This window comes from Burkholderia latens, assembly GCF_902499045.1.
GTDB classification, from domain to species: Bacteria; Pseudomonadota; Gammaproteobacteria; order Burkholderiales; family Burkholderiaceae; genus Burkholderia; species Burkholderia latens.
The window spans coordinates 1-109,470 of record NZ_CABVPL010000019.1 but is presented as its reverse complement, the minus strand read 5'-3'; the positions used below and the strand labels follow the sequence as shown (position 1 = coordinate 109,470).

Genomic DNA, 109,470 nt, shown 5'->3' with positions numbered 1-109,470 from the left:
GTGGCGCGGCTGGCAGGATTCGAACCCACGACCCCTTGGTTCGTAGCCAAGTACTCTATCCAACTGAGCTACAGCCGCACGCAAAGCGGTACTGCTTCAACTGTCGGAACCTTCTGCGATGGGAAGGCCCCCCAAAAAAAGTGGCGCGGCTGGCAGGATTCGAACCCACGACCCCTTGGTTCGTAGCCAAGTACTCTATCCAACTGAGCTACAGCCGCACGCAACAACAAACTGCTACTACTTTGAACTGAAAGGGCCTTCGGTTCGGAAGGCCCTCGAAAAAGGTGGCGCGGCTGGCAGGATTCGAACCCACGACCCCTTGGTTCGTAGCCAAGTACTCTATCCAACTGAGCTACAGCCGCACGCAGAAGCGGAAGTATAGCAGAGTTGTATAAAAAGGGAAGCCTTATTCGCGAAATATGTCGCACAATCTTGCGCGGCTACCTTCGTGTACCCTTGAAGCATCAGTCATCCATGTGTTGAATCTGCATCATGAACAAGGCGTTTGTCAAAGAGTCGGACGGAGACGACGACGATCTCGACGCGGGTCAGCCCGCGATTCCTGCGGGTACGAAAAACTACATCACCCCGGCCGGTCACAAGCGGCTCAGGGACGAACTGCTGAACCTGATCGACGTCGAGCGTCCGGAGGTCGTACGGCTCGTGTCGTGGGCCGCGTCGAACGGCGACCGGTCGGAGAATGGCGACTATATCTACGGGAAGCGGCGGCTGCGCGAGATCGACCGGCGCATCCGCTTCCTGACGAAGCGGCTCGATCTCGCGGAAGTCGTCGACGCGAGCCGGCAGGAGAACGTCGACCAGGTGTTCTTCGGCGCGACCGTCGATTACGCGACCGAGGACGGCGAGGATCATACCGTCACGATCGTCGGGATCGACGAGGTCGATCTCGATCGCGGTCACGTCAGCTGGATCTCGCCGATCGCGCGCGCGCTGATCAAGGCGAAAATCGGCGATACGGTCACGCTGATGACGCCGGCCGGGCCGCAGCCGATCGACGTGCTCGACGTCCGCTATCCGGCCCCGGGCGACGCGTGAATCCATCGCGGCGCAAGCGCGTCGCTGGAATGCAAAAGCGCCCCGGATGGGGCGCTTCTCCCTGGCCGCGTCTCGTGAATAAGCGCGCCGGGCGATCGCTCAGAAGCGGTGGCGCATGCCGGCCGTGACCGCGATCTGTTTGTTCGTCGACGACGCGGCGCCGAGCCCATTGATGTTCGCGCCGACCGCGAGGCCATCCGCATTGACCCGCTGATATTCGCCCTGCAGGTAGAGATCGGTGCGCTTCGACAGCGCATAGTCGGCCTGCAGGTTGAACTGGTGCCAGCTCGGCGTCTGGCCGTCGAGCCGGCCGTCCGTATACGTGTACGAGCCGGCCAGCGAGAACGCCGGCGTCAGCGCGTAGCGGCCGTTCACTTCGTAGTTGTTGAAGCGCGTGCCGCCGACGAGCGGGATGCCGCCCGATACGCCCGACTGTCCGGCACTGATGCGGGCCGAATCGGTCAGGCGCGTCTGCGTGAACACGAAGCCGGCCGTCGCGGGGCCGAACGCATAGTTGAGGCCGGCGCCCCACGTGCGCTGTCGGCTGGCCGCGAACGTCCAGTCGCCGGCTACCGCGCCGGGATCGGTGGCCGCGAGCGCGAGCCCGTTGATATTGTTGTTCAGCTGCATGTACGCGGCCGCGACGTTGAAGCCCATGTAGCTGTACGACGCGCCCACGCTGTACGCGCGGTTGTTCGAGAAATCGGTGGAGTTCGAGAAGCCGTACAGTGCGCCGAACTTCAGGCCGCCGTAGTTCGCACTCTGGTATTTGACCGAGTTGTTGATCCGGAACGAGTTGTTGAGGTTGTCGTTGTCGAACGGATGCGCGAACTGCGTGCCGCCGTACTGCGTGCCGGTGAGCGACAGCGGGCCGAGGTAATCGACGACGCTGTCGTACTGGCGGCCGAGTGTCAGCGAGCCGAAGCGGTTGTCCGCCAGCCCGACGAATGCCTGCCGGCCGAACTCGCGGCCGTTCTGCTTCAGCGAGCCGTTGTTGATGCCGAAGCCGTTTTCCAGCGTGAAGATCGCCTTCAGTCCGCCGCCGAGATCCTCGGTGCCGCGCAGGCCCCAGCGGCTGCCGTTGATCGAGCCGGTCGTCTGTTGCCACGCGCTATGACCGCCCTGGTTGTTGGTGTATGTGATGCCGGCGTCGATCAGCCCGTACAGCGTGACGCTGCTTTGCGCATGGGCGGCGGTGGCGGACACGCCGGCCAATGCCGCGACGATCAGGGTTTTTTTCATGATCTGTCTCCAAACTGGATGAGGTCGCTCGAACCTGCTGCGGGCATCGGCAGCGTCGCGGGGTGGCGACGCCGTGCGCGCGGGGCGCGGTACCCTCGTCGGAAATCCATTTGCAGTGTACGGATCGTGCCGCGTGCCGACGAAAACTGCTGACGGCATACTGTATTTTAGAACGCGCAAGAATGTGCGGCTGCGCGGCAAGCCGCGTCCATCAAGACTTCGCGGCGGCGCAGCACGCGCGGCGTGCGAACAGGGCGCCGGAAACGACGTTGCGCGATTGCGACAGGAGGACAACGCGCGGCGCACGTCGATGCAAGCCGATTATTGACACATCGGCAATAGAGGTTTGTGCGCAGCATGGATAATGAAAGGATGTTCTCTCGCTATACTGCGATCTCTGCTTTCCGAAGCAGACTTTTTCGTTGACGGAAAAGATCTCCAAACCTTTGTCGGCGCGACTTCCCAGTCGCGCTTTTTTTGCCTGTCGTTTCCGATCCTTCCCGATCCCTATTGCGGGTACGAGCGTCGCTTGCGTTTGACGGCCGGTTCCGTGTCGTCGGTTTCCGCCTGCGGCGGCGTATACGTCCAGTCTTCCATCACGTAGTGACGGGCGTCCAGCGGTGACGCCAGCAGGTTCTGCCAATGGTCGCCGTGCCACGTCGGATCGAACTCGGTGTCGCACGGCACTTCACGGGACTCGGCCAGCGCGCGGGACTTGCGGCGTACGCGCGCCAACCGGCTCGCGAAGCGCTTGATTCCGTCCAGCCACATGACCTTCTCCTTTCATCCACATGACTTCAGCATCGCAACGCGCTTCGGTTTGCGCAACCCGGAAAAAACCCGATGATTTTACCGACGGGATTCGTCCCCGGTAGCTTTTTCGTGATTTCGATTATCAGCGATCTGCCCCAGGTAACATTGACAGGTTTTTGATGCGGATCAATTAATAAAACGCGACGGTGTACCGATTCCATCGGCATTGGCGTTTCTTTGATAAACAACGCGCCAAAATTTCCTTGACGCGCCCGGATTGTCCAATTTATAAAGTGAGCACTCCGTCCCCGCGGGCGGAGCGCTGGGGGTGGGTATCGGCGCGCTGTTGCGGGATTTCGGGAGGCGGCTATAACGGTAGCTTTTTTGATCTAAACGAGTGGGGAACGAAGGTATGGATACCGGTATCGTAAAATGGTTTAACGATGCTAAAGGCTTTGGCTTTATTACGTCGGACAATGGCGGCGAGGATTTGTTTGCCCACTTTTCCGAAATCCGGATGGACGGCTTCAAAACGCTGAAGGAAAACCAGCGCGTTTCCTTCGACGTGAAAGTCGGGCCGAAAGGCAAGCAGGCAGCGAATATCCAGGCAGTCTGACGCGCCACGCAGTGCCGATCATGTCCGGCCCCCGCATTGCGGGGGCTTTTTGCATTCCGGGGTACGAACACCGCGCCCGGCGAACGGATGGCTGCCCGGACTGGCCGTGAGCGCGCGTGCCGGTGCATACTCACGAAAGCATCGTTTTCCTGTCTTTTCATGTCCGATTCCTGTCAGTCCGATCCCGCCTGCGCACAACCACTCGTCTTCGTCGACCTTGAAACCACCGGTGGCTCGTCCGCCGAGCACCGCATCACCGAAATCGGCGTGGTCGAAATCGGGCCGCTCGGCGTTTCGACGTGGACGACGCTCGTCAATCCGGGGCACGCGATCCCGCCGTTCATCCAGCAACTGACCGGTATTTCGGACGACATGGTGCGGGACGCGCCGTCGTTCGCGTCGCTTGCGCCCGCGCTGTTCGAGCGGCTCGACGGCAAACTGTTCGTCGCCCACAACGCGAGCTTCGACCGCGGCTTTCTGCGGGCCGAATTCGAGCGCGCCGGTATCGCGTTCAATCCGGACGTACTGTGCACGGTGCGGCTGTCGCGCGCACTGTTTCCGCGCGAGTCGCGGCATGGGCTCGATGCGTTGATCGAGCGGCATGGCCTCGTACCGGCGGCCCGCCACCGGGCGCTGGCCGATGCCGATCTGCTGTGGCAGTTCTGGCGGCAGCTTCACGAGATCGTGCCGCTCGAGCGGCTGCGCGACCAGATCGCGCGAACGACGCGCCACTTCCGTTTGGCGGGCGAACTCACCGAAGCGTGGCTCGACACCGCGCCGGCCGGATGCGGCGCGTATGCGCTGTTCGGGGAGGGCGACGAAGCCCTTTACGTCGGGCGCAGCGTGCGTGTGCGGCAGCGCTTGCGCGCGCTCTTGACCGGCGAACGCCGGTCGTCGAAGGAAATGCGGCTTGCGCAGCAGGTGCGGCGCGTCGAATGGCGGGAGACCGGCAACGAGCTCGGCGCGATGCTCGCGGAAGCGCAGTGGATTGCGCAACTGCGTCCGTCGTACAACCGGCGTCCCGCCGCGAGTGCCGCCCGCTCGGGTAGTGCGCCCTGGCCGTTCGACGGCGCGGTCGCGTTCGAAGCCAGCGGCGAGCGCCGGCTCTTTCACGTGATCGACGGCTGGCGCTACCTCGGTGTGGCCGAGTCGCTCGACGCGGCCATGCGGCTCGTGGCCGACGGCACGGAGGGCGCGTTCGAGCCCCATACCCATCGTCTGCTGCAGACCCATCTCGCACGCGGGCTGCAATTGATACCGCTCGCGGCCTTCGCGCCGGCCGGCTGAGCGCCGCGCGCGACCGCCTGCTATCGCCGCGTGCGCGGTCAGCCGATCGCGCTGGCGCCGCCGGCGGCGCAGACGTGCGACAGCGCGGTGCCGAGCGCCTGCGTCCGGGACGAATCGTAGCGGGTGAGCGTCTTCCAGTTCGCGATGCTGCGGGCGAGTCGCGCCTGACAGTCCGGTGCGTGGCGCACCGGTGCGACCTGCGCGAGGCCGGCCAGCATTTTCTGCGTGAGCTGGTCGAGCGCCGGCCGCGTGCTGGTCGCGAGGTCGGGCGGCGTGCCCTCCGGCGGGCGTGTCGCGCGCCACGTTGCAAAGAGCGCGTTCTGCACATCCTTGCTCGCGGCAATCTGATCCTCGAAGAACGTCCGCGCGAATGCCGGATCGACACCTGCCTGTGCCGCACGCTTTTCCACCGACGCGAGCAGCGCCGCTTCGCGCGGCCCGTCCTCGATGGCCTTGTGGTTCGTCCATTTCCATCGCGCGACGGGTTCGGCGAGCGCGAGCCGCTGCGACGCGAGCGCGACGATGTTGGTGAGCGCGGTGTCGTCGCCATCTGCGCGCGCGACTGGCGAGGACGAAAGGACGGCGACGCCGAGCGCGGCGACAGCGATGCTGGCACGAATGGCTTGCTTCATCGGAATGATCGGAACAGCCCGGCGGGCCGGAGAGGGAAAACCAGAAGGATAGACGAAGACAGTCGCGCGGCGGAACGTCGCGACAGAAGAATCAGCGGACGCGCTGACTCGGCACCGTCAGGCCATTGCAGCCCGGGTGCGATGCGATCTGCGCCGAAAACGCAGCGATGAACCGCACGATCTCGATCGACACGCGGCGGTTACAGAACGGAACGCAGGTTCACTTCGGCGAGTACAGCTTGTGCTGCTCGTCGAAGAATGCCCGGACATGCTCGGGCAATTCGGCGAGGAATTCCACGCCGACCGGTTCCGGATCCGGGCTCATTACTTGCTCGGGCGGGGGCATGCGGGTTGGTCTTTCGTCCATGGTCGTTTCTCCAACAGGTTCAATGATTATCAACCTCGTGCTTGGATTTATGCCAGTGGCGAATCGTTAGATTTTGTCTCTGTTGTATTAACGGCACATGCGCTGCCGCGCGCCATCTGATGCCGACAATTGCACGCTGCATGGTCGGCAACAATCGGGTCGCTTGCTATACTTGCGCGCACTTTTTTCGTGGACCGCGATGAAACGAACGACGCGATGGATCGGCCTCGTATGGCTGGCGCTGGTACTGAACGTACTGTCGCCCGTCGTCGGCTATGCGCGTCTTGCGTCGAGCGGCTCCGGCGAGCTCACGCTCGAATTGTGCAGTGCGGCAGGCGCCCGCCAGATCGTGCTCGCGCAGTCCGGCGACGATCGTGGCACGTCGTCGTTCGACCATGCCGGCGTCGCGCACTGCGTGTACTGCCCGGGCTTCGCGGCGAACGTGGCGCTGGGCGCAAGCCTGCCCGCGCTGCCCGGCTTCGTGCGCGCGTTCGCATACCGCGCCGCCGGCCCCGTCGTTCCCGAATTTCCCCGCAAGGGCATCCGTCTCGCGCAACCGCGCGGTCCACCCGAAAACGTCCCGGTCTGATTGATATCGTTCGCGCGCCGCGGTGGCGCGCGTGCCGCCCGCGGCCCGATCCGCGCGCCGCGCCACAGACGCGCGCTGCGTCGGCCCGTGCCCGGCGGCGTCCGGTCACGTTTTCAGGAATGCATCCATGTCGTTCATCTTCGCCGCGCGACCGTCGCGCGGTCGGCTCGCGCTCGCGTGCGCGGCCGCTTTTGCCTGGCCGGCCGCACAGGCGGCCTCCCTCGATCGCGCATCCGCCGGCTCCGCGGCGGCCGGCCCCGGTCACGCAGCCGCAAGCGGTGCCGAGGCGGTTGCGGCGGTCACGCCCGCGCCGGCCGGCGATACGCTGAGCGCGGTCAGCGTCACCGCGCAGCGTCAACCGATCGACCCCGATACGCCGGCGGTCGTCCAGTCGATCACGCGCGAGCAGATCGACGCGCACACCAACGTCACGACCGAAGACGCGCTGAAGTACGCGCCGAACCTGATGGTGCGCAAGCGCTACATCGGCGACCGCAACAGCGTGTTTGCCGGCCGCGACTTCAACGAACTGCAGAGCGCGCGCGGGCTCGTGTATGCCGACGGGCTGCTGCTGTCGAACCTGCTCGGCTCGAGCTACGCGTATCCGCCGCGCTGGTCGCTGATCGCGCCTGACGACATCGCGCGCGTCGACGTGCTGTACGGCCCTTTTTCCGCGCTGTACCCGGGCAACGCGATCGGCTCCACCGTGCTGCTGACGACGCGGCGCCCCGACAAGCTCGAGGCATCGCTGTCGACGCAGTTCTTCACGCAGCGGTATCGCGACGGCTACGGCGTGGCGGACAGCTTCGGCGGCAATCACCAGACCGCGCGGATCGCGAACCGCATCGGCAAGTTCTGGTTTTCGCTGTCGCTCGACCGGCTCGAGAACGACAGTCAGCCGATGCAGTATGCGAGCCCCAATTCCACGTACAACCCGAGGCTCGGCGCCCCGGTGCCGGTAACGGGCGCGGCGACCGACATCGGGCCCAACGGCAAGCCGCGCACGATCGTCGGCGCGCAGAACATCGAGCGGACCGAGCAGTTGAACGAGACGGTCCGGATGGGCTACGCGTTCACGGACCATGTCGACGCGACGCTGACGCTCGGCCACTGGGAAAACCATTACCGGCAGCACGGCGAAACGTTCCTGCGCGACGCGGCCGGCAATCCCGTCTACGGCGGCAACGTGTCGATCGGCGGCCGGAACGTGACGGTCGCGCCGAGCGCGTTCGCGCCGCAGCGCGGCGACCAGGAGAACTGGCTGTACGCGCTCGGGCTCAACGGCCGGCTGGACTCGGGCTGGCGGCTGTCGGGCGTGGTGTCCGCGTACGACGTGTCGCGCGACGTGCTGCGTTCCGCATCGACGGTGCAGGGCGGCGCCGGCACGCTGTTCCAGGGTGACGGCACCGGCTGGCGCACGCTCGATCTGAAGGCCGAGGCGCCGCAGGTGAAGGGCCACACGTTCACGTTCGGCTATCACTACGACAACTATTTCCTGCGCAACGTCACGTACAACACGGCCGACTGGCTGGCCGGCCCGACCACGTCGCTCGCGAGCGTCTATCGGGGCGACACGCGCACGCAGGCGCTGTTCGCGCAGGATGCGTGGCGTTTCGCGCCCGGCTGGCTCGCGACGCTCGGCCTGCGCTACGAGCGCTGGGATGCGTACGGCGGCGCGCTCGGCAATGCGGGCGGCACGCTCGGCTATGCGGATCGCGGCGCGAACGCGCTGTCGCCGAAAGTCGCGGTGCAATGGGATGCGACGGACGTCTGGCGTTTCCGTCTGTCGTTCGCGACCGGCACGCGTTTCCCGACGGTCGGCGAGTTGTTCCAGGGCACGATCTCGAACAATGCGATCGTCAACAACAACCCGAACCTGCGGCCGGAAAAGGCGATCGACTGGGACTTCACGGCCGAGCGCGACGTGGGCGTCGGCGTCGTGCGCGCGAGCGTGTTCCAGAGCGACCTGCGCGATTCGATCTACAGCCAGACGACGGTTGCGGGCGCATCGACCGTCACCAACATCTCGAACGTCGACCGCGTGCGCGTGCGCGGCGTCGAACTCGCATTCAGCGGCCAGAACGTCGGGCTGCGCGGGCTCGACATCGACGCGAACGTGTCGGCGAGCAATGCGCAGATCCTCTCGGACACCGCGAATCCCGCGTACGTCGGCTCGCGATTTCCGCGTATTCCGCGCATGCGCGCGAACCTGCTCGCGTCGTACCGCTTCGACGAGCACTGGCTCGCGAGCGTCGGCCTCCGCTATTCGGGCCGCCAGTTCAACACGCTCGACAACAGCGACGTGAATCCGGACGTGTACGGCGGCACGAGCACGTTCACCATCGTCGACCTGAAGGCGCGCTACCGGTTCGACCGTCACTGGAGCGCGTCGGTCGGCATCGACAATCTGACGGACCGCCGCTACTACGTGTTCCATCCGTATCCGGGCCGCACTTTCTTTGGAGAACTGAAATGGTCGCTGTGAAATCGTTCGCGGCGGGCTGCGCGCTGTGGCTCGCGGCGCTGTCGTCCGCCGGCGCGCATGATGCGCATGACGCGCCGAAAGCCGCCGATCCGCATGCCGCGCACATGAGCATGCAAGCCGCACCGGCGCAACAGAAGCAGCCGCTCGCGACCGGCGCCGCGTTCGGCGCGCGGCACCGGCTGTGGGTTGCGTGGGTCGAGGGCGCGCACGTCGTCGTCGCGCATTCGGACGACGCAGGCCGCACGCTGTCCGCGCCCGTCACCGTGAACGCGATGCCGGAGCCGATCTACACGAGCGCGGAGAATCGGCCGAAGGTCGCGACGAGCCCGGACGGCCGTGCGGTGTACGTATCGTGGTCGATGCCGCTCGATGCGCCGTACACCGGCATGGTGCGTTTCTCGCGTTCGCTCGACGGCGGCGCGACGTGGAGCGTGCCCGTCACCGTGCATCGCGACCGGCAGGCGATCACGCATCGCTTCGACATGATGGCCGTCGATCCGGCCGGCAACATCGCGATCGCATGGATCGACAAGCGCGATCTCGTCGCGGCGAAGGCGGCAGCGCACGCGTACGACGGCGCGGCCGTCTACTACGCGGTGTCGCGCGACGGCGGCGCGTCGTTCGAACCCGAGCGCAAGGTGATCGACCACACGTGCGAATGCTGCCGGATCGCGATGGCGATCGGCCCTGCAGGGCACATCGAAGCCGTATGGCGCAACGTGTTCCCCGGGCAGATCCGCGATCATGCGCTCGCGGTGCTGCCGGTATCGGCATCGGAGCCTGTCGTGCCGGTGCGTGCGACGTTCTCGAACTGGCATGTCGAGGCTTGCCCCGAGCACGGGCCGGCGCTGGCGATCACGCCGGACGGGACGCGCCATATCGCGTGGTTCGGCGTCGTCGACGGTCGCGCCGACGTGTTCTATTCGCGTATCGGCGCCGACGGCGAGCCGCGCGGCACGCCGTGGGCGTTCGGCGCGAATCCCGCGGTGCCGGCCGAGCAGGCGTCGCATGCGGCGCTGGCCGCGCGTGGCGACGTCGTGTGGCTGGCGTGGAAGGCGTTCGACGGCGACACGATGCAGATCAAGCTGCGCCGCTCGGACGATCGCGGCGAGCACTGGTCGGCGCCGAGCGTGATCGCGTCGACGTCGGGCGCGAGCGACAACCCGCAACTGCTGGACGATGCGGGCCGCGTCTATCTGTCGTGGCGCACGCGTAACGACGGCTACCGGCTGATCCCGGTGGAGGGCACGCGATGAAACGATGGATCGTATGGATCGGTGCGGCGCTCGCGAGCCTGCCGGCCTGGGCGGGTGAACTGCAGCCGCTGCGCGCGGCCGAGGTCTCGAAGCTGTATGCGACGACGCATGAGCGGCCGCTCGCGGTCGAAATCTGGTCGCTCGATTGCGGATACTGCCGAGAGAACGCCGCGCATCTCGTCGCGTGGCAGCGCCGGCATCCGGACGTGCAGCTCGCAATGATCGCGATGGACGCGTACGACGACAACGGCACGGCGATCGCACAGGCGCTCGCGCAAATGAACGTGCCGTCGCAGGTCGCGCAGTATGCGAACGCGGAGCCGATGCCCGAACGTATGCGGGCGGCGCTCGATGCGGGATGGCGTGGAGAAATGCCGCGGACCGTGTGGATCCGACGCGACGGCACGCGCGAAGCACGCAGCGGATTGCTGACGACCGACGTGCTCGACGGCTGGCTGCAGCGTGGCACGCGCCGCTGACGTGGAAGGCGGCGCGCGACGAGTGCCGCGCGCCGCTTCGATGCTGAAACGGAAGCGCGCCCGAAGGCGCGCGAGAAGATCGTCAGGCCGCGCGCCGGAATAGCCGGATCACGAACAGCAGGATCACGGCGCCGATGACGGCGACGATCACCGAACCGATGAAGCCGCTGCCGATGCTGATGCCGAGCAGCCCGGCCAGCCAGCCGCCGATCACCGCGCCGACGATGCCGACGATGATGTCGACGATCAGCCCGAACCCGCCGCCCTTGACGAGCAGGCCCGCCAGCCAGCCGGCGATCGCGCCGATGATGAGCCACATAATCAAGCCATGAGTCATGGTGATCTTCTCCTTGTGTTGAGTCGACATAACCGGACGCCGGCTGTTTCGCCGCAAGCTGCATGAAGGCGGCACTGCGACCCGCCGCGCCGCCTTCGCAATGTAACGCGATAGACGGGTCGGAATCGTTAAGTAATGTTATGCACCCTTAACGGGTTTTTCCAGGGGATTCGTCTGACTACGGCGCGCCGCGCACAGACATTCGGCGGCGAAATGAATTCGTAAGAAAGAATGGGATGCCGAATCATGTGCATGGTGCGCGGCGGTGCTGCGGCGCCTGTATCGGGCAGGCTTTCGGCGGCGTCGGCTAACAGCCGCGTGACGGTCGCGGCATCGCCGGTCGCGTCGATCGCCATCGACGCGAAGCGGGCAGGAAAGGGCGACGCGTCGATTTCGTCGATGCGGGTCATCCGCGGCGCAGACCGGTGTAGGCGATGTCGCGTTCGGTAGCGGCCGTCATGCGTTCTCCTGAAGATCCGCTGACGGGTGCGGATGAAGCGCGCGTTCGAGTGCGCCCGGCAGCCAGGTGCGCATGGTGCTTGCGACAGAGCCGGGTGGTCCGGCGATGGTTGTGAGCGGCGGCCCCCGGCGCGGGAGTCGGGCGGGCTGCCTGCAAGCGAAAGCGGCGGTGAGGGCGGAAGAGGGGGCGCACGATCCGCGTATCGGAAACGCGGCCGGAAAAGAGAAAAGGCCTGACAAGCATCACTTGTCAGGCCTTTATATCTTGGTGCCGGAGATAGGAGTCGAACCTACGACCTTCGCATTACGAATGCGCTGCTCTACCAACTGAGCTACACCGGCAGCAGAGAAGTGAAATTATATGGTGATATCCGAGATCTTGGCAATAGGTTTTGCGAAAATTTTTTCAGCTTGCTGCCGCTGCTTCGCGAAACCTTCGATCCGGCGGACTTCCCGCTTTCACTTCACTGCGATGCAGCCTGTCAGGGCCACATCGCGAAGGCGCGATTGTACTGACGTCTCGCGCCTCCGTCCAGTGCTGCAGTGCAAATTTATTTACCTTCGTTGTGATAGGCGGTCACGCGCTCGACTTCGTTCTTCGATCCGAGGAACACCGGCACGCGCTGGTGCAGGCCGGTCGGCTGCACTTCCATGATGCGCTGCGTGCCGGTCGTCGCGGCGCCGCCCGCCTGCTCGACGATGAACGACATCGGGTTCGCTTCGTACATCAGGCGCAGCTTGCCCGGACGATCGGGCGTGCGCTTGTCGGCCGGGTACATGAAGATGCCGCCGCGGTTCAGGATCCGGTGCACGTCGGCGACCATCGATGCGATCCAGCGCATGTTGAAATTGTCGCCGCGCGGGCCGTCCTTGCCGGCATTCAGTTCGTTCACGTAGCGCTGCACCGGCTCGTACCAGTGGCGTGCGTTCGATGCGTTGATCGCGTATTCGCGCGTGTCGGCCGGGATCTGCATGTTGCTTTGCGTGAGCACCCACGAGCCGACTTCACGGTCGAGCGTGAAGCAGTTCACGCCGTTGCCGGTCGTCAGCACGAACACCGTTTGCGGGCCATACACGGCGTACCCGGCCGCAACCTGCTGCGTGCCCGGCTGCAGGAACGATTCCTCGGTGGCCTGCTTGCCGTCCGGGCAGCGCAGCACCGAGAAGATCGTGCCGATCGACACGTTCACGTCGATGTTCGACGAGCCGTCGAGCGGATCGAACACGAGCAGGTATTCGCCGCGCGGATAGTTCGCGGGGATCGGGAAGAACGTTTCCATTTCCTCCGACGCCATCGCGGCGAGGTTGCCGCCCCATTCGTTCGCGTCGAGCAGGATCTCGTTCGACAGGATATCGAGCTTCTTCTGCACTTCGCCCTGGACGTTCTCGCTGCCGGCGGTACCGAGCGCATCGCCGAGCGCGCCCTTCGACACGTTGTAGCTGATCGCCTTGCATGCGCGTGCGACGACTTCGATCAGCAGGCGGAGGTCGGCGGGGAGGTTGTTGGTCTCACGCTGCTGCTCGATCAGAAACTTGGACAGCGTGGTGCGGCGGGCAATGGACATGACAGACTCCGAGAGGCCAAAGAATCCTTGAATTGCCGCAATTTTACCCGCCGCGCCTCCCGGCCCGCCGCCTTTTTTCGTCCGGTTACATGACGCGACGGCCGATTCCGGGCGGGTTCAGGCGTGCGCGGCGCCGCCGAGCCAGCCTGGCGGCGCCGACGCAGCGGCGCGCTCGGGCCAGCGTCCGGCTCCGGCCCCGCGCATTCGGCCGACAAAAAAGCCGGTGCCGCAATGAGGCGGCACCGGCTTCATCGCACACGGCGATCGTCGGCGTCGGCCGGTTACGCGAGCGCCTTCTCGACGATCTCCCGCACGTCGCGCGATTTCGCGCCGGCCGCGACCTGCTCGAGCGCTTCGCGCATGCGATCGCGCAGCGCCGGCGTGAAGCGGCGCCACAGCTCGAGCGCGCGCGCGAGGCGCGCGGCGACCTGCGGGTTGATCGCGTCGAGCGCGAGCACCTGTTCGGCCCAGAACGCGTAGCCCGAGCCGTCGGCCGCGTGGAATTGCGCGGGGTTCGCCGAGCAGAAGCTGAAGATCAGCGAGCGTGCGCGGTTCGGGTTCTTCAGGTTGAACGCCGGGTGGGCCATCAGCTTGCGGACCTTCGCGAGCGTCGGCCGGGCCGGCGTGCCGCGCTGCGCGGCCTGCATCGCGAACCACTTGTCGATCACGAGCGCTTCCTTCTCGAAGCGACGGTAGAAGTCGTCGAGCGCACGCGCGGCCGCGTCGTCGGCGCCGGCCGCCGCCGCGGACAGCAGCGCGCCGAGCGCCGCGGCGCGATCGGTCATGTTGTTCGCCGCGTCGTACTGTGCGGTCGCGATGCGCACCGCGTCGGCCGGATCCTCGAGTTCGGCGAGATACGCGAGCGCGAGGTTCTTCAGCGCGCGGCGGCCGGAGGCTTCCGGCGTCGGCTCGTACGCGCCCGGCGTCTGGTGCTGGTCGTACGCGGCGAGCCAGTCGGCGCGCAGCGCGGTCGCGAGCTGGCGGCGCACGAATTGGCGCGCGCGATGCACGGCGGCAGGATCGGCCTCGACCATCTGGTCGGCGAGATAGGTTTCCGAAGGCAGCGTCAGCGCGAGTTCGCGGAACGCCGGCGACAGGCTTTCATCCGTCAGCACGCGGCGGAACGCGGCGACGAAGTTCTCGCCGAGCGCGAGCGGCTCGTTCGCGGCGGCGCGCGACGCGAGCGTCAGCAGTGCGCGCGTCGCGAGGCGCTGGCCGGCTTCCCAGCGGTTGAACGGGTCGCTGTCGTGCGCGAGCAGGAACGCGAGGTCGTCGTCGCTGTAGTCGTACTCGACGATCACCGGCGCGGAGAAATTGCGCAGCAGCGACGGCAGCGGCTGTTCGGGCACGTCGACGAACGTGAAGGTCTGCTCGGTGTCGGTGAACTCGAGCACGCGCGTCGTGCCCGCTGCAGCGGCTTCGCCGTCGAGACGCAACGGCAGGTCGCGGCCGTCGCGGCCGATCAGGCCGATCGCGAACGGGATCAGCAGCGGGCCTTGCTGCGTCTCGCGCGCGGCCGGCGACGCGTCGCCGTAGCCCTGCAGCAGCGTGACCGTGTAGCGGCGCGTGGCCGCGTCATACGCGGTGCGCACCGACACGCGCGGCGTGCCGGCCTGGCTGTACCAGCGCTCGAACTGCGCGAGATCGCGCCCGTTCGCGTCGGCCATCGCGTGACGGAAGTCGTCGCAGGTGACCGCGTGACCGTCGTGGCGCTTGAAGTACAGGTCCATTCCCTTGCGGAAGCCGTCGCGGCCGAACAGCGTCTGGTACATCCGCACGACCTCCGAGCCTTTCTCGTAGACGGTCATCGTGTAGAAGTTGTTGATCTCGACGTAGCTCTCTGGGCGCACCGGGTGCGCCATCGGGCCCGCGTCCTCGGCAAACTGCAGCTGGCGCAGCACGCGCACGTCCTCGATGCGCTTGACCGCGCGCGCCGCGGACGCGACGTCGTCGCCCGCGGCCATGTCGGCCGAGAATTCCTGGTCGCGGAACACCGTCAGCCCTTCCTTCAGGCTCAGCTGGAACCAGTCGCGGCACGTCACGCGGTTGCCGGTCCAGTTGTGGAAGTACTCGTGGCCCACCACCGATTCGATGTTCGAGAAGTCGGTGTCGGTCGCGGTCTCGGGGTTCGCGAGCACGTACTTCGTGTTGAAGATGTTGAGCCCCTTGTTCTCCATCGCGCCCATGTTGAAGTCGCCGACCGCGACGATCATGAAGCGGTCGAGATCGAGCTCGAGACCGAAGCGCTTCTCGTCCCAGCGGATCGAGTGGATCAGCGAATCCATCGCGTGGCGGGTCTTGTCGAGATCGGCCGGTTCGACCCACACCTGCAGCAGCTTTTCCTTGCCGGAGCCGGTGGTGATCTTTTCCTCGATCGCGACGAGCTTGCCCGCGACCAGCGCGAACAGGTAGCTCGGCTTGCGGAACGGGTCTTCCCATTTCGCGAAGTGGCGGCCGTCGGCCAGCTCGCCCGAGTCGACGAGGTTGCCGTTCGACAGCAGCACCGGATACGCGGCCTTGTCGGCGCGCAGCGTGACGGTGTACGACGCCATCACGTCGGGACGATCGAGGAAGTAGGTGATGCGGCGAAAGCCTTCGGCTTCGCATTGCGTGAAGAAGTTGCCGCTCGACACGTACAGGCCCGACAGCGTCGTGTTCTGGTCCGGCGCGCACGCGCTGTCGAGCGTGAGCTCGAACGCGTCCGGCACGTTTTCGATGGTGAGCCCGTGCTCGTGCGCGCGCACCGCGCCGTACGGCGCGCCGTCGAGTTGCGCGCCGAGGAATTCGAGCGCTTCGCCCATCAGCTCCAGATGCGGGTTGGGTGCGGCGTCCGGATTGCGGCGCACGCGCATCGTATTCCTGACGATCGTGCGGGCCGGTGCGAGATCGAATTCGAGTGCGACGGAATCGATGAGAAAGGCCGGCGGCGTGTAGTCGGCGCGGCGGATCACGGTGGAAGAGGCGTTGTCGGACATGGTCGTCGAGGTCGGTGGAGTGGGGATCGGGCCCGCGACGCGGGCCGGGCGAACCGGGCCATTGTACAAAGGCTTGCGGCCGCGTGCCGCTGCGAACTTTTTACCGGTTCCCGGAGTCCGCGTATTATCGGCATCCCGTGCGCTTCGCGCGGTGCGACGAACGGGTGACGGATCGACGAGGATCGACATGAAACGCGAATGGATACAACGCGGTGCGGGCTGGATGGCGGTGCTGTGCGTGGCGCTGCTGGCGGGCTGCACGAGCTATGTGACGACACAGGTCACGGCCTTCTCCGACTGGAGCGGCAGCGACGCGACACGCACTTACGCCTTCACGCGCACCGACGCGCAGAAGCACAGCATCGAGCAGTCGACGTACGAGCCGATCGTCGCGAACGAATTGTCTGCGTACGCGTTCCGCCAGGTGCCGGCCGTGCAGGCGCGTTACCTCGTCGGGCTGACGTACGGAGTCGGCAGCGATCTGGTGACGGTGCCGCAGCCGGTCTACTACGACCCGTGGTTCATGGGGCCCGGGCCGTACTGGCGGGGCGGGCCGTGGGGCCCGTGGGGGCCGTGGGGCGGGATGCCGGCCGGCTACGTCGCGCAGACCTACCAGGTGTTCGACTACACGCTCGGGATCCGGATCACCGAGCGCGCGACCGGCAAGGAAGTCTATAACGTGACCGCGCGCACCACCGGCGACAACGGCGCACTGCTGTACGCGATGCCGTTCCTCGCGCGCAGCGCGCTCGCCGATTTCCCGCTGTCGAACGGCGCGATCCGCACCGTGCGGCTGCCGGTCGACAAGCGCGGCGGGCCGGCCGCGCCGGCCGCGAACGAGCGCGCGGTGCCGGCAGCCCCGGCATCGGGCGCGGCGCTCGCGAAGTAACGCGATCGCGATACGGGCGCGGCCGTGCGAGCCGCGCCGCTTGCCGGCGCGCATCGAACCTGCGTCAAACCCCGACGCCCAGCAGTGCAAGGGCGCCCAGCACGATGAACAGCACGGCCGCGATGCCGTGCACGAGCTTCGTCGGCAGGCGGTGCGCGAAACGGTCGCCGAGCACGATCGCCGGCACGTTCGCGAGCATCATCCCGAACGTCGTGCCGGCCACCACGCCGATGTAATCCTGGAAGCGCGCGGCCAGCGCGACGGTCGCGATCTGCGTCTTGTCGCCCATTTCCGCGAGGAAGAACGCCACCAGCGTCGCGCCGAACACGCCGAGCCGCGAGCGCGCCGTATTCGCTTCGTCCTCGTCGAGCTTGTCCGGCACGAGGATCCACAACCCCATCGCGATGAACGAGAACGCGAGCGCCCAGCGCATGATCGACGGCGTGACGAGCACGCCCAGCCATTCGCCTAACGCGCCGGCGAACCCGTGATTCACGAGCGTCGCGACGAGCACGCCGAGAATGATCGGCACGGGCTTGCGATAGCGCGCGGCCAGCACGAGGGACAGCAGTTGGGTCTTGTCGCCGATTTCAGCGAGAGCGACGGCGCCGGTGGAGATCAGGAAGGCTTGAGACACGTACGGGTTCCACGGGCCGATGTTGTGCGTGCGAGCGACGATCCGCCGCGCGCCGGGCCCTGATGCGGCGCGCAGTGAACCATCGGTCTCGCCAGGCCTTGGTGGCTGCGTCCGCCATGGCCGAACGGCCAAGTCTGTTGACGGACGCCTCCGTCACGATGCGCGCCGGGAGCGCGGGACATCGAGCGGAGCGGCTACTCCCCAATGAGCGCCGGATTCTAGCACGACGCGTGCTTTGCGCGGCGCGAATCCGGCGGCTCCGGCATGCGCCGGGGCGGGGCGGCGCGAACCCGCGCGCGTTACGCGGCGGCAGCGCGGCGCGTGACGCCTCGCTCGTGCACGAGCCGGCCGGCCGCATACGTGCGGTACACGGCACGGTCGTCGCCGAGCAGCGCGAACGCGAACAGCAGTTCCTCGAGCGAATCCGCACGTCTCGTGCGGCGCGCGAGCAGCGGCGTGGCCTGCGGGTCGAGCACGACGAAGTCGGCTTCGGTCTGCGGCGCAAGCGTGCCGACCGTATCGGCGAGATCGAGCGCGTGCGCGGCGCCGGCCGTCGCGAGCCAGAACATCCGCGTGGCGGTCAGGTGGTGGCCCGACAGCCGCGCGACCTTGTGCGCCTCGTTCATCGTCTGCAGCATCGAGAACGACGTGCCGCCGCCGACGTCGGTCGCGAGCGTGACGGGCACGCCGAATTCGCCGGCCTTGTCGAAGTCGAACAGCCCGCTGCCGAGGAAGAAGTTCGACGTCGGGCAGTGCGCGACGACGGTGCGCGTCTCGGCCATCCGGCGGCGGTCCTCGTCGTCGAGGTGGATGCAGTGGCCGTACACCGCGCGCGGCCGCAGCAGCCCGTAGCGATCGTAGATGTCGAGATAGCTGCGGTGGCCGGGGAACAGCTCGGCGACCCATTTCACTTCGTCGACGTTCTCGGCGACGTGGCTTTGCACGAACACGTCCGGATGGCGGCGCGCGAGTTCGCCGCACGCCTCGAGCTGCGCCTCGGTCGACGTCGGCGCGAAGCGCGGCGTGAGCGCGTACAACTGCCGGCCGTTGCCGTGCCAGCGGCCGATCAGCTCGGCGCTGTCGTCGTAGCCCGATTGTGCGGTGTCGCGCAGGAACGCGGGGCAGTTGCGATCCATCAGCACCTTGCCGGCGATCATCCGCACGTTGCGTGCGTCGCTCGCCGCGAACAGCGCGTCGGCCGACTGCTTGTGCACGGTGCAGTAGACGAGCGCGCTCGTCGTGCCGCACGCGAGCAGTTCGTCGACGAAGAAGTCGGCGACTTCGCGCGCATGGTCGGGATCGCCGAACCGACGCTCGGTCGGGAACGTGTACTTGTCGAGCCACGGCAGCAGGCCGGGCGCCGGCGACGCGATCATGTCCGTTTGAGGATAGTGGATGTGCGTGTCGATGAAGCCGGGCACGATCAGCTTGTCGCGCAGGTCGTGGACGATCGCGTCGTGCGCGAGCGTCGCGGCGAGGCGCGAATACGGGCCGGCTGCGACGACCTTGCCGTCGTCGACGATCAGCAGACCGTCGGTCTCGTGATTCGCGGCCTGGCTCGACTGCGCCGGGTCGCCGTTGAAGGTCAGCAGCTGGGAACGGAAAGCGGTTTGCGTCATGACGAATGGTCCTGCATCAAGGTAAGGCGAACAGAAGAAACGGTGGGCGGCGTGCGCTCGCCGGCATCGAAAGCGGTGGCCGAAACTGCGCGTTGCGGCGATGCGCGACGGCGGGGCCGCCGCGCACGGCGGTCGCGCACGCGAGCGTGGCGGCGAGCGCTGCCGGCAGCGGGGCGTCGGCGAACATCGCCGTGACCGTGACCGCGAGCATTAGCGAAATCGCGGGCGGCGCGACAGCGCGCGGCATGGTGAACTGCAAAGAGCAGCTTCGGCGCGCCACCGCGACCAGCGGCATCCACGCAATCAACGCCCTCGCGGCGCGTGCCGCGGCCGTGATATCGGCGTGCGTGCGCGGTGCACGCACGAGGCCGGCGCGGCCCGGCGCCGAACTGGTGCTCGCGAAGCGGATCGCGTGGCGGCGTTTCATCTGTCTAGCGAACCTCGACGCCGGCCGTCACGCCGTCTGCCAGTACGAATCGAGACGCGCGATCAGCGCATCGCGCTGCGCGGCATCGATGAACGACGCGTCGAAGCCGTTGCGGATCACCGCGTACACTTGCGCGTCCGTCAACTGGAGCCCGTCGACCGTCGCGAAGTAGTTGTCGTTGACGTAGCCGCCGAAATAGGCCGGATCGTCGGAATTGATCGTTACCGCGACGCCGCGATCGAGCAGCGCCTTCAGCGTGTGCTGCGTCATGTCGTCGAACACGCACAGCTTCAGGTTCGACAGCGGGCACACGGTCAGCGCCGTGCGCGTGCGCGCGAGGCGTTCGACGAGCGCCGCATCCTCGATGCTGCGCACGCCGTGATCGATCCGGTCGACTTTCAGCACGTCGAGCGCTTCGTAGATATACGCGGGCGGACCTTCCTCACCCGCGTGCGCGACGAGCTTGAGCCCCAGTGCGCGCGCCTTCTCGAACACGCGCGCGAATTTGGTCGGCGGATGGCCGAGTTCGGACGAATCGAGGCCGACGCCGATCAGCCGGTGGCGATAGCGCTCGAACAGCGGCAACGCGGATTCGAACGTCGCGAGCGCGTCTTCTTCGGACAAGTGACGCAGGAAGCACAGGATCAGCTTGCTCGACAGCCCGCGCTGCTCGGCGTCCGCGAGCGCGCGATCGATGCCGGCCACGACCGTCTCGATCGGCACGCCGCGTTCGGTGTGCGTCTGCGGGTCGAAGAACAGCTCCGTGTGGACGACGTTGTCGGCGAGCGCGCGTTCGCAGTACGCGGCCGTCATGTCGTAGAAATCCTGCTCGGTCAGCAGCACGCTCGCGCCGGCGTAATAGATGTCGAGAAACGACTGCAGGTCGGTGAACGCGTACGCGGCGCGCAGCGCGTCGATCGATTCGTACGCGAGCTTCACGCCGTTGCGCTGCGCGAGCGCGAAGATCAGTTCGGGCTCGAGCGAGCCTTCGATATGGATATGGAGCTCCGCTTTCGGGGCACGGGCGATCTTGTTCTTGAATGTCGGGGTCATGGCGTCGTTCTTGGTCGGTCAGAAAGGTGAGGAAGCCTGCGCGGATGCGTTCGCCTCGACGGCCTGCAGCAACTGCGCGGCCACCGAGATCGCAATCACTTCGGGCGCCTTGTCGACGATGCCGTCGACGCCGATCGGGCAGTGCATCCGCGCGACCTGCGCCGGGTCGATGCCGATTGCTGCCAGCCGGTGATCGAACTGCACGCGCTTCGTGCGCGAGCCGGTCATCCCGAAGTACGCATAGTCGCCGCGCCGCAGGATGCGCTCGGCCAGCATGAAATCGAGTGCGTGGTCGTGCGTCATCACGACGAAGTATGCGTGCGGCGGCGCCGCGTCGACGGCATCGGCCGGGCTGGCGAGCGCGTCGATCGCGAGATTGCCGATTCCGGCGAGCGCGTCGGCCGGCGGGAGCGCCGCATCGGGCCGGTCGATCCAGCGCACGTGGCAGGGCAGCGTCCCGAGCACCTTCACGAGCGCGGTGCCGATGTGCCCGGCGCCGAACAGCACGACGGGGAACGCATACGGCGCGATCGTCTCGGTCATCAGCGACACGCCGCCCGTTTCCCACAGCAGGCAATCGGCGCGTGCGGCTGGCGATTCCGGCTCGCTCAGCAGCGGCGCACCCGGCGAGGGGCCGAATGATACGCTACGCACGGTCGCGGCGCCGGCCGCGACGCGCTTCGCGAGCGACATGATCCAGCCGAGGTCGCCGACGTCGAGCCGCTCGAACGCGAGCACCACGGCGCCGCCGCAGCATTGGCCGAGGCTCGGGCCGAGCGCGAGCCGTTCGAGCCGGCGTGCGTGCGGCACGTGCGCGCCGTCCTTCAGCAGATGCCGTGCGATCTCGATCGCCTTCCATTCCAGATGACCGCCGCCGATCGTGTGGCGGGCCGTGTCGCGCGTGACGAGCATTTTGGTGCCGGCCTCGCGCGGCGCGGAGCCGTCGGTATGTGCGACCGTCACGAGCACGGCCGCTTCGCCGTGCGCGAGCAGTTGCTGCAGATCGCCGAGCCACGCTTCCATCAGCACGCTCCGTTCGGGACGACGCGGCACGGCGCGCGGCGCGGGCTGGCGGGCGCGGCGGCGGCGACGGCGACGGCAGGCGGGAGCGGGGCGGTCCGGCTGCACGACGGAGCCGGTGCGGCGGCCGCGCGCCGAACGCGCGTGCGGACGACGCCGCGGGACGCGCGGACGCCATGAGGGTGACGGATGCGGATGGTTTGCGTTGTCATGATGAATCCAGTCGACATTGCGGATCGGGCGCGCGTTACGCAGGAGGAGAGACCGCCCGGCCTCGCGCACGTAGATCGCCATCCAGTCGCGAAGATAGCACCGTCGGGCGGCGCGAACATGGCCGGGCGGTGATCCGGGCTATCAGGCGGCGATCATGTCGATCATAGGCCCGCTGCACGGGATCGTGGCGGCGATGCGCGGGCATCGGGCCGAAACGCCCGTGCGGCGCGGCATGCGCGTGGAGGGCATGCGACGCGCGTATGCCCGGCAAGCCGGGCGGCGGCGACGGTAGGTGTTTACGCGCGGCCGGCAAAAGGCGGCCGCGGGCGCGTTCCAGGGGTTTTCCGGCCGAGCCGGCACGGGCTGCGGCTGCACGGCGACGGCGCGGCGGCCGGACCGCTGGACCGTCACGCGCGACTGTTCAGCCTGCGAGCTTGCGGCGATGACGCCAGACGCTCGACGCGACGGCCACGAGGATCACGGCGAACGCGATCAGCGCCCAGCCGGGCAGCAGGATCCCGAAGATCGGCGGGTAGACCGTCTCGCACAGGCCGGCGACCTTGAACATGCCGGGGAACCATTGCGCGGGCGGCAGGCTGTCGATGATGGGCTGCAGCGTGTCAAAGCCGCAGCTGAAGCCCGGATTCATCTGGATCGACAGATGGCGCGCGGCGGTGCCGACGCCGCCGGCCGCCGCGATCGCGATCAGCAGTTCGAGCACCCAGATGCCGCGCCAGTTGCGCATCCCGGCCGCCAGGAACGCGAAGATGCCGATCGCCGCGAAGAAGTAGCGCTGGATGATGCACAGCGGGCACGGATCCTCGTTCTTCACGTACTGGAGATAGAGCGCGCCCGCCAGCAGGGCGATGCACACCCAGCCGAGCAGCATCAGCAGGCGGCGTTCACGGCGGAGTGCGAGCGTGGAGTCGTTCATGTCGGCGGGATTCCTGTCGTTGGTCGGTCCGATAAACAATCGCGCGATTTTAGCGCGAACGATCTGGCACGAAACTGACTGCCCGGGTGCGGCAACCCGCCGCACGCCGCTCCGCGCGTCCCTTCGCCGCCGTCACTGCGCGCGCGATCACCGGATCGTATTCAGCACCGCCTCGACCGCCTGGCCGATCGCGAGCAGCGCGTCGTCGCGATGCGGCGCGGCCGCGAGCATCAGGCCGACGGGTGCCGCGTCGCGCGGATGGCACGGCAGCGACAGCGCGCACGCGTCGAGGAAGTTGAACGCGCTCGGATTGCGCAGGATCAGCGCATTGGCGCGCGTGAATGCGGCGTCGTCGGCTTCGAGTTCGGCGATGCGCGGCGGCACGACCGGCACCGTCGGTGCGACGAGTGCGTCGAAGCGCGCCCAGACCGTGTGCGCCGCTTCGTCCAGCATCGCGTGGCGGGCGGCGAGCAGGTCCAGATAGTCGGCGGCGCTCGCCGGTTCGCCCTTCAGGATGCGCGACAGCACGCGCGGATCGTAGCGATCGCGGTGCTGCGCGAGCAGCGGGCGATGCCACGCATACGCCTCGATCGGCGAGAAGCCGAAGCGGTTGATGTCCGGCAACCGGTCGAGCGCCGAAAAGCGCACTTCCGTGACGATCGCGCCGGCTGCTTCGAGATGCTTCAGCGACGCGTCGAGCGCGGCGGCGACGTCCGCGTCGACACCGTCCGTCACGTAGTTGGTGAGCACGCCGAGCCGCACGCCCTCGAGCGGCCGCGCGGCCGGCACGTGCGGCTCGAGGCCCGCGAGCATCCGGTCGACGAGCGCGCAGCACGCGACCGTCAGGCCGATCGGGCCGAACGAGTCGAGCGTCGTCGACAGCGGCACGCCGCCTTGCGTCGGAATCCGGCTCGCGGTCGGCTTGAAGCCGGTCAGCCCGCACAACGCGGCCGGAATGCGGATCGAGCCGCCGGTGTCGGTGCCGAGCGCGACGGCCGCCATCCCGTCGGCGACGGACGCGGCAGCGCCGGACGACGAGCCGCCGGCAATCCGCGCATCGCCCGGCACGTCGCGGCGGTACGGCGAGCGCGGCGTGCCGAAATGCGGATTCAGGCCGAGCCCCGAGAACGCGAATTCACTCATGTTCGTGCGGCCCACCAGCACCGCGCCCGCCCGCTTCAGGCGAGCGACGGCGACCGCGTCGGCCTGCGCCGGCGGCGCGCCGTCGAGCACGCGCGAACCGGCGCGCGTCACCTGGCCCGCGACGTCGAACAGGTCCTTCACCGACACGGGGATACCCGCGAGCGGCGACAGCACGGTGCCCGCGGCACGCAGGCGATCGTGCGCGTCGGCGGCCGCGCGCGCATTGTCGGCGTCGACTTCGGTGAAGACGATCGCGCCCTGGCCCGACGGATCGGCGATCCGCTCGAGCGCGACGTCGACGAGCGCGCGGCTCGTGGTCCGGCCGGCGGCGAGGTCGGCGGCGAGCTGGGCGAGCGGGGGGAAGGGCGTGAAGGTGGTCATGGGCGGGTCAAGGGCGAAGATGTTGGACAAGGGTGGCGCGAAACGAATCGATATGGCGTTCGACGGCCGCGCGCGCGCCCGCGGCGTCGCGCGCGGACAGCCGCTCGAACAGTTCGCGGTGTTCACGCTGGACGTCGGACAGGTGGTGCGGCTCGGACAGCGTGACGAACCAGAAGCGCAGCGAGCGCTCATGCAGCGCGCGCAGGATTTCCGCGAGCACCGGGTTGCGCGCGGCCGCGGCGATTGCCTGATGAAACGCGCGGTCGAGTTCCATCATTCCTTCGACGTCGTGCGTGCCGGCGCAGACCTGCCCATCGTCGAGCAGCGCGGCGAGGCGCGCGAGATCGTCGGGCGTCGCATGGCGCGCGGCCAGTTCGACGCAATGGGCTTCGTTGATGCGCCGCACGTCGATCACGGCGACGATGTCGTCGAGCGACAGCGGCTGCACCATCAGCCCCTTGCGCGGCATCACGGACAACAGTCCTTCGAGCACCAGCCGGTGCACGGCCTGATGGACCGGCGTGCGGCCGATGCCGGTGCGCGCGACGAGATCGGCTTCGTTCAGCGCGGCGCCCGGCTTCAGGCGCATCGTGACGATGTCGCGCTGGATCAGCGCGTATGCACGGTCCGCGAGGCTGCGCGCCGACGCGGCGGCGCGGCCGGGAAGGTCGTCGGTCGGGGCGTTCATGCGGGCGGCGGCGCGGTGGCCGGGCAGGGCGCGATCATGGCGCGGGCGAGCGGATAGCGTGGAGGATCCGTGAATATTATTGTGATATATCACTGATGTCCAGTGCACCGGCGACAAGTTCGATCCGGGAGCGCGCGACGGTGGCACCGCGGACGCCACATGCGACGACTTGCAACAATTATCGACAGGATGTTGCCGGTTTACCGCGCGATCGTGCGCTGACGCATAATGAATCTTCGTCAATCCAATACGCGCGAGCGACGTATCAGACCATCGTCATGAGCGAAACCACGCCTTCCCCGGCCGGTCTGCCCGGCACCTCCTCCGCTTCTTCCGATTCCCCCCGTCCCGATCCGGCGAAAACGCCCGACTCGCCGGCTGCGCAGGCCGCCGCGCACGACGTTGCCGACGATGGCGCATCGCCCGTCACGGCGGCATCCGAGCCGGGCGCTGCCGGTACGACAGGCGCTGCCGCGGAAGCCGGTGCGGCCGCGCCGAAGCCCGGCGCGGCGCCGCCCGGTTTCGGCGCGCAGCCCGATTTCGACACGCCGCGGCCGCCGCCCGCGAACGCGCCGACTGCGCCGCCCGCCTATCTGAAACAGAGCGACACGCCGTGGTCGGTATTCGGCCGGATCGTCGCCGCGCGTGCGCGCCGGTTGTTCGACCGCGCCGGCCAGCGAATCACGCAGCGCACGCTGCGCATCGGCGTGTCGGCGCGGATCTTCCATCCCGAACCCGGTGCGAAGGGGCTGCGCGGCAAGACGCTGCAGTACCTGGAAGAGTCGATCGCTCACTGGGTCATGTCGCGCGACGTGCTCGTGTTCATGATCCCGACCGTCGGCCACCAGGGCATGCTGCATCCGAGCAACATCCGCCTGCGCGACTACGCAAAGCATCTCGACGGCCTGCTGCTGCAAGGCGGCGCCGACGTGTCGCCGCAAACCTACGCGGCGTCGGATGCGCGGCCCGAATGGCCGGGCGACCGCGTGCGCGACATGTACGAGCTCGAGCTGTTTCACGAATTCGTCGAGTCGGGCAAGCCGGTGCTCGGCGTGTGCCGCGGCTGCCAGTTGATCAACGTCGCGTTCGGCGGGTCGCTGTACCAGGACATCGCGACCGACGTGCCGACCGCGAACGCGCACGTGAGCGAGCATTACGACCAGCATCGCCACGCGATCCGCTTTCCCGATACGTCGACACTCGCGAGCATGTTCCCCGGCCGCAGCGAAGCGATCGTCAACTCGATCCACCATCAGGCGATCCGCGACCTCGGCCGTGATCTGAACATCGAGGCCGTGTCGGCCGGCGACGGGATCATCGAAGGGATTCGCTACCGGCGCGCGCCGTTCGTCGTCGGCGTGCAGTGGCATCCGGAGTTTCACCGCGCGGGCGGCGCCGAGCTGCTCGACTGCACGCCGCTGCTCGATGCATTCCTGCGCGCGGCGCGCGAGACGCGTCTGTAGCCGGCATTCGTGTCACATCGTAGCAGGGCGGCCGCATCCCGTTAAATTCGAGATGCGGCCGTTTCGTTTTGAACGATAATCGCGAGTTCCGATTCGTTCGCCGGAGTCTGACGTTGGTCTTCCGAAACTTTTCCCCTGCACGATGCGCAACGTGGATCGTTGCGATGGCCGCCTGCGCGCACGCAGGCGCGACGTGGTCCGCCGACGCGACCGCGCCGGTCGCGGGCACCCGCCCTGCGGTCACGAGCCTGAGCGGCGATGGAGCGCCGGCATCGGCGTCGGCCGCGAGCGCGACGGATGCCGTTGCGCAAGGCAACGTCGCCGAACTGTCGCAGATGCTGCACGACGGGCGAATCGTCGAGATGCGCACGACCTACAACGGCAGCTACGGCGCGAGCCTGATGTTCGATCCGCGCGAGATGACGTACTACGTCGCGCTGTTCCAGGACAAGCATCTGTGGCGCGTGATCAAGTCGCAGGAGAAGACCCGCGCGGAGATGATCTACGCGAACTTCGTCCAGCAGACGGTCCAGTTGGCGGACGTCGAGATCCGCCGTACCGAACTGCAGGCGCAGAAGACGTTTCTCGAGCGCGTGATCGCGCTGCAGGCGAATCGCGCGCAGCAGTTGCAGGCCGATCTCAGCGTCGCGCGCAGCCAGCAGGTCGAGGTCGCGCAGCGGCAGAAGTCGGCGCAGGAGCAGACGCAGGCGCTGCAGGTGGAGAAGCGGGCGGCGCAGATGCAACTGCGCGATCTGCAGGAGCAGGTGCGGCAGCTCGAGCGGCAGGCCGAAACGGGATTGCCCGCGCACAAGTAACGACCGGCCGTCCGACGGATCGACGGACGAACGAAACCCGGCGAAGCAGGCTTCGCCGGGTTTTTTGTTGCGCGTACGTCAGCGGGCGGGCGTGCCGCGGGTGTCGCTCAGGCGACGATGCGACAGTTGCGCGGTCCAGTCGAAGTCTGCTGCGGGCGAATGGGCTGGCTGCGCGGGGCGAGCGGCGTCCAGCGCGTGCGCCATCGCGATCAGCGTGAGCGGATCGTCGAGCGACTGCGGCGGCGCGTGCGGCCGCGATGGCGGCGCGAGGTGATCGCGCGATGGCGCACGGGATGCGTACTGTGTGGTAGATGGTTCCGCGGCGCGCCGTAGGGTCATGCGCTGGCCGGCGCGCAGGTGCGGCGACGACGGCTGCGACAGCGGCGACAGCTGCGGCGGCGATGCAGCCGCGACGCGCCGTACTTCCGATCGCGCGTCGGCACGACGAGGTGCCGTCTTCGGCAGCGCGCCGCTTGCGCGCGGCGCGGGCCCGGACGATTCCGCGACGGGGCGCGCCGCGGTTTGCTGCGTTGGTGCACTCGCCGGCTTCGTACGCGGGACGGTGGCGGCGCGCATCGTTTCCGCGGATTGCGCGATGTGCTCCGGCACGGTGGCGGCGGCCTGCATGGCGGGCGCGGGGGCGAAAGCCGGGAATGGTTCGTGCGCGGCAACCAGCCATCCGATGATGCCGAGCGCGCCGACGCTCCAGCACGCGACACGCAGGGCACGCCGGTCTTGTGCGCGGCCGCCCGCCCGCTGGATGTTCCGACGCGTCGCCCCGGGTGCGATGGCCGGCACGCCGCCCGACGGCGACGTCGCGGGCAACGGTTGCCAGCGACACGCCCGATGCGGCGCATCGATGTCGATGCACGAGGTCGTCAGCGTCGCGAGACAGCCGTTGCCGGATCGCGCGCCGGACAACCCGCGGAACGTCCACTCGCGGCCGAACGGCGGCACGCCGTCGAGCGGGGTGGCGCGAGGGCGGGCAAGCGTGCCTTCGACGGGAACAAGCGGCAATGAATTCATGACGGCGGTAGCCGAGCGACGCGGGCCATCGTGCGGGCCGCAGCGCGGTGGCGTTGCAAATCGTGACATTGTGGTTACGCGATCGCGATCGGTCGATCGGATTGATCTGATTTTGATGTGCCGTTCGAAACGATTCGTACGAGTGGCATGCCGCGACGCCGACGCAGCCGCGGCACGACGCGCTCCAAGGCAATCGTCGGCTTCGCGTGGCATCATTTGCCGATCATGCCGGTGTGCGCATCGCGGCGCGACGCGCTGCCGGCTCACGGCGATGTCCGTGTGCGCCGCCCCGGCGCGGCACGCATCGCCGGATTCACACGGCGCGGCGTTCGCGCCATCCAAGTCGAGAGAATGACATGTCCACAGCAACGCAAGCCGTCGTACAGGAATCGAAAGTCCGCACCGTGTTCCGAGTCGTCAGCGGCAACTTTCTCGAAATGTACGACTTCATGGTCTACGGGTATTACGCGTCGGCCATCGCGAAAACCTATTTTCCGAGCGGCAACGCGTTCGCGTCGTTGATGCTGTCGCTGTCGGTGTTCGGCGCAGGCTTCCTGATGCGGCCGGTCGGCGCGATCGTGCTCGGCGCGTACATCGACCATCACGGCCGCCGCAAGGGGCTGATCCTGACGCTGGGGCTGATGGCGCTCGGCACGCTCGCGGTGGCCGCGATTCCGGGCTACGCGACGATCGGCGTGCTCGCGCCGGTGCTCGTGCTGCTCGGCCGGCTGCTGCAGGGCTTTTCCGCGGGCGTCGAGCTCGGCGGCGTGTCGGTCTATCTGTCCGAGATCGCGACGAAGGGCCACAAGGGCTTCTACACATCGTGGCAATCGGGCAGCCAGCAGGTGGCTGTCGTGTTCGCCGCGTTCGTCGGCGTGCTGCTGAACCGCGCGCTGCCGGCCGACGAGATGACCGCATGGGGCTGGCGCATTCCGTTCCTGATCGGCTGCCTGATCGTGCCGTTCCTGTTCCTGATCCGCCGGTCGCTGAAGGAAACCGACGAATTCCTCGCCAAGCGTCACCGTCCGACGATGGGCGAGATCATGCGTTCGATGCTCGCGAACTGGGGCGTCGTGATCGCAGGGATGGGGATGGTGATCATGACGACGGTGTCGTTCTACATGATCACCGCGTACACGCCGACGTTCGGCAAGGAAGTGCTGCACCTGTCGTCGCTCGATGCGCTGATCGTGACGGTCTGCGTCGGCCTGTCCAACCTCGTCTGGCTGCCGTTGTCCGGCGCGCTGTCGGACCGCGTCGGCCGCCGCCCGGTGCTGATCGCATTCACGGTGCTCACGCTGTTGTCGGCCTATCCGGCCGTGCTGTGGCTCGTCGCGCAGCCGTCGTTCCTGCGGCTGCTCGCGGTGGAACTGTGGCTGTCGTTCCTGTACGGGTCGTACAACGGCGCGATGGTCGTCGCGCTGACCGAAGTGATGCCGGCCGACGTGCGTACCGCCGGCTTCTCGCTCGCGTACAGCCTCGCGACGACGATCGGCGGATTCACGCCCGCGATCTCGACGCTGCTGATCCACCAGACCGGCAACAAGGCGGCACCGGGCCTGTGGCTCAGCGTCGCGGCGCTCTGCGGGCTGATCGCCACGCTCGTGCTGTATCGGACGCCCGGCGCGCGCAACCAGTACAAGTCGGCGTGATGCACGCTGTGTTGGATCGCATCGGATGAAGAAAGGGAGCGCGACGCGCTCCCTTTGTCGTTGGCGTTCAGGCGTTCAGGCGTCGCGCAGCGCGGCGGCCACCTTCGCCGTCACGTCGAGCCATTGCCCCGGCGCGCGCTGGCGGACGAGCGTCGCGTGCGGATACCACGGGCAGTCGTCGCCGGTGAACCAACGCCAGTCCGGCGCGAACGGCAGCATGATCCACAGCGGCTTGCCGAGCGCGCCCGCGAGGTGCGCGACCGCCGTATCGATCGTGACGACGCCGTCGAGCCGCTCGATCAGCGCAGCCGTATCGGCGAAGTCGTTCAGCCGGCCGTCGAGGCGATGCACGCGCGGGTGCGCGTCGACGCGTGCGCGTTCGTCGTCGTCGAGCGCCGGCTGCAGCACGATCCAGTCGATGTCCGGCAGTTCGAGCAGCGGCGCGAGCGCGTCGAACGGCATCGAGCGGTTCTCCTGCGCCTGCCGGCGCCCCGACCACGCGAGCCCGAACTTGCGTTTCGACTGGCCGCCGAGCGAGCCGCGAAAGCGCCGGCGTGCGCTGTCCGGCGCATCGAGATAGCGCGTGCGCGCGACGATGTCGTCCGGCTGCAGGCCGAGCAGGAACGGCAGACTCATCAGCGTGCACGCGACGTCCGCCACGGGCGGCTTCGCGGCGCCCTGCGCGACGAGCGTCACGCGCCAGCGCGTCGCCACCGGCGCGAGCAGCGCGACGAGTTCCGGCTGCACCTCGAGCACGACACGCGCGCAACGCGCGCGCGCCAACGGCACGAAGCGGACGAACTGCAGCGTGTCGCCGAAACCTTGTTCCGCGCGGATCAGCAACGTGCGCGCCACAATCGGCTCGCCTTGCCAGCGCGGCAACGTGCCGAGCGGCGTCGCGCCCGGCGTGTCGTGGCGCGCTTCATAGGCAGGCAGGCCGCGCGTGAAGTCGCGCAGCGTAAGCAGCGTGACGGCGCGGTGCAGTTGCGCGAGCTTCAGGTCGGGCGCGACGCGCAGCGCCTGGTCGAACGCGCGCAGCGCCATCTCGTGCGCGCCGAGCGCGTGGTGCGCGTTGCCGAGGTTCAGCCACGCGAGGCCGAACGACGGATCCAGGCCGACCGCCCGTTCGTAATAGGGCAGCGCTTCGCGGTGCCGTGCCTGCGCGCACAGCGCGTTCGCGAGCCCGAACAGCGCGAGCGGAAACGGCGGGTGCAGCGCGAGCGCGGCTTCGAACGCGGCGGCGGCCTCCGCATGACGGCCGACCGCCTCCAGCGTATTGCCGAGATTGAAATGCGCGGCGACGAAGCGCGGCTGCGCGGCGATCGCGGCCTGGAAGTGCGCGATCGCGTCGTCCGTGCGACCCATCGCGTTCAGCGCCATCGCGAGATTGTTGTGCGCGCCGGCATGGCCGGGCCGCAGCTCGAGTGCGCGGCGGAATGCGGCGAGTGCGTCGTCGTGGCGGCCGAGCGCATTCAGCGCGTTGCCGAGATTGTTGTGGATCGAAGCGTCGTCGGGCGTGAGCCGCAGCGCGCGGGCAAATGCATCGACCGCATCCTCGTGACGCTGCAGCGCCGCATACGCGTTGCCGAGGTTGTAGTGCGCGAGCGGAAATTCGGGCGCGAGCGTCAGCGCGTTGCGAAAGCGCTCGATCGCATCGTCGAGCCGGCCGAGCGCCTTCAGCGCGTTGCCGAGATTGAGCTGGAGCGCGGCATCGCGCGGGCGCAGTTCGACCGCGCGCCCGACGAGATCGGCCGCCTCGGCATGCTGGCCCTGCTGATGCCGCAGCACGCCGAACAGATGCAGCGCGTCGGCGTCGGCGGGATTGGTGGCGAGCGCGGCGCGATAGCCGTGCTCGGCCTCGGCGAGGCGGCCCGCGCGATGCGCGGCATACGCTCGGTCGAATGCGGAATCCATGACGCGAAAACTGACGGAAAGCGCGTATTTTCCCACACTGCGCGCTCAGGCCCGGATCGGCCGTTCGGCATATGGCCCCGTCACGTGGAGCGGCGTAGACTGGCGGAATCGCGTGTCATCGAGGTTCTCATGGCTGACACATTGCTCGACATCCCGCCCGTGCTGATCGTCGGCGCAGGCCCGACCGGCCTTGCTGCCGCGATGAGTCTCGCGCGGGCCCGCGTGCCGGTGCGCATCGTCGACCGGCTCGCCACGCCGGCGCCGTATTCGCGTGCGATCGGCATCCAGGCGCGCACGCTCGAACTGCTCGAGCAGCATCGCGCGGTCGAACCGTTCCTCGCGCTCGGCCATCGTGTGCATGCGGCGGCGCTGCATGCCGACGGCCGCGTGATCGCGCAACTCGATTTCGATCCGCTGCAAACGCGTTATCCGTACCTGCTGCTACTCGACCAGAGCGTCACCGAGCGATTGCTGACCGAACATCTGGCCGGGTTCGGCGTGACGATCGAACGCGGCGTCACGCTGGTCGCGTGCGACGCCGGCGGCCCGTCGCTCGACGTGACGCTGCGCGGCGCCGACGGCCGCGACGAACGCTGCGCGCCGTCGTACCTGATCGCCGCCGACGGCGCGCACAGTACGGTGCGGCATCTGCTCGGCGTCGGCTTCGCGGGCCGCGCGTTCGAACAAACTTTCCTGCTCGCCGACTTCGCGGCGATACCCGGCTGGCCCGACGAGGAAATCCATCTGTTCACGACGCCCGACGGCATCGCCGGCCTGTTCCCGATGGGAAGCGGCCGCTACCGGCTCGTCGCCGACCGTCCCCCCGGCGGCGGCCCGTCGCCGGACGCGCCGCCGCCGTCGCTGGACGAGTGCGATGCAATCGTGCGCGCCCGCATGGGCGCATCGATTGCGCCGAGCGATCTCGCATGGTCGTCGTATTTCCGTGTGAACAGCCGGATGGTCGACCGGCTGCGCTACGGCCGCGTGTTTTTCGCCGGCGACGCCGCGCACATCCACAGCCCGGCCGGTGCACAGGGCATGAACACCGGGATCCAGGAAGCGTTCAATCTCGGCTGGAAGCTCGCGCGCGTGCTCGGGGCGGGTACGTCCGAGCGGCTGCTCGACACGTATCACGCCGAGCGCCACCCGATCGAGCGCGACGTGTTGCGGCAGACGAGTGTCGTCACGCAGATCGTCGAAGCCGACCACGGCGCGGTCAAGCTGCTGCGCGATCATGTGGTGCCGCTGCTGTCGTCGCTGGGCCCGGTGCGCGACGCGGTGCGGCGCACGTTCAGCGAGCTCGGCGTGCAGTACCGGAAGAGTCCACTCACGCTCGAGCGCGTGCTCGACGGCGGGCCGCGCGCGGGCGAGCGTGCGCCCGACGCGCTGGTGCACGTGGTCGACGGGCCGCTCGGTCCGGCGCCGGGAACGGCGCGGCTATACGACCTGCACGATCCGGCGAGCTTCACGCTGCTGCTGCTCGAAGAGCCGGCGAGCGCCGATGGCGAAGACGCGGCCGACGTGCCGCCGATCTACGTGCCGCCGATGTCCGCGGATGCGCAGGCGCTCGTGCAAGGGGTGGAGCGGATCATGCCGGGCGCCGTGCGGACATGGCGCGTGTCCGATGCCGAAGGTAACGGCGCGGAGGGGCTCGCGCAGGCATATGGCCGCTCGAGGCCATCGTTCTACCTGCTGCGGCCGGATGGCTACATCGCCGCGCGCGGCCGTACCGCCACCGACGCGAACGCGCTGCTGCGACATTGCGAAAGCTGGTTCGCGGGCATGCCGCTGCCCGCGTAGCGGGGCGGTGTTCAGGCCGGAGCCGCGGCCGGCACGAGCGACGCGCGGTGCGCGGCGATCGCGTGTCGCACGATCGGCGTCGCGCGTTGCCCGGCTTCGCTCGAAGGGTCGTCGAGTGCGGCAAGAAGCGCGCGCCGCATCCGCGGCTCCCAGAAGCGCCGGATATGATCGGCGATCCCGGTCAGCGCTTCTTCGCGATCGGGCATCGATTCGAAGAAAGCGCCGATCTGGTTGGCCATGTCGATCAGGTGTGCGTTGTCCATTGCGTCCTCACTTGCCCGACGTCACGGCGGCAGGCGCGGCGGCGCGGCGCTCGAGCAGGTCGAGTTGCTCCGAGTTGAAGCGCGCATACGCGCGCTGCCAGTCGGACGGCTGCGCGACCGGCAGCACCTGCACGGCCGTGACCTTGTACTCGGGGCAGTTGGTCGCCCAGTCGGAGCTCTCCGTCGTGATCACGTTCGCGCCCGATTCGGGGAAGTGGAACGTCGTGTACACGACACCCGGCTGCATGCGGTCGGATACGAGCGCGCGCAGCACCGTCTGGCCCGCCCGCGACTCGATCCCGACCCAGTCGCCGGTGCGGATCCCGCGATCCTCCGCGTCGTGCGGATGGATCTCGAGGCGGTCCTCTTCGTGCCACCGCACGTTCTCGGTCCGGCGCGTCTGCGCACCGACGTTGTATTGCGACAGGATGCGGCCCGTGGTCAGGATCAGCGGATAGCGCTGCGTGACCTTTTCCTGCGTCGGGATGAACTGCGTGATCACGAACCTGCCCTTGCCGCGCACGAATTCGTCGATGTGCATCGTCGGCGTGCCGTCCGGCGCGTGTTCGTTGCACGGCCACTGGATGCTGCCGAGCGCGTCGAGCTTCTCGTACGACACGCCTGCGAAGGTCGGCGTGAGCCGAGCGATCTCGTCCATGATTTCCGACGGATGCGAGTAGTGCATGTCGTAGCCGAGCGCCTGCGACAGCAGCAGCGTCACTTCCCAGTCCGCGTAGCCGGCGAGCGGCGGCATCACCTTGCGCACGCGCGAGATCCGGCGCTCCGCGTTCGTGAACGTGCCGTCCTTCTCGAGGAACGTCGAGCCCGGCAGCAGCACGTGCGCGTATTTGGCCGTCTCGTTCAGGAAGATGTCCTGCACGACGATGCATTCCATCGCCGACAGCGCGGCCGCGACGTGCTGCGTGTTCGGATCCGACTGGACGATGTCCTCGCCCTGGCAGTAGAGCCCCTTGAAGCTGCCGTCGAGCGCCGCGTCGAACATGTTCGGGATGCGCAGCCCCGGTTCCGGTTGCAGCGTGGCCGACCACGCTCGTTCGAACTGTGCGCGCACGGTTGCGTCGCCGATGTGCCGGTAGCCGGGCAGTTCGTGCGGGAACGAGCCCATGTCGCACGAGCCTTGCACGTTGTTCTGGCCGCGCAGCGGATTGACGCCGACGCCTTCGCGGCCGATGTTGCCCGTAGCCATCGCGAGGTTCGCGATGCCCATCACCGTCGTCGAGCCCTGCGCGTGCTCGGTCACGCCGAGGCCGTAGTAGATCGCGGCGTTGCCGCCCGTCGCATACAGGCGCGCGGCTTCGCGCACCCGCTCGGCCGGCACGCCCGTCACGTCCGCGGTCGCTTCCGGCGAGTTCTCGGCACGCGACACGAATTCGCGCCATTGCTCGAACGCACGCGCGTCGCAGCGCTCGGCGACGAACGCATCGGCGACGAGCCCTTCGGTGACGATCACGTGCGCGAGCGCATTGACCATCGCGACGTTGGTGCCGGGACGCAGTTGCAGGTGATGGGTGGCCTTCACGTGCGGACCGTCGACGATGTCGATACGGCGCGGGTCGATCACGATCAGCTTCGCGCCTTCGCGGATGCGCCGCTTCAGGCGCGAGCCGAACACCGGGTGCCCGTCGGTCGGGTTCGCGCCCATCACGACGATCACGTCGGCCTCGCCGACCGATGCGAAGGTCTGCGTGCCGGCCGATTCGCCGAGCGTCGTCTTCAGCCCATAGCCGGTCGGGGAATGGCACACGCGCGCGCAGGTGTCGACGTTGTTGTTGCCGAATGCGGCGCGCACGAGCTTCTGCACGAGGTAGGTTTCCTCGTTCGTGCAGCGCGACGACGTGATGCCGCCGATCGAATCGCGGCCGTACTTCTGCTGCAATTTGCGGAATTGCGTCGCTGCGTAGGTGAGCGCCTCTTCCCAACTGACTTCGCGCCACGGGTCGGTGATCTTTTCGCGGATCATCGGCTTCGTGATGCGGTCCTTGTGCGTTGCATAGCCCCACGCGAAGCGTCCCTTCACGCATGCGTGGCCTTCGTTCGCGAGGCCGTTCTTGTGCGGCGTCATCCGCACGACCTGCGTGCCCTTCATCTCGGCCTTGAACGAGCAGCCGACACCGCAGTACGCGCAGGTCGTGACGACCGAGTGTTCGGCCTGGCCGAGCTGGACGACGGTCTTTTCCTGCAGCGTCGCGGTCGGGCACGCGGCGACGCAGGCGCCGCACGACACGCATTCCGATGCCATGAACGATTCGCTTTCGCCGGCGGCGACGCGCGATTCGAAACCGCGCGCGGCGATCGTCAGCGCGAACGTGCCCTGCGTTTCCTCGCACGCGCGCACGCAGCGGTTGCAGACGATGCACTTCGACGGATCGTACGTGAAGTACGGGTTCGACTCGTCCTTCGCGTCCTTCAGGTGGTTTGCGCAGTCGTTGCCGTAGCGCACTTCGCGCAGCCCGACGACCCCCGCCATGTCCTGCAGCTCGCAGTCGCCGTTGGCCGGGCAGGTGAGGCAGTCGAGCGGGTGATCGGAGATGTACAGCTCCATCACGTTGCGCCGCAGCGACTGCAGCCGGTCCGATTGCGTGCGCACCTTCATCCCGGCTTCGGCGGGCGTCGTGCACGATGCCGGATAGCCGCGCCGGCCCTCGATTTCGACGAGGCACAGGCGGCACGAACCGAACGGTTCGAGCGAATCGGTCGCGCACAGCTTCGGCACGTTGATGCCGGCTTCGATCGCCGCGCGCATCACCGACGTGCCGGCCGGCACCGTCACCGGCTGGCCGTCGATTTCGAGCGTGACGTCGATATCGGCATGCCGCTGGGGCGTGCCGTAATCGGTATCGTCGAACGGATCGCGCATGCGCGCCTGGGCGGCGCTCTTGCACGCGCATTGGCCCGAGCCGCAGCCGCCTTGGCGGACGTTGTTCGTGTCGAGGGACATGCAGGGCTCCTTCTGGGTCAGGCCGCAGCCTTGACCGGACCCGACGCGGCTTGCTTGCCGGCGGCGAGCCCGAAATCTTCGGGGAAATGGTCGAGCGCGGACAGCACCGGGTACGGCGTCATCCCGCCCATCGCGCACAGCGAGCCAGCGAGCATCGTGTCGCACAGGTCGCGCAGCAGCGTGATCTGCCGCTCGGACGTATCGCCTTCGCGAATGCGTGCGATCGTTTCGACGCCGCGCGTCGAGCCGATCCGGCACGGCGTGCACTTGCCGCACGATTCGATCGCGCAGAATTTCATCGCGTATTCGGCAAGTTCCGCGAGGTTCGACGTGTCGTCGTGCAGCACGATCCCGCCGTGACCGACCACCGCGCCGATGGCCGTGTACGCCTCGTAATCGAGCGGCACGTCCCACTGGTGTTCGGGCAGATAGGTGCCGAGCGGGCCGCCGACCTGCGCCGCGCGTGCGGGCCGGCCGCTGGCGGTGCCGCCGCCGTAGTCGAACAGCAGCTCGCGCAGCGTGACGCCGAACGCGAGTTCGACGAGGCCGCCGTGGCGGATGTTGCCCGCGAGCTGGAACGGCAGCGTGCCGCGCGAGCGGCCCATCCCGTAGTCGCGATAGAACGCGGCGCCGCGCGCGAAGATGATCGGCGCGGTCGCGAGCGTGATCACGTTGTTGATCACCGTCGGCTGGCCGAACAGGCCGGCGAGCGCGGGCAGCGGCGGCTTCGCGCGCACGACGCCGCGTTTGCCTTCGAGCGATTCGAGCAGCGCCGTTTCCTCTCCGCACACGTACGAGCCGGCGCCCTTCGCGACGTGCAGGTCGAACGCATGGGCGGAGCCCAGCACGTGTTCGCCGAGCCAGCCGGCTTCGCGCGCGCGCTCGATCGCGGTTTCGAGCGCCGCGATCGCGTGCGGATATTCGCTGCGCACGTAGATGTAGCCGAGCGTCGCGCCCGTCGCGATGCCCGCGATGATCATCCCTTCGATCAGGCAGTACGGGTCGCTTTCCATGATCAGGCGATCGGAGAACGTGCCCGAATCGCCTTCGTCCGCGTTGCAGACGATGTACTTCTGCGTCGCGCTGGCCTGCCGGACGGTGCGCCACTTGATGCCGGCCGGGAACGCCGCGCCGCCGCGGCCGCGCAGCCCCGATTCGATCAGCGTCTCGCACGCGGCGTCGCCGTCGAGCGCGAGTGCGTTCTTCAGGCCCGTGAGGCCGTCGTGCTTCAGGTAGTCGTCGATCGACAGCGGGTCGGTCAGGCCGATCCGCGCGAACGTCAGGCGCTGCTGGCGCGCGAGATACGGCAGCGCATCGACGAGGCCGACGCCGCTCGGATGCGCGCCGCCGTCGAGCCAGTTCGCGTCGAAGAGGGCGGGCACGTCGGCGGCCGACAGGTTCGCATAGCCGACGCGTCCGGCGGCCGTGCCGACCTCGACGAGCGGTTCGAGCCACAGCAGCCCGCGCGAGCCGTTGCGCACGAGTTCGATCGCGACGCCGCGCCGCTCGGCTTCCGCGACGATCGCGGCGGCAAGGGCATCGGCGCCGAGCGCCAGCGCCGACGAATCGCGCGGAACGTAGATGCGGGTCGTCATGCGGCCTCCGGCGTGTGGGCGGCGGCTTGCGCGAGGAGCGCGTCGAACTTTTCCGGCGTGACCTTCGCATGCAGCACGCCATTGATCGTCATCGACGGCGATTGCGCGCACAGTCCGAGGCAGTAGACCGATTCGAGCGCGACGTCGCCGGGCGCATGCGCGTCGGCACCGTCGCCGTGCGACGCGTCGAACCGGCAACCCGTGCGCGCTTGCGCGTGGGCGGCGAGCGTTTCGCAGCCCATGCTGCGGCACGCCTCGGCGCGACACATCTGGATCGTCACGCGCGCCGGTGGCGCGGTGCGGAAGTGGTGATAGTACGTGAGCACGCCGTGCACTTCCGCGCGCGACAGATTCAGCGCTTTCGCGAGCGGCGCGACGCAGCCCGCCGGCACGTAGCCCGCATCGTCCTGGATCGCGTGCAGGATCGCGACGAGCGAGCGGCCGGCGCGCGCGTGGCGCTCGACGAGCGCGTCCGGCGCAGGGGAATTCGGGGACATCGGTTATGCTCCTCCAAAGTCTCATATGCGCTATGAGTGCATATAGTGCGCAAAGAGGCTCCGTTCTGATTGATTTTGGTCAACGATAAGCGGAAGATTTCGCGGTCGCAATAGGAAATCGGAGTGCATAATTGATTCGAATCGAATGCGACGCGTATCTAACCGTACGCGACACGGAGGGCCGCGCCGCGAGCCTGTCGGACGTGGCGCCGTTGCTGGAACTCGTGGCCGAGACGGGCAGCATCGCGCAGGCCGCGCAGGCGAAGGGGCTGTCGTATCGGCATGCATGGGGCATGCTGCGTGCGCTGGAGGCGTGCGTCGGCGGCGCGTTGATCGAGACCGCGCGCGGCAAGGGTTCGACGCTGTCGGAACTGGGGCAGGCGATCGTCGACGCGCAGCGTCTTGCGCGCAGCCGTCTCGACGGGAACCTGCGCGCGCTCGCGGCCGAAGTGGCGAGTGACCTGAACCGGCGGCTCGCGCAACGCGACGGCGCCGTGCGCATCCATGCGTCGCATGGTTATGCGGTCGCGGCGCTGGTTTCCGCGCTCGTCGATGCGCAGGCGGCCGTCGACATCAAATATCGCGAGAGCATCGAAGCCGTGCAGGCGCTCGTGCGCGGCGAATGCGAACTGGCCGGTTTTCATCTGCCGCGCGGCCCGTTTCGCGGGGAGTGCGCGCAGATCTACCGGCCGTGGCTCGACGACACGCGCCACGTGCTGATTCATCTGACACGCCGCCAGCAGGGGCTGTTCGTGCCGAAGGGCAACCCGAAGCAGGTCCGCGGGCTCGCCGATCTCGCGCGTCACGACATCCGCTTCGTCAACCGGCAGCCGGGGTCGGGCACGCGCATGCTGCTCGATCTCGCGTTGCGCGCGATCGGCATCGATCCGGAGCGGATCGACGGCTATGCGTCGGCCGAACTCACGCACTCCGCGATCGCCGCGTTCGTCGCGAGCGGGATGGCCGATCTCGGCTTCGGCGTCGAGCCGGCCGCCCGTCACTTCGGGCTCGATTTCATTCCGGTCGTCGACGAGGACTATTACTTCGCATGCGAACGTGCGCGGCTCGACTCCGGGCCGCTCGCCGGCGTGCTGGCGCTGCTGCGCGACGCGCGCTTCATCGAGCGCGTCGCGCATCTCGACGGCTACGATCCGGCCGCGTGCGGAACGCTGACCGGCATCGCGGCAGGGCTAGCCGGCAGCGATGCGGCGGCGGCGCCGGACCGCAACGCACGGTAACGCGAGCGCACGCGAACCGCGCTGCAGCAGCGGGGGTTTTGCGCTACGCTTGCCGCTTGATCAACGTTCCAACAAGCACGCCGTTCAGGCGTCATCCCGCCATGAAACTTTCCGTTCCCCTCTCCGCGGCAGCGTTGACCGCGGGGCTTCTGATCGCTGCTTCGCCGTTCGCGTTGGCGCAGAATTCTCCGGGCGTGCCCGGCGGAATCCTGAGTGACCAGTTTCGCCTGAACGAGCATCCGCAGATGCCGTTCGCGGCGTCCGCGCCGTCGCAGAAATACCAGAGCGGCAAGAAGTCGGCGCTGCGGCGCAAGGGCGACATGGGCGACCCGAACGGCTGCAACCTGAAGTGCCCGATGGACACGCAGTGACGGCACGCGCAGGCGCGCCGGGCCATTGCCGGCAAGCGCCTGACCGATGGCCGTGCGCACCGCGTGCGGCCGTCGCCGAGCCCCGCGAAGCTTGCCGCTTCGCGGGGCTCGTGCTTTATGACGCGCATCGCTCGGCGCGGTGACGAAGCGGTGAGCGCGAATATAGGGTTAACCCTCGATTCAGGAAGAATGTCTTCCAGAAACCTGCCTTATTCTTAAGCACTCGCCTACATAAACTTCGGTTTGTCAGCGATGAACGGGTGTTCACCGCGAAATCAGACAAATCTGGAGGTAGGTCATCATGAAGTCGCTCGTTCAAGCCGTTGTCGTTGCTGCCGCTCTCGTTGCTCCGGTCGCGTCGTTCGCGCAGCCGGGCTCGGCACTCACCCGTGCGCAGGTTCGCGCCGAACTGGTCCAGCTGCAGCAGGCCGGTTACAACACCGCTCGCGGTGAGGATCCGCATTACCCGGAAGCGATCCAGGCAGCCACCGCGCGCGTGGCGGAGCAGCAGCGCCCCGCGTTCGCGCAGGCACAGGGCGTCGATGCGAGCGGCTACGGCGCGCAAGCGCAGGGCGCATCGGCATCGGGCTCGCGCGCGATCGGCGTGCGCCCGGCCAGCGCCGAAGAAATGAAGTCGCTGTATCGCGGCAGCTGAGCCGCACATGGCGTGCCGCATGCCGGGTTCGGGTGCGACGACGCGTCGTGCCCCCGGCTGCGGGGCCGGGCAGCGTGCGGTTCGGTGGGTGGATTCACCGCGCGGGCAGCGCCGGCCATCCGTCACCTCCTGCCGTTGGAATACCGGCGGCATTCCGCCCGGCCCATCCGGGGCTGGGCGCTTTTTCGGCAGGGCGGCCCATACGGTCTCACCGGCAACAAAAAACCCCGCAGACTCGCGTCGTGCGGGGTTCGTGCGTCAAGCGCGGAATTTGGTGGGGCGGCGTCACTCGAATTGTGGCGTGAAAGGTTCGATAGAAAATGGTTGTGGTGTTTCGGTTACGAAATGTACCCCCAGAAATACCCCCGGGCGCTCGACGCTACCCCTCAATCGCCATGGTTGGCGCTCGGTCGTCGGGCCTGCATCGATGCTCTCGAACAGCGGATCCGGGGCGACGCGGCCGTGCCCGAAGCACTCGCGCGCGCCAGCGTGATCTTTGGTGATGCATCGTCCTCGCTGGCGTCACACGATCTGAACAGCACCGCAAACTGGCCGATGGCCGGATCGCGGTTGCTGTTTCGAGGATCAACCGTTCTCGACGCCCCATTGGGACAACCTTTGTGAGTAAGATGGCGATTGCCTGTAACAATCAAGCCGGCGAGTCGGTATATGCCTCTGAAGCACGTAAAACTCAAAAGGAGACCACGTTGAACGATGCTCAGAATGAGGAAGTGCATTCCTCAAACAATGTCGAAGAGCTGGTAAGCAGCAAATACGTCGCGTTCTGCGACATTCTCGGCTTCTCGGCCAAGCTCGCAAACAACTTCGACGCCACACTGGACGTTTATCGTAGATTTGGCGAGAGACTTGACCCCGAACTGTTCGAACACGGCGTCAAGATGACGATGTATTCTGACGCCATTTTGCTAACGAGCGACGAATTAGCCCCTGTATTGTCGGCAGTGCAGGTTCTCTGGTTCCTGGCTCTCACCGAAGATCTGATGATTCGCGGAGGAGTTGCGTACGGCCGCTACTGGGAGAGACGCAACGGCGATCACCTGATGGTCGTAAGCGACGCGCTCGCAGCAGCGGTCAAGATTGAAAGCATGGTCAGTGTGCCTGCGGTCGCCCTGTCCGATGACATTGAAATCCCGCTCGAATTTTGGGCTGCGCGGTATGCTGAAGGCCCGTACGCCGTTCCGCTTTTGCATTTCAGGGACCGCAATATCGTGAACCCATTCAGCCCGATCTGGGGGGTGTCGGCGGCACATCGCTGTCGTGAGCTCATGAAAGCCAGTCCCGCACACAAGCAAAAGTACCTCTGGTTCCTCGCCCTCTACGACGCAGTGAGTTCCGATTCGCAACTTGTCCCCGACAGCGCGTTCCGGGAGCTGCTCGAGAAGGAAATCATCAAGTGGGTACCGCCTAGGGCCACGCTGCAGTTGTCTGATGCCGGCACCGGAGGCGGTTGAATCCAAACTTTCCCAACAAAAAGCCCGCTGGCTTCCGCTCAGCGGGCTCAACATGTCTGGTGCCAGCAGGGCGGCGGAAACCCGTCTGCATCTTTCGGCGCGCTGGCAGACCACCTTGCTGCGTTTTCTCCGCCGACGCAGCTAAGGCCAGGGGAAGTATAGAGCAGTGACACGATGCTTTGATCTGTCATACGAATGATTTAGCATCGCGCAATGCACTCCAGATCGAATACCGGGCGCCGCGCCTGGCTATCGCTGCCGAGGAATTTCTGTGCTACCCATACAGTAGCGGATAAGGCGTCTCCGGCTGACTGGGAGAGCCGTTGAATAAAGCGTTCGCATTCTTCCAGCGTGTCATCGGCCTGATTCGCAAGCAACTCGAGCGGATCGCTGGATCGTCCCAGGGCGATCATTCCGTGGAGGACCTGACGAACGAGGCTTGGCTGATCGTTGACGAACTGCACGTCGAGCCGGATGCGAACCCGGACCCTGAAGACGAAAGTGTGCGTGAGCTGATCGTCACGCGTCTGCAGCGAGAGTTCGGCAGGTTCGTCAACCGTCAGGAGCGCTTCGCCACACGTATCGACCGAGATGATGTCGACGACGACGGCGACTTCATGCCAAACGCCATTGCAGCCCGGCTCTCGGCTCCCGAGAAATACGAACCGTTGGCATCGATCGAAATGCGCGAGGAAGCGGCCGCGGCGGCGCGCATAATCGGAGACCGGTTTTCGGAAGCCGTCGCGTATCTGCGGACATTCGAGCGATTTGACGGCGACAAGATCGGTGTGGCACGGCATCTTGCAATTGGCCCGCGGGCGCTTGACCGCCGCGTCGCTCGAGCATCGCATGTCGAATGGACGCAGCCATCAATGTTCGATGGAGTCGAGCAGATCCCGGTGGACTTCATGCCGCAGCCAGGACGATGGAAAGTGCGGCCTGGCACACAACGATATCGAGGTGCTTGCGCCATCGCGTGGCCGGTCCAACTGCAGTTGTTCATGCGTTCGTGCAAGCTCTTTTTCTGCCGGAAACCGTGCGGTCGATGATAACCGGGGCCGATTGCGCGGCGCATCAGCGGAACAAGCCGCTATGATCTTGTGGCGAGCAGCCTGTCCACCTCTTCGGTCGAAACGAGTCCGCAGCGGTTCAGTCTCAGCGTTCCGAAACTGATCATGTTGTGCACGGTGCGCGCGCTTACACCGAGCATTTCTGCCGCCTGCTTCTGGTTGACCTGCGGAGGGCGAGGATGGCGGTTCGCATAGAGTTCGACCGCTCGAAGAGCGACGCGTAGTTCGCGGTCCTCGTCGATGTCGTGGGCGGCTGATTTATCACCACCCCTGCTGACGATGGTGCTGATCCTTGATCGCAGCCACTCGTCGAAGTTGATCGACAGATCTTCGCGTAGGTTCCGTTGCATCGTAACCTCCTTGTGCCGTTTCATCCTCTATACCGTCCGACCATTCGTCGAACTCGAATCTCTGTAGTGTCGATGAACTCGGCTTCGCGGCGCGCGAAATACTTCAGACCTACCTTCTGTGGCCGAGGGGAGATATGCCCTTGTTTAACCCATCGCCGAAGGGTGGCAAGGGAGGGTGCGTATTCGCCGAACGTTATCTCAGCCCAGACCTCGAGAGGAATCATTCGAGGAAGTTCCTTTGATTCAGTCGGAGCAAGAGGAGGGGATGCTGGTGCCGGGGCGGTGGCTTCCTGCTCTGCAGATGGTTGCAGACTCTTGATCAAGTCGGCATACCGCTCTTGGTCAAGTTCCGCAAGATTCAGCCGCTCGATCAGAGGAAGGCCACGGCGACGCTTTTCCTCACCGCACCAGTTGAGATAGGCAGGAATGTTGATCTCAAAGTCACCGTCTCGAGGTTTGCGGAAGTGCACATGACGTTGGATGCTGCCATTCCACATCTGCTGACGGATCTTATGGGCGCTCTTCTTCATTACCTTTGCCGCGACTTCCAAGGGTACCCAATGCTCTTCGCTAGGCTTTGGCATCGACAGTTCCTCATCTGTTGACCGTACGTTCGCAAAGCGGCGAACAGTTTACAAAATTCCGCTTGACGACTAGACGGCTCGGACCTAATCTCGAACTGCGCTTGAGACAACAAGCGTCGGGTTTGGCGACCTGATTCCATAGGCGGACAACCGCCCCAGTGCGGTTTTTTTACGTCCGTATGCCTCTGCGCGTCTGTACATTCTACGGGCGGGTGATGGCAGGGATACCTTCGGGTATGCCGGTTTCCTATGGGCCGGTTCGCCAACCTTGTCATTCACCCGCCCACCCCATTTGGCGATGGGGCGCGGGTCTCCACATCCATAGGAGGCCTTCATGTCTTGCCGTCTCGAAGCCGAAGTCTCGGCCGTCGATCAAGAAAACTTCCTCAATCAGACCTTCGATCGCGTCAGCACGCGTGGCTTAACCGTTGACGGCGCCTGCGACACGTTGAATGACGTGTATCGGGCGCTTCAAGGGATCAATGCGATTGGCCGTATCGTGCTTGCGAACGGTGTAGCCGAAGATTGCTGTGTTCCTGCGCTCAACGGCAATCTCATCGGTGGTCTGATGGAAGGGCTCAACGCGCTCTCGCACATGGCGATCAATAAGATCGAATGCTTGGCCGGCCGTACGGGCCCGTCCGATTCCGAGACGGAGGCGCGTCATGGCTAAGCGTCGACTTTCACCGGCTTACCGGTGCGGTGCGATCGCGTTTGCTGCGGTGTGCCGAGAGCTGGCGGCCGATATGCCTAGCGACTGGCAGACCGTAGCAGGGCAAATTCGAGACACAGTTGGAAAAATGAGCGGTGACCAACGCGAAGGGTTCGAGGACGCGATTGCGTTGCTAGTTCATCGGTCTGTCTGCGACGGGGATGTACCGATAGTTGACACGTGGGATCCGATCAAGGAGCTTGAGGATCCCGGCTACTGGCTCGCTATGTAACGCTGCGGGTCGCAACATGCCTTATGGATCCCTTGCGGCATAATCGTTCACACCGCGCCTAGCTCGACGGGGCGAAAAGCCGGTTACCTTCACCGGCCTGGCGCGGTGTTCAACTGAAGGTTGGCGCACGAAGGTAGCGCGATGGCAAGGTCGAAACCGTTCTCTCGAGCAGAACAAAAGGCGGCGCTTTTGCCAAAAAAGCTGGCAGCTCATGACATGAGCGCGGTTTTGGCATGTCTGAAGCATGGCCCCGCGATTTCGCAGCAGCAGGCCGTGGTCGAAATAGAGAAGGCACTTGAGCTGTATGAGGCAGAGGCGGCTTTCGACAAGAGCGCGGCAGGGCAGAGCAGTGCGTCGCGGAAAGTGGCAACGCTGGAGCCTCTTCTCGAGACTGCAGCCAAACTGCGCGATGGTCTGATGAACGTTCCGGCACAACTCCGCATGGAATTGATGAAAGCAGACGGATCACTGATCTCTGACACTGAAGTGATGCATATTTGCGATGCGCTTCAAATCGCCATTAATCGTTACAAAGGCGCAGTCGGCACGGGGCGCCATCCGGTGAGCAGCGCCCTGCAGCGAACCGTATTCGCGTTGCTGTGCATCTTTACTGACCGCTACGCGGGGCTAGCCGACGAGCGGGAAGCGGACGAGCGCGATTTCGTCCACCGCGCGCTTGCAGCAGCCGGAATACCGCATGTTGATCCAGATACCCACTCTGCAGATTTTAGCGACCTGTTGAAGATGGCCCGCAATAGCTGAAAGACGGTCTGCCGGCCACCGCCGAATGGTACGGAAACACGTACCGTTAGCTGATACCTTCGCGCAGTTTTTGGGCTGATTCTTGTACCCATGTCCCATCGACCACAAGGTTATGAGCATGGCAACCAAGGACCACAAGTCAGCCTCCCGTGATTGCGTCCAGGCTACTACCCCTCAGTCGCTACCATTTGATGGCTTCACGCGCTGGAGCAGTCTGAAGTATTTCATTCCGTTGAGTCGCGAAGCCGTGCGCCTCCGCGAGCTTGCAGGGAGATTTCCGGAGCGCGTGCAGCTCGGATCGCCGCGCTGCGTCGCATGGCCCAATCGAGAGATTCACCGTTGGTTGGCCGACCCGGCCGGCTATCGTGCTCTCGAAAGTGCTTGAGGTGCGCAATGACGCGCCCATCATTTCAGTTCTATCCAGGCGACTGGCAGGCGAATAGCAACCTGCGGCGTTGTACTCATGCCGAGAAAGGTGTCTGGATCGACGTGATGTGCCTGCTGCACCACTCCGAGGAATACGGCGTCCTGCGCTGGCCGCTCAAGGAGATCGCCCAGGCGATCGGCGCGCCGCTCGCGACGCTCCGAGCCATCGTCCACAAGGGCGTGTTGAAGGGCGCCGACAACGGGCAGCCGTGCGCCGCGTGCATCTACGTGCCGCGCTCCGGCCGCCGTGATGGCGAGCCGGTGACGCTGGTTGCCGAGCAGGAAGGGCCGCTCTGGTACTCGTCGCGGATGGTCAAGGACGAGTACGTGCGTTCAGTTCGTGGCGAGTCGTCGCGATTCCAGGCCGGCGACGACGGCGCATCGAAGGGCGCACCAAAGCCCCCCATAGGTGATAGCACCAAAGCTTCACCAAAGCCCCCCATAGGTGACGGCTCTTCATCTTCATCTTCATCTTCGTCTTCAAAGAAACAAACACAGCGCGCTCCGCGCTTCGATGCGCAGGCGCATCTCGAGTCTTTCGGAGTTCCCTCAGACCTTGCCAAGGACTGGCTCGCGGTGCGTAGAGCCAAGAGATTGGCGCCAACTGCTACGGCATTCGATGACACCAAGGCCGAAGCAGACAAGGCCGGGATCTCGATGACCGAGGTGGTGCGGATCTGCGTTGTCCGGGGGTGGGGTGGCTTCAATGCTGCATGGCTGACCGAGGCGCCGCAGCGAATGAACGGCCACGCTTCCGACAACCCGTTCGTTTGACCGCTATGAGACTTCGCTATCCAGCCAACGGTGCCGCGCTCGCGTCAATGCGTCGAGCCCGTCGTGTGCCTGAACTGCCAGTGCTTGTGACTCTCGTTGGACCACTGCGTTTCGAAAACGTAACGCTCACGGCTGTTGCCGGCCAGCTCTACGACTGGCGCCCGATTGCTGCGCTCGACGTTGAGGTGTTTGCGTCTTCCGACGTGCCGTGGAGCGGTCTGCTTCGCACACTCGGCGACATCTCAGCTGCGGCTCCCGACACGCTGGTACTCGCGTTCCGCGAAGGTCCGCGCGTGCACTGCGGTGAGCGTCGCACGGTCCCCGGCGAGGACTTCGCGCTCTTCGACTGGTTTCCAATTCCGATTGCGCCGATGTGCTGGTCGGCATCGGACACGCTGGCGCGCCGCCTGTTCGACGCCCTGGGCGACACGTTACCGAATCCCTATGACCGCGCGTGCAAGCTCATCGAGCAGCTTGCTGCCGAACGAAACGAAAGCGCCAAGGAGGTGGACTGATGGCCCGAACGATTCCCGATTCGATCGACTGGGAGGCATATGCCAGAGGCGACGATGACGGCCGTGCGGACGTGCGCCGCGCCAGCGAATTCATCGAGGATCTGGTCGAGCATCTGCATAGCCCGAAGGAGGTCGCGCCCGGTACTGAGTCACCCTGGGCCAGCGTCGGGGATTCGCTTCGCTTCCGCGAGGGCGAGGTGACGCTTTGGGGTGGTGTGAACGGGCACGGCAAGTCCGCCGTCCTCGGCGAGGTGATGCTACACGCGATGTCGGCCGGGAACCGCGTATGCATTGCATCGATGGAGATGCGGCCGATTGCAACCATGGAGCGTCTCGCGCGGCAGGCTGGGGACACGGATAAGCCTGCGCCCGAGTTCATCCGTGCCTTCGGCCGCTGGACGGACGATCGGCTATGGCTGTACGCCCACGTCGGTACGGTCGAGCGCACACGCATGCTCGCAGTCGCTCGGTACTGCCGTAAGGAGCTCGGCGTGCACCACGTCGTAATCGACAGCCTGCTCAAGTGCGGTATCGCCCCGGACGACTATGCCGGCCAGAAGGCCTTCGTCGACGCGCTGTGTGCGCTAGCCCGAGACACCGGCGTGCACATCCACCTCGTGCATCACGCGCGCAAGGGCGAAAAGGAATCCGTCGTACCGGACAAGTTCGACATGAAGGGCGCCGGCGAGATCACCGACCTTGTCGACAACGTGTTGATCGTGCATCGGAACAAGACTAAAGAGGCACTGCTGCGCAAGGAGACGATCTCCGACGAACAGCGCAATGAAGCTGAACTCCAGGCAGACACGGTCTTGATCTGCGCCAAGCAACGGCACCACACGTGGGAGGGCACCGTGCGCCTCTGGTTCGACGCCGAAAGCATGCAGTTTCGGGACGATCGGACAGGCGGCGGCCGGCACCTCGACTTGACCACGGGCGTCTGGCGAGGCGCATGGCGATCCTCGTGACCTCAACGATCGCATCGGGAGAGCACATGGCAACCGCAGACGAACGCCTGAAATCCTGGGGTGGCTTCATGCGCGCCGTTCACGAAGGCAAGCGGGGCAACTACGAGCCGGCCAAGGCGATCGTTGACAAGGTTCGAGCGAAGCTCGGTGACTACGCGGCAGAAGCACAACGGCGTGAGCTATGGCGCCTGATCCAGGCAGGGAGGCCGAAATGAACCATACGCGACTTCCGAGCAAGAAAACGGGATTCGAGACTCCACACGCACGCGCATCACGCGCGCACGCGTATACACGCGCGTATACGCACGCGCGCGGAAAGGCTCGGCGGGGAACCCGGGAAGAGGTGGCGCAGACAGGTGTTCAGCGTGAGCGGAAAATATTCGCCGCCCTCGGGCGTGGCGACCGGTCGCGCGAGGGAAAGGCGTGATCTCGCTCCGCAACCTCTCCAATCCCAACCTCATCGGCCGGCGCATCTGCGAACTGCTCGATGAGGAAGGGATGCTAACCCAGGCCCATCTCAGCCTGAGATTTGGAGTCCCGCGCGGAACGGTCTCAAAGTACCTGAAAGCGCTCACCGAAGAGAAGTACGTCTACGTCGCCAGTACGATCTCGTATTCGAAGCAGACGCCGTCAAAGGGCATGAGGAGGGGCGAGATCCAGCTGTATGCGCGGACCGACAAGCCGCTTCCGGTCGATCAAGTCGAACGACGCGAACTCGATGCAACAGAACTCCACGCGATCATGGCGTCGCTCGTACAGCGGGGGAAATAGCGCCAGCCCGGGCATTGGACCAACGGCGGGTCGATCTGGCGGGCGTACGCAAACGTTCGTATTCGTACTCAATCGAAGGGCATGCTTTATCGAGGTACGAAAAATACCTTTCCGATATTCCGGACGCGTACTAAAATAGATATACGTTTTCGTACCCATTCGCCCGGAGTCCTCCATGTCCCGCACCTTCGTGTATGCCCGCGTCTCGACGGTCGACCAGCACACTGCCAACCAACTGCAGGAGATCCAGGCCGCCGGCTTCAATGTCGACAAGCGGCGTGTGATTGAAGAAGCAATCAGCGGCAGCACGCCCGCGGCGGAGCGGCCCGGGTTCCAGAAGTTGCTCGAGCGGATGGAAGAGGGCGACGTTCTCGTCGTGACGAAGCTCGACCGCCTCGGCCGCAATGCGATGGACGTGCAGAGCACCGTGCAGAAGCTGGTCGGCGCCGGGATCCGGGTTCATTGCCTCGCGCTGGGTGGCGTCGATCTCACGTCCGCGGCGGGCCGGATGACGATGGGCGTGCTGACGGCCGTCGCGCAGTTCGAACGCGATCTGCTGATCGAGCGGACACAGGCCGGGCTGGTGCGCACGAAGGCAGCCGGCACGCGCCTTGGTCGTCCCTCGGTGCTGTCCGATGCGCAACAGGAAGAGGTGAGCCAACGGCTGGCCGCCGGCGAGACGGTGTACGGGATTGCCAAGGCCCTCGGCACGTCGCGCCAAGTCGTGATGCGAGTGCGGGATAGGCTCAACGCCTGAACGCGAAGTGGCCCGGGGCGAGCCCATACCTCCCGCGCTGTCCCGGCGCCGTGTGCAAACCTAACTTTGGGACCACCCAGGCCCCCACGGACGGGGGTGACGAAATTTCGCAGACGTCCTTTCCGATTCGCGCATCAAAAAAACATCCAGAAACCGCGGCCGGCACGACGAATTGTCGTGGACGCAAAACGGGAAACTGAACGAAATTCCTACGTAGAGCACGCCACTCCGGCGTTTTCCACGTAGGTGTAGACATGTCAGCCAGCGAATTGCCAGCTTCTCGCGCTCAGGCCGGATTCTCGATTCGAGAGTGGTGTTCCCTCATCGGTCTTGGAGTGAGCACGTTGTACACCCTACCGACGAACGAGCGTCCGCATACGGTCAAACTTCGCGGTCGAGTAATCGTGATCGAAGCACCGGCGGACTACCTGTCGCGCATTTCTGCGCAACAGAGCGTCGCGTGAAGGGGGCAGCGTGAAACAATCCGCCATCAGCGCAGCCTTTACCGTGACGTTTCCGATGCTCGACGTGGAAGGTGATCTGAGCATCCTGCACGGACCGTGCATGCTCGAAGTGAAAGCGGGGCACGCGCACCGCATTACCGCGCTGACGGATTTGACGTGGCTCTGCATCCATGCAGAAAGCGTGGCTGATCCTGAAACCTTGATGAAGGGGTGAATCATGCCATTCGCAGCAGCCGTTGGAGCTGTCGGTAGCGTTGTAGGGGGTCTCGTCTCCGGAGGTTCCTCGCCTAGCGTATCCGGTGGGGGTCCTTCGTACTACACGCCCACCGGACTCGGCACGGCGGATACGACGTGGCAGAACCTCATGACGGGGCTCAACGACGCCTACAACGGGAATTCTGGCCCGCTGACGTCGCTCGGTCGGGAATCTCTGAATCGAGGCCTGTTCGCGAACGATGTGTACGGGTGGGGATACCAGCACGCCGGTGAAGCCGCAGGGAACCAATACACCAATCTCGGACTGCTCCTGAACGGGCAAGGTGTACAGAATTTCGGCACGCAGCAGCAACTGCTCAATGCCGGGCAGAACGTCTACAACCTGGGACTGGATCCGCAGAATGCACTCTATGATCGCACGCTGAACCAGCTCACACAGCAGACTGGCGCGACGAATTCGATGTACGGACTCGGCTCGTCGGCCGCGGGCGCCGGCGTGCAGAACCAGGCGCTGTCGAACTTCAACATCGACTGGCAGAACAATCAGCTGTCGCGTGCTCTGCAAGGTCTGCAAGGATATACGGGCGCAGCCAATACGGCTGGTCGGTTCGGTGAGCTTGGTACTTCTCAGGTCAGCTCCGCGCCGGGTTACACGCTTCTCGGCGGCTCGACGCCATATACCGTGGGTCAGTCCATCGCTGCCACGCCGGGTTCGCTCGGGAGCACTTATGGATCGCTCCTGAACTCGAACATCTACGGTCCGGCAGAAGGAATCATGGGACAGATCATCCCGTACATGAACTACGGCGCCGGCGCGCAGGCTGTGCCGTTCCAGAGCCAGGCTCAGGGCGCTGGCGCAGCGGGGAGTCTAGTTTCGCGAGGTATCCAAGGGCTGTTCGGCAATCAGCCGAGCTACGCAGGAGACTTCTCGATGTCGTCGCCGTTTTCGTCGAGCGGATTTTACGATCCAACGTTGTTTGGGCCGTCGGGATATGGCGGCGGCTATAGCTACGGCGGCGGCAACTCGTACGGTTTCACGATGGGGTAAGCCATGCCGAACGATACGAAGCAGCCGGACGCTCCACTCCGTTACGTCGACATCACGCTTAGCCTGACCGGGGACGAGAACAGACTCATCTGTGCGGCCATCTACCGTGCAAATGAGTCAGGCATGCTGCGCGATTTTGCCGAGCATGCCGGCCCTGGAATCTTCGCTAGCATCTTCAACAAGATTGCAGCGGCCTCAGCCGACCAAGGTGACCCGTTCGCGCGGGCCTACTGTTTGCGTGCAGGCATTCCGTTCGGCGGCGGGACCGACACCCGGCAGTAGTTGCCTCGCCGTTCCCGCAAACGATGCCACGTCGTGCGGCTCAGTTGCAGCCGTAGGCAGTGCAGTAGTGACTGAACGAATTCCCGTTGGAATCGACGCCGGACATCGACCGGTTGCCGTTTCCGAAATTCTGGATGGTTTCGTTCCAGCTTTGACCATTCGCGGCGGTGCCGTTGATCGTCGTGGTATTGCCGAGGGTGTTGGCTGTTTCACTCCAAGAACTGCCGGTCTGAGAGTTGTAACCGTTCACGGTCGTCATGTTGCCCAAGCGGTTGACGCTGTATGTGTTTCCGCTTTGATCCGTGCACGTCTGGAAACCTGAGCTACCGATACAGTTGGCATACGCCGCGCCTGACGCCAGCACGGCACCGAGGATTGCAACACTAAGTGTCATTTTCATGGTGGTCTCCCCATAGATGGGTATCGGAAACATAGCAGCAGTCGGCAGGAAAACCCAGTAGGCGTATGCTGGGCCCCCTTGTCGACGAAGTCGAGGCGAGGTTTAGGAGCGGTTTCGACTTCGCTTAGTAGCTCGCCTCGTGACCGCAGTGGCTGGCTGACACCCAGACCGCCGCTTTGGCCATTTATGCCGACGGTGGCTGGTAGGATTGGTCGACCTCGAATAAGTTGAAGCGCGCGCATTCAAGATCTCTCTTGTTGAATAGAGACTCGAAACGCGGCTCGAGCACGATGCTTTCAAACGACAGGCGCAGCGCGCTGTGCTTCGCAAGGCTTCTCAGGCCGCCCTTGATGCCATGGCCTGGCTTCACCAGTCGCTTGGCCAGGGTGACGGGCTCATACGTCGCCATCAGGCCCTCGATCACCCCTGCCTTTACGTATTTTTCTCGGATCGAAATGTCCATCGCCTTTCTGATACGTGCGCCGAATTCACGGGCCAGTGCGTCGAGTGAAATGGAGGTTGTGTCGGGTTTCTCGCCGGCTGCGTGCGTGTGGGTGGCGGCATCCGCCGCTTCCCGAGCGAACTTGTTCAACGCTTGAAGGAACTCGGGCAGGCGCGGTAGCGTGCGGTCGACCGACCAAGTTTCTTGATCGTAAAGAAATTCTGGAAATTCGCCTGAGTTCAGCACGGCATACAGTGCATGTACTGCGGCGTCGGTCAGCTCGAACGGTGGCGGTAACTCGGCTCGACCAATTCGCTCAACTGCAGCTTTCGTATAGGGCGCCTCATGCGCTCCTCCCTCGATCACCTCGTCGATATGTTGCCAGTACGGACGGCAGCGCTCATCTGGGTGTCCATCAACGCGCGGTACCCAACAGAGAATCCAGCGGTCGGGTTGGACCGTGTCGGACTCGAGAAACGACACTGTGCTGTTGACCGTCCCGTGCGAGACGATCTGATCGGTATAGGTGATTCGGCCGGATACCCAGCACACATAGATTTCATCGGTGGACACAGGTCGGTAGGCGTCCAACGTCGTGACTTTCGCATCATTGCGAATTACGTCCTGCTTGATCGCGCGATCCCACTTCGCACGTAGCTCGGCTAGGCGTGCGAGTTTGGCCTCGGTGGTCGGATAGGCCATGTCGGCCTGTTGGCGGTAGTCGTCCAGTCGCGCGCGCAATTCGGCCAGCGCCGGCGCATCGTCGACAATGAATCCCGCTTCTTGCAAGCCTTCAGCACTGAGGCCGTTGGCCGTCAGGTTGAAGCTGCCGACCGCCGCGCCGCGCTCGCCGAGGTAAATCTTGGCGTGCAGGTTGTCGAGGAAATGGACTTGCTCCCAGCCAACTACCTCGGCGATCTCGACGATCGCGGCAGGGTTCGTACCGACCGTCGGCGACAGCACGATGTCCTTGAGATTCTCGGGAGCGACATAGGTTTTCCAGTCGATGCCGACATAGGCGACTGCGATATGACTTGGAGAAATCTCGCGCAGCCCGCGTTGAATGTCGGTGCCGTGAATGAACTTCATGATGAGTAACCCCGTATGGCTCGAATTGTTGTAGTGGCCTAGATGGACCTGTCGTCGATCGTCATGACGACGGGCTGCCGGTGTGCCGTGGCTAATGGGACCGACGCGATACGTTACTACCGCTTGTGTCGAAACTACAACGTGCTGTCTTGTCGTCGACCGTGGCGTCACTTTGCGAATCGGTGGGTAAAGCGACGCCCATCCGAAATCGTTGCGTGCGTCACTCTGTAGACGTGACAGCCATTCTCCAGTGCGAGACGGGGATCATCGAAAAACTGTTGCCAAGCGGTGCAGGCGTCGCTAATCTTGCTTCACACCTAGCCCGGGTTAAAGGGCATCGACTGCAACACCTAGCTGTTGAACAGCCATATGTAAGCCCGCTCTGCGGGCACGGTGACTTGATCACCGAATTAACTGAGTAGGGCCCACGCCCAAAATCCGTCCATCGTTTCCTGATGGGCTCGTGACTGCTTCGCCGATAGGTGAAGCCCCCCATCGCCTTTTGCTTCATGCGAAGGGCGCGATGTGCAATCCCCGTATGCCGCTCCCGCGGCAATCAATCCGTGACGTGCGCTCCCCAGCGCTAACGCCATGCCTTGCTGCGTCCGTCTCAATCGTCCTCGTGACGACTGGCGGCGCGCTCGGCCTCGGCGTCTGGAATCTCGTGTCGACTCGCCGGCACGCATCAATTCGCGCGATCGGGGCATTGGCGCCCCCGATCGGTCGCAAAGCCAAAACACGGATCAAACGGGGGAAGCGTCCCCCCGCCGCGTGCCGACCCTCATCGGGTTGATGCGCGCCGGGCTGCGCCAGCTTGCTGGCGTAGAACGCTCCCAATCTCACCAGGCCGAGGCTCGTGCCCCCGTTTGTTGTCTCCCGGCTGCTTTCTCGCCGCCCCGTCCAGCGGACAGGGAGACAACCGGGGGTCGAGCCTCACGTCATGGATACGGGTACGCATGTCGCACAAATCTCTCACGGCCGACCTGTGCCGTGCTGCGCGCGGGGCGCGTGGCAAACAGGCAAACTCGACCTCCAACGGTCGGGAGAAGTCGTTCGCGCGTTTCGCTCGGTTTCTGTGGGACCTGGGCTTTCAGGTTCACACAACCGGCCAACTCAAGGAGAAGCATCTGTTCGCATGGTCGGGCGACATGTTGGCGCGCGGGCGTTCGAAGCGGACGGCAATCAACAACATGACGCACATCCGAACGGCGCTCGAAGGGATCGGGCGCCGGCCGTTTGCCGACAAGATGAGCAATGCGGCGCTCGGCCTATCCGGCGCAAGCCGCGCCGGCACGAAGCGGCCGATGACGCGTGACGAGCTGGAGCCGTATCGTGCTGCTGTTGCTGCGATCGATCCCGGTATCGCGATTGTGCTCGAGCTGCAGCTCGAACTTGGGTTGCGGGGCAGGGAGGCGGTTCAATGCATCAAGTCGCTGGCCGAATGGCGGCGCGCGCTTTCGAGCTCGATCGGGGATGGCTTCGTGACCGTCATTCACGGGACGAAGGGAGGCAAGACGCGTCGCAGCCCGCCATTGGATCGGCAGCGCGCCGCCGAGCTGGTAGAGCGGGCGATTGGACTGTCGGGCGAGTACGGTGGGAAGCTGGTACGCAAGCCGGATCTGAAACGGGCGATGGATCGCTATCACTATGTCGTTCGCAAGGTCGGTATGACCGATGAGCGCGCGCCGCATAGCCTTCGGTACGCATATGCGACCGAACACCTGGAGCGGCAGAAGGCAGCCGGCGTATCGCGCCGTGAGGCGGCTGCTGGGGTGTCGACATGGCTCGGCCATGGGGACGGGCGCGGGACGTGGGTGGAGCGCGTCTATGGGCGTGAGGCGTTGGTTGAAGCGGAGGCACGTCATGCATAAGCACGTGGCCACGTTGCCGCTCAATGGCATCTCGCGATGGAGTCAGATTGCTCCGTTCGTTGGGGTATCACGGGAGACATGGAGGAAGCGCTATCTCGAAGGCCGCGCGCCGCAGCCGATTCAGCTGACCCAACGCTGCACCGTCTGGCGGAATGAGGAGGTGCATCGCTGGTTGGCGGATCCGCTTGGCTATCGAGCGTGATGAGCGAACTGACTCCAATGACTGCGAGCCCGCGTAGACGATAAAACATCTATCTACGCGATCGCTGGCCGTCATTGCTACGAGGAGCCAGACGCCGTCGAGGACGCCGACGCCTGATCGCGTTCTGCGCGAGCCGCTTCGAGCTCGGTACGGCGACGTTCGTCAATAGCTTGGAATATGGGCGCGAACTTAGTTGATTGCTCGAGATACTGGGTGAGCCCGATGTTGCCTTGTCGAATGTCGTGACTGTTCACGATGCCGGCAAAGTCGGCTTTGTTCAGGATGTCGTCCTTATCGTCAGGCCATGAGGCGAATCCATATACGACGATTAGGGATCCGACGTCGAGCCCCGATGCCTTCGGAACTTGCTTTTCCGCGTAGTAGCCGACGTCGTGAACACGATACATATCCAGCGCGACGTAGAAGCGATGGCGCCAGTATTCCTCGGTGTCTTCAATCATGGCTTTGTGCGAGCGCTCGGTCACGCCTTGCTTCAACACCTTGTACGACTCGATATGGCGCGCGGCCGTCAGCCAGTTGAGCCGGTTGGATTCGACAGGGGTAATTGATCGTCCATCGTTGGTCAGAGCTTCGTAAGCGTTCTCCAGCGCGAGAACCGCCTGCTCCATATGGTTCTTGCTTTCGCGATCTTTTCGGTTGACGTTGATCGCCGTCCACGCGAAATAGGCGGAGACACACATCGCAACGATGGAGACGGAAGGCGCTAGGAAAGGAGCGATGTTGAAATCAGCCATTGAGCACTACCGATCGAAGGTCAGGGGATCGTCCTTCCGTGGTGCCGCCTTCTAATGTGGGCGGGCTGCCCGTCGGACGCTGAGGCGCGCGACTGTCTACGGAGCGCGGTCACTAACGACGTTGCGTTAGGCGCTCTTAATCTGCTCGTCGAGCAATTGACCGATGAGGCTTGCAAGAGGGCCAACGTCGGGGCGAGCCTTCTTGAGCTGCGTGCGATCTGCCACCTTTAGTGCAGCTACGTACTCGTCCCTGTTGTCGCATAGCAACTCAGGAAGTGTCTTCTTGCCTGGCAAGGCTCCACCGAGCTTCAAACAGGCCACGAAGTAAGCGGCGGCGCGCGCAGTTCGACCGTTTCCATTTACGAACGGGTGAATGTGGTTAAGGCGCCACAGAACAAAGGCAGCCAGCTTGGGTGCATCGAATTCGGTCCACTTTGAGTTGATATAGTGGACGAAATGCTCCATCTGCGCCGGCACCGAATGAGGCATCGGAGGCCGATGGTCGTCTTCATCCTTCCCCAATTCGACGAGGCATGGCCTGTACTCCCCTGCATAGTCATGCAGGCAGGCGATAGCATGGTAGTTCAGCGCCTTGATGACTCTTTCGGAGAGCCATTCCTGTCGCGTGGCTGTCGCCACCTCTATCAGAGATAGCAGGAAGGAGAATTGGCGGGCGGTGTTGGCAACTTCTAGCTGCGTGTACTGCTTGTTCCTCTCGTTCTGAGCCAGTTCCCAGAGGATCATATTTTCAGACGGCAGCGTTCTGCTTCAGCAAATTCTCAACCTTTGCGCGAGTCATACCTTCGCGCTGCCCCATGACGCTGTAGACGAAAGACACACGCTGCTGTTCGATGTCCGCCTGGGTCAATGGCTTCTTTGCGGCTGCAGCAAGTCGAGCGAGCAGCTTGCCATCTGTTTTGCTGGCAACAACCTTCATAGTTCGTTCCTCGGCACGATCGCGCCTGTGGATAACTTGCTTGAGAAGCAGTGCGGCGGCGCGAACGGCAAAATTTGGACGTGAAAAAAACTGCCGAAGGCAGTTATCCACAGGTGATATCCGCGCCTCGAAAAATTCAGCAGAAAGGTCCGCTTGACCAGCGCAGTGATCGAACTATAGCAAATTGCTACACTCAAGATCGAAAAATCGAACCCAATTTTGCCGCAGCGAATCACGACGCTTGTTTGCGGAGAGCGAAATCTTGCGCGGATAGTTCGATGCTACGCGCGGGCTGAATTGATCGCGACGACATCTGCTCCTGCCTTGAGGCGGTCAAGGTAGTCGGCCCACTGCTGCATCATCTCCCGACGTTGCGGCAGGTGCGCGGTGCGGTTGTATGCGCGCCCGAGTGGGTCTTTCACGGCGTGCGCGAGCTGCGCCTCGATGATTGCCGCCGGTAAGCCCAGCACTTCATCCAGGATCGTGCGGGCCATCGCGCGGAAGCCATGCCCAGTCATTGTGTCACCGTCGTATCCCAATCGGCGCAACGCGCCGTTGATCGTGTTGTCCGACATGGGGCGATCCTTCGTCCGAACACTTGGAAACAGGAAGCGACCATTTCCTGTCAGAGCGTGCAATTCGCGGAGCACCGTGACCGCTTGCGACGACAGCGGCACGATGTGGGCGCCACCTGAGGCCTTGCCTTGCTTGGTGCGCTTCATGCGATCGCTTGGGATCTCCCAGATCCCGGCGTCGAGATCGATCTCGGCCCACTGGGCGGCGCGCAGTTCGCCAGGCCGTTGGAAGAGTAGCGGGGCGAGGCGGAGGGCGCAAATCACTGGGAAGGTGCCTTGGTAGCTATCGATCGCGCGCAGCAACTCGGCGACCTGCTTCGGATCGGTCAGCGCGGCCATGTGCTCTTGCTGCACCGGCGGCAGCGCGCCGCGGAGGTCAGCCGTTACGTCACGCTGCGCTCGTCCGGTCGCCACGGCATACCGGCACACCTGACTGATATTGGCATGGAGGCGGTGAGCCGTCTCGAGCGCGCCGCGCTTTTCAACTCGGCGCAGCGCATCAAGCACGTCTGGCGGCGCGAGCTCCGCGATGGGCTTGCCGCCGATCCATGGGAAAGCGTCGACCTCTAGGCGACGCAGGATACGGCTAGCGTGGTTTTCCGACCATGTGGGTGCGTACTTGGCGTGCCATTCGCGTGCCACCGCCTCGAACGAGTTTTCGGCGTTCAGGCGCACTGTCCGTTTCTCCGCCTTCTTCGCCTCGCTCGGATCGATACCGGCAGCCAGTCTTTCTCGAGCCTCGTCGCGCTTCCGGCGCGCAGCTGCGAGCGTAACCTCGGGGTAGACGCCAAGTGCCAGCAACTTCTCTTTGCCGGAGGCGCGGTACTTGAGGCGCCAGTAGCGCTGGCCGGCCGGCGTGACGAGCAGAAACAGGCCCCCGCCGTCGAATAGCTTGATGGGCTTCTCAGCAGGCTTCGTGTTACGGATGGTCGTGTCGGTAAGCGGCATGGGGGTATCTGCGCGTGGGGGTATGTCCGATACCCCTGAAAATACCCCCAAGTACCCCTTGCTGTCGATTGGCAAACTTTGGAAACGCTGGAAGTAAAAAACCCCGCGAAGCTAGGCTTGGCGGGGTTCTGTGGTCAAACGTCGGAGACGTTTGGCGGGTATTTGGTGGAGGCGGCGGGAATCGAACCCGCGTCCAGAAGCGCTCCACGACTAGTTCTACATGTTTAGTTCAGTCATTTGATTTAACCGCAGCGACGCGGACGAACACGCTGCACTACGGCGATTCGCTGGATTTTCGACCCTGGCGTCGCGACGCCGACAGAGCTTAACTGACGTAAATGACCTCTGGCGGTATTGCTACCGGTCTTGCGACACTAGCCCGTCAGTGAACTAGGCAGAGGACGGCGGCCCTTAGGCTGCCAGTGCGAACGTATCGTCGTTTGCAGTTACGATTTTCCCATTGATTAACGAGGTGACGGGTCCTCGACATGCCCTAGCCGCTTCACAACCCCTGTCGAAACCAGGTCGCCCCCGCGGATAAGATCAACCATTATAGCCCAACATCGCGCAGCAGTTCGCGCAGTTCCTGCGTCGAGCCGACGAGATGCTGAGCCTGCCAGTCGGCCGGCGCGGCGCCGTCGCCGCAGTAGCCGTACGCGGCGGCGACCGTCGCCATCCCGGCGGCGCTCCCGGCCTGAATGTCGCGAAGGTCGTCGCCGACGTAGACGATTCGCTCGGGCGCGAGCGTCATCTGCGCGGCCGCATGCAGCAGCGGGGCCGGATGCGGCTTCGAGTGCGGCGTTGTGTCGCCCCCGACGATACAGGCGGCGCGCGACGACAGGCCGAGCAGGTCGGCGAGCGGCGCGGTGAGGCGCATCGCCTTGTTCGTGACGATGCCCCAGCGCACGCCGCGCGCATCGAGTTCGTCGAGCACGTCGCCGATGCCGGGGAACAGCGTCGTGTGCACGCAGATGTCGGTCGCGTAATTGATCAGGAACTCGTCACGCATCGCGTCGTAGCCGGGCGATTGCGGATCGATGCCGAATGCGCCGCCGAGCAAGCCGCGCGCACCGGCCGATGCGAGCGGCCGCAGCACGTCGAGCGGCGTTTCGGGCAGGCCGCGCACGCGCTGCATCTTGTTGACGGCGGCGGCGAGATCGGGCGCCGTGTCGGCGAGTGTGCCGTCGAGGTCGAACAGCACCGCATCGCAGTTCAGCAGGCGCGGCTCGTCGAATGCGGCCCGCTCGGTCGAAAGGGGAGTCGTCATGCCGGTCGGAAGGTCACGCGCCGCGGCGGCACGCGACGAGATAGTTGATGTCGGTGTCGTTCGACAGCGCGAAGCGCTTGCCGATCGGGTGATAGGTAATGCCCTTGATCTCGACGATGTGCAGACCGGTCCCGCGCACGAAGCTCGCCAATTCCGACGGGCGGATGAAACGCGCGTAGTCGTGCGTGCCCTTCGGCAGCATCTGCGCGATGTATTCGGCGCCGATTACCGCGAACAGGTAGGACTTCAGGTTGCGGTTCAGCGTCGAGAAGAACACCCAGCCGCCCGGCTTCACGAGCGTCGCGCACGCGGCCACGATGCCGGCCGGCGACGGCACGTGCTCGAGCATCTCCATGCAGGTGACGACGTCGTAGGTGCCCGGCTCGCGTTCGGCAATCGCTTCGGCCGCGATCGCCTCGTAGTCGACGGTGATCCCGCTTTCGAGGCTGTGCAGGTCGGCCACGCCGAGCGCTTCGGTCGACAGGTCGATGCCTTTCACCTGCGCGCCGAGGCCGGCCATCGATTCGGACAGGATGCCGCCGCCGCAGCCGACGTCGAGCGCGCGCTTGCCGGCGAGGTGCGCATGCGAGTCGATCCAGCCGAGCCGGACCGGGTTCAGGTCGTGCAGCGGTTTGAATTCGGCATTCGGGTCCCACCACCGATGGGCGAGGTCGCTGAATTTCTGGAGTTCGTGCGGATCGGCGTTGGTCATGTCGGCAAACGGGCTACGGAAGGAGGGCGGTGCATCGATACGTCAGCCCCGAGTATATAAGCGGGCGGACGACGAGGCCAGCGAGCGCCCGGACGGGCATCAAAGAAAAAGCCCCGCCGGAGCGGGGCTTTGAAGCAGTCGAAAACCGCGGCTTACTGTGCCGGAACGGTCGTCTTCTGAACTTCTTGCGTACCGACCACTTCGACTTCCACGCGGCGATCCGGTGCGAGGCAGGCGATCAGTTGCTTGCGGTTCTTCTGGTTGCAGCCCGTCGTGACCGGGTTGCGCTTGCCCTTGCCTTCCGTGTAGATCTTGTTGGCCGGGACACCCTTGCTGACCAGATACGACTTGACTGCTTGCGCACGGCGCAGCGACAGACGGTCGTTGTACTTGTCCGAACCGATGCGGTCCGTGTAGCCCGTTGCGACGACCACTTCCGTGTTCATGCCCTGGATCTTCGAAGCCAGTTCGTCCAGCTTCTGCTTGCCCAGCGGCTTGAGCGTTGCCTTGTCGAAGTCGAACAGCGCGTCGGCTTGGTACGTGATCTTCTGGCTGCTGATGGCCGGAGCAACCGGAGCGACCGGCGGCTGCGGTGCCTGGGCGACCAGTGCGCCATCGCACTTCGCGTTGGCGGTGGCCGGCGTCCAGAACGCATCGCGCCAGCAGAGCTCGTTCGTGCCGTTCATCCACACCCATTCGCCCGTGCCGTTCACCCAGTTGTCATTGACGGCTTGACGCGACGCCGGCACCGACTGTGCCGAAGCGGATGCAGCCATAACTGCGGTAGCTGCAATGAACGCGAGCTTTGAAAGTTTATTCATATTTCTCCTCTCGAAATTGAGATTACCGCAGGTTTACTGCGAGCCTGTTGACGGTGACAAGTCATACATTGCTCGAAGTATAACATTGGTGCGGCACAAAAAACGCGGCACCGCTCTGTGTAGACTTCGAGCAGCGTCTAACTTTCAGTGCGTTGGCATTTTGCCATATCGTTCCCTTCCTACGAAAAAAAATCCTCCCCACCCCAAGATCGCTTCAACTTTGTGGTGCATGCGCAACACCGGCCTGCCGCAACTTTTAGAGATTGTCAAGAGTGTGTCCGCGAAATTGCGGCAAAGGCCGCAAATGTTTACGCGTGTGTGTGCACCGGATTCGTGCGGGCGTCGGCGCCGCCTCGGAGGGCGCGATCGCGATCGATTCGGGGGCCGCCGCGGCGGCCACGGTTTTTGCTGTTTACATATAGAGGGGGCGGCGAATTGGCGGCTGATGGGCGCATGTTAGAATCTCGCGTTGCGTTGCGCATGCAGCGCCCACGCGAAAGGCGTTCGCCGTCTTCGCTCCGAAACGATACGGATACATGGATCAATTCGCCAAAGAGACCCTGCCCACCTCCCTAGAGGAGGAAATGCGCCGTTCGTATCTCGATTACGCGATGAGCGTGATCGTCGGACGTGCCCTTCCGGATGTCCGCGATGGCCTGAAGCCCGTGCACCGGCGCGTACTGTTCGCGATGCACGAACTGAACAACGACTGGAACCGCGCATACAAGAAGTCGGCGCGTATCGTCGGTGACGTGATCGGTAAGTACCACCCTCACGGCGACACAGCGGTGTACGACACGATCGTGCGGATGGCGCAGGACTTCTCGCTGCGCTACATGCTGATCGACGGGCAGGGCAACTTCGGCTCGATCGACGGCGACAATGCCGCGGCGATGCGTTACACCGAAATTCGCATGGCGAAGATCGGTCATGAACTGCTCGCCGACATCGACAAGGAAACGGTCGACTTCGAGCCGAACTACGACGGCAACGAAACGCAGCCGTCGGTTCTGCCGTCGCGCATCCCGAACCTGCTGATCAACGGCTCGTCGGGCATCGCGGTCGGCATGGCGACCAACATCCCGCCCCACAACCTGAACGAAGTCGTCGACGCGTGCCAGCACCTGCTGAGCAACCCGGAAGCGACGATCGACGAGCTGATCGAGATCATCCCGGCGCCGGACTTCCCGACGGCCGGCATCATCTACGGCGTCGCCGGCGTGCGCGACGGCTACCGCACCGGGCGCGGCCGCGTCGTGATGCGCGCGGCCACGCACTTCGAGGAGATCGACCGCGGCCAGCGGATGGCGATCATCGTCGACGAGCTGCCGTACCAGGTGAACAAGCGCTCGCTGCTCGAGCGCATCGCCGAGCTCGTCAACGAGAAGAAGCTCGAGGGCATCTCCGACATCCGCGACGAGTCCGACAAGAGCGGCATGCGCGTCGTGATCGAGCTGAAGCGCGGCGAAGTGCCCGAGGTCGTGCTGAACAACCTGTACAAGGCCACGCAGCTGCAGGACACGTTCGGCATGAACATGGTCGCGCTCGTCGACGGCCAGCCGAAGCTGCTGAACCTGAAGGAAATCCTGCAGTGCTTCCTGTCGCACCGGCGCGAAGTGCTGACGCGCCGCACGATCTACGAACTGCGCAAGGCCCGCGAACGCGGCCACGTGCTCGAAGGGCTTGCGGTCGCGCTCGCGAACATCGACGAGTTCATCGCGATCATCAAGGCCGCGCCGACGCCGCCGATCGCGAAGCAGGAACTGATGGCGAAGCCGTGGGATTCGTCGCTCGTGCGCGAGATGCTGACGCGCGCGGAAACCGACAACGCCGCCGCGGGCGGCCGCTCGGCCTATCGCCCGGAAGGCCTGAACCCGGCATTCGGGATGCAGGGCGACGGGCTGTACAAGCTGTCCGACACGCAGGCGCAGGAAATCCTGCAGATGCGCCTGCAGCGCCTGACCGGCCTCGAGCAGGACAAGATCATCGGCGAGTACCGCGAAGTAATGGCGCAGATCGCCGACCTGCTCGACATCCTCGCGCGCCCGGAGCGGATCACGACGATGATCGGCGAAGAGCTGACGACGGTGAAGGCCGAGTTCGGCGATGCGCGCCGCTCGAAGATCGAACTGAACGCGACCGAGCTGAACACCGAAGATCTGATCACGCCGCAGGACATGGTCGTCACGATGTCGCACGCGGGCTACGTGAAGTCGCAGCCGCTGTCCGAGTATCGCGCGCAGAAGCGCGGCGGCCGCGGCAAGCAGGCGACGCAGATGAAGGAAGACGACTGGATCGAGACGCTGTTCATCGCGAACACGCACGATTACATCTTGTGCTTCTCGAACCGCGGCCGCGTGTACTGGGTCAAGGTCTATGAAGTGCCGCAGGGCTCGCGCAACTCGCGCGGCCGCCCGATCGTCAACATGTTCCCGCTGCAGGACGGCGAGAAGATCAACGTCGTGCTGCCGGTCAAGGAATTCTCGGCCGACAAGTTCGTGTTCATGGCGACGTCGCTCGGCACCGTGAAGAAGACGCCGCTCGAGGCATTCAGCCGTCCGATGAAGAAGGGCATCATCGCGGTCGGCCTCGACGACGGCGACTACCTGATCGGCGCATCGATCACCGACGGCGCGCACGACGTGATGCTGTTCTCCGACGCCGGCAAGGCCGTGCGCTTCGACGAGAACGACGTGCGCCCGATGGGCCGCGAAGCGCGCGGCGTGCGCGGGATGCAGCTCGAGGACGGCCAGCAGGTCATCGCGCTGCTGGTCGCGGGCAGCGAGGAGCAGACCGTGCTCACCGCGACCGAGAACGGCTACGGCAAGCGCACGCCGATCACCGAGTACACGCGCCACGGCCGCGGCACGAAGGGGATGATCGCGATCCAGACGTCCGAGCGCAACGGCAAGGTGGTGGCTGCGACGCTCGTCGACGCCGAGGATCAGATCATGCTGATCACGACTGCGGGCGTGCTGATTCGTACGCGCGTGTCCGAGATTCGCGAGATGGGCCGCGCGACGCAAGGTGTTACACTCATCAGTCTCGATGAGGGTACCAAGCTCTCCGGCCTGCAGCAGATCGCGGAAGCCGAAGAGGGCGACGGCGAAGCCGACGAGGCGTCGGACGGCGAAGCCTGAGAACGGATGAGACTCGAGCCGCCGCGGGCGTAAAGCGCCGCGGTCGGCGAGCAACCATTCATATTTCCAAGAGGGAGTGATGATGCAAAAGCAATTCAAGCAACTGGTTCTGCTGGCTGCACTGGTGCCGACGTTCGCGATGGCGCAAGCGCTGTCGAATTCCGCACCGGCCGCAACGGCAGCAGCTGCGCCGATCGACGCCGACAAGAAGGCGGCGATCAAGGATCTGCTCGACGCGATCGACGCGCCGAAGCTCGTGTCGGCGATCGGCAACAGCGCCGAGATGCAGGCAAAGCAGCTCGTGCCGGCAATCCTGTCGGACGCGCTGTCGGAAAACAAGTCGCTGAACGACAAGCAGAAGCAGGCTGCGGTGCCGACGCTGCAGAAGAACGCGGTGCCGAAGCTGGTCGACGGCGCGGGCAAGGTGTTCGGCACGCAGCAGTTCCAGAACGACGCGATGTCGGCTCAGTACGACGCGTACGCGAAGTACTACAGCACGTCGGAGATCAAGGATCTGACGACGTTCTACAAGAGCCCGACGGGCCGCAAGTTCATCCAGGTTCAGGATCAGGTCGGCCGCGACGTGGTCAACGGCCTGATGCAGAAGTACATGCCGCAAGCGATCCAGGCAACGCGCGCGCAGGCTGACAAGGAAGTCGCGGCAGTCAAGCCGGGCAAGTAAGCCGTCCGGGCACGCCGCCCGGCCGTTCGGCCGGGTTTGGCGGGAGCCTGATGACAGTGCGATAATGGCCGTTTGCGCGCGAGCGCAAGCGGCCATTCCTTTTCTGGCGCGGTTCTTTCTGCCGGCGGCAAGCCGGCCGCGTCCCTCCCGAGGTTTTTCACGATGCGCGTCTTTAATTTCTCCGCCGGCCCGGCGGCGCTCCCCGAGGAAGTGCTGCGGCAGGCCGCTGACGAAATGCTCGACTGGCACGGCAGCGGCATGAGCGTGATGGAGATGAGCCATCGCGGCAAGGAATTCATGTCGATCCACGAGGCGGCGCTGGCCGACCTGCGCGAACTGCTCGACGTGCCGGCCAGCCACCGGATCCTGTTCCTGCAGGGCGGCGGCATCGCCGAAAACGCGATCGTGCCGATGAACCTGCTCGGTGCGCGCAAGACCGCCGATTTCGTCGTGACGGGCTCGTGGTCGCAGAAGTCGTTCAACGAAGCGAAGAAGTACGGCACGCCGCATCTGGCCGCGTCCGGCAAAACGGCCGACGGCTTCACGCGCGCGCCGGCCCGTGAAGAATGGCAACTGTCGGACGATCCGGCCTACGTGCATCTGTGCACGAACGAGACGATCGACGGCGTCGAGACGTTCGAGATTCCCGACCTCGGCGACGTGCCGCTGGTCGCGGATGTCTCGTCGCACATCCTGTCGCGCCCGATGGACGTCGCGAAGTACGGCGTGCTGTTCGGCGGCGCGCAGAAGAACATCGGGATGGCCGGTGTGACGGTCGTGATCGTGCGCGAGGATCTGCTCGATCGCGCGCTGTCGATCTGCCCGTCCGCGTTCGAATGGAAAACCGTTGCCGAGAACAACTCGCTGTACAACACGCCGCCCACCTACGCGATCTACATCGCCGGCCTCGTGTTCCAGTGGCTGAAGCGGCAGGGCGGTCTCGACGCGATCGAGGCGCGCAATATCGAAAAGGCGAAGCTGCTCTACGACACGATCGATGCGAGCAGCTTCTATCTGAACAAGGTCGAGCCCGCGGTGCGTTCGCGCATGAACGTGCCGTTTTTCCTGGCCGACGAAACGCGCAATGAAGACTTCCTTGCCGGCGCAAAGGCGCGCGGGCTGCTGCAGCTGAAGGGCCACAAGTCCGTCGGCGGCATGCGGGCGTCGATCTACAACGCGGTGCCGCTCGAGGGCGTGCAAGCGCTCGTCGAGTACATGAAGGACTTCGAGCGGCGCGACGCCTGACGGCGGCGCTGTTCACACAGCACGGCAAAACGCATGGACGACGAACTGAATTCCCGCCTGAAACCGCTGCGCGACCGCATCGATGCGATCGACGCACAGCTGATCGCGCTCCTGAACCAGCGCGCCGCGGTCGCGCTCGAGGTAGGCGAGGTCAAGAAGCATTTCAACGCGCCGGTGTTCCGGCCGGAGCGCGAGCTGCAGGTGATCGCGCGGCTGCAGGACATGAGCGCGGGGCCGCTCGCGGGCGAGCACATCAGCGCGATCTGGCGCGAGATCATGGCCGCGAGCCGCGCGCTTGAGCAGACGATTCACGTCGCGTTCCTCGGGCCGGTCGGCACGTACAGCGAACAGGCGATGTTCGAGTATTTCGGCCAGTCGATCGAAGGGCTGCCGTGCCCGTCGATCGACGAGGTGTTCCGCTCCGTCGAGGCAGGCGCGGCCGCATTCGGCATCGCGCCGGTCGAGAATTCGACCGAAGGCGCGGTGTCGCGCACGCTCGACCTGCTGCTGCAGACCCAGCTGCTGATCAGCGGCGAGCTTGCGTTGCCCATCCATCACAACCTGCTCACGCAGAGCGGCACGCTCGACGGCGTGACGCGTGTCTGCGCGCATGCGCAGGCGCTCGCGCAATGCCAGCAGTGGCTCGCCGCGAACGCGCCGCAGCTCGAGCGGCAGGCGGTGGCGAGCAATGCCGAGGCTGCGCGCCTCGCGGCGGCGGATCCGACCGTGGCCGCGATCGCCGGCGATCGAGCGGCCGCGCATTACGGGCTGCAGATCGCGTTCTCGCTGATCCAGGACGATCCGCACAACCGCACGCGCTTCGTGATCATCGGCAAGCATCCGGCCGGGCAAAGCGGTCACGACCAGACGTCGCTGATCGTGTCGGTGAAGAACGAGCCGGGTGCCGTGTTCAAGCTGCTCGAGCCGCTCGCGCGGCACGGCGTGTCGATGACGCGCTTCGAGTCGCGCCCGGCGCGGGTCGGCACGTGGGAGTATTACTTCTACATCGACATCGAAGGGCATCGGGACGAGCCGGCCGTAGCCGCCGCGCTCGCGGAACTCGGTCAGAAGGCCGCGTTCCTGAAGATCCTCGGATCGTATCCGCGCGCGCGCTGACGCGCGGCGACCCATCGCCCGCCGCGCGTACGCGCCGCGGCGAAGCGGGCAGGGCAGGCCGGGCGGCACTGCCGAAGGCGGGTTCGGGCGGTAGCCGGCGCGGGTGCGCACCGGGTGCGCGCCCGTTACCCGGAATCTGGACTTCCGTGCGCGGGGCACCGTTCCGCGCGCGTCACTTGGCTCATGTCGTGTCAGGCTTTGCATTCAACAAACTGGTCATTTTCGGCGTCGGCCTGATCGGCGGATCGCTGGCGCGCGCACTGCGCGAACGGGCACCCGGCGGCGCGGGTGAAGTCGTCGGCGTCGGCCGTTCGCGGGCGTCGGTCGAGCGAGCGCTTGCGCTCGGCGTGATCGATCGCGCGGCGTCGCTCGACGACGACGCGCAACTGCGCGACGCGCTGGCCGGCGCCGACCTCGTGCTGCTGGCCGCGCCCGTCGCGCAGACGCGCCCGCTGCTCGCGCGCATCGCGCCGTGGCTCGACGCGGCGACGATCGTCACCGACGCGGGCAGCACCAAGTCCGACGTCGTCGAAGCCGCGCGCGATGCGCTCGGTGCGCGGATCGCGCAGTTCGTGCCGGGGCATCCGATCGCCGGACGCGAGTCGAGCGGCGTCGAAGCCGCGCTGCCGGATCTGTACGTCGGCCGTAACGTCGTGCTGTGTCCGCTGCCGGAGAACGCGCCTGACGCCATCGCGCGGATCGATGCGATGTGGCGTGCGACCGGCGCCGACGTGCGCACGATGAGCACGTCGCAGCACGACCGCGTGTTCGCGTCGATCAGCCATTTGCCGCACGTGCTGTCGTTCGCGCTCGTCGAGCAGATCCTCGGCGAGGCGGATGCCGAACTGAAATTCTCGTATGCGGCGGGCGGCTTCCGCGACTTCACGCGCATTGCTGCGTCGAGCCCGGAAATGTGGCGCGACGTGTGCGTCGCGAATCGCGCGGCGCTGCTCGACGAACTCGACGGTTACACGCGCGTGCTCGCACGGCTGCGTGCGGCGATCGACGCCGGCGACGGCGCGGCGCTCGAAGCCGTGTTCACGCGCTCGCGCGCGGCACGCAAGGCATGGCAGGAGCGCGGCGCGCAGCCCGCTGCCGAACCGGTCAAGAAATAACAGGACGACTCCCATGGACTATCTCGATCTCGGCCCGTATTCCAGCGCATCGGGCACCGTGCGCCTGCCCGGCTCGAAGAGCATCTCGAACCGCGTGCTGCTGCTCGCGGCGCTCGCCGAAGGCGAAACCACGATCACGAACCTGCTCGATTCCGACGACACGCGCGTGATGCTCGACGCGCTCGGCAAGCTCGGCGTGAAGCTCGCGCGCGACGGCGACACCTGCGTCGTCACCGGCACGCGCGGCGCGTTCACCGCGAAGACGGCCGATCTGTTCCTCGGCAATGCGGGCACCGCGGTGCGCCCGCTGACGGCAGCGCTCGCCGTGAACGGCGGCGACTATCGCGTGCACGGCGTGCCGCGCATGCACGAGCGGCCGATCGGTGACCTCGTCGACGGCCTGCGGCAGATCGGCGCGCAGATCGACTACGAGCAGAACGAAGGTTTCCCGCCGCTGCGGATCAAGCCGGCGGCGATCACGGTCGATGCGCCGATTCGCGTGCGCGGCGACGTGTCGAGCCAGTTCCTCACCGCGCTGCTGATGACGCTGCCGCTCGTGAAGGCGAAGGACGGGAGGATAGTCGTCGAAGTCGACGGCGAGCTGATCTCGAAGCCGTACATCGACATCACGATCCGGCTGATGGAACGCTTCGGCGTGACCGTCGAGCGAGACGGCTGGCAGCGCTTCGTCGTGCCGGCCGGCGTCCGCTATCGTTCGCCGGGCCGGATCATGGTCGAAGGCGATGCGTCGTCGGCCTCGTACTTCCTCGCGGCCGGCGCGCTCGGCGGCGGCCCGCTGCGCGTCGAGGGCGTGGGGCGCGCGAGCATCCAGGGCGACGTCGGTTTCGCGAACGCGCTGATGCAGATGGGCGCGAACGTGACGATGGGCGACGACTGGATCGAAGTGCGCGGCATCGGCCACGACCACGGCAAGCTCGAGCCCATCGACATGGACTTCAACCTGATTCCGGACGCGGCGATGACGATCGCGGTCGCCGCGCTGTTCGCGAGCGGCACGAGCACGCTGCGCAACATCGCGAGCTGGCGCGTGAAGGAAACCGACCGCATCGCCGCGATGGCGACCGAGCTGCGCAAGGTCGGCGCGATCGTCGAAGAAGGGCCCGACTACCTGGTCGTCACGCCGCCGCAACGGCTCACGCCGAGCGCGGCGATCGACACGTACGACGATCACCGGATGGCGATGTGCTTCTCGCTCGTCAGCCTGGGCGGCGTGCCCGTGCGGATCAACGATCCGAAGTGCGTCGGCAAGACGTTCCCCGACTATTTCGACCGCTTCGCCGCGCTCGCCAAAGCCTGACCGACCGTACCCGATGAAATCGACCCGACCCTTTCACCCGACTCCCGTCATCACGATCGACGGTCCGACCGCCTCCGGCAAGGGCACCGTCGCGGCGCTCGTCGCCGCGCATCTTGGCTTCCACCTGCTCGACAGCGGCGCGCTGTACCGGCTCGCGGCGCTCGCGAGCGTGCGCTACGGCATCGCGGCCGAGGACATCGACGCGCTCGTGAAGCTGATCGACGATCTTCACATTACCTTCCGCGAGGGTTGCGCGCAGCTGGACGGCGTCGACGTGTCGAACGACATCCGTGCCGAAGCGGTCGGCAACCGCGCGTCGGCGATTGCCGTGCACGGGCCGGTGCGGGCCGCGCTGGTGGCGCGCCAGCGCGCGTTCCGCAAGACGCCGGGCCTCGTCGCGGACGGCCGCGACATGGGTACGGTGATCTTCCCGGATGCCGTGCTGAAGGTGTTCCTGACGGCCAGCGCCGAGGCGCGCGCGGCCAGACGGCATAAGCAATTGATGCAAAAAGGTTTTTCTGCTAATATGGATGACTTGCTCCGGGATCTCCGTGAACGTGACGCGCGCGACAGCAATCGCGCAGCCGCGCCGCTGAAGCCCGCGGCAGATGCCCAGCTGCTCGATACGTCGGCGCTGTCGGTCGATGAAGCCGTCGACCAGGTGCTGCAGTGGTACCGCGCGCTGGGCCAGCCAGCCTGAGAAGGCGGGCGGCAGTAGGTGCTCCGCGCGTGAGCGCGAAGCGTGTTTGAAACCCTTAACCCCGTGTGGCTTCGATCTGGCCCTTTCAGCCTGCCATTCCGGCCGGCGTGGCACAGCGATCCATGCACAATCAGATTTTTATGTCCGACCTGCAAACCTCCACCCCGAATACCGAATCCTTTGCGGCTCTGTTCGAAGAGTCGCTGACCCGCCAAGACATGCGCGCCGGCGAAGTGATCTCCGCCGAAGTCGTGCGCGTCGACCACAACTTCGTGGTCGTCAATGCAGGCCTGAAGTCCGAGGCTTACATTCCGATCGAGGAATTCCTGAACGATCAGGGCGAGGTTGAGGTGCAGGCGGGCGATTTCGTGTCCGTCGCGATCGACGCACTCGAAAACGGCTACGGCGACACGATCCTGTCGCGCGACAAGGCGAAGCGCCTCGCATCGTGGCTGTCGCTGGAAAAGGCCCTCGACAACAACGAACTCGTCACCGGCACGATCACCGGCAAGGTGAAGGGCGGCATGACCGTGATGGTCAACGGCATCCGCGCGTTCCTGCCGGGTTCGCTGGTCGACACGCGTCCGGTCAAGGACACGACGCCGTACGAAGGCAAGACGCTCGAGTTCCGCGTGATCAAGCTCGATCGCAAGCGTAACAACGTCGTGCTGTCGCGTCGTGCAGTCATCGAGGCAACGCAAGGCGAAGAGCGCGCGAAGCTGCTCGAGACGCTGAAGGAAGGCGCGATCGTCAACGGCGTGGTCAAGAACATCACCGATTACGGTGCGTTCGTCGACCTCGGCGGCATCGACGGCCTGCTGCACATCACCGACATCGCATGGCGTCGTGTGCGTCACCCGAGCGAAGTCCTGTCGGTTGGCCAGGAAGTCACCGCGAAGATCCTCAAGTTCGACCAAGAGAAGAACCGCGTGTCGCTGGGCATCAAGCAACTGGGCGACGATCCGTGGGAAGGCATCTCGCGCCGTTACCCGTCGGGCACGCGCCTGTTCGGCAAGGTCACGAACATCACCGACTACGGCGCATTCGTCGAAGTGGAATCGGGCATCGAAGGCCTCGTCCACGTGTCGGAAATGGACTGGACCAACAAGAACGTTGCGCCGTCGAAGGTTGTCCAGCTGGGCGACGAAGTCGAAGTCATGGTCCTCGAGATCGACGAAGACCGCCGTCGTATCAGCCTCGGCATGAAGCAGTGCAAGCCGAATCCGTGGGATGACTTCAGCCGCAACTTCAAGAAGGGCGACAAGATCACGGGCGCAATCAAGTCGATCACCGACTTCGGCGTGTTCATCGGTCTGCCGGGCGGCATCGACGGCCTGGTCCACCTGTCGGACCTGTCGTGGAGCGAAGCCGGTGAAGAAGCCGTTCGCAAGTACAAGAAGGGCGACGAAGTCGAAGCGATCGTGCTCGGCATCGACGTCGAGAAGGAGCGCATTTCGCTCGGCATCAAGCAGCTCGAAGGCGACCCGTTCAGCAACTACGTTGCAATGAACGACAAGGGTTCGATCGTCGACGGCGTGGTGAAGTCGGTCGATGCGAAGGGCGCCGTCATTACGCTGACGGGCGACGTCGAAGGCTACCTGCGCGCATCGGAAATCTCGCAGGATCGCGTCGAAGACGCACGCAACGTGCTGAAGGAAGGCGACAAGGTCAACGCGATGGTGATCAACATCGATCGCAAGTCGCGTGGCATCAACCTGTCGATCAAGGCGAAGGATTCGGCTGAACAACAGGAAGCGATCCGCGGCCTGCAGTCGGACACCAGCGCTGCTGCGACCGGTACGACCAACCTCGGCGCGCTGCTGAAGGCGAAGCTCGACGGCCAGAACCAGTAAGCCTCACGAGGTCTGCTGAAGTATGACCAAATCCGAGTTGGTCGCGCAGCTGGCACTGCGATTTCCGCAACTTGTCCTCAAGGATGCGGATTTCGCAGTGAAAACGATGCTCGATGCGATGTCCGACGCCCTGTCGAAAGGGCACCGCATCGAAATTCGCGGTTTCGGCAGTTTCGGCCTCAACCGTCGCCCGGCGCGCGTCGGACGCAACCCGAAGTCGGGTGAGAAAGTGCAAGTGCCCGAGAAGTTCGTGCCGCACTTCAAGCCCGGCAAGGAATTGCGTGAACGCGTCGACGGCCGCGCCGGCGAGCCGCTGAAAGCTGATGATCCGGACGACGAGCGTTGAACGCCGTTCGGTGTGCCCGGAATCTGTCCGGCGAAGGCTGAAGAAAGAAGCGCCCCTTGCGGGCGCTTTTTTCATTTCCGGCGGACGTGTGGCCGCCGTGCGCCGGCAGGATGTGCGCTGACGCGGAAACGCTTCCTTTACAATACGGGTCGATTCGGCGCTGCGAAGGGGAGTCGCGCGCCTCGGCAAACCTCAACAACGAGAGGGCTACATGAAGTTTATCGTCTGGCTGATCCGGGTATTGGTGTTCGTGCTGCTGCTGGTGCTCGCGCTGGCCAATACGCAAACCGCGACGCTGAATTTCCTTGCCGGCTATGCATGGCAAGCGCCGCTGATCCTGATCGGCCTCGCGTTCTTCGTGGTCGGGCTGCTGGCCGGCCTGCTGTCCGCGCTGTCGGCGATCTTCCGCATGCGTCTCGAGAACGGGCGCCTGAAGCGTGATCTGCGCGCGGCCCGCGAAACCCCGGCCATCGTCGACCAGCCGCCGATGCCGCCCGTCATTTAACTCGGACGCCGCGCGATCTTCGCGCGGTTTTCGTCTCTGCTTCGATATTTCGCATGGATCTGGATTTCTGGTGGTTGCTCGCGATACCGGTGGCGTTCGCGCTCGGCTGGGCGGCGTCACGTTATGACCTGAAGAACCTCCTGTCGGAGAGCGCCAACCTGCCGCGATCGTATTTCCGCGGCCTGAATTTTCTGTTGAACGAACAACCGGACAAGGCGATCGACGCGTTCATCGAAGTCGCGAAGCTCGACCCGGAGACGGTCGAGTTGCACTTCGCGCTCGGCAACCTGTTCCGCCGCCGCGGCGAAACCGACCGCGCGATCCGCGTCCACCAGAACCTGCTGAGCCGCACGGACCTGCCGGTCAACGAGCGCGATCACGCGCTGTACGAGCTCGGCCAGGACTTCCTGAAGGCCGGCCTGCTGGATCGTGCCGAGGAGGCGTTCCACCGGCTCGCCGATGGCGACTACGCGCTCGGCGCGCAGCGGGCGCTGCTGACGATCTACGAGATCGAGAAAGACTGGAACAAGTCGATCGATACGGCGAAGCGCATCGAGTCGATGAGCGACAAGCCGCTCGGCATCGAAATCGCGCAGTTTCACTGCGAACTCGCGCAGGACGCGCTGCAGCGCAAGAACGCAGCGGCCGCGGCCGACCAGTTGAAGCTCGCGCTCGCGGCGAATCCGCAGAACGTCCGCGCGACGATCCTGTCCGGCGACGCCGCGCAAGCCGCGGGCGATCATGCGGCCGCGGTCGAGCACTGGAAGCGCGTCGAAGCGCAGAATCCGGCGTATCTGCCGCTCGTCGCCGACAAGCTGATGAAGGCCTATGTCGCGCTCGGCAAGCCGGTCGAGGGCGCCGAGCTGCTGATGGGCTACGTCGATCGCTATCCGTCTAACGACCTGCTCGACATCGCGTACCAGCACATCGCCGGATTGCGCGGTCAGGAAGCTGCGCATACGCTCGCGCGCACGCAGATGGAAAAGTCGCCGAACCTGTCGGGCATGCTGCATCTGCTCGACGCGCAGATCGCGGCCGCCGACGAGCCGCGCCGTAAGGAACTTGAAATGATGCGGGCGCTGATCAAGCAGCGCACCAAGAATCTGCCACGGTATACGTGCCAGAATTGCGGTTTCCGGGCACGGCTCTTCTATTGGCAGTGCCCCGGCTGCAGCGGCTGGGAAACCTATGCGCCGCGTCGCATCGAACCCGCGATGCCCGGCTGATCCCGGCGCGCGGCAGCGACACGCGGCGGTCGCCGCCGGGCCCGGCCTGGCGGCCAAGTTAGTCAATCACCGGGAAGTACCGGAACATCTATGAAAATCACCATCATCGGCACCGGCTACGTCGGTCTCGTCACGGGCTCCTGTCTCGCCGAGATCGGCCACGACGTTTTCTGTCTCGACGTCGATCCGCGCAAGATCGACATCCTGAACAACGGCGGGATGCCGATTCACGAACCGGGGCTGCTGGACATCATCGCGCGTAACCGCGCGGCCGGCCGCCTGCGTTTCTCGACCGACATCGAGGCGAGCGTCGCGCACGGCGAGATCCAGTTCATCGCGGTCGGCACGCCGCCCGACGAGGACGGCTCGGCCGACCTGCAATACGTGCTCGAGGCCGCGCGCAACATCGGCCGTCACATGACCGGGTTCAAGGTGATCGTCGACAAGTCGACGGTGCCGGTCGGCACCGCGCAGCGCGTGCGCGGCGTGGTCGACGAGGCGCTCGGCGCGCGCGGGCTCGCGGGCAGCGTCGCGCACCGCTTCTCGGTCGTTTCGAATCCCGAGTTCCTCAAGGAAGGCGCGGCCGTCGAGGATTTCATGCGTCCGGACCGCATCATCATCGGCGTCGACGACGACGAGACGGGCACGATCGCGCGCGAGAAGATGAAGAAGCTGTACGCGCCGTTCAACCGCAACCACGAACGCACGATCTACATGGACGTGCGGTCGGCGGAATTCTCGAAATATGCGGCGAATGCGATGCTCGCGACGCGCATCTCGTTCATGAACGAAATGTCGAATCTCGCGGACAAGGTCGGCGCCGACATTGAAGCCGTGCGCCGCGGGATCGGCTCCGATCCGCGCATCGGCTATCACTTCCTGTACGCGGGCGTCGGTTACGGCGGCTCGTGCTTTCCGAAGGACGTGCAGGCGCTGATCCGCACGGCCGGCGAGAACGGCCAGCCGCTGCGGATTCTGGAGGCCGTCGAAGCGGCCAACTCCGCGCAGAAGGACGTGCTGATCGGCAAGATCGAGCAGCGTTTCGGCGCGGACCTGACCGGCCGCGAATTCGCGGTCTGGGGCCTCGCGTTCAAGCCCAATACGGACGACATGCGCGAGGCGCCGAGCCGCCGGCTGATCGGCGCGCTGCTCGAGCGCGGCGCGACCGTGCGCGCGTACGACCCGGTCGCGATCGACGAAGCGCGCCGCGTGTTCGCGCTCGATCTCGGCGACGGCTCCGACGCGCTCGCGCGCCTGAACTTCGTCGATACGCAGGACGCGGCCGTGACGGCCGCGGACGCGCTCGTGATCGTCACCGAGTGGAAGGAGTTCCGCAGCCCGGATTTCACGCGGCTGAAGGCGGAACTGAAGGCGCCGGTGATCTTCGACGGGCGCAACCTGTACGAGCCGGACGCCATGGCCGAGCTCGGCATCGACTACCACGCGATCGGCCGTCCGCATGTCGATCCCCAGTCCCTTTCCCGTGGATGAGCGAACGATGACTACCCTTCGCGAAGTGGTGCCGGTACCGCGCGCGCAGCTCGCGCGCTCGCGCGTGCTCGTCGTCGGCGACGTGATGCTCGACCGTTACTGGTTCGGCAACGTCGACCGTATTTCACCGGAAGCACCGGTGCCCGTCGTTCACGTGCAGCGTCAGGAAGAGCGGCTCGGCGGCGCGGCCAACGTCGCGCGCAACGCGGTGACGCTCGGCGGCCAGGCCGGCCTGCTGTGCGTGGTCGGTTGCGACGAACCGGGCGAGCGGATCGTCGAGCTGCTCGACAGCAGCGGCGTGACGCCCTATCTCGAACGCGACGCGGCGCTGCCGACCACCATCAAGCTGCGCGTGCTCGCGCGCCAGCAGCAACTGCTGCGCGTCGACTTCGAGGCGATGCCGACGCACGAGGTGCTGCTGGCGGGGCTCGCGCGGTTCGACGTGCTGCTACCGGAGCACGACGTCGTGCTGATGTCGGATTACGCGAAAGGCGGCCTCACGCACGTGACGACGATGATCGAGAAGGCGCGCGCGGCCGGCAAGGCCGTGCTCGTCGATCCGAAGGGCGGGGACTGGGAGCGCTATCGCGGTGCATCGCTGATCACGCCGAATCGCTCCGAACTACGCGAAGTGATCGGTCATTGGCATTCGGAAGACGACTTGCGCGCACGCGTCGCGAAGCTGCGCGCGGACCTCGACCTCGATGCGCTGCTGCTCACGCGTTCGGAAGAGGGGATGACGCTCTTCTCCGCGAACGGCGAACTGCATGCGCCGGCACTGGCGCGCGAGGTGTACGACGTGTCGGGCGCGGGCGATACCGTGATCGCGACCGTCGCGACGATGCTCGGCGCCGGCGTGCCGCTCGTCGACGCCGTCGTGCTGGCGAACCGCGCCGCGGGCATCGTCGTCGGCAAGCTCGGCACGGCCACGGTAGACTACGACGAACTTTTTCACTGAGTGCATTTCGCGGCGCACCGGGCGCGTCGCGCATGTGTGTTGTCATTTTTCAGGCAGAACGACCATGACCATCATCGTCACCGGCGCAGCCGGTTTTATCGGCGCGAACATCGTCAAGGCGCTCAACGAGCGCGGCGAGTCGCGCATCATCGCGGTCGACAATCTGACGCGCGCGGACAAGTTCCGGAACCTGGTCGATTGCGAGATCGACGACTATCTCGACAAGACCGAATTCGTCGAACGCTTCACGCGCGGCGACTTCGGCAAGGTACGCGCGGTGTTCCACGAAGGCGCCTGTTCGGACACGATGGAGACCGACGGCCGCTACATGATGGACAACAACTTCCGCTACAGCCGCGCGGTGCTCGATGCGTGCCTCGCGCAGGGCGCGCAGTTCCTGTACGCGTCGTCGGCCGCGATCTACGGCGGCTCGACGCGTTTCGTCGAGGAACGCGAGGTCGAGGCGCCGCTGAACGTCTACGGCTATTCGAAGTTCCTGTTCGACCAGGTCGTGCGCCGCGTGCTGCCGAGCGCGAAGAGCCAGATTGCCGGGTTCCGCTACTTCAACGTGTATGGCCCGCGCGAGACCCACAAGGGCCGCATGGCGTCGGTCGCGTTCCACAACTTCAACCAGTTCCGCGCGGAAGGCAAGGTGAAGCTGTTCGGCGAATACAACGGCTACGCGCCGGGCGAGCAGACGCGCGATTTCGTGTCGGTCGAGGACGTCGCGAAGGTGAACCTGTTCTTCTTCGATCATCCGGAGAAGTCGGGCATCTTCAACCTCGGTACCGGTCGGGCACAGCCGTTCAACGACATCGCGTCGACGGTCGTGAACACGCTGCGTGCGCTCGACAACCTGCCGCCGCTGACGCTCGCGCAACAGGTCGAGCAAGGACTGATCGAATACGTGCCGTTCCCCGATGCGCTGCGCGGCAAGTACCAGTGCTTCACGCAGGCCGACCAGACGAAACTGCGCGCGGCCGGCTACGATGCGCCGTTCCTGACCGTGCAGGAAGGGGTCGATCGCTACGTGCGTTGGCTGTCCGGCCAGGTTTAAACGCAGTCGTTGTATCGCTAGACTGGGTCTCACGGTCGGCAGCCGCCGGCCGTTTTCATCGGAGATCCAGCATATGATCAGAAAATGGTTTGCTGCCGTCGCGATGTTCGGCGCGATCGCCTCGGCCTGGGCGGCCGTCGACGTCAACACCGCGAACGAGGATGCGCTCGTCGGTATCAAGGGCATCGGGCCCGCGCGAGCCAAGGCGATTCTCGACGAGCGCGGTGCGCGCGGTCCGTTCAGGAGTGCGGACGATCTCGCGTCGCGCGTGAAAGGCATGGGCGGCCATACGGTCGAGCGCCTTCAGCAGGAAGGCCTGACGATCGGCGCGGCAGGTGCCGCGGCGGCGCCTGCCGCCGGCAAGCCCGCTGCTGCGAAATCCGCGGCGGCGCCAGCCCGCACTGCGCAGAAGTAACGCACACCCGTTCAACGGTTCCACCACAGGCTCCTTCAGTCGCCGTCGTTGGGGCGGCTTCCCGCGGCATGCCGCGGGTTTTTTGCGTGCATGCTCCGCCTGCACGATCGTGAATCGCGCGGTGCCGGTATTCCATCGTCCCGATGGGGGTTGCCCGCGTGCGTGCCTGCGCTGGTTTACAATCAATCGATTGATCGCCCTCGCACTTACGGTATTCCCATGGCTTACAAAACTATCGAAGACACGATCGGCAACACGCCGCTCGTGCAACTGGTCCGCTTGCCGGACGACGAGATTCGCGCACGCAACAACGTGGTGCTGGCCAAGCTCGAGGGCAACAACCCGGCCGGTTCCGTGAAGGATCGCCCCGCGCTGTCGATGATCAGCAAGGCCGAGGCGCGCGGCCGCATCAAGCCGGGCGATACGCTGATCGAGGCGACGAGCGGCAACACGGGCATCGCGCTCGCGATGGCCGCGGCGATCCGCGGCTACAAGATGGTGCTGGTCATGCCGGAGGACCTGTCGGTCGAGCGCCGCCAGAGCATGGCCGCTTACGGCGCGGAAATCATCCTGACACCGGTGAAGGGCGGGATGGAACTCGCGCGCGATCTCGCGGAGCAGATGCAGCGCGAGGGCAAGGGCGTGATTCTCGATCAGTTCGGAAACCCCGACAATCCGATCGCACACTACGAAGGAACGGGCCCGGAGATCTGGCGCGACACGGAAGGGCGCATCACGCACTTCGTGTCGGCGATGGGCACGACCGGCACGATCATGGGCACGTCGCGCTATCTGAAGGAACAGAATTCGGCGATCGAGATCGTCGGTGCGCAACCGGAAGAGGGCTCGCGTATTCCGGGCATTCGCAAGTGGCCGGAAGCCTATATGCCGACGATCTTCGATCGCAGCCGCGTCGATCGCGTCGAGAGCGTGAGTCAGGCCGCGTCGGAGACAATGGCGCGCCGGCTCGCGGCCGTCGAAGGTATTTTCGCCGGCATCTCGTCGGGCGGCGCATGCGAAGTCGCGATGCGCATCGCGCGCCAGGTCGAGAACGCGACGATCGTGTTCATCGTCTGCGATCGCGGCGACCGCTACCTGTCGACCGGCGTGTTCCCTGCGTAACGCCAGCCCGTGGCCGGGCCGGCATCGGCCCGGCCGCGCAAAGAAAAAGCGCCGCATGAGCGGCGCTTTTTCTTTGCGCGGAGGTGCCTTACTGCGCCGGCGCTTCCGTGTCGGCCGCAGGCAGCGGCAGCGCGCCGCTCGCTTCCATTTCGGCCTTCACCGCTTCGCCGAGCTGGTACACCGCGAGCGCGTAGAAGAAGCTGCGGTTATAGCGCGTGAGCACGTAGAAGTTCTTCAGGCCCAGCATGTACTCGGTCGCGCGCCCCGGCGACGGCAGGTCGACGACGGTGACCGGCGTGCTTGCTTCGGTCGTGATGTTGACCGCAGGCTCGTTGAGCGTCATGCCTGCGCGCAGCAGCTGCGACAGCGCCCAGTGCGGCTCGGGCTGACCGTCGGCCGCGGCCTGCGCGATACCGAGGCTGCCCGTGTCGGGCGTGATCCGCCACACCACCGGGCGATCGGTTTCCCAGCCGTGCTGCTTCAGGTAGTTCGCGACGCTGCCGATCGCATCGGCAGGACTGCTGCGCAGATCGACGTGGCCGCGGCCGTCGTAATCGACCGCATATTCGCGGATGCTGCTCGGCAGGAACTGCGGGATGCCGATCGCGCCCGTGTACGAGCCGAGCACGGTCGTCGGGTCGAGCTGATTGTCGCGCGTCCAGACCAGGAAATCCTCGAGGTTCTTGCGGAAGGTTGCCTGGCGGCTGTCGCGATTCGGCGTGTCCGGATAGTCGAACGTGAGCGTCGTCAGCGCATCGAGCACGCGGAAGTTGCCCATGTAGCGGCCATAGATCGTTTCGACGCCGATGATGCCGACGATCACCTCGGGCGGCACGCCGAATTCCGCGGACGCGCGCTGCAGCGTCGCCTGGTTCGCCTTCCAGAATTTCACGCCCGCATTGATGCGGATCGGCTCGATGAAGCGCGAGCGATAGAGGCGCCAGTTCTTCACCGAAGGCGTCGGGGCCGGCTTCACGAGCTTCACGGCGGTGGCCGAGTAGCTGACGCGCGAGAACAGCGCATGCAGGCTCGCGGCATCGAAGCCGTTGCGGCTTACCATCTCGTCGATGAACGCATCGATCTTCGCGTTGTTCGCGTAGCGCTGCGGAACGATTTCCTCTTCGAAGGTCTGGCCTTGCGGTGCCGGCTGCTGCGGTTGCGCCTGCGCGACGAGCGTGCCGGCGGGCTTCGCGGGCTGCGTCTGCGCGGCGGCGGATGCGGTGCTCAGCATCGCGGCGACGGCAGCGGCAACGAGCGGAACACGAACGCGAAACAGCATGGAGAGAAGGGCGGCAGGCTTGCTGGAATTCATGTCGAAGCGGGCGGACAGGGCGATGGGGTTCGGCGCAGTATACCCGACGCATCCTGCGTGCCGGCGCGTGGCAGCGCACCGTTGTGGTAAGTTAGCGGCGAATTCGCGGCAGACGATGGACATCATTGATGGAGACCTGCGGCGCACCCTGCGTCGCGGATGACAGCTTATGGCAACCGCCTTCTATACGCACCCCGACTGCATGCTGCACGAGATGGGGGAATGGCATCCGGAATGCCCGGCCCGACTGTCGGCGATTCAGGATCAGCTGATCGCGAGCCGCATCGACGACCTGATCGTGCACGAAACCGCGCCGTTCGCGAGCGAGGTGGCGCTCGGCCGCGTGCATACGCAGGCCCATATCGACTACATCCGCGGCTTGACGCCCGTCGACGGCTACGTCGAGATCGATCCCGACACGCTGATGAACCGCGACACGTGGCGGGCGGCGTTGCGCGCGGCCGGCGCCGCGATCGCGGCGACCGACGCGGTGATCGAAGGCCGCTACGCGAACGCGTTCTGCAGCGTCCGGCCGCCCGGCCATCACGCGGAACCGGCGCGCGCGATGGGCTTCTGTTTCTTCAACAACGTTGCAATTGCTGCACGGCATGCGCTCGACGTTCATGGCCTCGAGCGCGTCGCGATCGTCGATTTCGACGTGCATCACGGCAACGGCACCGAAGCGGCGTTCGCGAACGACGCGCGCGTGCTGATGTGCAGCTTCTTCCAGCATCCGCTGTACCCGTTCACCGGCGTCGACCATCAGGCGCCGAACATGGTCAATCTGCCGATGCCTGCGCGCAGCAACGGGATGGCGATCCGCGAAGCGGTCGACATGTTCTGGCTGCCGCGCCTCGACGCGTTCAAGCCGCAGATGCTGTTCGTGTCGGCCGGCTTCGACGCGCATCGCGAGGACGACATCGGCAACCTCGGTCTCGTCGAGGCCGATTTCGAGTGGCTGACCGCGCAGATCGTCGACGTCGCGCGCCGGCATGCGCAGGGCCGCATCGTCAGCTGCCTCGAGGGCGGCTACAACCTGTCCGCGCTCGGCCGCAGCGTCGTCGCGCACCTGCGCGTGCTGGCCGGCATCTGACCGGCAGCAGCGCGGCGCGCACTCAGCGCGCCGGCACGCGCGCGTGAATCCACGCGATCAGCGCATCGATCACGCGATCGCGCTCGAGATCGTTCATCGTTTCGTGGAAGCCGCCTTCGTATAGCGTCAGCGTGCGATCGGGTGAACCGACGCGCGTGCCGAATGCGCGGCTGCCGTCCGGCTCGGTCAGCTTGTCGTCGGTGCCGTGATAGACGAGCACCGGCACGCGCAGCGCGTCGCGGCCGCGCTCGATACGCGCCATCGCATCGAGGATTTCCGCGCCGGTGCGCGCCGGCACCGGGCCGTGGTGCACGAGCGGATCGGCGCGATTGGCCTCCACGACCGCCGGATCGCGCGACAGCAGCGCAGCGTCGATCCTGATCGCAGGGAAGTTCGGCCACACGCGGCTGATGAACCGGCTCATCGCGAGCATCCAGCGCGGCACGTCGCGCCCTGGCGCGAGCGCGGGGCTCGACAGCACGAGACCGGCCAGCGCGTGGCCGCGGGCCGGCACGCGCTCGATCGCATACAGCGCCGCGACGGCACCGCCCATGCTGTGCCCCATCAGGAACAGCGGCGTATTGCCGCGGGCCGCTTCGGCGACGAGCGCATCCGCATCGTTCAGGTAATCGTCGAACCGCTCGACCCATGCGCGCTTGCCAGGCGACCGGCCATGTCCGCGCAGATCGATCGCGAGCACGTCGAGGCCGGCGGCATTCAGCCTCGCCGCAAGCGCCGCGTAACGGCCCGCATGCTCGGCGAGGCCGTGCACGAGCGCGATCGTCGCGCGCGGCGGCACCGTGCCGTCGCCTGCCGGCCAGCGGTACGACGCGAGCTCGAGCCCGTCGGCTGTGCGCAGCCGGCCCATCCGCGGCGCGGGCGGCGTCGTCGAATCCGGAGCGGCGGCGGGTGCGGCGGCCGGCGTGGTCGTGGCGGTCATCTGGCGTGTCCCCTGTTCGTTCGCATGGTGATCCGGATCATAGTCGCGGCATGCCGGCGGCGGCCCAGCGGCGACCCTCTAATTTCATCTGGTTATGAAAAGATCGAAATCGATTATTAAGGGGAATGAGGCGTTTGCGGTAAAATCGCCGGCTATTCCAGATGCATCGGCGGCCGATTGGCGGGCCTGCTCGCCAGCCGGCCGCCGTTTTGTTTACATGATCGAATTACGCAATCTGTCGCAGCGTTTTCCCGGGCCGACCGGCTGGGTTGACGCATTGCACAACGTCAATCTGACGATTCCCCAGGGCGAAGTGTTCGGCATCATCGGCCGAAGCGGCGCCGGCAAGAGCACGCTGGTGCGCACCATCAACCTGCTCACGCGGCCGACGGAAGGCAACGTCGTCGTCGGCGGGCGCGATCTCACGCTGCTGCAGGCCGGCGCGCTGCGCGAAGCGCGCCGCGAGATCGGCATGATCTTCCAGCACTTCAATCTGCTGTCGTCGCGCACGGTGTTCGACAACGTCGCGCTGCCGCTCGAGCTGGCCGGCGCAAGCCGTGCCGACATCGAAGCGGCCGTGCTGCCGCTGCTCGACCTCGTCGGGCTGTCCGCGCAGAAGGATCGCTATCCGGCGCAGATCAGCGGCGGCCAGAAGCAGCGCGTCGGCATCGCCCGCGCGCTCGCGAGCAAGCCCAAGGTGCTGCTGTCGGACGAAGCGACGTCGGCGCTCGATCCCGAGACGACGCGCTCGATCCTCGACCTGCTGAAGCGCATCAACCGCGAACTCGGCCTGACGATCGTGCTGATCACGCATCAGATGGAAGTGATCAAGCAGGTGTGCGATCGCGTGGCGGTGCTCGACGCAGGCCGCGTGGTCGAGGAAGGCCGCGTGATCGACGTGTTCCTGCAGCCGCATCACGAGGTCACGCGCGCGCTGATCGGCGACGTGATCGCGCAGGAATTGCCGCCGGCGCTGAAGGCACGCGTAGCCGAGCGGCTGAAGACGGGCAGCGGGCATCTGCTGCGGCTTGCGTTTACCGGTTCCGGCGTCGACCAGCCGATCCTGTCGGAGACGATCCGCCGGTACGAACTCGATTTCAACATCCTGCACGGCCAGATCGACGAGATCCAGGGGCAGGCGTTCGGGTCGCTCGCGGTGCTCGCGGGCGGCGAACCGGGCAAGGTCGGGCAGGCGCTCGCGTTCCTGCGCGAGCAAGGCGTGGTGGTGGAGGAGCTTTCGTATGTTGAGTGAGATGTTCGATATGTTCGTGCAGTCGTTCTGGGAGACGCTGATCATGGTCGGCATCTCGGGGGCGGTCGGCGCGCTCGTCGGGCTGCCGCTCGGCGTGCTGCTGTACCTGACCGACCGCCAGGGCGTGCTGCAGAACCTCGGCGTGAATCGCGTGCTCGGCGGCGTCGTGAACGCGGTGCGCTCGACGCCGTTCATCATCCTGCTGGTCGCGGTCATTCCGTTCACGCGGCTCGTCACCGGTTCGTCGATCGGCACGGCCGCGGCGGTCGTGCCGCTCACGCTCGCGGCCGCGCCGTTCATCGCGCGCCTGGTCGAAACGGCGCTGCGCGAGGTCGACCGCGGGCTGATCGAAGCCGCGCAGTCGATGGGCGCGACGACGTCGCAGATCGTGTTCAAGGTGCTGCTGCCCGAATCGCTGCCGGGTATCGTCGCCGGCCTGACGATCACGTTCGTGTCGCTGGTCGGCTATTCGGCGATGGCCGGTGCGATCGGCGGCGGCGGGCTCGGCGATCTCGGGATCCGCTACGGCTACCAGCGCTATCTGCCGGAAGTGATGTGGACGGTCGTCGCGATCCTGATCGTGTTCGTGCAGATCGTGCAATCGTTCGGCGACTGGCTGGTGCGCCGGCTGAGCCACAAGTAAGACGACATTCATCCGTTGGGGGAGACGATGCAACGACGCTTCATGCTGAAATTCGCGGCCGCACTTGGCGCGGCCGCGCTGTTCGCGACCGCGCATGCGCAGGCCGAAACCATCAAGGTGGGCGTGACCGGCGGCCCGCACGCGCAGATCATGGACGTGGTGAAAAAGGTCGCGGCGAAGAGCGGCCTCGACATTCGCGTCGTCGAGTTCTCCGACTACGTGCAGCCGAACGCGGCGCTCGCGTCGGGCGATCTCGACGCGAACAGCTACCAGCACGATCCGTATCTGCAGGCGCAGGTGAAGGATCGCGGCTACAAGCTGATCAAGGTGGCCGACACCGTCACGTTCCCGATGGGCATCTATTCGAAGCGCGTGAAGTCGCTGGCCGAACTGAAGCCGGGCGCGCGCGTCGCGGTGCCGAACGATCCGACCAACGGCGGCCGTGCTCTGCTGTTGCTGCAGAAGCAGGGGCTGCTGAAGCTGCGCGCCGACGCGGGCCTGAAGGCGACGCCGCTCGACATCGCCGACAATCCGCGCAAGCTGAAGATCGTCGAGCTCGATGCGGCGCAGATCCCGCGTTCGCTCGGCGACGTCGACGCGGCGGCGATCAACACCAACTACGCAATGGAAGCGGGGCTGAAACCGACGCAGGATGCGATCGCGATCGAGGGGCCGAACGGCCCGTACGCGAACATTCTCGCGATTCGCGACGCCGACCGCGGCAAGCCGTGGGTCGCGAAGCTCATCGCGGCCTACCATTCCGCGGAAGTGAAGCAGTTCATCGAACAGAAATTCGGCGGCGCGGTCATCGCCGCCTGGTAAGCAACACGAGGTACACGGCGCGCCCGGCGATGATTAGAGTCGATGATCGAAAACCCGGGCTTTGCGTCCGGGTTTTTTCTCTTTTAAAATAGAACGACCGTTCGCTATTGCCGGCGCGCCATCGAGGAGCGCTATCCTCGATAGCCATGAGGGATGGGTCCGCTTGGCCGCGCAGTCATGAGGCCTCGCTATAGAATGGCCTCTGGTCGTATTCGTAACTTTGGAGCGTGTGCATGAAAATCCTGGTGCCAGTGAAAAGAGTGGTCGATTACAACGTGAAGGTCCGCGTGAAGTCGGACAACACGGGCGTCGACATCGCGAACGTGAAGATGTCGATGAACCCGTTCGACGAAATCGCCGTTGAAGAAGCGGTGCGCCTGAAGGAAGCAGGCGTCGCGACCGAAGTGATCGCGGTGTCGGTGGGTGTCACGCAAGCGCAGGAAACGCTGCGCACGGCGCTGGCGATCGGCGCGGATCGCGCGATCCTCGTCGAATCGAACGACGGCGTCGAGCCGCTGGCCGTCGCGAAGATCCTGAAGGCGCTGGTCGACAAGGAGCAGCCGCAACTGGTGATTCTCGGCAAGCAGGCGATCGACGACGACTCGAACCAGACGGGCCAGATGCTGGCGGCGCTCGCAGGCCTGCCGCAGGCGACGTTCGCGTCGAAGGTGACGATCGCCGACGGCAAGGCGACGGTTGCGCGCGAAGTCGACGGCGGCGCGGAAACGCTGTCGCTGACGCTGCCGGCAGTCGTGACGACCGACCTGCGCCTGAACGAGCCGCGCTACGTGACGCTGCCGAACATCATGAAGGCGAAGAAGAAGCCGCTGGAAACGGTGAAGCCGGAAGACCTCGGCGTGGACGTCGCGCCGCGTCTGAAGACGCTGAAGGTGGCCGAGCCGCCGAAGCGCGCGGCCGGTGTGAAGGTGCCGGACGTGAAGACGCTGGTCGAGAAGCTGAAGACCGAAGCCAAGGTGCTGTAAGAGGGAGCGGAAAGAAATGACGATTCTGGTGATTGCAGAACACGACAACGCGTCGATCAAGGCCGCGACGCTGAACACGGTCGCGGCGGCGGCGAAGATCGGCGGTGACATTCACGTGCTGGTCGCGGGCCACGACGCGCAACCGGCTGCCGACGCGGCAGCGAAGATCGCAGGCGTGTCGAAGGTGCTGCTGGCCGACGCGCCGCAACTGGCCGAGGGCCTCGCGGAAAACGTCGAGGCGACCGCGCTGAACATCGCGAAGGACTACTCGCACATCCTCGCGCCGGCCACCGCCTACGGCAAGAACGTCGCGCCGCGCATCGCCGCGAAGCTGGACGTCGCGCAGATCTCGGACATCACGGCGGTCGATTCGGCCGACACGTTCGAGCGCCCGATCTACGCGGGCAACGCGATCGCGACGGTGCAATCGAGCGATCCGATCAAGGTGATCACGGTGCGTGCAACGGGTTTCGATCCGGTTGCAGCGGAAGGCGGCAGCGCGTCGATCGACAAGATCGAAGCGGCGGCCGACGCCGGCAAGTCGCAGTTCGTGAGCCGTGAAGTGACGAAGCTGGACCGTCCGGAACTCACCAGCGCGAACATCATCGTGTCGGGCGGCCGCGGTCTGGGCAGCGGCGAGAACTACACGAAGGTGCTGGAGCCGCTGGCGGACAAGCTGTCGGCAGCGCTCGGCGCATCGCGCGCCGCAGTGGATGCCGGCTACGTGCCGAACGACTACCAGGTCGGCCAGACCGGCAAGATCGTCGCGCCGCAGCTGTACATCGCGGTCGGCATCTCGGGTGCGATCCAGCATCTGGCCGGGATGAAGGATTCGAAGGTGATCGTCGCGATCAACAAGGATCCGGAAGCGCCGATCTTCAGCGTGGCCGACTACGGCCTCGTCGGCGATCTGTTCGCGCTCGTGCCGGAACTCGTGAACGAGCTCGGCTGACACGGCGTGACGCTTCGGCGGCAAGTACGGCAGAAGGGGCGCGATGAGCGCCCCTTTTTGTTGCGTCATCGCTGAAGAGTGGCGGGTGTCGTTCCGCGAGAGGGGCGCGATCGTGCCGCGCCATCCGGAACGCATCGGCGCCCCCACACGCGCGCGACTGGCAGCGCCGATTCGCTCGACGAGCGACAACCGCATGCACCTGTTGACTAGCGCCTCATACCGAGCCGCCGCTCGCAGCTGTACTTGCGCTCGCCGAAGCGACAAAGGCGCCCGAGGACGCCTTTGTCAGTGCTGCGACCGGCCCGCATCGCCGCGGGCCGGTCCGATTTACGCGTAAGCCGGGCGCGTCTGGCCGGCGACATCCTTCAGGTAGCGATGGACCGACAGGTCGTCGGCCTGGATCGCCGGCTTCTTGCCTGAGATCAGGTCGGCGAGCAACTGGCCCGACCCGCACGACATCGTCCAGCCGAGCGTGCCGTGGCCGGTGTTCAGGAACAGGTTCGACACCGGCGTGCGGCCGACGATCGGCGTGCCGTCCGGCGTCATCGGGCGCAGGCCCGTCCAGAACGTGGCCTTCGACGTGTCGCCGCCGCCCGGGAACAGGTCGTTCACGCACATTTCGAGCGTTTCGCGGCGCGCCGCGCGCAGGTTCTTGTCGAAGCCGACGATCTCGGCCATCCCGCCGACGCGGATGCGCTGGTCGAAACGCGTGATCGCGATCTTGTACGTTTCGTCGAGCACCGTCGACACAGGCGCGGCCGCCTCGTTGACGATCGGCGCGGTGATCGAATAGCCCTTCAGCGGATAGACGGGAATCTTCATCAGGTTCGCGATGAAGTTCGTCGAGTACGAGCCGAGCGCGACGACGTACGCATCGGCGCGCACCGTCTCGCTGCCGCACTGCACGCCGGCGATCTTGCCGCCGGCGATCGCGAGCGCGTCGATCGGCGTGTTGTAGCGGAACTTCACGCCGAGCGATTCGGCGAGCGCGGCCAGGCGCGTCGTGAACAGCTGGCAGTCGCCGGTTTCGTCGCCCGGCAGGCGCAGGCCGCCCGTCAGCTTGTGCGAGACGGCGGCGAGGGCCGGCTCGGCGTTCTTGAGCTCGGCCGGCGACAGCAGTTCGAACGGCACGTTCGCTTCCTGCAGCACCGCGATGTCCTTCGCCGCGCCGTCGAGCTGCTGCTGCGTGCGGAACAGCTGCAGCGTGCCGCCCGTGCGGCCTTCGTACTGGATGCCGGTGTCGGCGCGCAGCGCCTGCAGGCAATCGCGGCTGTATTCGGCGAGGCGCACCATGCGGCCCTTGTTGACCGCATAGCGTTCGGCCGTGCAGTTGCGCAACATCTGCCACATCCACTGGAGCTGGAAGCGCGTGCCGTCGAGACGGATCGCGAGCGGCGCATGCTTCTCGAACATCCACTTGACGGCCTTCAGCGGCACGCCGGGCGCGGCCCACGGCGCAGCATAGCCGGGCGAGATCTGGCCCGCGTTCGCGAAGCTCGTCTCGAGCGCCGGGCCGGCTTCCCGGTCGATCACCGTGACTTCATGACCGGCGCGCGCGAGGTAATACGCGCTTGCCACGCCCACCACACCGCTGCCCAGAATGACGACTCGCATAGCTGCTCCAGATCGAAGGAATCAGGTCGAGGCCGGGCGCACCTGCGGCTCCGTGTAACCTCTAGCTGATCTAGTTTTTTGCGCTATGGTATTGTCGAATGTGTAGGTTTTGTTATCGTATTTTTCAGGTTTTCAGAATAAAGAAATGAGAACGCAACGCCAGCCAGTACGCTCGCTCGACAAGCTCGACCGGCGCATCCTCAAACTGCTCCAGAATGACGGCCGGATGGCGATGAAGGACCTCGCGGAACAGGTCGGGCTGACCGTCACGCCATGCATCGAGCGCGTGCGGCGCATGGAGCGCGACGGGGTCATCACCGGCTACCACGCGCGCGTGGATCCCGCCCAGCTCGGCGCGGCGCTGCTCGTGTTCGTCGAGATCACGCTCGGCCACAAGGGCGGCAACATGTTCGAGCAGTTCCGCCGCGAAGTGATGAAGATCGACGAGGTGCTCGAATGCCATCTCGTGTCCGGCGACTTCGACTACCTGATCAAGGCGCGGATCGGCGAGATGGCCGACTATCGCAAGCTGCTCGGCGACATCCTGCTGCAGTTGCCCGGCGCGGTGCAGTCGAAGAGTTACGTCGTGATGGAGGAAATCAAGGAGACGCTGACCATTTCGGTCGGCGAATGATCGCTGCAGCGGCCCGTTGCCGGACTTCGGACCCTTCATCTCGCCCTTGGCACGCTGCACCCGATACTGTATAAATGTACAGTATTGGGTGCAGGCGAAAGGGTGAGCGCATGGACGGTCTGTCCGACAACGAATTTCCGATAGCGCCGCCCGCGCCCCGCAAGGGGCGCGGTGCGGTCGACAATCTGCAGGGGCGCTATGAAACGGCGCTGCGCGAAGCGGTCGACGACGGCTGGACGCACGAATCGGACGACACCGATCTGCCTGCTCCGCTGCGCACGCAGGTATTCGAGGAGCGCGCGAAGAGCATTCTCACGCGCAACCAGTCGCCGGACATTCCGTTCAGCGTGTCACTCAATCCGTATCGCGGTTGCGAGCACGGCTGCATCTACTGCTTTGCGCGGCCGACGCACAGCTATCTCGGGCTGTCCCCCGGGCTGGATTTCGAAAGCCGCATCTACGCGAAGGTCAATGCGGCCGAACTGCTCGAGCGGGAGATTTCGCGCAAGCGCTACGTGCCGGAGCCGATCGCGCTGGGCGTCAACACGGACGCATACCAGCCGGTCGAGCGCGATCTGCGCATCACGCGCAGCGTGATCCAGGTGATGCACGATCACGGGCTCCCGTTTGCCGCGATCACGAAATCTTCTCTGATCGAGCGCGATCTCGACCTGCTCGCGCCGATGGCCGAACGCGGGCAGGTGATGGCGGCCGTCACGATCACGACGCTCGACGCCGAACTCGCGCGCACGCTCGAGCCGCGTGCGGCGACGCCGGCGCGCCGGCTGCGGACGATTCGCGCGCTGCGCGACGCGGGCGTGCCGGTCGGCGTGAGCATTGCGCCGATGATCCCGTTCGTTACCGAACCGGACATGGAGCGGGTGCTGGAGGCGTGCGCGGAAGCCGGCGCGACGCACGCGAGCTACATCATCCTGCGCTTGCCGTGGGAGGTCGCACCGCTGTTCAAGAACTGGCTCGCCGCGCATTTTCCGGATCGCGCGGAGCGCGTGATGAACCGCGTGCGCGATATGCGCGGCGGGAAAGATTACGACTCGGATTTTTCGAAACGGATGAAGGGGGAGGGGATCTGGGCCGACCTGTTGCGGCAGCGTTTCCGTCAGGCTGTCAAGCGGCTCGGATTGAACGAGCACAGGAACGGCATTCTGGATATGTCGCGGTTTCGCGCCGCGCCGGTGGCCGCCGCGGCAGCGCGGCGCACGGTGGCGGGCTCGGCGGGCGTGAAGCCGCGCGACGACATGCAGTTGAGCCTGTTCTGACCGGCGCGCGTCGGCGCTTACTGCGAAATCTGCTTCGCCGCTTCGACTTGCGATTCGAAATACGTCTGGAACGACAGCGCGAGCGCGGTCATCAGCAGGAACGCGCCGATCAGCAGCGAGAAGATCACGATGAAGATCACCGTCCAGCCCGACCGGCTCTGCTTGCCCGTCTCGGCATTGAACTGCGCATCCCATTTTTCGTCGGGGCGCAGTCCGTAGACGAGCGCGGCGAGGAACGCGGCAAGCAGCGAAATCGCGCCGGGCACGGCGAGCCACCAGCCGAGGCTGGCCGTGCGCTGCGTCGCCGCGAGCAGCAGAAAGCCCGGAATCCCGACGATCGTCGCGAGCAGGTGCGCCCAACCGTACACGTCGCGAAAGCCGTACAGATAGAAGCGATGCGCGCCGAGCGAACCGAACAGGAACGCGAGAGCGGCGGTGAGCGTCTTCGAGCGGAAACGGCGGGACGGTGCGGTGCTGCTTGACATGGATGGCGGCGGATTATCGTTGGCATGGGCGCCGGCGGGCCGGCGCGGGCGCTCGGCCCGGCACGCATTCTACGATGCCCGGTCGGAGCCGGTCATCCGGTGCCTGCGTCAAGGTGCCGCATAGGTGACGCGGTAGATGGCGCCCGCGTAGTCGTCGCTGACGAGCAGCGAGCCGTCCGGCAGCGGCAGTACGTCGGCCGGCCGCCCCCATACCGTGCCGTCCGCGCGCAGCCAGCCGGTGATGAACGGCGTCTCGCGGGCGTGACTGCCATCGGCGGACACGACCGCGCGCATCACGCGGTAGCCCACCTTCGTGCTGCGATTCCACGAGCCGTGTTCGGCAATGAAGACGTTGTTCCGGTACGACGCCGGAAACATTGGCCCTGTATAGAAACGCATGCCGAGCGCCGCGACGTGCGCGCCGAGTTTCAGCACGGGCGGAACATAGCGGCGGCATACGTCGGGGCTCCCGAATTCCGGGTCGGGCTGGTCGCCGCCATGGCAGTAGGGAAAGCCGAAGTCGAGGCCGGCGCGCGGCGCGCGGTTCAGCTTGTCGTCGGGCACGTCGTCGCCCATCAGGTCGCGGCCGTTGTCGGTGAACCACAGTTCGCCAGAGTCGGGGTGCCACGCGAAGCCGACGGTGTTGCGAATGCCGCGGGCAAACACCTCGCGTCCGCTTCCGTCCGCGTTCATGCGCGCGATGATCGCGTAGCGGTTGCGATCCGGGAGGCAGACGTTGCACGGCGCACCGGTCGGCACGTAAAGTTTGCCGTCGGGGCCGAATGCGATGAATTTCCAGCCGTGATGGTGGTCGGTCGGCAGCGCGTCCGTGACGACTGCCGGGGCGGGCGGCTTCGCGAGCCGGTCGTCGACATGGTCGATGCGCAGGATGCGCGATACGGCCGAGATATAGAGCGCGCCGTCGCGGTACGCGACGCCGACCGGCATGTCGAGCCCCGATGCGATCACGTAGCGGGCGGTGATCCGGCCCTCGTGCATCGCGAGGGCATGGACGCGGCCTTCCCGCGAGCCGACATACAGGATTCCGCGCGGCGACCACGCCATTTCGCGGGCGGCCGGCACTGCGTCGGTCAGCACGTCGATATGGAAGCCGGGCGGCACGACCAGTTCGTTCACCGGCGGCGCGGCGCAAGCGGCAGCCGACGCAATGCAGGCGATGAGGCCGGCCAGCATGTCCGCGAGGCGGTGCTGCGCACGGCGTGCCGGGGCGGCGCAAAATAGCGGCATGGCGGCGGGGAGCATCGGGAACACGACGATTGTATGCCCGGCGGACAGCGCGCCTGCGGAAATTTTGCGCGTAAGTGTTTGTTGTGGCTTCGGTTTCCGGCTATAATCGCACGTTTCAGTAGTTTCGAACCCGGTTTTCCCGAAGGATTTCATATGGTTATCATCCGTCTGGCTCGCGGCGGCTCGAAGAAGCGCCCGTTCTACAACATCGTCGCTACCGATTCGCGTAACCGTCGTGACGGCCGCTTCATCGAGCGCGTCGGCTTCTACAACCCGGTCGCCACGAAGGGCGAATCGCTGCGCATCGCTCAGGATCGCCTGACGTACTGGCAAGGCGTTGGCGCGCAACTGTCGCCGACCGTCCAGCGTCTCGTGAAGGAAGCGCAGAAGGCGCAACCGGCTGCCTAACAATGGCGCGGTGTGCCGGTCGTGCCGGCTGCAAGGAGCATTGATGTCCGGTCACGATTCCGGTAACGCAAAGCGCGGGCGAGCGTCGTTTGGCGCATTCGTCCGCAAGCCGGTCGAGCGCGACGTTGTCGCGAAGGCTGGTACGGCTGCCGAGCAGGGCAGTCTCGAAGCGGTGCAAGCCTGGCCCGACGATGCTGTCGAGGTCGGGGCGGTGGTCGACGCCTATGGCCTGAAAGGCTGGGTCAAGGTGGCGACGCATGCCGACGCAGGCCGCGGCGGCGATGCGCTGCTCAACGCGCGCCGCTGGTGGCTGGAGCGGGGTGGGGAGCGGTTGTCCGCCCGCATCCTGCAGTCGAAGACGCACGGCGACACGGTCGTCGCGCACGCCGCGGGTGTCAGCGACCGCGATGCCGCGCTGGCTTTGCGCGGCTTTCGCGTGTTCGTGCGCCGGGAAGATTTCCCGGCATTGGCCGCGGACGAATTCTATTGGGTCGACCTGATCGGTCTCGACGTCGTCAACGAGCAATCGGTGGCGCTCGGGACGGTGAGCGGGATGATCGACAACGGCGTGCATTCGATCATGCGCGTCGAGTATCCGGCAGTCGGCAAGGATGGCCGGCCGACCACCAGCGAACGGCTGATCCCGTTCGTCGGCGTCTACGTCAAGACGGTGGATCAGGCGGCGCGTCGTATCGTTGTCGACTGGGAAGCCGATTACTCATGAACCCGGTTACGGAGAGCGCGGTGCAGTTCGACGTCGTCACGCTCTTTCCCGAAATGTTCCGCGCGCTGACCGACTGGGGCATCACCAGCCGGGCCGTGAAGCAGGCGCGCTTCGGGCTGCGTACCTGGAATCCGCGTGATTTCACGACGGATAACTACCGCACGGTCGACGATCGTCCGTACGGCGGCGGTCCGGGCATGGTGATGCTGGCGAAGCCGCTCGAGGCCGCGATCGGTGCAGCGAAGGCTGCACAGGCGGAGCAGGGCATCGCGAGCACGCGCGTGGTGATGATGTCGCCGCAGGGTGCGCCATTCACGCACGAGCGGGCGGTGCGGATGGCGCAGGAGCCTGGCGTCATCGTGCTGTGCGGCCGCTACGAGGCGATCGATCAGCGTCTGCTCGATCGTTGCGTCGACGAGGAAATCAGCCTCGGCGATTTCGTTCTGTCCGGCGGCGAGCTGCCGGCGATGGCGATGATGGATGCCGTCGTGCGGCTGCTGCCGGGCGTGCTGAACGATGCGCAGTCGGCCGTGCAGGACAGCTTCGCCGACGGGCTGCTCGATTGTCCGCATTACACGCGCCCGGAGGAGTACGAAGGCGTACGCGTGCCGGACGTGCTGCTCGGCGGGCATCATGCCGAGATCGAGAAGTGGCGGCGTCAGGAAGCTTTGAGAAATACGCTGCGGAAGCGGCCGGACCTGATCGTCCGGGCGCGCCGCGAGAAGTTGCTGAGCCGGGCCGACGAGGCGTGGCTTGCGAACCTCGCACGCGAAGCGAAGGACGCCTCCTGAGGCGGTGTCGCGGGCGGGAAATGGCGGTGCCGTGCATGCGTGCGCGGTGCCTGATGTGAATCCATCCTCTATCGGGGCCGGGCCTGGAAGCAGGCGGGTGCAAACGCCGACAAGATGGCTTTAGGAGTCAGTGATGAATCTGATCGCAAAACTTGAGCAGGAAGAGATCGAGCGCGCGCTCGCCGGCAAGACGATTCCCGAATTCGCCCCGGGCGACACGGTGATCGTGAACGTGAACGTGGTTGAAGGTAACCGCAAGCGCGTTCAGGCGTACGAAGGCGTCGTGATCGCGAAGCGCAACCGTGGCCTGAACTCGAACTTCATCGTCCGCAAGATCTCGTCGGGCGAAGGCGTCGAGCGTACGTTCCAGACCTACTCGCCGCTGCTGGCGAGCATCGTCGTGAAGCGTCGCGGTGATGTGCGTCGTGCGAAGCTGTACTACCTGCGCGAGCGTTCGGGCAAGTCGGCTCGAATCAAGGAAAAGCTGGTGTCGAAGGATCGCGCCGCAGCAGCTTCCCAAGAGTAAGAGCTGTAAGGAAAAAGCACCCTCCCGGGTGCTTTTTTCATTCTGGCGCGACAATATGCTCGATACGACACGAATCCGAGAGCCCCATTGAATCGCCGCCCCATCATTGACCCCGAAGTGCTGCCGGTCGAAGGTACCGGCGCCGGCCTGCCGACCATCGATCCCCGGCTGATGACGCCATCCGGGTTGCGCGAACGTTTCGCGCGTACGCTCGAATGGAGCGTGGAACCCGGCGAGGTGCGGTTGCAGGACGGCGTCGATCCGCGCAGTGCAGCCGTCCTCGTTCCGCTCGTCGTTCGCGAGACCGGTCTTACCGTGCTGTTGACCCAGCGCGCGGATCACCTGAACGACCATGCCGGCCAAATCAGCTTCCCTGGCGGCCGGCGCGAGCCGTTCGATCGCGACGCGACCGCGACCGCGTTGCGCGAGGCGAAGGAGGAGATCGGATTGGCCGCCGAGCCGGTCGAGATTCTCGGTGCGCTGCCCGACTACCTGACGGGCACGGGCTTCTGCGTGACGCCCGTGGTGGCGCTCGTGCATCCGCCGTTCACCGTGCAGGCCGACACATTCGAGGTCGCCGAGATCTTCGAGGTGCCGCTCGCGTTCCTGATGAGTCCCGCGAACCACCAGGTGCGCGTGTTCCGCTGGGAAGGCGGCGAGCGTCGTTTTTTTGCGATGCCCTATCCGAACGACGCATCGAACGGGCATTACTTCATCTGGGGCGCAACTGCCGGCATGTTGCGCAATCTGTACCGCTTCTTGGCGGCCGGATAAGCGGCCGCTCGACCGTGCGCGCATGGCCGGCCCGCGGCCCGTCGCGCCAGCGGCCATCCGTCGCTTACGCTGTGCTATCGTTATGCAAAAAATGACATAACTCCGAAGACGGCGCCACGCATGACTTTCTTTTCGGTTCTCCTCGCTCTCATCATCGAACAGGTCCGCGCGTTGTCGCCGAGCAATCCGGTATTCGCACTGTTCCAGTTTCATGCGGAAACCGTCGCGCATGGCCTCGACGCCGGCAAGCAAAAACATGGCGTGCTCGCGTGGCTCGCGGTCGTGCTGCCGTGGGTGCTGGTCGTCGCGCTGATCTACTTCCTGCTGTACAAGGTGAGCTTCGTGCTCGCGTTCATCTGGAACGTCGTCGTCGTGTATTTCACGCTCGGCTTCCGCCAGTTCAGCCATTACTTCACCGACATCCATCTCGCGCTCAACAACGACGACGTGCCGCGTGCGCGCGAGATCCTGCACGAGTGGACGGGCCTCGACACGATCGACATGCCGGTCGGCGAAATCGTCCGCCATACGCTGATTCATGCAGTCGTTGCATCGCATCGCCACGTATTCGGCGTGTTCTTCTGGTATGTGCTGCCGATCGGTCCGGCCGGCGCGGTGCTGTACCGCATCTCCGAATATCTCGCGCGCAGCTGGTCGACGCCGGGCGACGAGCGCACGGCCGCGTTCTCGACGTTCGCGCAGCGCGCATTCTTCGTGATCGACTGGATTCCGTCGCGGCTGACCGCGCTCGGTTTCGCGATCGTCGGCAACTTCGAGGACGCAATCTACGCGTGGCGCAATCACACACGCCAGTGGCCCGACCCGAACGATGGCGTGCTGCTCGCGGCCGGCAGCGGCGCGCTCGGCGCGCGCCTCGCGGGGCCGCTCGCGGAGCCGTCGAGCCTCGACGCGCTGGCGGTCGGCGACAGCGGCCCGCTGACGGTCGGCGACGACTGCACGCCGCGTACGCTGCAATCTGCGGTCGGCCTGGTATGGCGCGCGGTGATCCTGTGGATGATCCTGCTGCTGATGCTGACGTTGGCGGTCTGGATTTCGTGACCCGCTCGCGCAGCACGCGATGAAATGAAAAGGCCGGCTCGTTGCCGGCCTTTTCGCTGTGTGTCAGGACGTTGCGTTCAGTCGTCGAGCGGATCGCGCACGGCGCCGCATTGCCAGCAGGCTGTGAACTGCGCGTCGAGCGCTTCGCCGCACTGCCGGCAGCGCCACGGCGCGGCGCCGGTGGCCGGGCCGTGTGATGCGGCGTCGAGCAGGCGTCGCGCAAGCGCATCGTCGCGTTCGTCGTCGAGCCACAGCTCGGGCGCGCACGCGTCGACCGGCAGGCCGCCGAGCGCGCCGGTCGCGTAGCAGTTGTGCAGTTCGCAGCCGATGCCGGCCGCCTGCAGCACGTTCGCCCAGTGCTGCGCGGTGGCGAGGTCGGGGGCCTTGAAACGCATCGAGGCTCCTGTCGGTGAGCGCCGGCTCCGGTCCGGCCGCCTTCGTCCGCCGCGAACTCAGCGAACGATCTGGCTTGCTTCGTGCACGAGCTGCGCATAAAGCGCATGCCGGGACGGCGCAATGCGGCCGTCGGCGACGGCTTCGAGAATCGCGCAGCCGGGCTCGTGCAGATGATGGCAATTATAGAAACGGCAGTCCGCGAGCAACGGGCGGAATTCCGGAAACGCGCGCTCGAGGCGGCCTTCGGTCAGGTGATAGAGGCCGAACTCCTGGAAACCCGGCGAATCGATCAGCGCGCCGCCGCCGTCGAGCGGGTAGAGGCGCGTGAACGTCGTCGTGTGACGGCCGCTGTTGAGCGCAGCGGAGATTTCACGGGTCGCGGCTTCGGCATCGGGCACGAGCAGGTTCACGAGCGTCGACTTGCCCATCCCGGACTGGCCGAGCAGGATCGTCGAATGGCCGGCCAGATGCGGCATCAGCTGCGCGCGCGCGTCGTCGGGCGCGCCCTTCACCGACAGTTCGAGCACGTCGTAGCCCAGCGCGCGGTACGGCGCGAGACGCTCGCGGGCGATCGGCAGCGCAGCCTCGACGTCGATCTTGTTCAGCACGACGAGCGGCTTCAGTTCGTTCGCCTCGGCCGCGATCAGCGCGCGGCCGAGCAGGTCCTCGCTGAAATAGGGCTCGGTCGCGAGCACGATCAGCAACTGGTCGAGGTTCGCCGCGAACAACTTCGACTTGAACTGATCGGAGCGGTACAGCAGGTTGCGCCGCTCGCCGATTTCGACGATCACGCCCTGGTCGGCCGACGCCTGTTCGTACACGACGCGGTCGCCGACCGCGATCTCGCTCTTCTTGCCGCGAGGGAAGCACTGCAGCATCGGGCCGCCGTCGTCTGGCGCGACGATGTAGTGGCGGCCGTGCGCCGCGATCACGCGGCCTTCGACACGCGGCGCGCCCGATGCGCGCGGGGCCGGCTTGCGGGAGGTCGGCCGGCTCATGCGTGCTGCATCAGGCGGTCGATCCGCTGCGACGCGGGCGGATGCGAGTAGTAGAAGGCCGTGTAGACGGGATCGGGCGTGAGCGTCGACGCGTTGTCCTCGTAGAGCTTCACGAGCGCGCTGACGAGATCCTGCGCGTCGGTCTGGCTGGCCGCGAACGCGTCGGCCTCGAACTCGTGCTTGCGCGACGTGAGGCTGCTGAACGGCGTCGCGAAGAACAGGAACACGGGGATCGCGAGGAAGAACAGCACGAGCGCGGCGCCCGCGTTGCTCGAGTCGAGCGACGGCGTGACGCCGAGCCCCGTGTAGAACCACGTGCGCTGCGCGAGCCAGCCGAGCAGCGCGAGCAGCACGAGGCTGAGCACGAACGACACGAGCATCCGCTTCATCACGTGCCGGCGCTTGAAGTGGCCGAGCTCGTGCGCGAGCACGGCTTCGATCTCCTCGCCGGACAGCCGCGCGAGCAGCGTGTCGAAGAACACGATCCGCTTCGATGCGCCGAAGCCCGTGAAATACGCGTTGCCGTGCGCGGAGCGGCGGCTGCCGTCCATCACGAACAGCCCCTTCGCCGCGAAGCCGCAACGTTTCATCAGCGACTCGATGCGCGTGCGCAGCGCTTCGTCCGTCAGCGGTTCGAACTTGTTGAAGAGCGGGGCGATGAAGGTCGGGTAGATCAGCAGCACGAGCATCTGGAACGCGACCCAGACGGCCCACGTCCACAGCCACCACAAGCTGCCGGCCTGATTCATCAGCCACAGCACGACGAACAGCAGCGGCAGGCCGAGCACGGCGCCGAGCAGCGTGTTTTTCAGCATGTCGGTGAAGAACAGGCGCTTGGTCATCCGGTTGAAGCCGAAGCGCTGCTCGATGCCGAACTGGCGGTAGTACTCGAACGGCACGTCGATCACGCCCGTGATCACGAGCACCGCAGCGACGAGCGCGACCTGCTGCCCGTAGCCGCGGCCGAGCCAGCCCGTCAGCAGCGCGTCGAGCGCGCCGACGCCGCCGAGCAGCGTCAGGCCGACCAGCACGGCCGCGCTGACGACGATCTCGAACATCGCGAGCCGCGTGCGCTCGACCGTGTAGTCGGCCGCGCGCTGATGGGCGGTCAGCGGAATGGTGCTGCTGAACTGTTCGGGCACGCCGTTGCGGTGCGCGGCGACGAAGCGGATCTGCCGCGACGCGAGCCACAGCTTGGTGACGACCATCGCGAGCACGGCGATCGCGAACAGCAGGGTGAACGAAAAGGGTGACATCGAAGGCGCCAAAGGGTTCTATGCGAGAATTATATGTTCTTGCGGACCGCGCCCGCTCGTGCGATGCCGGCCGCCCGGGCGGCGCCGTGCGCCGTCCGCCATTTTCCAGGATGACTCATGACCGATACCGCCGCTTCCGCCAGCCAGCCCGCGCTCGTGCGCAACGAGTTGAACCTCGTCTGGCTCGACATGGAGATGACGGGCCTCGACCCGGATAACGACCGCATCATCGAAATCGCGATCGTCGTGACCAATTCCACGCTCGACATCGCGGTGGAAGGCCCCGTGTTCGCGATCCACCAGAGCGACGAAACGCTCGCGAAGATGGACGACTGGAACAAGTCGACGCATGGCCGCTCGGGCCTGATCGACCGCGTGCGCGCGTCGACCGTGACCGAAGCGGAGGCCGCCGCGCAGCTGCAGGCGTTCCTCGCGCAGTACGTGCCGCCCGGCAAGTCGCCGATGTGCGGCAATTCGATTTGCCAGGACCGCCGCTTCATGGCGCGCTGGATGCCGGAATTCGAGCGGTTCTTCCACTACCGCAACCTGGACGTCAGCACGCTCAAGGAGCTGTGCCGCCGGTGGCAGCCCGCGATCTACAAGGGTTTCCAGAAGCGTGCGATGCACACGGCGCTCGCCGACATCCACGAGTCGATCGACGAACTGAAGTACTACCGCGAGCATTTCCTGATTCCGGCCGCGTCGGCGTCGGCGCCGGCGGGCGATTCCGTGCCGGCCGCCTGAGCGTGCCGGCGCCCGCGCGGCGCTCGATCCACGTTCAGCGTCGCGCGCTCTTCGGCCGGAACGCCGCGACCACCGCGGCGTCGGTCTCGATGTACGGGCCGCCGATCAGGTCGATGCAATACGGCACCGCCGCGAAGATGCCGGGCACGGTCGACTTGCCGTCGGCATCGCGCAGCCCTTCGAGCGTTTCGCGGATCGACTTCGGCTGGCCGGGCAGGTTGATGATCAGCGCCGCGTGATCGGCCGCGGCCGTTTCGCGGATCACCGCGACCTGCCGCGACAGGATCGCGGTGGGCACGAAGTTCAGGCTGATCTGCCGCATCTGTTCGCCGAATCCCGGCATTTCCTTCGTCGCCACGGCCAGCGTGGCTTCCGGCGTCACGTCGCGGCGCGCGGGGCCGGTGCCGCCGGTCGTCAGCACGAGATCGCAGCCGGCGACGTCGACGAGTTCGGTCAGCGTGGCCGAGATCGTCGGCGCATCGTCCTGGATCAGCCGGGTTTCGGCGCGCCACGGCGAGACCAGCGCGGCGGCGAGCCATTCCTGCAGCGCCGGGATTCCCTTGTCTTCGTAGACGCCCGTGCTCGCGCGGTCGCTGATCGACACGAGGCCGACCACGAGTTCGTCCGGGTGATTACGCTTCGTCGTCATGGTCGTCTCCGGCGTCGTCCGGTGCTTCGCCGCCGTCCGCTTCGTCCGTGCCGCTCGCGGTCTTGATCCACTGGAACAGCTCGCGGAAATAGCGCGGCGGCTTGCCTTGCTGCGCTTCCTTGCGCGCGTTGCGGATCAGCGTGCGGCCTTCCTGGATGTCGGCTTCCGGGTGCTGGCGGAGGAATTCGGTCAGCGCGTCGTCGCTCGCGAGCAACTGTTCGCGCGTGCGCTCGATCCAGTGCAGGCGGGCCGTCGCGGCCTTGTTCACGCCGCGCTGGGCGTCGAGCGCGGTGCGCAGCGCGGCCGTTTCGTCATCGGTCAGCGAGCGCATCACGCGGCCGACGTACTGAAGCTGGCGGCGCTTGCCTTCGTGATCGGTGATCCGGCGCGCTTCGCGCACGGCGTCCGCGAGATCTTCGGGCATCGGCATGCGCTTGAGCGCGTCCTTCGGCAGGTCGACCAGCGCCTGGCCGAGTTCCTGCAGCGCGTGCATTTCGCGCTTCAACTGGGATTTGCTGGGGCGATCGTAGCCGTTGTCGTCGTCTTCGGCGGCGTGCTCGATCGGCTGGATTCGGGTTTTGCGTGTCATGGGCGGCATTGTATCGCGACGCGGACACCCCAAGCTTGTCGGTATGTGGCCCCGGACCTTGCTATGATCGCGGGATACGCAACATTTTGAACATGCGGGCGCCCGCCCGCCACCGGATACCAAGACGATGGCAGCCAATCTCGACGTACAAGCGCGCTATTTCCCGCACACGCAGGACCAGCTCAAGGAAATCGCGTCGGACATCCTTCGCCACGCGAAGGCGCTCGGCGCGACCGACGCCGCGACCGAAATCTCCGAAGGCGACGGCCTGTCGGTGTCGGTGCGGCGAGGCGAGGTCGAGACGATCGAACACAATCGCGACAAGATGGTCGGCGTGACGGTGTTCATCGGCAAGAAGCGCGGCAACGCGAGCACGTCGGACTTCTCGCCGGCCGCGATCAAGGATACGGTCGCCGCCGCGTACAACATCGCGCGCTTCACGGCCGAGGACGATGCGGCCGGCCTCGCCGAAGCCGAGCTGCTCGAGACCGACCCGCGCGACCTCGACCTCTATCATCCGTGGGCGCTGACGGCCGACGAGGCCGTCGCGCTCGCACGCCGCGCGGAAGATGCCGCATTCGCTGTGAGCCCGCAGATCCGCAACTCGGAAGGCGCGAGCGTATCGGCGCAGCATTCGCAGTTCGTGCTCGCGACGTCGCGCGGCTTCCTCGCCGGCTACCCGTACTCGCGCCACTACATCGCGTGCGCGCCGATCGCCGGCAGCGGCCGCCACATGCAGCGCGACGACTGGTATTCGTCGAAGCGCAGCGCGGTCGACCTCGCGGCGCCGGAAGCCGTCGGGCGCTACGCGGCCGAGCGTGCGCTCGCGCGGATGGGCGCGCGCCGTCTCGACACGCGCAAGGTGCCCGTGCTGTTCGAGGCGCCGCTCGCGGCCGGCCTGCTCGGCGCGTTCGTGCAGGCGGTCAGCGGCGGCGCGCTGTACCGCAAGACGTCGTTCCTCGTCGACAGCCTCGGCAAGCCGGTGTTCGCGCCGCACGTGCAGGTCGTCGAGGATCCGCACGTGCCGCGCGCGATGGGCAGCGCGCCGTTCGACGAGGAAGGCGTGCGCACGCGTGCGCGCAGCGTCGTCAAGGACGGCGTCGTCGAAGGCTACTTCCTGTCGACCTATTCCGCACGCAAGCTCGGCACGCAAACGACCGGCAATGCGGGCGGCTCGCACAACCTCGCGCTGCGCAGTTCGAACACGCAGCCGGGCGACGACTTCGACGCGATGCTGAAGAAGCTCGGCACGGGCCTGCTGCTGACCGAGCTGATGGGGCAGGGCGTGAACTACGTGACGGGCGACTATTCGCGCGGCGCGGCCGGCTTCTGGGTCGAGAACGGCGTGATCCAGTATCCGGTCGAGGAGATCACCGTCGCGAGCACGCTGCAGGAAATGTTCCGGCACATCGTCGCGATCGGCGCGGATTCGATCGTGCGCGGCACGAAGGAAACCGGCTCGGTGCTGATCGAGCAGATGACGATCGCCGGGCAGTAACCGGCGCGGCACAGGCCGCCAGAAAATCGAAAGCCCGACCGGCGCGTGCGAGCCGGTCGGGCTTTTTTATCGCGTGCCGCGTGTCAGCCGCGCTTGCGCTCGTAGACGACGAACGCATAGCCGAACGTGTTCGGCGCGGCCGCCTGATGCGGGTCGCGCGACACTTCGCGCCAGTGCGCGGGATCGGGCGCCGGGAACGACGCGTCGCCGTCGAAGTCCGCGTCGATCTCGGTGACGATCAGCTTGTCGGCGAGCGCGAGGCCTTCCGCATAGAGTTGCGCGCCGCCGATCAGGAACGCTTCGGCCGCGCCGTCGTGCGCGGCGAGCGCGAGCGCGTCGGCGAGCGACGTGACGGTATCGCAGCCGTCGAAGCGGCGCGCGGCGTCGCGCGTGACGACGATGTTGCGGCGGCCCGGCAGCGGCCGGCCGATCGACTCGTGAGTCTTGCGGCCCATCACGATCGGCGCCCCCATCGTCGTGCGCTTGAAGAACGCGAGGTCCTCGGGAAGTTTCCAGGGCAACTGGTTGTCGCGGCCGATGATGCCGTTGCGGGCGCGCGCGACGATCAGGGTCAACGTCGTCATGAAGATCGGGAAAGAGGAAAGCCGGAATGGCGCCGATTCTACCGGAATGACGGCAGCGGGCCGCGTCGGTGTACACGCGTCGGCGAGCCCGGAAGCTCGCGCATCGTCGCAGGCGGTGACGATGCGCAGGCTTCGCGTCGTGACACGCGGAATAAAAAGCGTGCCCGCCGGGGGACGGACACAAAAACGTTCGCGTCGCGGCGTCGACGCAGCGGGAGTCGAGTCGGCCGGAACCGCGCGGCATCGCTCGATTCGATATGCATTCCTCATCGATCGCGATGCGCAGGCCGCCGCAGACCCATCATCGATGGATGCGGTTCGTTGCGCTGCGCTCCATCGCATGCTGTGTGTAGCCGGGATGCTGCACGGGGATCGGCATCGGCGGCCGCGCCGGCGGCGTGATCTCGTCCCATAGCGTCACCGACGTGTTGTCGGACGAACGCGGTTGCGGCACCGCGACCGGCACGATGCCGAACCGGTTGTCGCGATGCATGCCCGGCGTGTTATCGGCGAGCAACAGCGCGCGTTCGGGTTTCGCACTTTCTTGCGCGTGTGCCGGCAAGAGCGGACACGCGAGCGCGAATGCAATCGCCACCTTCCCGAAACACTGTGAAAAAAGTATTCGCATGGTCGCTTTCTCCGATCTGTTACGCATTCAGCGAAATACATGCCATCGGCCGACGCGCGTTGTTGCGTCTATGATTCGCGAGCGCGCGCAGTAACGCGTGGCGGAAAACCCCGGGAAATGTTTCAGCCGTGAAACGAGCGGGCTCCGGAGTTCTGCGGATTCAACCGGCAGCCGCCAGGGATGAAAATCGGCGCGTGTGTCGATGCATGAGCGTGTCGCTGCGCGTGCTATGTGCAGATGATTGATATGCGTCTACCGCTGAGCGATTCGACCGCTCGCCCATTCGCGCCGCAATCGGATTGTCGTATTCGGCGCCTATAACCAAGCTGTCGTGACCACAAAACAACTGGACGCGATATAAGCGCCATCATGCGAGGCTTGCCGTTGCCGAGCATCGGCATGGCGAATCGAGCCGCTTCGGCTGACCCGATTCGATCCTTTTCGCGCGCGGCTTGCGTGCGCGGCAATCGTTAGACGGTTGATGAACGGGGTGGGCATATGGGAGCCGAGCAGCGGCATGTGATCTATTTCTCGCGCGAACCGAACGACGCGTTGCGCGGGCATTTCGACGAATGCGGGTGGCGCGTCGATCTCGCGGAGACCGCGCGCGACGTGCGGCGTGTCGTGCAGCACGGCGTGGCGACCGCCGGCCTGCTCGATTTCTCGCCGGGTTTCCGGCCCGCGGATCTGCGCGAACTCGAACCGTGCCTGAGCATCCAGCACATCGGCTGGATCGCGGCGACCCGGCGCGGCCAGTTGCAGGACGCCACGCTCCGACATCTGATTCGCGACTATTGCTTCGACTACGTGACGATGCCGTACGAGACGGCGCGCATCGTCGAGACCGTCGGTCACGCGCACGGCATGGTCGCGCTCACCGATCCCGTCGCGTCGCCCGTTGGCGCCGGGCGCGCGGAAGGCGAGATGGTCGGCACGTGCGACGCGATGCTCGGGCTCTTCAGGACGATCCGGCGCGTCGCGACGACCGATGCGCCCGTGTTCATCTCCGGCGAATCGGGCACCGGCAAGGAACTGACTGCCGTCGCGATTCACGAGCGCTCGGCGCGCGCGCATGCGCCATTCGTCGCGATCAACTGCGGTGCGATTCCGTCGACGCTGCTGCAGGCCGAACTGTTCGGCTATGAGCGCGGTGCATTCACGGGCGCGAACCAGCGCAAGATCGGCCGCGTCGAGGCCGCGAACGGCGGCACGCTGTTTCTCGACGAGATCGGCGACCTGCCGCTCGAAAGCCAGGCGAGCCTGCTGCGCTTTTTGCAGGAAGGCAAGATCGAGCGGCTCGGCGCGCACGTGTCGGTGCCGGTCGACGTGCGCGTGATCTGCGCGACGCACGTGGACATGGATGCGGCGCTGCGCGAAGGGCGCTTCCGCGAGGACCTGTTCCACCGGCTGTGCGTGCTGAAGATCGAGGAGCCGCCGCTGCGCGCGCGCGGCAAGGACATCGAGCTGCTGGCGCGGCACATGCTCGAGCGTTTCAAGGGCGATGCGCACCGGCGGCTGCGCGGCTTCTCGCCGGACGCGATCGCCGCGCTGTACGGCTATTCGTGGCCGGGCAACGTGCGCGAGCTGATCAATCGCGTGCGCCGCGCGATCGTGATGTCGGAGGGCCGGATGATTACCGCGGCCGATCTCGAGCTGAACGAATTCGCGATTCTCGCGCCGGTGTCACTGACCGAGGCGCGTGAGGCGGCCGAGCGGCAGGCGATCGAGCAGGCGCTGCTGCGTCACCGCGGCCGTTTCGCCGATGCGGCGCGCGAACTCGGCGTGTCGCGGGTCACGCTCTACCGGCTGATGTGCGCGCACGGGATGCGCGATCGCGGCGACCCGCTGGGCGCGTTTCCGCCGCCGTCGCCGGAGGTTCCGCGCCACGCTTGCTAAAATTGGCGGGTGCGGCCGCCCTCGCGGCCGAAGGAACCCGCATGAAACAGTATCTCGACCTCGTTCGCACCATCCTCGACACCGGCACCTGGCAGGAGAACCGCACGGGCATCCGTACCATCAGCATGCCCGGCGCGATGCTGCGGTTCGACCTGCAGCAAGGTTTCCCGGCCGTCACGACGAAAAAGCTCGCGTTCAAGTCCGCGATCGGCGAACTGGTCGGCTTCCTGCGTGCATCGCGCAGCGCGGCCGATTTCCGCGCGCTCGGCTGCAAGGTCTGGGACGCGAACGCGAACGACAACGCGCAGTGGCTCGCGAATCCGTACCGCCAGGGCGTCGACGATCTCGGCGACGTGTACGGCGTCCAGTGGCGCCAGTGGCCCGGCTACAAGGTGCTCGATGCGAGCGCCGACGCGCAGATCGCCGACGCGACGCGCCGCGGTTTCCGCATCGTCACGCGCTTCGACGAGGACGGTGCGCCGAAGGTGCTGCTGTACAAGGCGATCGATCAGCTGCGCCAGTGCCTGGACACGATCATGGAGAACCCGGCCGACCGCCGGATCCTGTTCCATGCGTGGAATCCGGCCGTGCTCGACCAGATCGCGCTGCCTGCGTGCCATCTGCTGTATCAATTCCTGCCGAACGTCGCGAAGCGCGAGATCTCGCTGTGCCTGTACATCCGCAGCAACGACGTCGGGCTCGGCACGCCGTTCAACCTGACGGAAGGCGCCGCGCTGCTGTCGCTCGTCGGCCGGCTGACCGGCTATACGCCGCGCTGGTTCACATATTTCATCGGCGACGCGCACATCTACGAGAACCAGCTCGACATGCTGCAGCAGCAGCTCACGCGCGAGCCGTACGACAGCCCGCGGCTCGAGATCGCCGAGCGCGTGCCGGATTACGCGAAGACGGGCGTCTATGCGCCCGAATGGCTCGAACGCGTCGAGCCGTCCGATTTCTCGCTGGTCGGCTACCGGCACCATGAGCCGCTGACCGCGCCGATGGCGGTCTGAACCCGCGAATCCGCGCGCCGGGCGGAATCACGCGCTCCGCGCCCCGACAGCATGAAGCAGGCCCGACCGGCCAAGCACCGGTTCGGGCCTTTCTGTTTCATCGGCGACGGTTACTGGCGGCGTCGTTCGTCGTGGCCGCCGGGCGGCGGATTGCCCGGGTGCGGCGCTTCGGCGTGCGGCGCCGATTGCGGGCGCGCTTCGACGTGCGGCACGGGCATGGACGGGCGCGGTTCCATGCGGGGTGCCGGTTGCGGGCGCGGTTCGATGTGAGGTGCGGGCATCGGCGCCCGCGGCTCCATGCGCGGCGCCTGCGGCTGCGGTCGCGGCATGTCGCGCGCGGCAGGCGCGGGCGGCCGGTACTCGTTCGTGCGCGGCGGCGCGATTTCACGGTGCGGCGCGGGTTGCGCGAATTCGGGGCGCGGTTGCGGCGCCGGCGCGGCCCGCTCCCGCCGCGTCGGCGCAGCTTGCGCCGGAGCCGGGAAATCAGGGCGCGGTCGCGGCTGGTCGATCTGCGCGGTCGTGTCGACCCGCGGTTGCGGCTGCGCACGCGGCGTTTCCTGACGCGCGCCGGACTGCGCACCCGGCGCGCCTTCCGCGTGCGCGACCGGCGCCGCGGCGCGC

At 65.8% G+C, this 109,470-nt stretch carries 109 protein-coding genes, 4 tRNA genes, 1 other RNA gene, 2 pseudogenes and 1 riboswitch; of the genes and pseudogenes, 65 read left to right on the top strand and 51 right to left on the bottom strand.

Translation table 11 applies throughout. The features are described from left to right. Position 1 precedes the first annotated feature (1 nt). From BSE24067_RS15650 to BSE24067_RS15640, 3 genes are all read right to left on the bottom strand, one after another. Positions 2-78: transfer RNA gene (locus tag BSE24067_RS15650), tRNA-Arg, on the bottom strand. Between the two features lie 63 nt (positions 79-141). Further along, positions 142-218, bottom strand: a tRNA-Arg gene (locus BSE24067_RS15645). 67 nt (positions 219-285) lie between these two features. After that, positions 286-362: transfer RNA gene (locus BSE24067_RS15640), tRNA-Arg, on the bottom strand. Between the two features lie 130 nt (positions 363-492). Here BSE24067_RS15640 and greB point away from each other — a divergent pair. After that, complete coding sequence (gene greB, locus BSE24067_RS15635; RefSeq protein ID WP_151065437.1) at positions 493-1,056, top strand: transcription elongation factor GreB; 564 nt, start codon at positions 493-495, stop codon at positions 1,054-1,056. Positions 1,057-1,155: 99 nt separating this feature from the next. Here the strand turns inward: greB and BSE24067_RS15630 are convergent, their stop codons facing one another. Then, positions 1,156-2,298, bottom strand: a complete 1,143-nt coding sequence (locus tag BSE24067_RS15630) for a porin (protein WP_151065436.1) — start codon at positions 2,296-2,298, stop codon at positions 1,156-1,158. Between the two features lie 507 nt (positions 2,299-2,805). Next, entirely contained in the window at positions 2,806-3,069 is a 264-nt protein-coding gene (locus tag BSE24067_RS15625) for a hypothetical protein (RefSeq protein ID WP_151065435.1), read from the bottom strand. Positions 3,070-3,463: 394 nt separating this feature from the next. Between BSE24067_RS15625 and BSE24067_RS15620 the strand changes: the two genes are divergently transcribed. Together BSE24067_RS15620 and BSE24067_RS15615 are read left to right on the top strand one after the other, a co-directional pair. Further along, positions 3,464-3,667: a cold-shock protein gene (locus tag BSE24067_RS15620; protein ID WP_006476615.1), complete on the top strand. Its 204-nt coding sequence runs from the start codon at positions 3,464-3,466 to the stop codon at positions 3,665-3,667. Positions 3,668-3,826: 159 nt separating this feature from the next. Beyond that, complete coding sequence (locus BSE24067_RS15615) at positions 3,827-4,954, top strand: exonuclease domain-containing protein (protein WP_151065434.1); 1,128 nt, start codon at positions 3,827-3,829, stop codon at positions 4,952-4,954. Between the two features lie 38 nt (positions 4,955-4,992). Here BSE24067_RS15615 and BSE24067_RS15610 read toward each other — a convergent pair whose 3' ends face one another. Both BSE24067_RS15610 and BSE24067_RS15605 read right to left on the bottom strand, forming a co-directional pair. Beyond that, a complete protein-coding gene (locus tag BSE24067_RS15610; protein ID WP_151065433.1) occupies positions 4,993-5,586 on the bottom strand; it encodes a chorismate mutase in 594 nt (197 codons plus the stop codon). 220 nt (positions 5,587-5,806) lie between these two features. Continuing rightward, a complete protein-coding gene (locus BSE24067_RS15605; RefSeq protein ID WP_162484450.1) occupies positions 5,807-5,911 on the bottom strand; it encodes a chorismate mutase in 105 nt (34 codons plus the stop codon). 241 nt (positions 5,912-6,152) lie between these two features. On the opposite strand from BSE24067_RS15605, the gene BSE24067_RS15600 reads away from it, so the two are divergent. From BSE24067_RS15600 to BSE24067_RS15585, 4 genes are all read left to right on the top strand, one after another. Next, positions 6,153-6,542 (top strand): DUF2946 domain-containing protein, encoded by a 390-nt coding sequence (locus tag BSE24067_RS15600; RefSeq protein ID WP_151065432.1) that lies wholly within the window; start codon positions 6,153-6,155, stop codon positions 6,540-6,542. 127 nt (positions 6,543-6,669) lie between these two features. Further along, entirely contained in the window at positions 6,670-9,027 is a 2,358-nt protein-coding gene (locus tag BSE24067_RS15595) for a TonB-dependent receptor (protein WP_151065431.1), read from the top strand. Next, a complete protein-coding gene (locus BSE24067_RS15590) occupies positions 9,015-10,283 on the top strand; it encodes a sialidase family protein (RefSeq protein ID WP_151065430.1) in 1,269 nt (422 codons plus the stop codon). Before BSE24067_RS15595 ends, BSE24067_RS15590 begins: the two co-directional genes overlap by 13 nt. Continuing rightward, positions 10,280-10,762 (top strand): TlpA family protein disulfide reductase, encoded by a 483-nt coding sequence (locus BSE24067_RS15585; protein WP_151065429.1) that lies wholly within the window; start codon positions 10,280-10,282, stop codon positions 10,760-10,762. Before BSE24067_RS15590 ends, BSE24067_RS15585 begins: the two co-directional genes overlap by 4 nt. An 82-nt stretch (positions 10,763-10,844) precedes the next feature. Here the strand turns inward: BSE24067_RS15585 and BSE24067_RS15580 are convergent, their stop codons facing one another. The 5 genes from BSE24067_RS15580 to pepN form a co-directional block, all read right to left on the bottom strand. Further along, entirely contained in the window at positions 10,845-11,099 is a 255-nt protein-coding gene (locus tag BSE24067_RS15580; RefSeq protein ID WP_006476609.1) for a GlsB/YeaQ/YmgE family stress response membrane protein, read from the bottom strand. 128 nt (positions 11,100-11,227) lie between these two features. Next, positions 11,228-11,509: a hypothetical protein gene (locus BSE24067_RS32975; RefSeq protein WP_341772556.1), complete on the bottom strand. Its 282-nt coding sequence runs from the start codon at positions 11,507-11,509 to the stop codon at positions 11,228-11,230. A gap of 315 nt (positions 11,510-11,824) precedes the next feature. Beyond that, positions 11,825-11,900: transfer RNA gene (locus BSE24067_RS15570), tRNA-Thr, on the bottom strand. Positions 11,901-12,109: 209 nt separating this feature from the next. After that, on the bottom strand, positions 12,110-13,123 hold the full coding sequence (locus BSE24067_RS15565) for a class 1 fructose-bisphosphatase (protein WP_151065427.1): 1,014 nt from the start codon (positions 13,121-13,123) through the stop codon (positions 12,110-12,112). Between the two features lie 281 nt (positions 13,124-13,404). Beyond that, positions 13,405-16,098: an aminopeptidase N gene (gene pepN, locus BSE24067_RS15560; RefSeq protein WP_151065426.1), complete on the bottom strand. Its 2,694-nt coding sequence runs from the start codon at positions 16,096-16,098 to the stop codon at positions 13,405-13,407. 187 nt (positions 16,099-16,285) lie between these two features. Between pepN and BSE24067_RS15555 the strand changes: the two genes are divergently transcribed. Beyond that, positions 16,286-16,987: a DUF4136 domain-containing protein gene (locus tag BSE24067_RS15555; RefSeq protein WP_151065425.1), complete on the top strand. Its 702-nt coding sequence runs from the start codon at positions 16,286-16,288 to the stop codon at positions 16,985-16,987. A gap of 64 nt (positions 16,988-17,051) precedes the next feature. Here BSE24067_RS15555 and BSE24067_RS15550 read toward each other — a convergent pair whose 3' ends face one another. The 8 genes from BSE24067_RS15550 to BSE24067_RS15515 form a co-directional block, all read right to left on the bottom strand. After that, complete coding sequence (locus tag BSE24067_RS15550; protein WP_151065424.1) at positions 17,052-17,624, bottom strand: TMEM165/GDT1 family protein; 573 nt, start codon at positions 17,622-17,624, stop codon at positions 17,052-17,054. Positions 17,625-17,701: 77 nt separating this feature from the next. Further along, positions 17,702-17,839: riboswitch (yybP-ykoY riboswitch) on the bottom strand. 84 nt (positions 17,840-17,923) lie between these two features. Continuing rightward, the gene (gene guaD, locus BSE24067_RS15545) at positions 17,924-19,243 is read right to left on the bottom strand and encodes a guanine deaminase (protein WP_151065423.1); all 1,320 of its coding nucleotides are present in this window, start codon (positions 19,241-19,243) and stop codon (positions 17,924-17,926) included. A 16-nt stretch (positions 19,244-19,259) separates the two neighbouring features. Then, positions 19,260-19,670 (bottom strand): hypothetical protein, encoded by a 411-nt coding sequence (locus BSE24067_RS15540; protein WP_244130427.1) that lies wholly within the window; start codon positions 19,668-19,670, stop codon positions 19,260-19,262. A gap of 27 nt (positions 19,671-19,697) precedes the next feature. Continuing rightward, complete coding sequence (locus BSE24067_RS15535; RefSeq protein ID WP_151065422.1) at positions 19,698-20,723, bottom strand: adenosine deaminase; 1,026 nt, start codon at positions 20,721-20,723, stop codon at positions 19,698-19,700. An 18-nt stretch (positions 20,724-20,741) separates the two neighbouring features. Further along, entirely contained in the window at positions 20,742-21,746 is a 1,005-nt protein-coding gene (gene xdhC / locus BSE24067_RS15530) for a xanthine dehydrogenase accessory protein XdhC (RefSeq protein WP_151065421.1), read from the bottom strand. 631 nt (positions 21,747-22,377) lie between these two features. Next, positions 22,378-22,890, bottom strand: a complete 513-nt coding sequence (locus BSE24067_RS15525) for a disulfide bond formation protein B (RefSeq protein WP_151063651.1) — start codon at positions 22,888-22,890, stop codon at positions 22,378-22,380. Between the two features lie 147 nt (positions 22,891-23,037). Further along, the gene (locus BSE24067_RS15520) at positions 23,038-24,414 is read right to left on the bottom strand and encodes an amidase (RefSeq protein ID WP_151063652.1); all 1,377 of its coding nucleotides are present in this window, start codon (positions 24,412-24,414) and stop codon (positions 23,038-23,040) included. 7 nt (positions 24,415-24,421) lie between these two features. Next, positions 24,422-25,102: a GntR family transcriptional regulator gene (locus tag BSE24067_RS15515; RefSeq protein WP_151063653.1), complete on the bottom strand. Its 681-nt coding sequence runs from the start codon at positions 25,100-25,102 to the stop codon at positions 24,422-24,424. Between the two features lie 278 nt (positions 25,103-25,380). Here BSE24067_RS15515 and BSE24067_RS15510 point away from each other — a divergent pair, with 278 nt between their 5' ends. Together BSE24067_RS15510 and BSE24067_RS15505 are read left to right on the top strand one after the other, a co-directional pair. After that, positions 25,381-26,565 carry a gamma-glutamyl-gamma-aminobutyrate hydrolase family protein gene (locus BSE24067_RS15510; RefSeq protein WP_151063654.1) on the top strand — a complete coding sequence of 395 codons (1,185 nt, stop codon included), beginning with the start codon at positions 25,381-25,383 and terminating at the stop codon, positions 26,563-26,565. Between the two features lie 164 nt (positions 26,566-26,729). Continuing rightward, positions 26,730-27,380: a DUF2968 domain-containing protein gene (locus tag BSE24067_RS15505; protein ID WP_244122201.1), complete on the top strand. Its 651-nt coding sequence runs from the start codon at positions 26,730-26,732 to the stop codon at positions 27,378-27,380. 78 nt (positions 27,381-27,458) lie between these two features. On the opposite strand, the gene BSE24067_RS15500 is transcribed toward BSE24067_RS15505, so the two are convergent. Then, positions 27,459-28,622 (bottom strand): hypothetical protein, encoded by a 1,164-nt coding sequence (locus tag BSE24067_RS15500; protein WP_244130426.1) that lies wholly within the window; start codon positions 28,620-28,622, stop codon positions 27,459-27,461. Between the two features lie 140 nt (positions 28,623-28,762). Between BSE24067_RS15500 and tcuC the strand changes: the two genes are divergently transcribed. Further along, a complete protein-coding gene (gene tcuC / locus BSE24067_RS15495) occupies positions 28,763-30,058 on the top strand; it encodes an MFS transporter (RefSeq protein WP_151063656.1) in 1,296 nt (431 codons plus the stop codon). A 75-nt stretch (positions 30,059-30,133) separates the two neighbouring features. Here the strand turns inward: tcuC and BSE24067_RS15490 are convergent, their stop codons facing one another. Next, positions 30,134-31,972: a tetratricopeptide repeat protein gene (locus BSE24067_RS15490; protein WP_151063657.1), complete on the bottom strand. Its 1,839-nt coding sequence runs from the start codon at positions 31,970-31,972 to the stop codon at positions 30,134-30,136. Positions 31,973-32,101: 129 nt separating this feature from the next. Here BSE24067_RS15490 and BSE24067_RS15485 point away from each other — a divergent pair, with 129 nt between their 5' ends. After that, complete coding sequence (locus BSE24067_RS15485) at positions 32,102-33,772, top strand: FAD-dependent monooxygenase (RefSeq protein WP_151063658.1); 1,671 nt, start codon at positions 32,102-32,104, stop codon at positions 33,770-33,772. 11 nt (positions 33,773-33,783) lie between these two features. Here BSE24067_RS15485 and BSE24067_RS15480 read toward each other — a convergent pair whose 3' ends face one another. The 4 genes from BSE24067_RS15480 to BSE24067_RS15465 are packed head-to-tail and all read right to left on the bottom strand — an operon-like array spanning position 33,784 to position 39,086. Further along, positions 33,784-34,035 (bottom strand): formate dehydrogenase subunit delta, encoded by a 252-nt coding sequence (locus BSE24067_RS15480; protein ID WP_151063659.1) that lies wholly within the window; start codon positions 34,033-34,035, stop codon positions 33,784-33,786. A 7-nt stretch (positions 34,036-34,042) separates the two neighbouring features. Next, positions 34,043-36,994: a formate dehydrogenase subunit alpha gene (gene fdhF, locus BSE24067_RS15475; protein WP_151063660.1), complete on the bottom strand. Its 2,952-nt coding sequence runs from the start codon at positions 36,992-36,994 to the stop codon at positions 34,043-34,045. A gap of 17 nt (positions 36,995-37,011) precedes the next feature. Continuing rightward, a complete protein-coding gene (locus BSE24067_RS15470) occupies positions 37,012-38,589 on the bottom strand; it encodes a formate dehydrogenase beta subunit (RefSeq protein WP_151063661.1) in 1,578 nt (525 codons plus the stop codon). Then, positions 38,586-39,086, bottom strand: a complete 501-nt coding sequence (locus tag BSE24067_RS15465; protein WP_151063662.1) for an NAD(P)H-dependent oxidoreductase subunit E — start codon at positions 39,084-39,086, stop codon at positions 38,586-38,588. The genes BSE24067_RS15470 and BSE24067_RS15465 overlap by 4 nt, the downstream gene beginning before the upstream one ends. Positions 39,087-39,217: 131 nt before the next feature. Here BSE24067_RS15465 and BSE24067_RS15460 point away from each other — a divergent pair, with 131 nt between their 5' ends. The 6 genes and pseudogenes from BSE24067_RS15460 to BSE24067_RS15435 all read left to right on the top strand — a co-directional run bounded on the left by BSE24067_RS15460 (position 39,218) and on the right by BSE24067_RS15435 (position 43,871). Beyond that, positions 39,218-40,324 carry a substrate-binding domain-containing protein gene (locus tag BSE24067_RS15460; protein WP_151063663.1) on the top strand — a complete coding sequence of 369 codons (1,107 nt, stop codon included), beginning with the start codon at positions 39,218-39,220 and terminating at the stop codon, positions 40,322-40,324. A gap of 101 nt (positions 40,325-40,425) precedes the next feature. Then, a complete protein-coding gene (locus BSE24067_RS15455) occupies positions 40,426-40,695 on the top strand; it encodes a hypothetical protein (RefSeq protein ID WP_151063664.1) in 270 nt (89 codons plus the stop codon). 301 nt (positions 40,696-40,996) lie between these two features. Further along, positions 40,997-41,350 (top strand): DUF4148 domain-containing protein, encoded by a 354-nt coding sequence (locus BSE24067_RS15450; protein WP_151063665.1) that lies wholly within the window; start codon positions 40,997-40,999, stop codon positions 41,348-41,350. A 403-nt stretch (positions 41,351-41,753) separates the two neighbouring features. After that, positions 41,754-41,974, top strand: a pseudogene (locus BSE24067_RS15445) (hypothetical protein); the annotation flags it as partial. Positions 41,975-42,057: 83 nt separating this feature from the next. Further along, entirely contained in the window at positions 42,058-42,822 is a 765-nt protein-coding gene (locus BSE24067_RS15440) for a hypothetical protein (protein WP_151063666.1), read from the top strand. Positions 42,823-43,145: 323 nt separating this feature from the next. Further along, positions 43,146-43,871: a hypothetical protein gene (locus tag BSE24067_RS15435; RefSeq protein WP_151063667.1), complete on the top strand. Its 726-nt coding sequence runs from the start codon at positions 43,146-43,148 to the stop codon at positions 43,869-43,871. 41 nt (positions 43,872-43,912) lie between these two features. On the opposite strand, the gene BSE24067_RS15430 is transcribed toward BSE24067_RS15435, so the two are convergent. Next, the gene (locus BSE24067_RS15430; protein ID WP_244130425.1) at positions 43,913-44,242 is read right to left on the bottom strand and encodes a helix-turn-helix domain-containing protein; all 330 of its coding nucleotides are present in this window, start codon (positions 44,240-44,242) and stop codon (positions 43,913-43,915) included. A gap of 20 nt (positions 44,243-44,262) precedes the next feature. Then, positions 44,263-44,772 carry an excisionase gene (locus BSE24067_RS15425; protein ID WP_170297441.1) on the bottom strand — a complete coding sequence of 170 codons (510 nt, stop codon included), beginning with the start codon at positions 44,770-44,772 and terminating at the stop codon, positions 44,263-44,265. 388 nt (positions 44,773-45,160) lie between these two features. On the opposite strand from BSE24067_RS15425, the gene BSE24067_RS15420 reads away from it, so the two are divergent. The 12 genes from BSE24067_RS15420 to BSE24067_RS15365 all read left to right on the top strand — a co-directional run bounded on the left by BSE24067_RS15420 (position 45,161) and on the right by BSE24067_RS15365 (position 52,753). After that, positions 45,161-45,499 carry a hypothetical protein gene (locus tag BSE24067_RS15420; RefSeq protein ID WP_151063669.1) on the top strand — a complete coding sequence of 113 codons (339 nt, stop codon included), beginning with the start codon at positions 45,161-45,163 and terminating at the stop codon, positions 45,497-45,499. A 412-nt stretch (positions 45,500-45,911) separates the two neighbouring features. Further along, positions 45,912-46,532, top strand: a complete 621-nt coding sequence (locus BSE24067_RS15415) for a hypothetical protein (protein WP_151063670.1) — start codon at positions 45,912-45,914, stop codon at positions 46,530-46,532. A gap of 118 nt (positions 46,533-46,650) precedes the next feature. After that, positions 46,651-46,917: a helix-turn-helix transcriptional regulator gene (locus BSE24067_RS15410; protein WP_151063671.1), complete on the top strand. Its 267-nt coding sequence runs from the start codon at positions 46,651-46,653 to the stop codon at positions 46,915-46,917. A gap of 8 nt (positions 46,918-46,925) precedes the next feature. After that, the gene (locus BSE24067_RS15405; RefSeq protein WP_151063672.1) at positions 46,926-47,732 is read left to right on the top strand and encodes a hypothetical protein; all 807 of its coding nucleotides are present in this window, start codon (positions 46,926-46,928) and stop codon (positions 47,730-47,732) included. 65 nt (positions 47,733-47,797) lie between these two features. Continuing rightward, positions 47,798-48,247 carry a histidine ammonia-lyase gene (locus tag BSE24067_RS15400; RefSeq protein ID WP_244130424.1) on the top strand — a complete coding sequence of 150 codons (450 nt, stop codon included), beginning with the start codon at positions 47,798-47,800 and terminating at the stop codon, positions 48,245-48,247. Further along, positions 48,247-49,215: an AAA family ATPase gene (locus BSE24067_RS15395; RefSeq protein ID WP_151063674.1), complete on the top strand. Its 969-nt coding sequence runs from the start codon at positions 48,247-48,249 to the stop codon at positions 49,213-49,215. Before BSE24067_RS15400 ends, BSE24067_RS15395 begins: the two co-directional genes overlap by 1 nt. Further along, the gene (locus BSE24067_RS15390) at positions 49,200-49,430 is read left to right on the top strand and encodes a hypothetical protein (RefSeq protein ID WP_151063675.1); all 231 of its coding nucleotides are present in this window, start codon (positions 49,200-49,202) and stop codon (positions 49,428-49,430) included. Before BSE24067_RS15395 ends, BSE24067_RS15390 begins: the two co-directional genes overlap by 16 nt. A gap of 208 nt (positions 49,431-49,638) precedes the next feature. Beyond that, entirely contained in the window at positions 49,639-49,986 is a 348-nt protein-coding gene (locus BSE24067_RS15385; RefSeq protein ID WP_151063676.1) for a helix-turn-helix domain-containing protein, read from the top strand. A gap of 175 nt (positions 49,987-50,161) precedes the next feature. After that, positions 50,162-50,743 (top strand): recombinase family protein, encoded by a 582-nt coding sequence (locus BSE24067_RS15380; protein WP_151063677.1) that lies wholly within the window; start codon positions 50,162-50,164, stop codon positions 50,741-50,743. A gap of 474 nt (positions 50,744-51,217) precedes the next feature. Further along, the gene (locus BSE24067_RS15375; RefSeq protein WP_151063678.1) at positions 51,218-51,421 is read left to right on the top strand and encodes a hypothetical protein; all 204 of its coding nucleotides are present in this window, start codon (positions 51,218-51,220) and stop codon (positions 51,419-51,421) included. Between the two features lie 150 nt (positions 51,422-51,571). Beyond that, positions 51,572-52,471: a hypothetical protein gene (locus tag BSE24067_RS15370; RefSeq protein ID WP_151063679.1), complete on the top strand. Its 900-nt coding sequence runs from the start codon at positions 51,572-51,574 to the stop codon at positions 52,469-52,471. Positions 52,472-52,474: 3 nt separating this feature from the next. Then, positions 52,475-52,753, top strand: a complete 279-nt coding sequence (locus BSE24067_RS15365) for a hypothetical protein (RefSeq protein ID WP_151063680.1) — start codon at positions 52,475-52,477, stop codon at positions 52,751-52,753. A gap of 40 nt (positions 52,754-52,793) precedes the next feature. On the opposite strand, the gene BSE24067_RS15360 is transcribed toward BSE24067_RS15365, so the two are convergent. Further along, the gene (locus BSE24067_RS15360; protein ID WP_151063681.1) at positions 52,794-53,153 is read right to left on the bottom strand and encodes a hypothetical protein; all 360 of its coding nucleotides are present in this window, start codon (positions 53,151-53,153) and stop codon (positions 52,794-52,796) included. 184 nt (positions 53,154-53,337) lie between these two features. Beyond that, a complete protein-coding gene (locus tag BSE24067_RS15355) occupies positions 53,338-54,684 on the bottom strand; it encodes a phospholipase D family protein (protein WP_151063682.1) in 1,347 nt (448 codons plus the stop codon). Positions 54,685-55,640: 956 nt separating this feature from the next. Between BSE24067_RS15355 and BSE24067_RS15350 the strand changes: the two genes are divergently transcribed. Beyond that, complete coding sequence (locus BSE24067_RS15350; protein WP_151063683.1) at positions 55,641-56,555, top strand: integrase domain-containing protein; 915 nt, start codon at positions 55,641-55,643, stop codon at positions 56,553-56,555. 279 nt (positions 56,556-56,834) lie between these two features. On the opposite strand, the gene BSE24067_RS15340 is transcribed toward BSE24067_RS15350, so the two are convergent. From BSE24067_RS15340 to ompA, 8 genes are all read right to left on the bottom strand, one after another. Then, on the bottom strand, positions 56,835-57,512 hold the full coding sequence (locus tag BSE24067_RS15340; protein ID WP_151063684.1) for a hypothetical protein: 678 nt from the start codon (positions 57,510-57,512) through the stop codon (positions 56,835-56,837). Between the two features lie 126 nt (positions 57,513-57,638). Beyond that, positions 57,639-58,256, bottom strand: a complete 618-nt coding sequence (locus BSE24067_RS15335; RefSeq protein ID WP_151063685.1) for a Fic family protein — start codon at positions 58,254-58,256, stop codon at positions 57,639-57,641. Between the two features lie 4 nt (positions 58,257-58,260). Further along, positions 58,261-58,560 (bottom strand): hypothetical protein, encoded by a 300-nt coding sequence (locus BSE24067_RS15330; protein WP_151063686.1) that lies wholly within the window; start codon positions 58,558-58,560, stop codon positions 58,261-58,263. A gap of 170 nt (positions 58,561-58,730) precedes the next feature. Then, the gene (locus BSE24067_RS15325) at positions 58,731-59,972 is read right to left on the bottom strand and encodes a tyrosine-type recombinase/integrase (protein ID WP_151063687.1); all 1,242 of its coding nucleotides are present in this window, start codon (positions 59,970-59,972) and stop codon (positions 58,731-58,733) included. 163 nt (positions 59,973-60,135) lie between these two features. Next, positions 60,136-60,505: a transfer-messenger RNA gene (ssrA, locus tag BSE24067_RS15320) on the bottom strand. A 17-nt stretch (positions 60,506-60,522) separates the two neighbouring features. Beyond that, positions 60,523-61,239: a phosphoglycolate phosphatase gene (gene gph, locus BSE24067_RS15315; RefSeq protein ID WP_151063688.1), complete on the bottom strand. Its 717-nt coding sequence runs from the start codon at positions 61,237-61,239 to the stop codon at positions 60,523-60,525. A gap of 13 nt (positions 61,240-61,252) precedes the next feature. Continuing rightward, entirely contained in the window at positions 61,253-61,951 is a 699-nt protein-coding gene (gene ubiG / locus BSE24067_RS15310; RefSeq protein WP_151063689.1) for a bifunctional 2-polyprenyl-6-hydroxyphenol methylase/3-demethylubiquinol 3-O-methyltransferase UbiG, read from the bottom strand. A gap of 152 nt (positions 61,952-62,103) precedes the next feature. Then, the gene (gene ompA / locus BSE24067_RS15305) at positions 62,104-62,772 is read right to left on the bottom strand and encodes an outer membrane protein OmpA (RefSeq protein WP_006750761.1); all 669 of its coding nucleotides are present in this window, start codon (positions 62,770-62,772) and stop codon (positions 62,104-62,106) included. Positions 62,773-63,308: 536 nt separating this feature from the next. Between ompA and gyrA the strand changes: the two genes are divergently transcribed. The 16 genes from gyrA (at position 63,309) to cysM (ending at position 81,061) form a co-directional block, all read left to right on the top strand. Next, positions 63,309-65,912: a DNA gyrase subunit A gene (gene gyrA / locus BSE24067_RS15300; RefSeq protein ID WP_151063690.1), complete on the top strand. Its 2,604-nt coding sequence runs from the start codon at positions 63,309-63,311 to the stop codon at positions 65,910-65,912. 82 nt (positions 65,913-65,994) lie between these two features. After that, positions 65,995-66,594, top strand: coding sequence for a DUF2059 domain-containing protein (locus BSE24067_RS15295; RefSeq protein ID WP_014897732.1), 600 nt, complete (start codon positions 65,995-65,997; stop codon positions 66,592-66,594). A gap of 162 nt (positions 66,595-66,756) precedes the next feature. Beyond that, positions 66,757-67,839, top strand: a complete 1,083-nt coding sequence (gene serC, locus BSE24067_RS15290) for a 3-phosphoserine/phosphohydroxythreonine transaminase (RefSeq protein ID WP_151063691.1) — start codon at positions 66,757-66,759, stop codon at positions 67,837-67,839. A 33-nt stretch (positions 67,840-67,872) separates the two neighbouring features. Then, positions 67,873-68,955 (top strand): prephenate dehydratase, encoded by a 1,083-nt coding sequence (gene pheA, locus BSE24067_RS15285; RefSeq protein WP_151063692.1) that lies wholly within the window; start codon positions 67,873-67,875, stop codon positions 68,953-68,955. A gap of 188 nt (positions 68,956-69,143) precedes the next feature. Next, a complete protein-coding gene (locus tag BSE24067_RS15280; protein WP_151063693.1) occupies positions 69,144-70,070 on the top strand; it encodes a prephenate dehydrogenase/arogenate dehydrogenase family protein in 927 nt (308 codons plus the stop codon). A 13-nt stretch (positions 70,071-70,083) separates the two neighbouring features. Further along, positions 70,084-71,388, top strand: a complete 1,305-nt coding sequence (gene aroA / locus BSE24067_RS15275) for a 3-phosphoshikimate 1-carboxyvinyltransferase (protein WP_151063694.1) — start codon at positions 70,084-70,086, stop codon at positions 71,386-71,388. A gap of 13 nt (positions 71,389-71,401) precedes the next feature. Further along, positions 71,402-72,088 (top strand): (d)CMP kinase, encoded by a 687-nt coding sequence (cmk, locus tag BSE24067_RS15270; RefSeq protein ID WP_151063695.1) that lies wholly within the window; start codon positions 71,402-71,404, stop codon positions 72,086-72,088. Positions 72,089-72,228: 140 nt separating this feature from the next. After that, positions 72,229-73,941 (top strand): 30S ribosomal protein S1, encoded by a 1,713-nt coding sequence (gene rpsA, locus BSE24067_RS15265; protein ID WP_151063696.1) that lies wholly within the window; start codon positions 72,229-72,231, stop codon positions 73,939-73,941. Positions 73,942-73,963: 22 nt separating this feature from the next. Next, positions 73,964-74,287 carry an integration host factor subunit beta gene (locus BSE24067_RS15260; RefSeq protein WP_006750752.1) on the top strand — a complete coding sequence of 108 codons (324 nt, stop codon included), beginning with the start codon at positions 73,964-73,966 and terminating at the stop codon, positions 74,285-74,287. A gap of 211 nt (positions 74,288-74,498) precedes the next feature. After that, positions 74,499-74,792, top strand: a complete 294-nt coding sequence (locus BSE24067_RS15255) for a lipopolysaccharide assembly protein LapA domain-containing protein (RefSeq protein WP_151063697.1) — start codon at positions 74,499-74,501, stop codon at positions 74,790-74,792. A 53-nt stretch (positions 74,793-74,845) separates the two neighbouring features. Continuing rightward, complete coding sequence (gene lapB, locus BSE24067_RS15250; protein WP_151063698.1) at positions 74,846-76,018, top strand: lipopolysaccharide assembly protein LapB; 1,173 nt, start codon at positions 74,846-74,848, stop codon at positions 76,016-76,018. Between the two features lie 90 nt (positions 76,019-76,108). Then, positions 76,109-77,509, top strand: a complete 1,401-nt coding sequence (locus BSE24067_RS15245) for a UDP-glucose dehydrogenase family protein (protein ID WP_151063699.1) — start codon at positions 76,109-76,111, stop codon at positions 77,507-77,509. Between the two features lie 7 nt (positions 77,510-77,516). Next, positions 77,517-78,467 carry a D-glycero-beta-D-manno-heptose-7-phosphate kinase gene (gene rfaE1 / locus BSE24067_RS15240; protein WP_151063700.1) on the top strand — a complete coding sequence of 317 codons (951 nt, stop codon included), beginning with the start codon at positions 77,517-77,519 and terminating at the stop codon, positions 78,465-78,467. Positions 78,468-78,531: 64 nt separating this feature from the next. Then, the gene (gene rfaD / locus BSE24067_RS15235) at positions 78,532-79,524 is read left to right on the top strand and encodes an ADP-glyceromanno-heptose 6-epimerase (protein WP_151063701.1); all 993 of its coding nucleotides are present in this window, start codon (positions 78,532-78,534) and stop codon (positions 79,522-79,524) included. Positions 79,525-79,597: 73 nt separating this feature from the next. After that, positions 79,598-79,939 (top strand): ComEA family DNA-binding protein, encoded by a 342-nt coding sequence (locus BSE24067_RS15230; RefSeq protein WP_151063702.1) that lies wholly within the window; start codon positions 79,598-79,600, stop codon positions 79,937-79,939. Between the two features lie 219 nt (positions 79,940-80,158). Continuing rightward, positions 80,159-81,061 carry a cysteine synthase CysM gene (gene cysM / locus BSE24067_RS15225; protein WP_151063703.1) on the top strand — a complete coding sequence of 301 codons (903 nt, stop codon included), beginning with the start codon at positions 80,159-80,161 and terminating at the stop codon, positions 81,059-81,061. Between the two features lie 88 nt (positions 81,062-81,149). On the opposite strand, the gene mltB is transcribed toward cysM, so the two are convergent. Continuing rightward, positions 81,150-82,499, bottom strand: coding sequence for a lytic murein transglycosylase B (gene mltB / locus BSE24067_RS15220; RefSeq protein WP_170297443.1), 1,350 nt, complete (start codon positions 82,497-82,499; stop codon positions 81,150-81,152). 43 nt (positions 82,500-82,542) lie between these two features. Here mltB and BSE24067_RS15215 point away from each other — a divergent pair, with 43 nt between their 5' ends. Next, complete coding sequence (locus BSE24067_RS15215) at positions 82,543-83,466, top strand: histone deacetylase family protein (RefSeq protein ID WP_151063704.1); 924 nt, start codon at positions 82,543-82,545, stop codon at positions 83,464-83,466. A gap of 22 nt (positions 83,467-83,488) precedes the next feature. Here BSE24067_RS15215 and BSE24067_RS15210 read toward each other — a convergent pair whose 3' ends face one another. Then, positions 83,489-84,406: an alpha/beta hydrolase gene (locus tag BSE24067_RS15210; RefSeq protein WP_151063705.1), complete on the bottom strand. Its 918-nt coding sequence runs from the start codon at positions 84,404-84,406 to the stop codon at positions 83,489-83,491. A gap of 217 nt (positions 84,407-84,623) precedes the next feature. On the opposite strand from BSE24067_RS15210, the gene BSE24067_RS15205 reads away from it, so the two are divergent. The 5 genes from BSE24067_RS15205 to BSE24067_RS15185 all read left to right on the top strand — a co-directional run bounded on the left by BSE24067_RS15205 (position 84,624) and on the right by BSE24067_RS15185 (position 89,058). Further along, a complete protein-coding gene (locus BSE24067_RS15205; protein WP_151063706.1) occupies positions 84,624-85,658 on the top strand; it encodes a methionine ABC transporter ATP-binding protein in 1,035 nt (344 codons plus the stop codon). Continuing rightward, positions 85,648-86,301, top strand: coding sequence for a methionine ABC transporter permease (locus tag BSE24067_RS15200; RefSeq protein WP_151063707.1), 654 nt, complete (start codon positions 85,648-85,650; stop codon positions 86,299-86,301). Before BSE24067_RS15205 ends, BSE24067_RS15200 begins: the two co-directional genes overlap by 11 nt. 27 nt (positions 86,302-86,328) lie before the next feature. Further along, positions 86,329-87,123, top strand: coding sequence for a MetQ/NlpA family ABC transporter substrate-binding protein (locus BSE24067_RS15195; RefSeq protein WP_151063708.1), 795 nt, complete (start codon positions 86,329-86,331; stop codon positions 87,121-87,123). Between the two features lie 233 nt (positions 87,124-87,356). After that, entirely contained in the window at positions 87,357-88,106 is a 750-nt protein-coding gene (locus tag BSE24067_RS15190; protein ID WP_060057144.1) for an electron transfer flavoprotein subunit beta/FixA family protein, read from the top strand. A gap of 16 nt (positions 88,107-88,122) precedes the next feature. Next, positions 88,123-89,058 carry an electron transfer flavoprotein subunit alpha/FixB family protein gene (locus BSE24067_RS15185; RefSeq protein ID WP_151063709.1) on the top strand — a complete coding sequence of 312 codons (936 nt, stop codon included), beginning with the start codon at positions 88,123-88,125 and terminating at the stop codon, positions 89,056-89,058. Between the two features lie 327 nt (positions 89,059-89,385). On the opposite strand, the gene BSE24067_RS15180 is transcribed toward BSE24067_RS15185, so the two are convergent. Next, complete coding sequence (locus tag BSE24067_RS15180) at positions 89,386-90,672, bottom strand: D-amino acid dehydrogenase (protein WP_069241116.1); 1,287 nt, start codon at positions 90,670-90,672, stop codon at positions 89,386-89,388. A gap of 145 nt (positions 90,673-90,817) precedes the next feature. Between BSE24067_RS15180 and BSE24067_RS15175 the strand changes: the two genes are divergently transcribed. Next, positions 90,818-91,306, top strand: coding sequence for an Lrp/AsnC ligand binding domain-containing protein (locus tag BSE24067_RS15175; RefSeq protein WP_151063710.1), 489 nt, complete (start codon positions 90,818-90,820; stop codon positions 91,304-91,306). 110 nt (positions 91,307-91,416) lie between these two features. Further along, positions 91,417-92,583 carry a PA0069 family radical SAM protein gene (locus tag BSE24067_RS15170; RefSeq protein WP_151063711.1) on the top strand — a complete coding sequence of 389 codons (1,167 nt, stop codon included), beginning with the start codon at positions 91,417-91,419 and terminating at the stop codon, positions 92,581-92,583. A 17-nt stretch (positions 92,584-92,600) separates the two neighbouring features. Here BSE24067_RS15170 and BSE24067_RS15165 read toward each other — a convergent pair whose 3' ends face one another. Together BSE24067_RS15165 and BSE24067_RS15160 are read right to left on the bottom strand one after the other, a co-directional pair. Beyond that, complete coding sequence (locus tag BSE24067_RS15165; RefSeq protein ID WP_151063712.1) at positions 92,601-93,068, bottom strand: NINE protein; 468 nt, start codon at positions 93,066-93,068, stop codon at positions 92,601-92,603. Positions 93,069-93,176: 108 nt separating this feature from the next. Next, on the bottom strand, positions 93,177-94,316 hold the full coding sequence (locus BSE24067_RS15160) for a PQQ-dependent sugar dehydrogenase (RefSeq protein WP_151063731.1): 1,140 nt from the start codon (positions 94,314-94,316) through the stop codon (positions 93,177-93,179). A 153-nt stretch (positions 94,317-94,469) separates the two neighbouring features. On the opposite strand from BSE24067_RS15160, the gene rpsP reads away from it, so the two are divergent. The 6 genes from rpsP to BSE24067_RS15130 all read left to right on the top strand — a co-directional run bounded on the left by rpsP (position 94,470) and on the right by BSE24067_RS15130 (position 98,598). After that, positions 94,470-94,724, top strand: coding sequence for a 30S ribosomal protein S16 (gene rpsP, locus BSE24067_RS15155; protein WP_006476550.1), 255 nt, complete (start codon positions 94,470-94,472; stop codon positions 94,722-94,724). Positions 94,725-94,767: 43 nt separating this feature from the next. Then, a complete protein-coding gene (gene rimM / locus BSE24067_RS15150; RefSeq protein WP_151063713.1) occupies positions 94,768-95,448 on the top strand; it encodes a ribosome maturation factor RimM in 681 nt (226 codons plus the stop codon). Next, complete coding sequence (gene trmD, locus BSE24067_RS15145) at positions 95,445-96,239, top strand: tRNA (guanosine(37)-N1)-methyltransferase TrmD (RefSeq protein ID WP_151063714.1); 795 nt, start codon at positions 95,445-95,447, stop codon at positions 96,237-96,239. The genes rimM and trmD overlap by 4 nt, the downstream gene beginning before the upstream one ends. Positions 96,240-96,372: 133 nt before the next feature. Next, the gene (rplS, locus tag BSE24067_RS15140) at positions 96,373-96,765 is read left to right on the top strand and encodes a 50S ribosomal protein L19 (RefSeq protein WP_040143714.1); all 393 of its coding nucleotides are present in this window, start codon (positions 96,373-96,375) and stop codon (positions 96,763-96,765) included. Positions 96,766-96,852: 87 nt separating this feature from the next. Beyond that, positions 96,853-97,539 (top strand): CoA pyrophosphatase, encoded by a 687-nt coding sequence (locus tag BSE24067_RS15135; RefSeq protein ID WP_151063715.1) that lies wholly within the window; start codon positions 96,853-96,855, stop codon positions 97,537-97,539. A 120-nt stretch (positions 97,540-97,659) separates the two neighbouring features. Then, positions 97,660-98,598 (top strand): CobD/CbiB family protein, encoded by a 939-nt coding sequence (locus BSE24067_RS15130; protein ID WP_151063716.1) that lies wholly within the window; start codon positions 97,660-97,662, stop codon positions 98,596-98,598. A 77-nt stretch (positions 98,599-98,675) separates the two neighbouring features. On the opposite strand, the gene BSE24067_RS15125 is transcribed toward BSE24067_RS15130, so the two are convergent. The 3 genes from BSE24067_RS15125 to BSE24067_RS15115 are packed head-to-tail and all read right to left on the bottom strand — an operon-like array spanning position 98,676 to position 101,248. Further along, the gene (locus BSE24067_RS15125) at positions 98,676-98,993 is read right to left on the bottom strand and encodes a putative signal transducing protein (RefSeq protein WP_151063717.1); all 318 of its coding nucleotides are present in this window, start codon (positions 98,991-98,993) and stop codon (positions 98,676-98,678) included. A 57-nt stretch (positions 98,994-99,050) separates the two neighbouring features. After that, on the bottom strand, positions 99,051-99,992 hold the full coding sequence (gene rsgA / locus BSE24067_RS15120) for a ribosome small subunit-dependent GTPase A (RefSeq protein WP_151063718.1): 942 nt from the start codon (positions 99,990-99,992) through the stop codon (positions 99,051-99,053). Beyond that, positions 99,989-101,248 (bottom strand): M48 family metallopeptidase, encoded by a 1,260-nt coding sequence (locus BSE24067_RS15115; RefSeq protein ID WP_151063719.1) that lies wholly within the window; start codon positions 101,246-101,248, stop codon positions 99,989-99,991. The genes rsgA and BSE24067_RS15115 overlap by 4 nt, the downstream gene beginning before the upstream one ends. A 117-nt stretch (positions 101,249-101,365) precedes the next feature. Here BSE24067_RS15115 and orn point away from each other — a divergent pair, with 117 nt between their 5' ends. Beyond that, on the top strand, positions 101,366-101,992 hold the full coding sequence (orn, locus tag BSE24067_RS15110) for an oligoribonuclease (RefSeq protein WP_151063720.1): 627 nt from the start codon (positions 101,366-101,368) through the stop codon (positions 101,990-101,992). Between the two features lie 34 nt (positions 101,993-102,026). Here the strand turns inward: orn and mog are convergent, their stop codons facing one another. Beyond that, the gene (gene mog / locus BSE24067_RS15105) at positions 102,027-102,641 is read right to left on the bottom strand and encodes a molybdopterin adenylyltransferase (RefSeq protein ID WP_151063721.1); all 615 of its coding nucleotides are present in this window, start codon (positions 102,639-102,641) and stop codon (positions 102,027-102,029) included. Further along, positions 102,625-103,230 carry a ribosome biogenesis factor YjgA gene (gene yjgA, locus BSE24067_RS15100; protein ID WP_279612891.1) on the bottom strand — a complete coding sequence of 202 codons (606 nt, stop codon included), beginning with the start codon at positions 103,228-103,230 and terminating at the stop codon, positions 102,625-102,627. The genes mog and yjgA overlap by 17 nt, the downstream gene beginning before the upstream one ends. Positions 103,231-103,357: 127 nt before the next feature. Here yjgA and pmbA point away from each other — a divergent pair, with 127 nt between their 5' ends. After that, a complete protein-coding gene (gene pmbA / locus BSE24067_RS15095) occupies positions 103,358-104,728 on the top strand; it encodes a metalloprotease PmbA (RefSeq protein WP_151063723.1) in 1,371 nt (456 codons plus the stop codon). Between the two features lie 83 nt (positions 104,729-104,811). On the opposite strand, the gene BSE24067_RS15090 is transcribed toward pmbA, so the two are convergent. Both BSE24067_RS15090 and BSE24067_RS15085 read right to left on the bottom strand, forming a co-directional pair. Further along, on the bottom strand, positions 104,812-105,312 hold the full coding sequence (locus tag BSE24067_RS15090; RefSeq protein WP_151063724.1) for a dihydrofolate reductase: 501 nt from the start codon (positions 105,310-105,312) through the stop codon (positions 104,812-104,814). 301 nt (positions 105,313-105,613) lie between these two features. Then, positions 105,614-105,829: a hypothetical protein gene (locus tag BSE24067_RS15085; RefSeq protein WP_244122199.1), complete on the bottom strand. Its 216-nt coding sequence runs from the start codon at positions 105,827-105,829 to the stop codon at positions 105,614-105,616. Positions 105,830-106,438: 609 nt separating this feature from the next. On the opposite strand from BSE24067_RS15085, the gene BSE24067_RS15080 reads away from it, so the two are divergent. Together BSE24067_RS15080 and BSE24067_RS15075 are read left to right on the top strand one after the other, a co-directional pair. After that, positions 106,439-107,836 carry a sigma-54 dependent transcriptional regulator gene (locus BSE24067_RS15080; RefSeq protein WP_151063726.1) on the top strand — a complete coding sequence of 466 codons (1,398 nt, stop codon included), beginning with the start codon at positions 106,439-106,441 and terminating at the stop codon, positions 107,834-107,836. Positions 107,837-107,877: 41 nt separating this feature from the next. Beyond that, positions 107,878-108,849, top strand: coding sequence for a thymidylate synthase (locus BSE24067_RS15075; RefSeq protein WP_151063727.1), 972 nt, complete (start codon positions 107,878-107,880; stop codon positions 108,847-108,849). A 110-nt stretch (positions 108,850-108,959) separates the two neighbouring features. On the opposite strand, the pseudogene BSE24067_RS15070 reads toward BSE24067_RS15075, so the two are convergent. Next, positions 108,960-109,470, bottom strand: a pseudogene (locus tag BSE24067_RS15070) (DUF6600 domain-containing protein); the annotation flags it as partial.

Coding starts and splice junctions, on each gene's coding strand:
- pheA (WP_151063692.1), top strand. CDS start 67,873: ATGGACGACGAACTGAATTCCCGCCTGAAACCGCTGCGCGACCGCATC.
- BSE24067_RS15350 (WP_151063683.1), top strand. CDS start 55,641: ATGTCGCACAAATCTCTCACGGCCGACCTGTGCCGTGCTGCGCGCGGG.
- cysM (WP_151063703.1), top strand. CDS start 80,159: ATGGCTTACAAAACTATCGAAGACACGATCGGCAACACGCCGCTCGTG.
- rpsP (WP_006476550.1), top strand. CDS start 94,470: ATGGTTATCATCCGTCTGGCTCGCGGCGGCTCGAAGAAGCGCCCGTTC.
- BSE24067_RS15620 (WP_006476615.1), top strand. CDS start 3,464: ATGGATACCGGTATCGTAAAATGGTTTAACGATGCTAAAGGCTTTGGC.
- BSE24067_RS15200 (WP_151063707.1), top strand. CDS start 85,648: ATGTTGAGTGAGATGTTCGATATGTTCGTGCAGTCGTTCTGGGAGACG.
- BSE24067_RS15615 (WP_151065434.1), top strand. CDS start 3,827: ATGTCCGATTCCTGTCAGTCCGATCCCGCCTGCGCACAACCACTCGTC.
- lapB (WP_151063698.1), top strand. CDS start 74,846: ATGGATCTGGATTTCTGGTGGTTGCTCGCGATACCGGTGGCGTTCGCG.
- BSE24067_RS15490 (WP_151063657.1), bottom strand. CDS start 31,972: ATGGATTCCGCATTCGACCGAGCGTATGCCGCGCATCGCGCGGGCCGC.
- BSE24067_RS15390 (WP_151063675.1), top strand. CDS start 49,200: ATGGCGATCCTCGTGACCTCAACGATCGCATCGGGAGAGCACATGGCA.
- BSE24067_RS15425 (WP_170297441.1), bottom strand. CDS start 44,772: ATGAAGAAGAGCGCCCATAAGATCCGTCAGCAGATGTGGAATGGCAGC.
- guaD (WP_151065423.1), bottom strand. CDS start 19,243: ATGACGCAAACCGCTTTCCGTTCCCAGCTGCTGACCTTCAACGGCGAC.
- BSE24067_RS15185 (WP_151063709.1), top strand. CDS start 88,123: ATGACGATTCTGGTGATTGCAGAACACGACAACGCGTCGATCAAGGCC.
- BSE24067_RS15590 (WP_151065430.1), top strand. CDS start 9,015: ATGGTCGCTGTGAAATCGTTCGCGGCGGGCTGCGCGCTGTGGCTCGCG.
- greB (WP_151065437.1), top strand. CDS start 493: ATGAACAAGGCGTTTGTCAAAGAGTCGGACGGAGACGACGACGATCTC.
- BSE24067_RS15515 (WP_151063653.1), bottom strand. CDS start 25,102: ATGAACGCCCCGACCGACGACCTTCCCGGCCGCGCCGCCGCGTCGGCG.
- BSE24067_RS15580 (WP_006476609.1), bottom strand. CDS start 11,099: ATGACTCATGGCTTGATTATGTGGCTCATCATCGGCGCGATCGCCGGC.
- BSE24067_RS15395 (WP_151063674.1), top strand. CDS start 48,247: ATGGCCCGAACGATTCCCGATTCGATCGACTGGGAGGCATATGCCAGA.
- BSE24067_RS32975 (WP_341772556.1), bottom strand. CDS start 11,509: ATGACCCGCATCGACGAAATCGACGCGTCGCCCTTTCCTGCCCGCTTC.
- BSE24067_RS15295 (WP_014897732.1), top strand. CDS start 65,995: ATGCAAAAGCAATTCAAGCAACTGGTTCTGCTGGCTGCACTGGTGCCG.
- pepN (WP_151065426.1), bottom strand. CDS start 16,098: ATGTCCGACAACGCCTCTTCCACCGTGATCCGCCGCGCCGACTACACG.
- yjgA (WP_279612891.1), bottom strand. CDS start 103,230: ATGACACGCAAAACCCGAATCCAGCCGATCGAGCACGCCGCCGAAGAC.
- BSE24067_RS15405 (WP_151063672.1), top strand. CDS start 46,926: ATGACGCGCCCATCATTTCAGTTCTATCCAGGCGACTGGCAGGCGAAT.
- aroA (WP_151063694.1), top strand. CDS start 70,084: ATGGACTATCTCGATCTCGGCCCGTATTCCAGCGCATCGGGCACCGTG.
- BSE24067_RS15470 (WP_151063661.1), bottom strand. CDS start 38,589: ATGACGACCCGCATCTACGTTCCGCGCGATTCGTCGGCGCTGGCGCTC.
- gph (WP_151063688.1), bottom strand. CDS start 61,239: ATGACGACTCCCCTTTCGACCGAGCGGGCCGCATTCGACGAGCCGCGC.
- BSE24067_RS15420 (WP_151063669.1), top strand. CDS start 45,161: ATGTCTTGCCGTCTCGAAGCCGAAGTCTCGGCCGTCGATCAAGAAAAC.
- BSE24067_RS15380 (WP_151063677.1), top strand. CDS start 50,162: ATGTCCCGCACCTTCGTGTATGCCCGCGTCTCGACGGTCGACCAGCAC.
- BSE24067_RS15365 (WP_151063680.1), top strand. CDS start 52,475: ATGCCGAACGATACGAAGCAGCCGGACGCTCCACTCCGTTACGTCGAC.
- BSE24067_RS15335 (WP_151063685.1), bottom strand. CDS start 58,256: ATGATCCTCTGGGAACTGGCTCAGAACGAGAGGAACAAGCAGTACACG.
- rpsA (WP_151063696.1), top strand. CDS start 72,229: ATGTCCGACCTGCAAACCTCCACCCCGAATACCGAATCCTTTGCGGCT.
- BSE24067_RS15480 (WP_151063659.1), bottom strand. CDS start 34,035: ATGGACAACGCACACCTGATCGACATGGCCAACCAGATCGGCGCTTTC.
- trmD (WP_151063714.1), top strand. CDS start 95,445: ATGAACCCGGTTACGGAGAGCGCGGTGCAGTTCGACGTCGTCACGCTC.
- BSE24067_RS15455 (WP_151063664.1), top strand. CDS start 40,426: ATGAAACTTTCCGTTCCCCTCTCCGCGGCAGCGTTGACCGCGGGGCTT.
- BSE24067_RS15415 (WP_151063670.1), top strand. CDS start 45,912: ATGGCAAGGTCGAAACCGTTCTCTCGAGCAGAACAAAAGGCGGCGCTT.
- BSE24067_RS15565 (WP_151065427.1), bottom strand. CDS start 13,123: ATGTCCATTGCCCGCCGCACCACGCTGTCCAAGTTTCTGATCGAGCAG.
- cmk (WP_151063695.1), top strand. CDS start 71,402: ATGAAATCGACCCGACCCTTTCACCCGACTCCCGTCATCACGATCGAC.
- BSE24067_RS15520 (WP_151063652.1), bottom strand. CDS start 24,414: ATGACCACCTTCACGCCCTTCCCCCCGCTCGCCCAGCTCGCCGCCGAC.
- xdhC (WP_151065421.1), bottom strand. CDS start 21,746: ATGGAAGCGTGGCTCGGCGATCTGCAGCAACTGCTCGCGCACGGCGAA.
- BSE24067_RS15605 (WP_162484450.1), bottom strand. CDS start 5,911: ATGAGCCCGGATCCGGAACCGGTCGGCGTGGAATTCCTCGCCGAATTG.
- rsgA (WP_151063718.1), bottom strand. CDS start 99,992: ATGAGCCGGCCGACCTCCCGCAAGCCGGCCCCGCGCGCATCGGGCGCG.
- BSE24067_RS15125 (WP_151063717.1), bottom strand. CDS start 98,993: ATGCGTTTCAAGGCCCCCGACCTCGCCACCGCGCAGCACTGGGCGAAC.
- BSE24067_RS15505 (WP_244122201.1), top strand. CDS start 26,730: ATGGCCGCCTGCGCGCACGCAGGCGCGACGTGGTCCGCCGACGCGACC.
- BSE24067_RS15370 (WP_151063679.1), top strand. CDS start 51,572: ATGACGGGGCTCAACGACGCCTACAACGGGAATTCTGGCCCGCTGACG.
- BSE24067_RS15180 (WP_069241116.1), bottom strand. CDS start 90,672: ATGCGAGTCGTCATTCTGGGCAGCGGTGTGGTGGGCGTGGCAAGCGCG.
- BSE24067_RS15090 (WP_151063724.1), bottom strand. CDS start 105,312: ATGACGACGTTGACCCTGATCGTCGCGCGCGCCCGCAACGGCATCATC.
- BSE24067_RS15595 (WP_151065431.1), top strand. CDS start 6,670: ATGTCGTTCATCTTCGCCGCGCGACCGTCGCGCGGTCGGCTCGCGCTC.
- BSE24067_RS15450 (WP_151063665.1), top strand. CDS start 40,997: ATGAAGTCGCTCGTTCAAGCCGTTGTCGTTGCTGCCGCTCTCGTTGCT.
- BSE24067_RS15465 (WP_151063662.1), bottom strand. CDS start 39,086: ATGTCCCCGAATTCCCCTGCGCCGGACGCGCTCGTCGAGCGCCACGCG.
- BSE24067_RS15535 (WP_151065422.1), bottom strand. CDS start 20,723: ATGACCCCGACATTCAAGAACAAGATCGCCCGTGCCCCGAAAGCGGAG.
- BSE24067_RS15500 (WP_244130426.1), bottom strand. CDS start 28,622: ATGATGCCACGCGAAGCCGACGATTGCCTTGGAGCGCGTCGTGCCGCG.
- BSE24067_RS15630 (WP_151065436.1), bottom strand. CDS start 2,298: ATGAAAAAAACCCTGATCGTCGCGGCATTGGCCGGCGTGTCCGCCACC.
- BSE24067_RS15625 (WP_151065435.1), bottom strand. CDS start 3,069: ATGTGGCTGGACGGAATCAAGCGCTTCGCGAGCCGGTTGGCGCGCGTA.
- BSE24067_RS15340 (WP_151063684.1), bottom strand. CDS start 57,512: ATGGCTGATTTCAACATCGCTCCTTTCCTAGCGCCTTCCGTCTCCATC.
- rfaE1 (WP_151063700.1), top strand. CDS start 77,517: ATGACTACCCTTCGCGAAGTGGTGCCGGTACCGCGCGCGCAGCTCGCG.
- BSE24067_RS15165 (WP_151063712.1), bottom strand. CDS start 93,068: ATGTCAAGCAGCACCGCACCGTCCCGCCGTTTCCGCTCGAAGACGCTC.
- BSE24067_RS15600 (WP_151065432.1), top strand. CDS start 6,153: ATGAAACGAACGACGCGATGGATCGGCCTCGTATGGCTGGCGCTGGTA.
- BSE24067_RS15260 (WP_006750752.1), top strand. CDS start 73,964: ATGACCAAATCCGAGTTGGTCGCGCAGCTGGCACTGCGATTTCCGCAA.
- BSE24067_RS15355 (WP_151063682.1), bottom strand. CDS start 54,684: ATGAAGTTCATTCACGGCACCGACATTCAACGCGGGCTGCGCGAGATT.
- ompA (WP_006750761.1), bottom strand. CDS start 62,772: ATGAATAAACTTTCAAAGCTCGCGTTCATTGCAGCTACCGCAGTTATG.
- BSE24067_RS15525 (WP_151063651.1), bottom strand. CDS start 22,890: ATGAACGACTCCACGCTCGCACTCCGCCGTGAACGCCGCCTGCTGATG.
- gyrA (WP_151063690.1), top strand. CDS start 63,309: ATGGATCAATTCGCCAAAGAGACCCTGCCCACCTCCCTAGAGGAGGAA.
- BSE24067_RS15610 (WP_151065433.1), bottom strand. CDS start 5,586: ATGAAGCAAGCCATTCGTGCCAGCATCGCTGTCGCCGCGCTCGGCGTC.
- BSE24067_RS15115 (WP_151063719.1), bottom strand. CDS start 101,248: ATGTCACCCTTTTCGTTCACCCTGCTGTTCGCGATCGCCGTGCTCGCG.
- BSE24067_RS15175 (WP_151063710.1), top strand. CDS start 90,818: ATGAGAACGCAACGCCAGCCAGTACGCTCGCTCGACAAGCTCGACCGG.
- BSE24067_RS15080 (WP_151063726.1), top strand. CDS start 106,439: ATGGGAGCCGAGCAGCGGCATGTGATCTATTTCTCGCGCGAACCGAAC.
- rimM (WP_151063713.1), top strand. CDS start 94,768: ATGTCCGGTCACGATTCCGGTAACGCAAAGCGCGGGCGAGCGTCGTTT.
- BSE24067_RS15540 (WP_244130427.1), bottom strand. CDS start 19,670: ATGAAACGCCGCCACGCGATCCGCTTCGCGAGCACCAGTTCGGCGCCG.
- BSE24067_RS15170 (WP_151063711.1), top strand. CDS start 91,417: ATGGACGGTCTGTCCGACAACGAATTTCCGATAGCGCCGCCCGCGCCC.
- BSE24067_RS15075 (WP_151063727.1), top strand. CDS start 107,878: ATGAAACAGTATCTCGACCTCGTTCGCACCATCCTCGACACCGGCACC.
- ubiG (WP_151063689.1), bottom strand. CDS start 61,951: ATGACCAACGCCGATCCGCACGAACTCCAGAAATTCAGCGACCTCGCC.
- BSE24067_RS15190 (WP_060057144.1), top strand. CDS start 87,357: ATGAAAATCCTGGTGCCAGTGAAAAGAGTGGTCGATTACAACGTGAAG.
- BSE24067_RS15195 (WP_151063708.1), top strand. CDS start 86,329: ATGCAACGACGCTTCATGCTGAAATTCGCGGCCGCACTTGGCGCGGCC.
- tcuC (WP_151063656.1), top strand. CDS start 28,763: ATGTCCACAGCAACGCAAGCCGTCGTACAGGAATCGAAAGTCCGCACC.
- BSE24067_RS15245 (WP_151063699.1), top strand. CDS start 76,109: ATGAAAATCACCATCATCGGCACCGGCTACGTCGGTCTCGTCACGGGC.
- mltB (WP_170297443.1), bottom strand. CDS start 82,499: ATGATGTCCATCGTCTGCCGCGAATTCGCCGCTAACTTACCACAACGG.
- BSE24067_RS15255 (WP_151063697.1), top strand. CDS start 74,499: ATGAAGTTTATCGTCTGGCTGATCCGGGTATTGGTGTTCGTGCTGCTG.
- fdhF (WP_151063660.1), bottom strand. CDS start 36,994: ATGTCCCTCGACACGAACAACGTCCGCCAAGGCGGCTGCGGCTCGGGC.
- serC (WP_151063691.1), top strand. CDS start 66,757: ATGCGCGTCTTTAATTTCTCCGCCGGCCCGGCGGCGCTCCCCGAGGAA.
- pmbA (WP_151063723.1), top strand. CDS start 103,358: ATGGCAGCCAATCTCGACGTACAAGCGCGCTATTTCCCGCACACGCAG.
- BSE24067_RS15205 (WP_151063706.1), top strand. CDS start 84,624: ATGATCGAATTACGCAATCTGTCGCAGCGTTTTCCCGGGCCGACCGGC.
- mog (WP_151063721.1), bottom strand. CDS start 102,641: ATGACGACGAAGCGTAATCACCCGGACGAACTCGTGGTCGGCCTCGTG.
- BSE24067_RS15325 (WP_151063687.1), bottom strand. CDS start 59,972: ATGCCGCTTACCGACACGACCATCCGTAACACGAAGCCTGCTGAGAAG.
- BSE24067_RS15130 (WP_151063716.1), top strand. CDS start 97,660: ATGACTTTCTTTTCGGTTCTCCTCGCTCTCATCATCGAACAGGTCCGC.
- BSE24067_RS15510 (WP_151063654.1), top strand. CDS start 25,381: ATGAGCGAAACCACGCCTTCCCCGGCCGGTCTGCCCGGCACCTCCTCC.
- BSE24067_RS15485 (WP_151063658.1), top strand. CDS start 32,102: ATGGCTGACACATTGCTCGACATCCCGCCCGTGCTGATCGTCGGCGCA.
- BSE24067_RS15215 (WP_151063704.1), top strand. CDS start 82,543: ATGGCAACCGCCTTCTATACGCACCCCGACTGCATGCTGCACGAGATG.
- BSE24067_RS15230 (WP_151063702.1), top strand. CDS start 79,598: ATGATCAGAAAATGGTTTGCTGCCGTCGCGATGTTCGGCGCGATCGCC.
- BSE24067_RS15555 (WP_151065425.1), top strand. CDS start 16,286: ATGAAACGCGAATGGATACAACGCGGTGCGGGCTGGATGGCGGTGCTG.
- BSE24067_RS15585 (WP_151065429.1), top strand. CDS start 10,280: ATGAAACGATGGATCGTATGGATCGGTGCGGCGCTCGCGAGCCTGCCG.
- BSE24067_RS15430 (WP_244130425.1), bottom strand. CDS start 44,242: ATGCAACGGAACCTACGCGAAGATCTGTCGATCAACTTCGACGAGTGG.
- rplS (WP_040143714.1), top strand. CDS start 96,373: ATGAATCTGATCGCAAAACTTGAGCAGGAAGAGATCGAGCGCGCGCTC.
- BSE24067_RS15410 (WP_151063671.1), top strand. CDS start 46,651: ATGGCAACCAAGGACCACAAGTCAGCCTCCCGTGATTGCGTCCAGGCT.
- BSE24067_RS15360 (WP_151063681.1), bottom strand. CDS start 53,153: ATGAAAATGACACTTAGTGTTGCAATCCTCGGTGCCGTGCTGGCGTCA.
- rfaD (WP_151063701.1), top strand. CDS start 78,532: ATGACCATCATCGTCACCGGCGCAGCCGGTTTTATCGGCGCGAACATC.
- BSE24067_RS15210 (WP_151063705.1), bottom strand. CDS start 84,406: ATGACCGCCACGACCACGCCGGCCGCCGCACCCGCCGCCGCTCCGGAT.
- orn (WP_151063720.1), top strand. CDS start 101,366: ATGACCGATACCGCCGCTTCCGCCAGCCAGCCCGCGCTCGTGCGCAAC.
- BSE24067_RS15160 (WP_151063731.1), bottom strand. CDS start 94,316: ATGCCGCTATTTTGCGCCGCCCCGGCACGCCGTGCGCAGCACCGCCTC.